Genomic DNA, 115,343 nt, shown 5'->3' on the forward strand with positions numbered 1-115,343 from the left:
ACATCAGGATGTGCCGGTCCGGCGCGAGTTCGGCAATGCCCACCCGCAGAAGTGGCGGCTTCGCTAGATCAAACGCACGAACAAATTGGCGCACCGTTTCTTCCGCCTGCTCCCCGCTGATCTGCACATATTCCACCTGGAAGGTGACTTCTTCGTAAATCCGCTGAACCGCTTCGCCCTCAACCATCTCAAAGCCGGTACGCAGCGTTTCATGACGAGCTACAAGCCCGCGGAATGCTTCTTCAAACTGCTGCCGGTTGAGCTGCCCTTCGAGCAGCATAGCTCCTGGTATGTTGTAGCTCAGCTCGCCTCCTTCCAGCTGGTTCAAGATATAGAGACGTTTCTGCGCAGAAGAGAGCGGATAATACTCGCTAGGTTCCGCAGCCGGAATAGCCATAAACGAGCCGATCTCCAAATGCTCCATAGCCACAGCCATTTCCTCAACTGTCGAGTAGCGGAATACGTCGCGAAGCGGGAATTGGGCGCCCAGCTCCTTATGCATTTTGCTGACAAGTGTTGTCGCCCGCAGGGAGTGTCCTCCGAGGTCGAAGAAGTTGTCCGTTACGCCTACCGCCTTCTCCCGAACAAGCACTTCCTGCCAAATGACGGCCAGTGTTGCCTCCAGTTCGGTGCGCGGTGCCACGTATTCGCGGCCTCCGCCTGCTCCCCCTTCCGGCGCTGGCAGCGCCTTCCGGTCAATTTTCCCATTTGGCGTTAGAGGCAATTGCTCCAGTTCGACGAAATACGACGGAATCATGTATCCCGGTAGCTCGCTGGAGATCGCCCGTTTCACATCTGCCGCCGTCAAGCCTTTTTCCACTGTATAATAAGCGCACAACGCTTTCTGCCCTTCTTGATCTTCCCTGACAACAACGACCGCTTCCTTCACGCCACCTACACTCAGCAACTTTGCTTCGACTTCGCCCGTCTCGATCCGGTAGCCCCGGATTTTTGCCTGGTTATCGATCCGCCCGATGAAGTCCACGTTGCCGTCCTCCATCCACCGCGCCAAGTCTCCTGTGCGATACAGTCGCTCACCAGCGGTGAAAGGACTGTCTACAAACTTCTCATCCGTCAGCTCTGGACGGTTCAAGTACCCGCGCGCCACACTGACTCCGCCGATAACCAATTCGCCCAGCACGCCGACTGGCACCGGGTTCAGATGTGCATCCACGATGTAAAACTTCGCATTCAACCACGCTTTGCCAATCGGCACATGGCCTGTCTGCGGCAGTTTCGCCAACTGCTCGTCATAGAAACTGGAGTCAATTGCCGCTTCCGTCACGCCGTAGGCGTTGATGATGCGGAACAACGAGCCAAACCGTTCCTGTAAGGTCCGGTAATCTGCCACACTGCAGCTGTCCGAGCTTGTAATCAACAGCTCCATACTGCTTAACTCTAGCCCCTGCTCATGCACGTATTCCATAAACGGCACGATCAGTGCCGGCGTTGATTCAAAGATCGACACTCGCTCCCGCTCTATCCAGTAGTGCAGACGAGACGGATCAATCCGATCGTCCTTCGGTACAATGACCATCGTGCCGCCGTTGTACAACGTCCGCGCGATATCGCCCACGAATACGTCAAACGAGAAGCTGGCGAGCTGCAACAGCCTTACCGGGAACTGATCCAACCGGTATTCCCGCCGGTAACCCGCCGCCGTGTTCACTAGACTGCGGTGCTCAATCATCACGCCTTTTGGCTTGCCCGTCGTTCCCGACGTGTAGATGACATACGCCAAGTCCTCAGGACGGGCTTCATGGAAGCTGTCCATGCCCACAACATCAACATCATTTGGATGGCTCTCATTACGGTCGTTCACAGCACCCGTCAGCTCGCTGGAGATCAGACCTGAAACCATGCTGGAGCCTTGGCCGAAGTCCATTGGTGCATTCGCTCGATCTTCGCTGTATGACGTTTCGTCATCGAGATACAGCACCTTCTCCAGTGCTAGTTCCTCTTCGCCGAGCCAGAATTCGGCACGCTCTCGCAGCAGCGTTTGTGTCAGCAGTACCTTCGCTCCGCTGTCTTCCAGCATGAACCGCACGCGGTCCGCCGGATAATCCGGGTCAAGCGGTACATACGCCCCTCCCGCTTTCCAGACGGCCATCACGGCCACCAGCAAATCGACCGAACGCTCGGCGAGAATGCCAACGATGGTCTCCCGGCCTATTCCGCTTGCACGTAGCGTGGTCGACAGGCGGTTCGCCCGCTCGTTCAGCTCCGCATACGTCAGCCGATCGTTCTCGTATACGATGGCCTCCGCTTCCGGCGTGCGTTCCGCCTGTTCCTCGAACAGTCGATGGAACGCTGCAACAGGAGCCATTTCCGGCTGCACCGGATTAAACGCGCCGACAATTTCTTCTTTTTCCGCCGCCGTCAAAAGCTCTAACTCATGTACACGAACATTCGGATTAGCCGCAACCTGCTCCAATGCACGGGCAAAATGACCGTGGATCTGCCTGATGTCATGTTCTCTGAACGTCAGTGCGTTGTACGTAAACCGAAGCAAAATACGCTCTTCCGGAATGACCGTAATGTCCAGATCGTAGTTCGTTTGTTCCGGCGATTGGATATTAGCGATTTTCAGCGCTTCTTGGCCTCCGCCGACAACCTGCTCAATCTGTTCTTCCATCGGATAATTTTCAAAGACCATAATATGGTTGATCAAGTCGCGCTTTTGCTCGCTCAGCGACTGAATTTCGAACAGCGGGAACGTTTCGTAAGCTCCCGATGTCAGCGCTTGATCCTGGGTTTTTCTCAAAATATCGGCTACCGTCTCCTCGGCTTTACCTTGAATACGGACGGGGATCGTATTAATAAACAGACCGATCATGCTTTCGATACCCGGAATCTCCGCTGGACGCCCGGATACGACGGAGCCAAATACAACATCATCGCTGTTGTTGTATACCTGCAGAACCAGTCCCCATACGGTCTGCATGAATGTATTAAGCGTCACCTGATGCTGGCGCGCCACCCGCTCGATTTGCCCAGTCAGTTCCTTGCTGAGTTCCACATCGATCTCAGCCATTTCAAAAGTATGCTGTTTCACCTGCGTTCTCTCCTGCGGCAGCTTGGTCTGCTGATCGTAACCCGCCAAATACTCCGACCAGTAACCCGAAGCTTTTGCGGCATCTTGAGCTTCCAGCCATTCGATATACCGAGAGTACGAGGTAACCGGAGGAAGCTCCAGCGTCCGTTGCTCCTGGAACGCGAAGTAGGTGTCGAACACTTCCTTGATCATTAAAGACATGCACCAGCCGTCCAACAAAATGTGATGGTGACTCCAGATCACTTGGTAGGACTCGTCGCCCGTACGCAAAACTGTAACGCGCATCAGCGAGCCTTGGGCCAAATCGAACTTGTTCGCTTTATCCGCGCTGACAAAATCGGCTATCGTCTTCTCCGGGTGTTCATCTCTTGCCGAGCGAATATCTTCAAAGTACACTTCACACTTCCGCTCGCGGAATACCACTTGAATCGGCTCGTCTCTCCAGCCGGTAATAAAATTGGTCCGCAGCGCCTCATTTCGCTGTACCAGCGTATCCAATCCGCGGGTGAAGGCTTCCACATTCAGGCTTCCATACAGATCGAAGGTCACCTGTTCGAAGTAAGCTTCCGAATCGGCATCCAGCAAGCTGTGGAACAACATCCCTTTTTGCAGCGGAGTCAGGGTGTATACATTCTCCAGTTCGCCGAGTGCCGTCGTATGTTCTGACAGCCGCTCCAGTTCCTCCACCGTCACATCTTGAAGCAGTACGTCACTAGGTGTAAGCTCCGGCCGCTCTTTCGATACGCAATGGCTGATGACTTCACGCAAACTCGATTGAAGCAGGGTGCCCAGGCGCTCAACAGTCTCCCGTTGATACTGGGTTTCCCCATAACGGATCGTAAGTTCCAACACGCCTTCCGATACCACGCCGTTGATATCGAGGACATAATTCATCACAGCATTCGGGCTTGAATCGGAGCCCGGACTGAACGGAGAAGGCTGCGAGCCGCTGCTTTCGTAATCCTGGTCGAACTGACCCAGATAGTTAAAACTGATCTCCGGCTCTAAAGCAAAGCGCTCGCCGTCATGCGGCGCCGACAAATAACGCAGGATGCCGTAGCCGATTCCTTTGTTCGGAATGCGGCGCAAGTTTTCTTTCACCTGTTTCACCTGATGACCGAGCGCCTGGACGTGACCCGGCTCCAGAACGACAGGGAATTGGCTTGTAAACCAGCCTACCGTGCGTGTAATGTCCACATCCGGCAAAAGTTCTTCCCGACCGTGGCCTTCGAGATTCACCAGCACGCGTTCCCGACCGCTCCAAGCTTGTACCGCGAGGCCAAGCGCGGCAAGCAACAAATCGTTCATTTCCGTATGGTAAGCACGGTGTGCCTGCTTCAGCAGCTGTTCGGTTTCCTCCGCCGTCCAGCGGACGGTCACGAGCCTGCTGTCCTTCAGCTTGGATGTGCCTTGTTCAAAATCTTTCGGAAGCGGCTCATAGGTCAATTGCTCGATATGCTGCCAATACGCTCTCTCGCTTTCCATCGCCGGACCGTTCGCATAATCAGCGAGCTGTTTCGCCCACGTTTGGAATGAATCCGTTTTGAGCGGCAGACGGATCAGCTGCCCTTGCAGCGCCTGCTCATAGCCGGCAGCAAAATCCTCAAGCAGAATCCGCCAGGATACGCCGTCTACGACCAAGTGGTGGATCGCGATCAGCAGATGATCTCCATCCGCACAGCGGAACAAGCCGAGCTTCAGCAAAGGCCCTACCTGCAGGTCAATGCTGCGCTGAAGCTCGTTCGCCTTGGCTTCGATCGCCTGCGCGCAGTCCGTCATTCCGCGGAAATCGATCACTTCCAGGCTGTAGAGCTCGCCATCGCTTTCCGCGATGCCCCGGTTCCATGCCGCATACCCGCTCTCGGTCCGGCTGAAGACGAGGCGCAGCGCATCGTGATGCTCGGCCAGCTTCCGCACGGCCTGACGAAGCGCAGCTTCATCATAGCCTTCCTCCCGGTACAGCATCACCGCCTGGTTAAAGTGGTGCAGCTCGGTGAACGACTGCTCGAAGAACCAGCGCTGAATCGGCGTCAGCCCCGTCTCTCCCGTAGCTGCCACCTGATCGGCGCGTCTTAAGACCGACTGGAGATACGGGCTTAATTCCGCTACGGTCGGATATTTGAACAAATGCTTAATTTCCAGCTTGTACCCGGCCTGATATAGCCTGGACGACACCTGGATCGATTTAATTGAATCCCCACCGAGCTCGAAGAAATTGTCCATCACGCCGATCGGACGACCCGTTCCCAGCACCTTTTGCCACACCGCAACCAACGTCTGCTCCGCCGCCGTCCGGGGCGCCACGTATTCCGTTTCAACGAGCATACTGCTTTCCGGTGCGGGCAGCGCCTTGCGGTCGAGCTTCCCGCTGTGTGTGAGGGGCATCCGCTCCAGCTGCACGAAGTAGGACGGAATCATGTACGCAGGCAGATCCTCCGCCAGCGCGCTTCGCAGCTCGCTCGCCGCAAGCGGCTTGTCCGCCACGAAGTACGCGCAGAGCTGCTTCTGACCGGCTTCGTCCTCTCTGGCGATGACAACCCCCTCTTGGACGGACGCCGCTTTCAGGACCTGCGCCTCCACCTCGCCGAGTTCGATCCGGTACCCGCGGATTTTCACCTGATGGTCGATCCGGCCCATATACTCGATGTTGCCGTCCGGCAGCCATCTGGCCAGATCGCCCGTCCGGTACATCCGCCCGCCCGGCGCAAACGGACATTCTACGAATTTCTCCGCGGTCAGCTCGGGACGGTTCAAGTAGCCTCTAGCCAGACCTTCGCCCGCGATGCACAGCTCGCCCGGCACGCCGACCGGCTGTAGCGCTGTCGTCCCTTCCTTGACAATATGCAGCCGGATGTTCGAGATCGGCTTGCCGATCGGCACCGATACATACGCCTCTTCCGGTCCGCAATCGTAGTACGAGACATCAACCGTCGCTTCCGTAGGCCCATAAAGGTTGATCAGCTGCGCTTGATTCACGGATGACGAAATCCACTGCCAGAACCGGCTCACATGCGATGTCGCCAGCGCTTCCCCGCTTGCAAACACCCGTTTCAGCGAAGACAGCTTGTTACCCAGATCTTCGCTCGGCTGACGCTCGACATATTCGAGGAAGGCGTGCAGCATCGACGGCACAAAGTGCATCGTGGTGACGGCTTGCCGTTCGATCGTGTCCAGAATCGTCTCGGGATTCTTCTCTCCGCCCGGCGGCAACAAGCAAACTTTGGCCCCCGTCCAAGCCCACCAAAACAGCTCCCACACGGAAACGTCGAAGGTGATCGCCGTCTTTTGCAGAATCGTATCCCTGGAGTCAATCGGATAAGCATTCTGCATCCACAACAGCCGGTTGATCACCGGACGGTGCTCCACCATGACGCCCTTGGGGTTGCCTGTCGAGCCCGATGTGTAAATGACGTAGGCCAAGTGCTCCGGTCCGCTCGCTGGCTCCAGGTTCGAGCCGTCTTCGTCATACGCGAATGGATCGTTCAGATCGACGAGCGATAGACCGCCAAGTGGCTCTGTCCCGGCAAATGACGCGCTTTCCCGCAAATGGCTCTGAATCAGCAGCAGCCTAGCGCCCGAATCTTCGAGCATGTAGCGGATGCGCTCCAGCGGGAATTGCGGGTCGATCGGCACGTAGGCGCCCCCGGCCTTCAAGATCGCATAGATGCCCACGATCATCTCCAGCGAGCGCTCGGCCATGATCGCGATCGGCTGATCGGCCTGTGCGCCAGAGGCACGCAAGGATCTCGCCAGCCGGTTCGCCCGCTCGTTCAACTCCCGGTAAGTCAGGCTGCTGTCCTCATAGACAACGGCCACTTGCTCCGGCGTTTGCTCTGCTTGCTCCTCGAACAGCTCGTGGATCGTTCTCTCTCTCCACGACTCATCCACTTCCAAGCCTGGACCCTCTGAGGCGGATTGCTTCGCCAGAGTCGAAGACGACACGGCAAACCCGACCAGCAAATCATGCTTTTCGCTATCCTTCAAGATATTCAAATCCGAGATCCTCGCACCCGGCTGAGCCAGGATCGATGCCAAAAGCTGCTCGTAATGACCCGCCAGCCGTACCATCGTTTCCTGTTTAAACAACGAGGTAGCGTACTCGATCTTGCAAACCAACTCGTTACCCTCTTCCACGATATCCAGGCTAAGATCAAACTTTGCTCTCTTTTCCTCGATGTCAAACAGCGACCATTGCAAGCCTTCTAGGGCTAAATCCAGGCTTTCGTGCTTTTGCAAAGAAAATATGGTGTCAAACAGCGGATTCCGGCTTAAATTCCGGCTCACCTGAAGAGCTTCCACCAGCTCCTCGAACGGATAGTCCTGGTGCTCGTAGGCTCCAATCGTCGTTTCCTTCACATCCTGCAAGTAATCCAGGAACGTCTGCTCTGCCGTCGGACCCAAGCGAAGGGCCAGCGTATTGACAAACATGCCGATAATCGGTTGCAGGTCGGCGTGAGAACGAGCGGCAATCGGAGTGCCGACTACGATATCTTCCTGTCCCGCGTATTTATGAAGCAATACGGAGTAAGCAGCCAGCAGAAGCATGTACAGCGTCGCCCCCGAATCTCCGGCAAGCCGTTTTAGAGCTTCGCTTTTCTCCGCATCCAGCGCAAACGTGAGCGTTTGACCGTCAAACTGCCGGACGGCTGGGCGGGAAAAATCAAGAGGCAGCTCAAGAACCGGAAGCTCGGAGCTGAATACCCCGCGCCAGTATTCCTCCTGCCGTTTGATACGCTGACATTGCTCGTCGGATTGCTGCCAAACGGCGTAATCCTTGTATTGAACCCGCAGCTCCGGCAATTCTTCCCCATTGTAAAGCCCCACAAATTCGTGTAGCAGCACGTCCATGGAAAGACCGTCGGAACCAATATGATGCATATCCAGCGCAAGCAGGAATTTCTCTTTCTCAAGTATGATCAGCAGGGCGCGCAGCAAAGGCGGCTGGGTCAAGTCAAAGGGCTGAATGAAGCCTTCCAGAATGGCCGCGACCTGATCTTTCCTTGCTTGAAGCTTCTCGACCTTGAAATCTACGAGCGGATGAATACGCTGAACCGGCTCTCCATTCACGATTTCAAAACCGGTGCGCAGCATATCGTGCCGGGCCACCAAAGTAGTCAGCGCCTTTTCCACTTTGGCCTCGTTCAAAGCCCCTTTCAATTGCAAGGCGCTCGGGATGTTGTAATTCAGCTCCGAGCTATCTAGCTGGTGCAGGACATACAGCCTTTTTTGCGCAGAGGAAACTGGATAGTACGCTTTCTCTTCCGCTTTTGGAATCGAGCTGTGCTGCGATTCTTTCAAGCTGGCAATAACCTCTGCCATCGATTCTACCGTCATATAGCGGAACACATCGCGCAGCGGAAGTTCAATGTTCATTTCCTTCCGAATCTTGCTGACAAGATTTGTCGCCCGCAAGGAATGCCCTCCGAGCTCGAAGAAATTGTCCAGGACTCCAATGCCGGAGTAACCCAGCACTTCCTCCCAGATTTTCACAAGCTGAGACTCCGTAAGGTTACGCGGCGCTACATATTCGACGCCCGTTTGCAAACCTCCTTGCGGCTCCGGCAGCGCTTTGCGGTCCACTTTTCCGTTAGACGTCAGCGGCATGCGCTCCAGCTGCACGAAATACGACGGGATCATGTATCCCGGCATTCCCTGTGCCAGCGAGGTTCTCATTTCGCTGACTGTCAGCGTCCGGTCTGCAACAAAATAGGCAACAAGTGCCTTCTCTCCCTCGTTGTCCTGACGGGCGAGCACCACCGCTTCTTCCACGCCCTCCACGTTCAGAAGTTGCGTCTCGATTTCATCCAGCTCGATCCGGTACCCGCGGATTTTGACCTGATGGTCGATCCGGCCGAGGTATTCAATGTTGCCGTCCGGCAGCCAGGCCGCCAAGTCGCCTGAGCGATACAGTTTTCCCCCCTCCGCAAACGGGGAATCAACGAACTTTTCCGCTGTCAAATCCGGTCGATTCAGGTATCCTCTCGCCAGGCCTTCACCGGCTACGTACATTTCGCCTGCTACGCCGATCGGTACAGGGCGGCGGTTTTCATCCAGAACGTACACGCTCAGCGTTGGGATCGGCTTGCCGATATTACTCTTCGCCGCTTCCATCTCGATCCATGTAATTTCCTTATACGTTACGTGAACCGTCGTTTCGGTAATACCGTACATATTGATCAGCCTTGTCTCCGGGTACTTTGTCTTAAAACCCTTGAGCAACAACGGACTGAGCGCTTCGCCGCCAAAGATGACGTTGCGAATCCGCAGATCGTACGCATGGTCTGCTAAAACCTCACGCAGCAGTTGGTAGAAATATGTTGGCGTCTGGTTCAAAATCGTGACCCGTTCGCGGCTCAGCAGTGCCAGGAACTCGGCCGGATTTTTTGCCGTAAGCGGCGGTACGATAACCAGCTTTCCTCCATTCAGAAGTGCTCCGTACATCTCCCAGACGGAGAAATCGAAGCAGAACGAGTGGAATAACGTCCACGTATCAGACGGCCCAAAGTCGAACAGGTTCTTGTCGTTGAACAAAAGACGCACGACGTTTTTATGCTCAATCAACGTGCCTTTGGGTTTGCCGGTCGTTCCCGATGTATAGATGACATAAGCCAAGTTACCCGGGCCAGAAATTGGCTCCAGATTCGAAGCGTCCAGTGCATCAGCGGAGTCCGCCCCTTTGTCGCCCCAAACGAAATCGTCCAATTCAAGGCGCGTTCCTGCGAAGTCGGTCTTCTCATGCAAATGCCTTTGAATCAGCAATAACGGTGCGCCCGAATCCTCAATCATGAAGCGTATGCGTTCCTCCGGGTAGTCGGGATCGACAGGCACGTAGGCTCCACCCGCTTTGAGAATCGCCAGAATGCCGACGACCATATCAAGCGAACGTTCGGCCAGAATCGCTACCAACTGATCCGCTTCGACTCCTGTCTCCCGCAGCTTACGCGCAAGGCGGTTGGATCGCTCGTTCAGTTCGTGGTAGCTCAACTGCCGCTCATTCATGACGGCGGCCACGTTATCCGGATAAAGCTTCGCCTGCTCTTCGAACAAGCCATGAATCGTCTGCTGACGCGGGTAGTCTGCCTCCGAATCATTAAAACCGCGCACCAGTTCACGGATTTCCTGCTCGGTTAGCATTTCCAGCGAAGCAATATCCCCTTCCGGCGCTGTTGCGATAGTTTCGAGTAGCTTGTCATAATGTCTGGCGAACCGCTCCGCGGTCTCCTGTTTATACAAAGCCGTAGCGTACTCCAACCGGCATTCGAGCTGGCCATCCAGTTCCGAAATGTCCAGAAGCAGCTCGAACTTAGACGTTCGGTTTTCCAACGGATAAAACGATTGCTCCAGCCCCTCGATGACAATTTGCTCATTCTCCGTATTTTGCAGGGAGAAGAACGTATCAAAGAGCGGATTCCGGCCGGTCGCGCGCGGAATGTGAAGACTTTCCACCAAATCTTCGAACAAATAATTTTGGTGTTCAAAAGCCCCGAGTGTGATTTCCTTCATTTCTTCCAGGTACTTAAGGTACGGCTTGGAACGCTCCGGATGGCTGCGAATGGCAAGCGTGTTGATAAACATACCTACGATTGGCTGCACTTCTTCTTGCGTTCTTCCGGCAATCGGCGTTCCCACGATCAGTTCTTCCTGACCCGAATATTTATGCATAAGGATCGAGTAAGCAGACAACAGCACCATGTACAGGGTCGTGCCCGTCCGTGCGGCCAGTTCTTTCAGCTTTTCCGTCCGTTCTTTCCCAATATCAAACTTCACGGTCCGGCCGTCAAAACTTTGCACCGCAGGCCGCGGGAAGTCCGTCGGCAGTTCCAATACAGGCAGCTCGCCCGACAGCTGTTCCAGCCAGTACTCCTTCTGCGGCTGGATCAACTGCCCGTAGGCTTCGGAATGCTGCCAAACGGCATAATCTTTGTATTGAATACGCAACGGAGCCAGCTCCTCACCACGATACAGGCGGCTGAACTCGTCGAAAAGCAATGCTGTCGAGATGCCATCCGAGACGATGTGATGCATATCAAACAACAGGATGTGGCGATCCTCGGCGACTTCGATCAGGCCGATGCGAAGAAGTGGCGGCTTAGTCAGATCAAACGGGTGATAGTATGCTTCCACCACATGGTCCACTTCTCCCTCGCTCGCCTGGAAATAGTCTACAGCAAACTCCACCTCGTCATAGATGCGCTGCACAAGCTCGCCTTGAACCTGCTCGATCCCGGTACGCAGCGTCTCATGGCGCTGAATCAACGCCCGGAATGCGTACTCTACGCGCGTGCGGTCCAGCTTGCCTTCGAGAAGAAGCGCCGCCGACATATTGTAGCTACGCTCGGCCGCGTCAAGCTGGCGCAGGACGTACAGACGCTTTTGCTCGGATGAAACCGGATAGTACTCGGTCTCTGCCGCCTTTGTAATCTCATAGGTTTCCTGCTGCTTTAAACCGCTAATTCTTTGGGCAAGCTGTTCGATCGTGGTGTAGCGGAAAACGTCCCGCAGCGGAACCTCGACTTGCAGCTCTTTTCGAATCTTGGAAACAAGCGCGGAGGCCCGCAAGGAATGACCACCCAGGTCAAAGAAATCGTCTTGGACTCCAACTCGCACAATACCCAGCACCTGCTGCCAAATAAGAGCAAGTCTTGTTTCCAGCGTTGTGCGAGGAGCCACATACTCACGGCCGGCTTCTATCTCTCCGGTCGGTTCAGGCAGCGCTTTACGGTCAATCTTGCCATTCGGTGTGAGCGGAAGCTGATCAAGAGACACCAGTCGGGCCGGGACCATATGGGCCGGCAGCTCTTGCTTCAATTGGGACAGCAGATCGCTCAGCTGCAAGGAAACATCCCCCGCCACGTAACCGCACAAATACTTTTGCCCCTGCTCATCCGTACGGTCAGTCACCACAGCCTGCTTGACCCCCGGGAAACTGAGCAGGGTCGTTTCAATTTCACCGAGTTCGATCCGGAACCCGCGAATTTTCACCTGATAGTCGATCCGGCCGATGAAGTCAACGTTGCCGTCTTCCAGCCAGCGGGCCAAATCTCCTGTCCGATACAGACGTTCTCCAGGCACAAACGGGCTGTCTGCAAACTTCTCGGTGGTTAGGTCCGGACGGTTCCAATACCCGCGCGCCACCCCGGCGCCGCCGATGACAAGCTCACCCGGAACCCCTACAGGAACCGGCTTTAACCCGGCATCGACAATGTAAAACCGGGCGTTCAGCCAGGCTTTGCCGATCGGCACATGACCCAACAATGGCAGCTTGTCCAGCGGCTCATCGTAAAAACTGCTGTCAATGGCCGCTTCGGTAACGCCGTAGCTGTTGATGATGCGGAATTGTCCGCCGAATCTTTCCTGCAGCAATCGGTAATCGGTGACACTGCAAGCATCCGAGCTGGTAATCAGCAAATGCATGGAGCTGACGTCCAGCCCTTCTTCATAAATATGCTGCATGAACGGTAGGATAAGCGCAGGTGTCGATTCAAATACCGTAATGTTTTGGTCCCGAATCCAGCCGTATAAGCGGTTCGGATCAATCCGGTCATCCTTTGGCACAATTACCATCGTTCCTCCGTTATACAGCGTCCGCGCGATGTCTCCAACGAACACGTCAAACGAGAAGCTCGCCAGTTGCAGCAACCGCACCGGGAACTGATCCAACCGGTACTCGCGGCGGTACGCATCCGCCGTATTCATGAGACTACCATGCTCGATCATGACGCCTTTTGGGCGTCCCGTCGTACCGGAGGTGTAAATCACATAAGCCAAGTCTTGTGGGGCACTGTCAGCAGATTCAAATTCCACGGCTGAGGTATCCCCGTTATACATCTGTTCATCGTCCATCGCATAGACTGCTTGAAGCTTCAGCCGGTCATCGGCCAGCCAACCTCCGGCCCCCTCCAACAGATGACGCTGCGTAAGCAGCACCGATGCTTCGCTATCGCTGAGCATGTACTCAATCCGCTCCGCAGGATAATCGGGGTCCAGCGGTACATAAGCTCCGCCGGCTTTCCATACGGCGAGCACACCGACCAGCAGTTCCACCGAGCGCTCCGCCCAGATCCCCGTAATCGTCTCCCTTCCCACGCCCTGTTCACGAAGGAGCGCAGCCAGCCGCTCGGCGCGTTTGTTCAATTCGCCGTAAGTCAGCTGTTTGTCCATGTAAACAACTGCCGGGTGATCCGGAATGTCTCGGGCAAACTTTTCGACATACCGATGAAACGCTATTCCCTCGCTCAGTGCTGCCACCGGCGGGTTAAACACGTCCAGAATACGGTGTCTCTCCTCATCGCTCAACAGAGAAATCTCGCGCACCCGCAGTTCGGGAGTCTCAAGAAACTGGTCCAAAACGGTTACATACTGCTCCATAATGCGATCAATCTCGGTCGTCTCGAACAGGCCGGTACGATAGGAAGCATGGAGAATGACATGGCCTTCATTCAGCATATGGTCGAAGCGCAGCAGTAGATCGTCCATCTCGTGTCTAGCAAAGTGAGCCTCCAGACGTACCTTGATTTCTTCGTACTCCACGATTTTCAAAGGCAGATATTCCAGAGACGTGCGGAACAACTCCGAAAGATCGTTGCGGCCGTGTTGTTCGCGTAAATCCTGGATCAATTGGTTATAAGGATATTTCTGATGCCGCAGATCCGCCGTATTTTCCTTGGAAACCGTTTGGATCAAGGAAAGCACGGACCCAACTGGATTCAGACTAATCCGCGTAGCCACGGTGCTGACGAACATACCGATCGTTTCTTTTTCCTTCTTGCTGGTGCGATTGGCAAACACCGTGCCGACTGGAACATCGGTGCTGTCGGTCAGCTTATACAATAAGACGTACATGCCGGACAAAAATAACGTATATAAACTAACCTGATATTGTTCGCTAAAAGCCAGAATGCGGTCATAGCGGGAACCATCCAAAGTGATGGAACGTTTATTCGATTCGCTGCCAATCGAGAATGGCGGAACCGATTTAATGCCGCTCGTTTCAGGCAAAGTGTTGTACTTGGTCAGCCAATATTCCTTGCCTTTTTGATAACGCTGCGATTGCTCATATTCATGCTCAGTTGAAATATAATCCAGATAGGATGGGGCCTGGTAACTCCTGAAGATGCCATTGCGAAGTTCCAGGTATTTTTCCATCACCGCATGCAGCAAAGCAGTGACGGACAAGCCATCGGCGATGATATGATTTATAGTCAAATTAAGCCATACTTGGCCGTTCGCAAAATGGATCATCGTAAATTGGTAGAGGTGTTCGTCGAACACACTGGCCGGTTTTTCGGTTACTTCTTTCACCCAAGCATAGAATTGTTCGGTCGTGCCTATTTCGAGGTGGCTTATCCTGGTTTGGACATTCTCCAGCTCTTCGAACCACTGCGTTGGATTTTGCATATCCCCGCTAATGCGGATTCGGAAAGCGTCATAGGTTTTGACAATCTCTGCCGCCGCTTGCTCAAGCAGCTTGGTGTCGATCTCGCCCGTAATCTGGTAGGTCGCGGAAAGCATCGTGATGGATGTGCCCGGATTCATAATTTCCATGAACCATATCCGGCGCTGGGCTTGCGTTAATCCATATTGCTTGTTCGTATTCTCTCTCACATCGACACACTCCCGTATTAGAGATTGTTTGTAGATAGGCTTTATACCTGAATATCAGCAGGAAGCCGCCCGCCGTAAAGCGGGTCTAGCCGTACAGCCGCGCGTAATAACCTCCGAGCGCCAGCAGGTCCTGATGGCGGCCCCGTTCCACGACCGTTCCTTGATTCATGACCGTAATCAAATCCGCATGTTCCACAGTGCTGAGACGATGCGCAATCAAAATGGTGGTGCGCCCCTTCATCAATACGTTCAGAGCTTGCTGTACCCAATGTTGGGATTCGTTATCCAATGCAGAAGTCGCTTCGTCCAGCAGGAGAATCGGGGCGTTTTTGAGAATCGCCCGGGCGATCGCAATTCGCTGCCTTTGTCCGCCTGACAACGACGCTCCTCTCTCTCCCACCGGCGTTTTATACTGTTCAGGAAGTTCCTGAATGAAATGGTGAGCGTACGCCGCTTTGGCCGCTTCCACCACTTCTTCATCCGTTGCATCCGGATTTCCATAACGGATATTTTCCTCAATCGTGCCTGTAAACAAAAACGGCTCCTGCGGAACGTATGCAATCTGCCTGCGGATTTCTTCCAGCGTGTAATGGCCGAAAGGTTTACCCTGAAGCAGGATATCTCCGCTGTCCACAGGATAAAAGCCGAGCAACAGCTTAATCAGCGTACTTTTACCGCTGCCGCTGGCTCCTACGATCGCAGCGACCTGACCAGGAAACACTTGCATTGACATGTCGACAAGTACCTTTTTATCTGCCTGATAGGAAAATTCCACATCGCGAAACTCCACCGCAGCCTCCGATACAAGCTCGCTACGAGAAGATCCCAGACGCTCCGGTTCCTCTTCCTCGCTTAGTACCTCTTGAATCCGGTGAGCGCCCGCGAGCGAATTTTGGGTCATCGACAGAACCATCCCCAGGTTCAACAAGGCGTGCGTCAGATTCACTTGCAAAACTGCCAGAGCGGCGACACTTCCCATTCCCATCAATCCGTAAGCATAAAGAAGACTGCCGATGACGATGATGCCGCAAAACGTGACGTAGCTGATAAAATGGTTCACCGCAGCCTGCATACCATTCTTTTTCGCAGTTTGCCGAAGCGTTTGCGTCATTTGTTCGTTCAACGCCTCGTACTGGCCGTAAATCGTGCGGATGCGAAACAGCTTCACAATTTGAATGCCGCCCATAAAATCTTTAAATTTTTCGGTCATTTTACCGAGTGTACGCAAGCCTTGTTCGGACAAAGCGCGGATATCCCGTGCAAATTTCAGGCTGACCAGAGAGGACAGCAGCAGAATGACGAAGGATACGCCAGCAAACCGCCAATCGATCACCGCCATAGAGACAATGGAGCCGATGCAGAAGACAACTTGAAGCAGCAAAACGAAGTAAACCTGCGAGAATGTAAACTCAACGGTCGTTACGTCGTTGTTCACCCGCGACAGCAAGTCCCCATGGTGGTTCTGCTCCAGGAATCTCGGCCGCACCCGGCACAGCTTGTCATAAAGACGTTTGCGGATATTCAGCACAGTCAGCTCGACACTGCGCTGGTATAAGTAAATGAACCAGGGAGAAATTATATTTTCCAGAAACAGGGCCACGCCCAAAATAACAAAAGCTTCCACCATCAGGGACGTATCTCGAGACACGGCGAAATCAACCAAGTTATGTACGACCAAGCTGAAGGCAATCAGAAACAATGTCTGGGTGAGCGCCGTTACAGCAAGGCCAATCGCGTACTGGGTTTTGCGCTTGCGGTTCATAAACGTGAGCAAGTAGCCGAGTTCTTTCACTTGTGATAGCCTTCCGCCCTTTTTCATGTGTACGACACCTCCCTGCGTTCGGCAGACTCGGTAAACTCCTGGTAATACGACTGGGCGTACAGTCCCTTCCTCTCGAGCAATTGTTCATGAGTGCCCTTTTCGACAATACTTCCTTGTTCCATAACCCAAATTTCATCGGCGTTTTGTACCGTAGAAAGCCGGTGGGCAATAACCATGGTCGTTCTCTGCTTCATCAATACGCCCAACGCTTCCTGAACCGCGCTTTCCGACTCCGGATCAAGTGCCGATGTGGGCTCGTCCAACAGCAGAACGGGAGCATCCTTCAGAAACGCCCGAGCCATTGCAATGCGCTGGCGTTGCCCACCGGACAAAAACCCGCCGCGCTCTCCGACATACGTCTGGTAACCGTCCTCAAGCTGCATAATGAAAGAATGAGCCTGAGCGGCTTTGGCGGCTTCGATAATCTCGTCCATCGACACTTCTTCCCGCCCATAGCCGATATTTTCGGCGATCGTACCGCTAAACAAATATGAATCTTGGGTTACCACGGAAAAATGCGACCGAAGCTGCTCTGGATCTGCACCGTGGATCAGGCTTCCGAACACGCGGATCTCGCCCTGATCCTCCGGAAGTGGATAAAAGCCGCATACCAGCTTAAACACCGTGCTCTTTCCTCCGCCGCTCGCTCCGACAAGCGCAATCATCTTGCCTTCCGGCACCGAGAAGTTAACATTCCGCAGAATCGGGGAATTCTCTTCATACCCGAAGGTTACGTTCTGAAACTGGATGGGGGCGGCGCTCGCTTTTGGAAGCAAACGGCCATTTTCCGTTTCGGTCGGCTGCTCGACGATTTCGGAGACCCTTCTCAGGGCACCGGTCATTTCGAACGTGCGCGTGATGAGCTCGGGAATATGCTCCAGCGGCTCCAGACACAGATTAAGCAAGTACAGGAAGGCGATCAGTTCTCCCGCGCCTAGCTGCCCGTTGTAGATCAAATAGCTTCCGTAACTGACGGCGAAAATGATCGGGCTAATCATCAGCGTAGAAAGCAGCGGGTTGACCCAGGCTTCCCGCTTTTTCACGGCCAGCTTTTTTTGAGCCGTCAATTGCAGCAGCACTTGGTAGGAGCGAGATAACATACCGGATAGCAGGTAGCTTTTTACAATAGGCATCCCCCCAAGCGTATCCTGGAGGTTGACGTTCATTCGGCCCATGTTCGCCTGGGCTTCCTCCGTCAACTGTTCCAACTGCTTGCCGATCCATTGGGAAACCAGCAGTGCTACGGGAAATAACAGCAGGCTGTACAGCATCAGCTCCCATTGGAGATACATCAAATAAGCGAAACAGCCGATAAATAATAGCGGATGATAAAACCACTGGGCGAGGTCCCGAATCATAAATTGCTGGATGAGCTGCAGATCGTTGTTGATCCGCGACAACACGTCGCCGGAGTGCTGCTTTTCCAAATAGGGGACCGGGAGTTTGCCGATATGACGCATGACATGGTTGCGGATATCCTGCACCGCAGAGGCACTGCTTCGCTCCACACCAAAGCTCATGAAAAACTTCGCCGGCACACCGATCAAGATGACCACAAAGACCGTGTACACGATCTGCAGAACGATAGGCCCCGCCCCATTCTCGGCCTGTGTGGTCAGCTGCTCGACCAAACGTCCCGTCCATATCTCAATAACCGCGGCGGCAATTGCGGACAGGATACCGACGATCATCCAGCCTTTGTGACGGCTTACATAGGACATCAGCCAGCGGAACGCTTTCCAGGTGGCATAAGCGGTTCGGCGCTTGGAAGGCGCCGCTGTGCCTTGTCCTTGAACAGACGGCTGCCGGTCAGCTCCCATGCAGGACCCCTGCCTCCGCTTCGATCTGCTGCTTGATTTGCACTAAGATGTCACGGATGACAACGGCCGTTTCGTCCACGCGCGTGAGTTCCAGTAACTCCTCGTGTGCGCCCTCAAGCCGGTAATCGGCGTAAGCTTGCGTCGTTGCCCTCTGCCAAGACGGCAACTGGTGCTCCAGGCGGAACGCTTCACTGTCCTTCGCAATCAGTTCGTAAATCCGGGCAGTTATCGTTCCTGAATTAATAAGCTGCGCTTCGTACGTCAAGGTGGCTTTGATCTTCCGATGAACACGCTCCCGCACGAGCGGATTGCTCATTAATTCCTTCTCTTCTTCGTCGAAATCCGCAAGCATCTCTTCAAGCTCTTTCTCAGACGTTTCATAAGGTGTGAGTGTGTCCTTAATCCACGAGTCCACCATGAGCACGTCCGTTACGGAATACCCTCTTCTTTCCATCGATTTGGCTACCTCGAACGTCAGGTTGCCTCCGAAGCAGTAACCGAGCAACACGTAGGGTCCTTCAGGCTGGATACGAACAATCTCATCCACATAACGGTTCAGCATGGCCTCGTAATCGATGACATCGTCGATAAAATCAATGCCGTAAAGCACGAATCGGCCGTCTAGTCTGCTTGCAAGCTCTCGGTAACCGATGCCGAAGCCGCTGCCTGGAGGGAAGCAGAACACGTTCAGATCCCCTGTTTTATTTAGCTTAATGAAGGAGTCTCCCCCTTTATCCAGACCCAGATCCTCCTCTCCAAAAGCCATGGCTTCAACGGTTACATGATGGAATTGGCGATTCAGCGGTATCTCGATGCCCGTTTCATCGTAAACGGCTTGAACGAGCCTAATCAGACTTAAGGAATTGCCTCCCAGCTCAAAAAAGTTATCCTTTACGCCGACCTGTGGAATGCCAAGTGTATCCTGCCAGACACGGGTGATCTTCATCTCGAGCAGTGTTCTCGGCGCAACATATTCCGTTCCTCCAGTGGCGGCTTCCTCTGGTGCGGGTAGCGCTTTGCGGTCGATTTTCCCGTTCGGGGTCAGCGGCATCCGCGAAAGCTGCACGAGGTACGAAGGAATCATATATCCCGGAAGCTGCTTGGCGAGCTGCTCCTTGAGTTCATGCGCCGCCAGCCTCGTTTCCGCAACGTAATAAGCGACAAGCTGCTTATGGCCGTTCGCGTCGTCGCGGGCGAGCACCACCGTTTCTTGCATGGCGGCGATCTTCAGCAGCTGCTCTTCAATCTCGCCGATTTCGATCCGGTAGCCGCGGATTTTCACCTGATGATCGATCCGCCCCCGGTATTCGATGTTGCCGTCCGGCAGCCAGCGGGCGAGATCTCCCGTCCGGTAAAGGCGTTCTCCCGGCACAAACGGATGTTCCACAAACTTCTCTGCCGTTAGCTCCAGATGGTTCAAGTAACCTCTCGCAAGCCCTACGCCTGCCACGCATAACTCGCCGTCCACTCCCGGAGGCACAAGCTGCAGGTGGGCATCCAAAATAAAAATCCGGTGATTGGACAGCGGGCGCCCGATCGGAATAACTCTGCGCTCCGGCTGCTGCTCATCCGCATCCCAAAGCGTCGTAACAATCGAAGCTTCGGTAGGCCCGTAAGCATTGAAATAGTGGACCTTCTCCTTCCACTGCTGTACAAATTCGGCCGATACCGCCGAACCTCCCGTTACAAGCTTCGTTAAGCTGGGAAGGCGGTCCGGGTTCAAATATGCGCTGTACGTCGGAGGCAAAATCGCCGCCGTAATCGCATGCTCGTTCATATAACTCTCGAACAGCCGGTTGTCGAGAATCGTCTCGGCCGTCGGGATGTACAAAGTTGCGCCAAAATAGAGCGCTTTGAACACTTCCCAGCAGGACGCGTCGAATGACAGGCTGGCGAATTGAACGATCCGGTCATGCTCCGTGATGCCAAGCCTGTCCGCGAACATCAGCTTCAAGCTGACCAAACCACGATGCTCCAGCATGACCCCTTTGGGTTTGCCCGTCGTACCTGATGTATAGATGACATAAGCCAGATCATTCGGACCGCTGGCCGGCTCCAGATTCGAAGCATCCAGTACACCAGTGGATTCCGCCCCGCTATCGCCCCAAACAAAATCGTCTAATTCAAGGCGTGTTCCTTCAAAGTCGGTCTTCTCGTGCAGATGTTTTTGAATCAGCAATAACGGTGCGCCTGAATCCTCGATCATGAAGCGGATGCGCTCCTCCGGGTAGTCGGGATCGACAGGCACGAAGGCTCCGCCCGCTTTAAGAATTGCCAGAATGCCGACGACCATATCAAGCGAGCGTTCGACCAGAATCGCTACCAGCTGGTCTGCTTCTACTCCATTTTCCCGCAGCTTCCGCGCAAGGCGGTTGGATCGCTCGTTCAGCTCGCGGTAGGTCAATTGCCGCTCGTTCATGACGACGGCCACGTTATCCGGGTGATGCTCCGCCTGTTCTTCGAACAAGCCATGAATCGTTTTCCCCCGCTCGAACTCGGTTTCGGTGTCATTAAATCCCTTGAGCAGCATCTCCCTCTCGACTGGGAATAGCATATCGACTTGTCCAAGCTCCAGATCTGGCTGAAATAAAAGCATGGACAGCAACCGAACAAGATGGTCGGCCGCCTGCTCCATAAATGCCCGCTCGTACCGCTGTCCGTCAAAGCTTATTTCCAGCTTGATGGAGTCGTTTTGGCGGTCGAAGCGAAAAACGGTATCAGCCGCCACACGGTTACCCAGCGGTTCCGGGTGAATCGGGGCGAAGGATGCGATGGTGTTGACGACCGGAAGGCCATGCCCCTTATAGCTCAGATGGAGCTGCTCCACCATTTTTCGAAAAGGCAGGTGCTGATGCTCCAGCGCCTCGCCGATGGAGCCTTTGATGCCCCCAAGCAGCGTTTTCAGCGTAGTCTGGCTGCTTACCGATGTCTTGATCACCAAGATGTCATGCGGCGGCGTCTCGCCCTGGTCTGCGCTATACGAAGGCATGCCGACCAGCACTTGGTCCCGCCCGGTATATTTGAACAGCAGGGTTTTTACTCCTGCCAAAACAATCATGTACAGAGCCAAATCCGAACCGCTGGCGAGGCCAATGATTCTCTCCGAGAGTTCGCTCGGGAGAGTACGGTGAAGCAAGTCCGGCTCTGCCGCAGCTTCGCCACCCACAGATAATTTGGAGGATTGACTGTAGGGAAGGAAGCTCAGGCTATCATCTGCGTCAAACTTGCCGCTCCAGTACCGTTCTTCCTTTTCAAATAACGATTTCATTCGTACCTCCCCTAAAAATGAAGTGACCGCATACCCCGACGCAGGTCCGAAAGAGCTTGCTTTCGGCCTGCGCGTTTACGGGCTTGCATGTTGTTCGCGTTTTCCTTGGGATACACGCGCTGTCGCTTGATGACGGAAGCGCGCTTGTAACATTAGAATGCGAATTCGATCGTATCGACGGCACTCTTTGCGCCTGCCGCCGGTTTATGACATTCAATTCGGCTTAGCTCGAGTTGTGGATTTTCCGCAATTTGAGACAGTACCCGCAGGTAATCCTCAGTCAAGGTGCGGATCATCGTTTCTTTGAACAGCTTGGTGGCGTAGAAGAAGCCCCCGCTCAACGCCCCTTCGTTTTCATACATAAACAGCGTCAGATCAAACTTCGCTTCTTCCAATGGGTCAAGCTCGTAATTCTTCAGGCTGACCCCTTCCAGTTCGGCGTCTCGTTCTTCAATATTTTGCAAGTCGAAAACGGCATCGAACAACGGGAAGCGGCCCGGCTCCCGTTTCACATTCAACCGTTCCACGAGATCCTCGAATGGATAATCCTGGTTCTCAAAAGCACCCAAAGCCGTTTCCTTCACTTCTTCCAGGTAGGACAAGAACGTTTTGTCGCCAGACGGACGATTGCGGAGCGCCAGCGTATTAACAAACATGCCGATGACCCGCTCCAAATCGGCGTTAGTTCTTCCAGCCACCGGGGTGCCCACGATCAAGTCTTCCTGACCGCTGTACTTGGACAGCAACACAGTATAGGCCGCAAGCAGCACCATGAACAGTGTGCTTTCACACTCGGTAGCCAATTCGCGTAACTGCGCAGAGAGAGAAGCTTCGACGTCGAACTCCACATGCGCGCCTTCGTAGCTACGAACGGCAGACCGTTCGTAGTCCATCGGCAGGTCCGCCGTGGGCAGCTCGCCTTCGAAGGTTTGCAGCCAGTACGCTTCCTGCCGCCCGATTCGCTCTCGGTGGGCCTTCGACTGCTGCCAAACGGCATAATCCTTGTAATGAATGCGCAGGGGTGGCAGCTGTTCTCCGGCGTAGAAACTCGAGAACTCCTCCATCACAATCGCCATCGATACACCGTCGGACACGATATGGTGCATATCGAAAAGGAGAATACGCAGGTGCGGCTCCAGCTCGATGACCCCGGCGCGCAACAGCGGCGGTTGGCCGAGATCAAACGGACGAACGAAGTTGCGGACGATCTGCTCGATTTGATCTGAATCCTCTGTATCCGCTTGATGGTGCTCGATAGCAAAATCGACCTGTGGGTATATCCGCTGAACCACTTCGCCCTTCATCATTTCAAAACCGGTGCGCAGCGATTCATGCCGTGTTATCAATTTCCGCAAGGCGGCTTCCAACCGGTCTAAATCAAACTCACCTTCCACCTGCACCAGTTCCGGCATGTTGTAAAGCTGATCTGCTCCATCCAGCGTGTGCTGAATAAACAGCCGTTTCTGCGCGGAGGACAGAGGGTAATACTCTCTCTGCTCCGCTTGAGGAATGGCCTCATGCTCCCGCCGTTCCATCGGGGCGATCGCCTCGGCCATCGCCGCAATCGTCGAGTGGCGGAATACGTCGCGCAGCGGGAGGTTGACGTTTAGTTCCTTAAATACCTTGCCTGCCAGTGACGTCGCTCGCAGGGAGTGGCCGCCAATGTCGAAGAAGTTGTCGTAAACGCCAATCTGCTTCGTAAGCCCCAGCACCTCCTGCCAAATCATCGCCAGCTTCATTTCCAGCTCATTGCGCGGTGCGACATACTCCGTTCCACTTCCCGCTTCCCCTTCCGGCGCTGGCAGCGCCCTCCGGTCTATTTTCCCATTCGGTGTCAGAGGCAGACGCTCCAGCTCCACGAAGTACGACGGGATCATGTAACCCGGTAGCTCCTGTGCAAGGGCACTGCGCAGATCGTTCACTGCCAGCTTCGCTCCAGTATCCGGCGTGTAATACGCACACAGCACCTTCTGCCCATTCGCATCACTTCGAACCAGCACCACCGCTTCGCGCACACCTTCCACACGCAACAGCTGCGACTCGATCTCACCCGTCTCGATCCGGTAGCCCCGGATTTTTGCCTGGTTATCGATCCGCCCGATGAAGTCCACGTTGCCGTCTTCCATCCACCGCGCCAAATCTCCCGTGCGGTACAACCGCTCGCCCACAGCGAACGGACTGTCTACGAACTTCTCTTCCGTCAGCTCCGGTTGGTTCAAGTACCCACGCGCCACGCCGACGCCGCCGATGACCAGTTCGCCCAGCACGCCGACTGGTACGGGATTCAGATGTGCGTCCACGATGTGAAATTTCGCATTCAACCACGCTTTGCCGATCGGCACATGGCCTGTATGCGGCAGCTTCGTCAGCGCTTCGTCATAGAAACTGGAGTCGATCGCCGCTTCCGTCACACCGTAAGCGTTAATGATGCGGAACGACGAGCCGAAGCGTTCCTGCAAGGTTCGGTAATCCGCCACACTGCAGCTGTCCGAGCTTGTAATCAACAGCTCCATCCCGCTGAACTCCAACCCCTGTTCATGTACGTATTCCATAAACGGCACGATCAGCGCCGGTGTTGATTCGAAGATCGTCACTCGCTCCCGCACTATCCAGTAGTGCAGACGAGAAGGATCGATCCGGTCGTCCTTCGGCACAATCACCATCGTGCCTCCGTTGTACAGCGTCCGGGCAATGTCGCCCACGAACACGTCAAACGAGAAGCTGGCGAGTTGCAGCAACCGCACCGGGAACTGATCTAATCGGTATTCCCGCCGGTAACCCGCCGCCGTGTTCACCAGGCTGCGGTGCTCGATCATCACACCTTTCGGCTTGCCCGTCGTTCCCGATGTGTAGATCACGTACGCCAGATCCTCTGGGCGGGCTTCATGGAAGCTGTCCATGCCAACAACATCAACATCATCCACAACATCCAGATGGTTCCGATCCGCACCGTTCACAGCCCCCGTTAGTTTGCCAGAGACCCGACTGGAAGCCATGTTGGAGCCTTGATCAAAGCACATCGGAGCATTTGCCCGATCTTCGCTGTACGACACTTCGTCGTCGAGGTACAGCACCGACATCAGCGCCAGCTCCTCTTCGCGGAGCCAGGCCTCGGCACGTTCTCGCAGCGGCGTTTGTGTCAGCAGTACCTTCGCTCCGCTGTCTTCGAGCATAAACCGCACGCGGTCCGCCGGATAATCCGGGTCGAGGGGTACATACGCCCCGCCGGCTTTCCAGACGGCCAGCACGGCCACCAGCAAGTCCACCGAACGCTCGGCGAGAATGCCAACGATTGACTCCCGGCCGATGCCATTTGCACGCAGCGTGAGCGCTAAGCGGTTCGCTCGCTCGTTCAGCTCCACATACGTTAGGCGTTTATTTTCATACACAACGGCCTCCGCTTCCGGCGTACGCTCTGCCTGTTTCTCAAACAGACGGTGGAACGTAGCCGCAGGAGCCGCTTCTAGCTGCGCTGGATTAAACGCATTGAGAACTTGTTCTTTTTCCTCTGCTGTCAGCAAGTTCAGCTCGGCAATCTTCGCATCTGGACGGTTTACAATTGTCAGGAGCAACTGCTCGTAATGCTTTGCCAGCCGTTCAATCGTCTCCCTTTTGTAAAGAGCTGTCGCATATTCAAAGCTGTAATCCAAGCCGCCGTTCTCCTCGCCCACATCCAAGCTGATATCAAACTTCGCAGTATCAAGTACGCTCGGATAAGGAATCAGGCGAAGCCCTTCTAGCTCAAATTGCTCGTTCTCCGTATTCTGCATCGTAAACATCGTGTCGAAGAGCGGATTGCGGCTTAAATCACGGGTGACTTGCACCTTGTCCACCAATTGTTCAAACGGATAGTTCTGATGCTCAAAGGCACGCAGAGTTGTTTCTTTGACTTCGTTCAGATATGACAGGAATGTTTTCTCCGAAGACGGATAACTGCGAATCGCCAGCGTGTTTAGGAAAATCCCGATCAACGGCTGCACATCTCCATGATTCCTTCCGGCAATCGGCGTACCAACGATTACGTCTTCCTGACCTGAATATTTATGCAAAAGCACGTTATACGCCGCAAGCAGCACCATAAACAGCGTCGTGCCCGTTTCCGAAGCCAGCTGTTTCAGGCCGCCGGTTTTTGAAGCGTCGAAGGAAAACTCCAGCGTTTGACCTTCGTAGCTCTGTACAGCCGGACGTGGATAGTCGGTCGGCATTTCCAGCACCGGAAGCTCGCCCTGGAACATGTCCAGCCAATACGCCCCCTGATGCTGAAGCCGTTCCTGCTGCTCCTGCGAATGCTGCCAAACGGTGTAGTCTTTGTACTGAATGCGCAGCGGCTCCAATTGCTCTCCACCATACAAACGCACGAATTCTTCAACAAAGATTTCCATTGAAACGCCGTCAGAAATAATATGATGCATGTCGTACATCAGAATATGGCGTTCCGAAGCCAGCTCAACAAGGCCTACCCTCAACAGCGGTGGCTTAGCCAAGTCAAACGGACGGACGAAACCGTGAACCACCGCTTCGACCTCTTGCTCATCCGCTTGATAGAACTCCACCGCAAAATTCACGTCCTGGTAAACCCGCTGTGATGCTTCTCCATCCACCATTTCAAACCCGGTGCGCAACATTTCATGCCGCGCCACGAGCTTACGGAACGTTTCTTCGAACCTTGCCCGGTCCAAAGCACCCTCCAGCAGCATCGCTTCCGGCATGTTGTAGCTAAGCTCCGCAACTTCCAGCTGATTCAGAATAAAGAGACGTTTTTGAGCAAAAGATTGCGGGTACACCTCTCGGCCATCCGTCACCGGAATGGAAACAAATATCTGCTGATCCAGCCGAGAAATGGCGGTAGCCATGCTCTCGATCGTGGAATGGCGGAACACGTCGCGCAGTGGCAGATCCACGTTCAACCCTTTATGAATATTGCTGACCAACGTTGTCGCGCGCAGGGAGTGGCCACCGATGTCGAAGAAGTTGTCGTGAACACCAATCTCCTTCGCAAGCCCCAGCACCTCCTGCCAAATCGACGCCAGCTTCGTTTCCAGCTCATTGCGCGGTGCGACGTACTCCGTTCCGCTTCCCGCTTCCCCTTCCGGCGCTGGCAGCACCTTCCGGTCTATCTTTCCGTTCGGTGTCAGAGGTAGACGCTCCAGCTCCACAAAGTACGACGGGATCATGTACCCAGGCAACTCCTGTGCCAGCGCCCTGCGCAGATCGTTCACTACCAGCTCAACTCCGGTATCCGGCGTGTAATACGCGCATAGCGCCTTTTGCCCGTTCGCGTCACTTCGGACCAGCACCACCGCTTCGCGCACACCTTCCACCCGCAACAGCTGCGACTCGATCTCCCCCGTCTCGATCCGGTAGCCCCGGATTTTTGCCTGGTTGTCGATCCGGCCGATGAAGTCCACGTTGCCGTCTTCCATCCACCGCGCCAAGTCTCCCGTGCGATACAACCGCTCACCAGCGGTGAAAGGACTGTCTACAAACTTCTCTTCCGTCAGCTCTGGACGGTTCAAGTACCCACGTGCTACCCCAACTCCGCCGATAACCAATTCGCCCAGCACACCGACTGGAACAGGATTTAGATGTGCATCCACGATGTAAAACTTCGCATTCAGCCATGCTTTTCCAATTGGCACATGACCTGTCTGCGGCAGCTTCGCCAACTCCTCGTCATAGAAACTGGAGTCGATCGCTGCTTCCGTCACGCCGTAGGCGTTAATAATGCGGAACGATGAGCCAAAACGCTCCTGCAAGGTCCGGTAATCCGCCACACTGCAGCTGTCCGAGCTTGTGATGAGCAGCTCCATCCCGCTCAACTCCACCCCTTGCTCGTGCACGTATTCCATAAACGGTACGATCAGTGCTGGTGTTGATTCAAAGATCGTCACTTGCTCCCGCTCTATCCAGTGGTGCAGGCGAGACGGATCAATCCGATCATCCTTCGGTACAATGACCATGGTGCCTCCGTTATACAACGTGCGTGCGATATCACCCACGAACACGTCAAATGAGAAGCTAGCGAGTTGCAGTAGCCGGACTGGGAACTGATCCAACCGGTATTCCCGCCGGTAGCCCGCTGCCGTGTTCACCAAGCTGCGGTGCTCAATCATTACACCCTTCGGCTTGCCTGTTGTCCCCGACGTGTAGATCACGTACGCTAGGTCCTCAGGACGAGCTTCATGAAAGCTGTCCAAGCCAGTAACCTTCAGATGACTCGGATCATCGCTGTTCACAGCACCCGTCAGCTCGCCGGAGACTTTACCGGAAACCATGCTGGAACCAAGCGGTGCATTCTCCCGGTTTTCGCTGTATGACATTTCGTCGTCGAGGTACAAGACCTTTGCAAGTGCCAGTTCCTCTTGGCTGAGCCAGGCTTCAGCACGCTCTCTCAGCAGCGTTTGTGTCAGCAGCACCTTCGCTCCGCTGTCTTCAAGCATAAACCGCACGCGGTCCGCCGGATAATCCGGGTCAAGCGGTACATATGCCCCGCCTGCTTTCCAGACGGCCAGCACGGCCACCAGCAGGTCCACCGAGCGCTCGGCGAGAATGCCAACAATCTCCTCCCGGCCGATTCCACTTGCGCGCAGCGTGGCCGCTAAGCCGTTCGCCCGTACGTTCAGCTCCGCATACGTCAGCCGAACGTTCTCGTAGACAACGGCTTCCGCTTCCGGTGTACGTTCCGCCTGTTCCTCGAACAGTCGGTGGAACGCGGCCACAGGAGCCACTTCCGATTGCATCGGGTGAAACGCGCCGAGAATCTTCTCTTTTTCATCTGCCGTCAACAAGTTCAGCTCAGCGATCTTTGCATTCGGATGGCTTACAATCGCCGCAAGCAAATGTCCAAAATGAATCGACAGCCGCCGGATCGTGCTTTCTTTATAAAGAGCCGTTGCGAATTCAAAGTTGCACTCCAGTCCGCCATTTTCTTCCGTAACATCCACACTCAGGTCGAACTTGGCCATACCATATTCGCTAGGGTACGGGGACAATTTCAGCCCTTCCAGCTCAAACTCTGACTCCTCCAGGTTTTGCAGGGAGAACATCGTGTCAAACAGCGGGTTGCGGCTCAAATCCCGGCTAACCTGCACTTTATCGACGAGTTCTTCGAACGGATAATTCTGATGCTCGTAAGCGCCTAAAGTCGTTTCTTTCACTTCTTCCAAATACGACAGGAAGGTCTTCTCCGAAGCCGGATAATTGCGGATCGCCAGCGTGTTGACGAACATTCCGATCAAAGGCTGCGTGTCGCCGTGCGTTCTGCCCGCAATCGACGTTCCGACGATCAAATCGTCCTGACCTGTGTATTTATGCAAAAGCACGGTATATGCGGCAAGCAACACCATATATAGCGTCGTTCCTCTTTGAGCGGCCAGCTGTTTCAAGCCTTCGTTCGTTGCCTCGTCCACGAAGGACGTCAGCGTATGTCCCTCATAGCTCTGTACAGCAGGACGCGGATAGTCCGTTGGCATTTCCAGAACCGGCAGCTCGCCCCGGTAACGGTCCAGCCAGTAAGCTTCCTCGCGGTTCAATTGCACTTTTTGCTCGTCCGATTGCTGCCATACCGCATAGTCCTTGTACTGAATGTGCAAAGGCTCTAATGACTCACCGCCATACAGACGAACGAGTTCCTCAACGAACACGTCCATCGAAACCCCGTCGGAGATGATATGGTGCATGTCAAACATCAGTAAATAACGATCGGCTGCCAGCTCTACGAGCTCAGCACGCAGCAACGGTGGCTTCGCCAAGTCGAAAGGTCTGATAAAAGCCTGCACGACTGCAGACGCTTCTTCCTCGTTCGCATGTCGACACACGACGGAAAAATCAACGCTCTCGTAAATACGCTGTACCGCTTCGCCTTGTACGACCTCAAATCCGGTTCGCAACGTTTCATGACGTTGGATCAGTCCGCGGAAAGCTTTCTCCAGCAGGCTATGGTCAATTGATCCTTCGAGCAGCAGCACACCCGGCATGTTATAGCTCTGCTCGGCTCCTTCCAGCTGATTCAGGATAAACAGCCGCTTCTGAGCTGAGGAAAGTGGATAATACGCTCTTGCGCCTACCAGCGGAATCGACGAGAACGAATGTTCTTCGATCCGGGAGAGGGCGAGAGCCATCTGTTCGATCGTTGAGTAGCGGAATACGTCGCGCAGAGGCAACTCGACGTTCAACTCCTGATGCACCTTGCTCACCAGTGTCGTTGCCCGCAGGGAATGGCCGCCCAAGTCAAAGAAGTTGTCATGAACCCCGATGCGCTCCAATCCAAGCACGCTTTTCCATATTTCAGCCAAGCTGGCTTCGAGCGGAGTCCGAGGCGGAGTATGTCCTTCGCCCGGTTGCAAGCTCTCCTCAGGTGCCGGGAGGGAGCGGCGGTCAACCTTGCCATTCGTCGTCAGCGGGAGACGCTCCAACTGGATCAGGTACGTCGGGATCATATAGGCCGGCAGTTCCTGAGACAGCACGCTCTTCAGCTCGGCCGCCGGAAGCTCACAGTCCGCTTCATAATAGGCGCAAAGCTGCTTTTCGCCGGACACGTTTTCCCGCGCAAATACTGTCGTTTTCCGAATTCCCTCCACTTTCTGAAGCTGAGTTTCGATCTCGCCCAGCTCTATGCGGAAGCCACGGATTTTCACTTGGTCGTCCGTTCGTCCCACATATTCAATCGTGCCGTCCGGTAGCCATTTCGCCAAATCCCCCGTCCGGTACATGCGCTCTCCTGACGTAAAAGGATTGTGCACAAATTTCTCCGCCGTCAGTTCCGGCCGGTTATTGTAGCCCCGTACCAAACCTTCTCCGCCGACACATAGCTCCCCGACCACGCCGATCGGCAGCAGCTTATTCCGGCTGTCGACGATATACACCGTCGTATTGCTGATTGGTCGTCCGATAGGAACGGTAAGCGCCGACTCATCAACGAAGTCGACCGGAAGGTACGTGGTAAATATCGTGCTTTCCGTCGGTCCGTATACATGGTTGAGCCTACCCGCTCCAAGATGGGCGAGTGCTTTACGTACATGACCAACCGAGACACGCTCTCCTCCAAACAAAATCGCCCGGACATCCCGAAAACAATTGACATTCACATCTACAAGCACGTTGAAGAAAGCCGTCGTAATAAACATGACCGATATGCGCTGGCGCTGGATGAGATCCGCCAGTAGACCAATTTCCAGCAACGTCTCGCGGGGAACCAGCACCAGCCGCGCCCCGTTGGTCAAAGCACCAAAAATATCGAAAATCGCTCCGTCGAACGAATAGCTCGAAAGCTGGAGGACATGATCGCGATTGGTGATGTCGATATAATTTGTATTTTGCACAACGCGCACGATGTTGCGGTGTGAAACAAGGTTTCCTTTTGGCTTGCCCGTCGTGCCTGATGTATAGATCACGCAGGCCAGATCTGTCGCTTCAATCCCTTGATTTAGGTTTGTTCCGTCCTCGTGATAGAAAGACTCGTCATCCAGTAAAATCACCGAGTCCAAACCCGCCAGTCGCTCGCGCAAGCGGCTTTGTGTCAGCATGACCTGCGCTCCTGAATCCTCTATCAAGAAACGGATACGCTCCTCTGGATATTCCGGGTCAATCGGTACGTAAGCGGCTCCGGCTTTGTGTGCTGCCAATATACCTATAACCATTTCGATGGAACGCTCAGCCATAATGGCGACCAGACGTCCTTGGGATATCCCGTGGCTGCGCAAGGTACGGGCAAGGCGGTTGACACGTTCGTTCAGCTCCCGGTAAGTCATCTCTTGCTCATTCATGGAGATGGCGGCTGCATCCGGGATGTACTCCGCCTGCTCTTCGAACAATTGAATGAGCGTCTGCCCGCGCGGAAATTCCGTCTTGGTGTCGTTAAAACGTCCGAGAAGGTCGGCCTTTTCTGCCTCCGTCACAAGTTCCAGCTCGCCCACAGTAATTTCTGGGTTATCCGTTACCTGCTCCAGCAGATGCACGAGATGCCCCTTGAGCCGCTCGATGCTGTCTTTATCGAACACTTCGGCGTTAAAGTCGAATCGAATTTCGATCTCGGTTCCCGGCATCACAGTCACGTTGAAGTTATAGTTCGTCTGCTCCTCCATCTGAACGTCAGCAATTGTCAGGCCGCCGTGCTGCTGGTCCCCCGCCTGCTCCATCTGCTCGTCCACCGGATAGTTCTCGAAAGCGATGATATGGTTGATCAGATTCTGCTTTTGCACGCTACGAGCTTGGATTTCATACAGCGGATAGTAATCATAACGCCCGGAATCCAGCGCCCGCTCTTGGAGCTTCGCCATCAGGTCGGTGAACACGGTGTCCACTTCGCTATTGACGCGGACCGGCACCGTATTGATGAACAGCCCGATCATAGACTCAATGCCCGGGATTTCCGCCGGTCTTCCGGCAACGACACTGCCGAATACGGCATCGTTTGTTCCGTTATATTTTTGCAGCATTACGCCCCAAACGGCTTGCAGCAGCGTATTGACTGTAACCAGGTGCTGTTTCGCCACCCGGTCCATCCGTTTGCTCAAGTCCTTGCCTAGTTCGGCGGTGACGTGATCAGCCGTAAATCTGCCGCTCGGCGCTGGTTCCTTTTGCCCCGGAAGTACGGTTTGCCCTTCGTAGCCTGCCAGGAACGCTGTCCAATAGCCGGATGCCGCCTGATCGTCCTGTTTCTCCAACCATTCGATATAATCGCCATAATCCGATCCTTTACCTCCCGCTGGCTGCTTCCCAGAGGTCAGGGCCGAGTATATCTCAAACAACTCCTGCGTCAGCTGAGCCAGGCACCAGCCGTCCATCAAAATATGCTGGAAACTCCACAGAACGTGATAACTTTGCTCTTCGGTGCGTAGAATCTTAAACCGAACGAGCGCATCATGTTCCATGTCGAAGCCACGAAGCTTGTCCTCCTCGGCCTTTTCATCCAAGTAAGCTTGTTTCTCATGTACCTGCAAATGAAGCAGTTCTTCATATTCAAAGCCGACTGGCTTATCGTGGTATATGATTTGCAGCGGCTCGCCCGCTGGTCCATTCACAAAATTCGCCCGCAGCACCAGATGACGTTTTGCAAGCTCCATCCAGCTCCTCTCAAAAAGCTGGACGTCGAGCGCTCCCCGCATCGTAAACCGCGTCTGCTCAAAGTAAGCTGCAGTTTGCTGGTCAAGCGCGCTGTGGAACCACATACCCTTCTGCATCGGCGTCAGCGAGTAAATATTTTCGATTTCCCCGAGATTGCTCGAGCGCTGGGCGATTTGCTCCAATTCTGTGATGGTCAAGCCTTTAAATTGCACGTCGCTTGGCGTCAATTCGGTGTTCTCTTTGCCTGCGCAGTGGGTAATGAGCTCTCGGAGACTTTGCTCAAGCCGCTGAGCGAAGGCTTCCATCGTTTCCTTGCGATACTGCTTCCGGCTGTAGCTGAGATCAAGCGATAAAGCACCGTCCAGCACCATACCGTTGATATCCAGCAAAAAGCTGCGGGCCTGCCGGTCGCTAGCCGGGCTGCCACTGGAATAAGAAGATACTCCGATCTCGCCCTGGTTGACATCATCGTCGAACTGGCCGAGGTAGTTAAAATTAATTTCCGGCTCTGCGCCCCAAACCAAGCCATCCTCCGATTTCGAAAGATAGCGGCATATGCCGTACCCAAGCCCCTTGTTCGGAATGCGGCGCAAGTTTTCCTTGACCTGTTTAATCTGATAGGTCAAATCCCGGTCAGTTTCCGGCTCCAGGACGACCGGAAACTTGGTCGTAAACCAGCCGACTGTACGCGTGATATCGATATCCGTTCCGATCGATTCACGTCCGTGTCCTTCGAGATTGATCCGCACCCGTTCGTGCCCCGTCCATTTGCGTAAGGCTATGCCGAGCGCCGTTACCAAAATATCATTCATTTCGGTGTTGAAGGCACGGTGAACCCGCTTCAGTAGCAGCTCCGTTTCTTCGGGAGCCAAACGGACAAACAGCGATTCGCTGTCCTGCTGCGTCGTAACGTCCGCCTCCATATCCTTCGGCACGGCCGGAACCTCCATTTGATCCACGGCCTGCCAATAGGACCGTTCCTTCGCCATCTCTGGGCTTTGCGCGTAAGCAGCCAACTGCTCGGACCAAGTGCGGTACGCATCTGTTTTCGACGGGAAACGAATTTCTTCGCTTTTGTCAATCTGCTCGTAACCTAGAGCGAAATCCTCCATTAAAATGCGCCAAGACACGCCATCTACCACGGCATGATGAACCCCGAGCAGCAAATGATCACCGTCCGCGCACTGGAACAGTCCCGCCTTCATGAGGGGCCCGTTCTCCAGATCGATGCCCGCTTGAATGTCCGTTGCCTTCGCTTCCACAGTCTGCGTGGCATTCTCCGCATCCTTGAAGTCGAACACGTCCAGCGTGAACATCTCGTCTTCCTGAATCGCGCGGTTCCGTGCGCTAAACCCTTGTTCCGTTTTGCGGAACACCATCCGTAAGGCGTCATGATGATCGGCCAGCTTTTGCAGCACCTGACGTACCATCTCTTCGTCGAAGCGTTCCTTCCGGTACAGCATCACCGACTGGTTGAAATGATGCGGGTCCGCAAAGGAGCTCTCGAAAAACCAATGCTGAATCGGCGTCAGCGCCGTTTCACCCGTAATTTCGCCTTGATCGATGGTACGTCCGATCGGTATCACATGCAGGCTAAGCTGTGAGATCGTCGGATATTTGAACAAATCCCGGATTTCCAGCTTGTACCCGGCTTGATGAAGCCGCGAAGATACTTGAATGGACTTGATCGAGTCTCCGCCCAGCTCGAAGAAATGATCCGTTACCCCAACGCGATCGGCGTTCAATACCGCCTGCCACACATCGGCAAGCGTCCGCTCGGCTTCATTGCGTGGAGCTACGTACTCGCCACCGGTCAGTGCGTTTCCTTCTGGGGCAGGCAAAGCCTTGCGGTCGATTTTGTCGTTCGGCGTGAGCGGCATCTGCGGAAGCTGAACAAAATGTGCCGGAATCATGTAATTCGGCAATTTTTGCGCCAGCGCGCTTCTCAGCTCGCCAAGCGTGAGAGGGAGACTAGCGACCAGGTAAGCGCACAGTTCTTGCCCACTTTTGCCTTCCCGCGCGATCACAATCGTCTCCTGCACCGAGTCGATCTTCAGAAGCTGCTCTTCAATCTCACCGACCTCGATTCGGAATCCACGGATTTTCACCTGATGGTCGATCCGGCCCAAATACTCCATATTACCGTCCGGCAGCCAGCGGGCGAGATCTCCTGTCCGGTAAAGGCGTTCTCCCGGCGCAAACGGATGTTCCACAAATTTCTCTGCCGTCAGCTCCGGTTGGTTCAGGTAACCTCTCGCAAGTCCCACGCCTGCCACGCACAGCTCTCCGTCCACTCCCGGAGGAACAAGTTGCAGGTGGGCATCCAAAATAAAAATCTGATGATTAGCCAGCGGGCGCCCAATCGGAATGACTCTACGCTCCGGCTGCTGCTCATCCGCATCCCAAAGCGTCGTAACAATCGAAGCTTCGGTAGGGCCGTAAGCATTGAAATAGTGAACCTTCGCTTTCCACTGCTGCACGAATTCGGCCGATACCGCCGAACCTCCCGTTACAAGCTTTGTTAAGCTGGGAAGGCGGTCCGGGTTCAAATGAGCGCTGTACGTCGGGGGCAGAATCGCCGCCGTAATCGCATGCTCGTTCATATAACTCTCGAACAGACGAGTGTCGAGAATTGTCTCGGCCGTCGGGATGTACAAAGCCGCGCCAAAATAGAGTGCTTTGAAAACCTCCCAGCAGGATGCGTCGAAGGACAAGCTCGCAAATTGAACGATCCGGTCATGCTCCGTAATGCCCAGCCTGTCTGCGAACATCAGCTTCAAGCTGACCAAACCACAGTGCTCCAGCATGACCCCTTTGGGTTTGCCCGTTGTACCTGACGTATATATGACATAAGCAAGATCATGTGGACCACTGGCCGCCTCCAGGTTCGAGCCATCGTCGCTATAGGCCTGCTTGTCATCTAGCGCCAATACGGTCCCTTCGAACGGGACTTGCTGTAACAGCTCTCTTTGAGTCAGCAGCAGCTGCGCGTTCGAGTTCTCCAGAATGTAGCGAATACGTTCTTCCGGGTACTCCGGGTCGATCGGCACGTAGGCACCGCCAGCTTTCAGAACCGCCAAAATGCCAATGACCGTCTCCAGCGATCTCCTAACCATCAAGCCTACCAACTGATTGGGCAGCACACCGACCGATCGTAGCGTACGCGCCAGCTGGTTCGCCCGTTCGTTCAACTCTGCGTATGAAAGCCGCTGCCCCTCAAAAACAACCGCAGTCGCCTCGGGCACACGCTTCGCTTGCTCCTCCACAAGCTGATGAATCGTCCGATCACGAGGATAGTCCTTCTCGGTATCGTTGAAGCTTTGTATTAATTGAAATTTTTCGTCCTCCGACAGCATGTCCGCTCGCACGATGTCCAGCTCCAACTCATGAAGCCCCACGGACAGTAGGCGATTCAGATGGCCGACGACCCGATTCATGAACTCGGAGTCATATAAGTGCTTGTTATAACACAGTCCTAGCTGTATCGTCCCGCCGGCTAAACTGAATTCAAAGGAACAGTCCGTGACCACGTTTTGCCCAATTTCGTCCAGATGCAACTCCTTAAGGGATACTAGCGTATGGACGAAGGGTATCCCTTCTGCATATTGCAGATCCAGCTTCTCCGTCATTTTCAAGAACGGAATATGTTGATGCTGAATGGCTTCCGGCAAGGAAGTCCTCAGTTCGCTCAAAAGCGTCTTAAAAGTTGCCCCCACCGAAAGCGAGTTTTTCAAAATGACCGTATGATTAACGGATCGACGCGTCTCCCCCTTTTTCGGCACAACCGGCATACCGACCAGAATGTCTGAAGCACCTGTATATTTATGCAAGAGTGCCTGAACACCGGCGAGCAAAATCATAAAAGCAGCCAGCGGAGCACCCTTGCTCATTTGAAGGACCCGCTGCGCCGCTTCCTCCGAAAGCGAACCGCCAACGGTTTTCACATTGGGCACCAGGGAGTTTGGAGCCTTGCTGTAAGGCAACCGCGTCAAGGTATAATCGTCACTACCGAATTTTTCGTTCCAAAACAACGTTTCTTTTTCAAAAGCCATCTGGATCGTTCCCCTCTCTTCATCGGTAAAAGCAATCCGGCAGAGCATATGCCGAAGCAACGCTCCACTCCTTTTCAAACATCTGACAACAATGTCAATGGCTTACGCCATGTCACCGCTTCGATTGTCCGGTTGATCGCATGCGGCAATCCTCTGCCTAGCAGCTGTACAGCTCGGCTCCCATGCGTAAAGGACAACAAACATCGTTCTACGCAAGGATGCGGCTGCTTCGGACTCCTCTGCTTCAATAAGATTGCTGCGGACGAGCCACCCGAAGACGGGATTTGGTTTAACATGGGTTTCGGAATTGGATTTGGGGATAGACGACAAGGAATGTTTCTCCTGTCGATGTAAGGCTTGCCGCAGGGTTCCGGCCGACCAGCAGGAAGTCGACCGTACCTCCTGATTTGGCACCCGAGCTGCCTTTGACGAAGCCTATGTTTAAGGGGTATTGATACACTCTATGTACGATTTGATTATTCCCCCACAGCCCTGGTGTGGATAAGTAAAGATTCGGCTGCGGGGTAGTGAGCTTTTTTTGACGATTAAATTTAACGAGGGCACTGCATGAGACTCAAGGAATGCTCCGTATGGCACGAACGGGACTGCCCTTGGATTGCGGAGAATTCCATGCTGATTGACGTTACCGCAGGAGCATAAGGAGAAAGCCTTCCACTTAGGTGAAAGCGCTACCTTAACATCAAGTCCGCACACCCTCCGGAAGGGACTTTCATGCCTCTTGCCGGGGGCGGCCATCGGCTTGGCCAAGCTTAGGTCGTTACTAACAAATCCTTGGTCTCCTGAGAGATCACCCGCTGCATACTGGACTTGATAATGTCACAGCCGGCGGCCAAATGCTCCATCGAGACGGTCAGCGGAGGCATGATCTTCAGTACACAGTCTCCTCTGCCGGCTCTTTCAATGATGAGCCCGTTCTCGAAGCTGATATCCGTCACCCGCTTCGCCCCGGCTTCATCCATGAACCCCGAGACGTCAATGCCCCAGATCAGGCCGAGTCCGCGGATGGCGATGGACGGATGCAGAGGCTTGATTTCTTGATCAAGGAACGAGCGCACATACTCTTCCTTCTGCTTCACCTGAGCTTCCAGTTCGGTTCTGTCCCGGAACTCGAGAGCAGCCTTCGCGGCCACAAAAGCCAGCTGGTTGCCGCGGAAGGTGCCGTTGTGCTCGCCCGGTGTCCAGATATCCAGTTCGGGCTTCAGCAGCAGGAGGGACATTGGCAGGCCGTACCCGCTGATCGACTTCGACAGGGTAATGAGATCCGGCTCGATCCCCGCACGTTCGAAGGAGAAGAATTCGCCTGTCCGGCCGCATCCTACTTGAATCTCGTCTGTAATGAGCAGAATATCGTGCCTGCGGCAAAGCTGCTGCAGCTCACGTAGCCACTGTGCGTCGACAACGTGAATTCCGCCTTCGGCTTGTACCGTTTCAAGCAGGATCGCGGCCGGCTTATCGATTCCGGAGTGCGAATCAGTCAGGATATTCTCGATATAACCGAGCGTATCCATTTCTGCGAAAGCCCCGCTCGGGTGCGGCATGAACGTAACTCCGTCCAGAGGAAGCCCCGCCCCTTCTCTCATGGACTTGGAGCTTGTCGCCGACAGACTGCCGAGCGACATGCCGTGGAAGCCACCCATGAATGCGAATATTCCACTTCTCTTCTTCGCCTTGCGTGCGAGCTTCAGGGCCGCTTCCACCGCATTCGTCCCTGTTGGACCGCAGAATTGAAGCTTGTAATTCAGCTTCTTCGGCTCCAGGATCCGCTCGGAGAAGCTCTGGATGAATTCACGCTTGGCCATTGTATACATATCCAGACCGTGCATAATCCGGTCGGAGGTCAAGTAATCGAGAACCCGGTCTTTAATATAATCGTTGTTATGGCCGTAATTGAGTGCCCCGGCACCTGCAAAGAAATCAATATATGCTCTTCCGTCCTCAGAATATAAAAGGTCTCCCTTGGCCCGGTCGAATACCACCGGAAAGCTTCTGCAGTAAGATCTTACGTTGGATTCCAGCTTTTCAAAAATGCTCACTCGCTTCATCCTCCATCGGAATTGGGATAAGGTTGGCTCTATCTTTCCGAACCTTCCTTTCTAAACCTTCTGACGTCATGGAGCAACATATTCTAGGCTGTCATTTTCCACAATTGTTGGTCCCCACATGCCGGCTTGTTGGTAAGCCAGTATACTGGTCTCTCGCACACAGCTTGGATGGGTATAAAAAACCCTACAATTCCATTTATTAGAATAATAGGGAATAAGACCTAGGTTGAATTATATCAAAATTTACAAGAATGTATAGTGAAATTTTTGTTAAATATAGTCATTATATTGTTAAATTTGGTTCATAAAACATTATGTGTTAACATTTTTCGTTAAAAAGAGCGAATGTAGAAGAAACGTTGGGAATGATTTGACATCAATCGAGGAATTCGACGAGTGTTGACATTCAGTCATTTAACAGGTAAATTTGGTACATATTCCCTTTAAATATTCTTTGCCGGTGTTCCGATTCCTTGCACTTTGTAATAACTTAACATGATTACCTGACCAATTTCTGAAAGCCTGGCTGGAAACTGGCCACAGCGTCCACACGGATGGTAGCCGACATCGTTTTGTATCACGCCTTCTTCTCTACGCCTCTGTTAGAGTAAAGGGTAAATATATTCTGCTCCTCCTCATCAAACCGTAGGTGAGGTTTTCCCTTATACGCTTTCCGATGTCCTTCACTCATTTACATGCAGATTACAATCGCGTTCTGAGTCCGAATTGAACGGTCAATAATTTTACTTCGCGTAATAAGCTTCTTCATCGAGCGCATTGTTGCTTCTTGGCATACCATTTTGTGAGTTGCTGAAAGATGTACCCGTCACGTTCAGTCATCTTCCTTTACCATTCAAATGATCTTTTATGCCCGATCCGCATCCTTCTTGGGGATATATTTGCACTTACGAGTTGCGAATGTTAAGGACTCTCTTTAAGAAATTGATTACATTCGTGCACGAAGAATATTTCAATGTGAGAATTACAAAAAGTACTCTTCCTAAGGTGCTCTATAATCTGGTGGATTTTCGTTCAATGACTGACCGCAATTTACAATGCAAAAACACAAATAAGGTGGTTCTAATATTCAGAACCACCCTCCTGAAACATCAAAAAAGTCCTGATGACTTAGAGTCATCAGGACCATTATTTTGTCCATACTTTATTAGTTTACTGAATTCCTTACCTTACTCAACCGTTACACTTTTCGCCAGGTTACGTGGTTTATCTACATCATGACCCAGTGCCAGGGAAGCATAGTATGCCAGCAATTGCAGCGCAACTACAGACAAAGCAGGGCTAAGCAGTGGCAGCGTCTTAGGAATCGCAAACGCTTGGTCTACGGATTTCAGCAATGGTGCTACGTGCTCTTCATACGTAATTGCCAATACATCTGCGCCACGTGCTTTTACTTCCTTAATGTTGCTCACTGTTTTCTCAAGTACGTTCTCCTGCGTTGCCAGGGCAATAACAGGGATACCGTCTTCGATCAATGCAAGCGTACCATGTTTCAACTCACCCGCAGCATACGCCTCGGAGTGAATATAAGAGATCTCTTTCAGCTTCAAAGATCCTTCTTGAGCTACTGCATAGTCAAGACCACGGCCAATGAAGAAGAGATGTTCATGTTTGGAGATTTGCTCTGCATATCCTTTGATTGCTTCCGCTTGCTCCAACATGGATTCCACTTGCTCAGGCAATGCTTGCATTGCTGCCAGCGTGTGTTCAATCTCTTCTGCAGATTGAGTACCACGAACTTGTGCAAGGTACAGACCAAGCAAGTTAAACGCGATCAATTGCGAAGTATACGCTTTGGTAGAAGCTACTGCAATTTCAGGACCTGCCAATGTTGCGATAACATCATCTGCATCACGTGCAATGGAGCTGCCCACTACGTTTGTGATTGCCAGTACATGTGCACCATTGGATTGTGCTTCACGCAATGCAGCAAGCGTATCGGCAGTTTCACCGGATTGGCTCACTACAATTACAAGTGTATCTTTGTGCACGATTGGGGAACGGTAACGGTACTCGGAAGCCACATCTGTTTCAACCGGAATACGTACCAATTGCTCAATCACTGTACGTCCAACCAGACCTGCATGGTACGCTGTACCACATGCAATGATTTGAACGTTACGGATATTTTTAATTTGTTCTTCAGTCATTTTCAACTCAGGAAGTTGAACTTTTTTGCCTTCATTATCGATGCGACCCAGCATAGTATCACGATATGCTTTTGGTTGCTCATGAATTTCTTTCAGCATGAAGTGCTCAAATCCGCCTTTTTCTGCGGTTACAGCATCCCAATCGACACGAATCATTTCCCGAGAAATAAAGTTGCCTTCAATCGTCATCAATTCGACAGCATCATGTGTCAATACAGCCATTTCGCCATCATTCAGAATGTACACGTTACGTGTATGTTCCAGAATTGCCGGGATGTCGGAACCAATGAAGTTCTCGCCTTCACCAATACCAATAATCAATGGGCTTGCTTGACGCACTGCTACGAGTTTCTCTGGCTCATGCTCTGTCAATACACCCAGTGCAAATGCGCCACGCAACAACGTGATCACTTTTTGAACTGTTTTGACGATATCACCATTGTATTCACGTGCGATCAAGTGAGAGATAACCTCAGTATCTGTCTCGGAAGTGAACGTGTGACCTTGAGCCATCAATTCGTCCTTCAGATCCAGGTAGTTCTCAATAATACCGTTATGCACAACAGAGAACTTCTGGCTTCCATCTGTGTGTGGATGAGAGTTCTCATCCGATGGTTTACCATGAGTTGCCCAACGTGTGTGTCCGATTCCGGCATTACCTACCAGTGGTGCACCATCCAGCTTGGCTTCAAGGTTCGCAAGACGCCCAAGAGCTTTCGTGATTTGCAGACCTTCCGGTGTGAATACTGCGATACCTGCAGAATCATAACCACGATACTCGAGTTTCTTCAATCCTTCAACCAATACCGACTGAGTGTTCTTATTACCAATATATCCAACAATACCGCACATAATTTATTTCCTCCGTTTGTATATGAATACTGTGTCACGAAGAGAAACAGGCAGAGGCGGCATATCGGAAAAATGAGTGATTGCCTAGCGTTTCATGAATACTTGGTACTTATTCAATTATCAATGATCAGAGCGACCTCGTGTCGCCCCGCTGTCATCATAAGCTGTAATGAATGCAATCATGAATGTACATCATTTTCCCGTCCGCGTACTGTTTACGCTCTTCACGCACATTCATTTGAATTTTAGTTTAACTCTTGCACCTGCACCGGCGCGTTGTGTGGACAGTCACCTATCCATTTTCCGCAATCCGGTTTACGGCTCTGGTGCTTCACCGGGAGGTCCCCGCCGAACAATCCGAACACCTCCACCTCGTCAGCTTGATTGCCGTTGATCTTAATCAGCGTTCTTCAACCTAGAAGAAATCCTGATCAACATCATCCCGCGCAACTCCAAGCTCTGGCGCTTGTATAACTGTAACCTTACGTTCCTCACTTTCTGTGTCTGAATGACGACTCCACTCATTATATGCACGTCAGGTCCATTTTGCAATGGAGCAAAGTACCTGTGACAATTTTAGCATATTTACCTACAATCCCGACCGGATAAACAGACCTATGGTCTCATCAGGCCGGGACGCAGGAATATCCATGCATAAGTCCTAAATCATGTTATATTAAGCCTCATTCTACACAACAATTCACTTAAGAAAACCTTATGCAGAAGGTATCTCTTACATCTTCCAGTCCTATACCAGCTCTTTTTGCACCACATCTGCGATTTGAGACACAAATTGTTCAAGTTCGTCTTTATCTGGTCCTTCCGCCATAACACGGATCAGAGATTCAGTACCTGAAGCACGAACGAGTACACGTCCATTATCCCCGAGTTGTTGTTCTACTGTAGCAATAGCTTGCTCGATTGCAGCATTACCCTCGTATTTGCTCTTATCTTCAACACGCACATTCACCAATACTTGTGGGTACTGGGTCATTAGCGCTTTTAGTTCACTCAGTTTTTTACCGGAAGCCTTGAGCGTATCCACGAGTTGAATCGCAGTCAGCATACCGTCTCCAGTTGTATTGTAATCCAGGAAAATAACATGGCCAGATTGTTCTCCACCCAAGTTGTAACCGCCGCGACGCATTTCCTCCATCACATAACGATCACCTACTGCCGTTTTAGCTGTTTTCAGTGCAAGTTTCTCTGTTGCTTTGTAGAATCCGATGTTACTCATAACGGTCGATACAACAGTACTGTCCTTCAACTTGCCTGCACGATTCATCGCATCACCACAGATACACAGAATGAAGTCTCCATCCACCTCAGCGCCTGTCTCATCAATAGCAATCAGACGATCTGCATCCCCGTCAAAAGCAAGACCCAGATCTGCTTTATGTTTGAGCACTTCTTGTTTCAGGTTCTCTGGATGAGTTGATCCACATTGCTCATTAATATTCAGGCCGTTAGGCTCAGCGCCAATGGCAATGACTTCTGCACCTAGTTCACTGAACAATTTTGGTGCCAGTTCATAAGCTGCTCCGTTTGCACAGTCCAAAACAATTTTAAGTCCAGAGAACGATTCATTTACAGTCGTTTTCAGGAAATCAAGATAATGATAACGGGATTCTTCATCTGTCGTTACAGTACCCAGCCCGCCACCAACTGGCCGTGGCAATTGATCTGTCTCCGCATCCATCAGTTCTTCAATCCGGTTCTCTGTTTCATCAGACAGCTTGAAGCCATCTCCACCAAAGAACTTGATTCCGTTATCCTCAACCGGATTGTGGGAAGCCGAGATCATCACGCCCGCGTCAGCTTTCAACAAACGTGCAATATACGCCACTCCCGGAGTGGATACAACGCCCAGACGGATCACATCAGCGCCAATGGACAACAGACCTGCAACCAGTGCGGATTCCAACATCAATCCCGAGATACGAGTATCCATGCCGATAACCACTTTTGGTCTTTCCACACCACCTGCAAGCACGTAACCACCACAACGTCCAATGCTGTAAGCCAGCTCTGCCGTTAACTCTTTATTGGCAACCCCTCTTACACCGTCTGTACCAAAATATTTCCCCATGATTTAACTCCTTCTATTCGCATCATATACGAGCACTATTATTATTTTTTTGAGAATTTTAAAATTAGAACGTTTACGGATTCGCGCCACTTTTACTGCCAGTACCGCTGTTATTATTATTTAAATTACCTCGACTGCTTGTGCTCCCCTGTTGGCCCTGATCCTGAGTATCCGTATTCGATTCCGTTTCTTCTTCACCAGGAACAGGCTCTGTTTCCCCATTTTCAACCTCTGCTGGTGTTGGGTCAGGTGCTACCGTTCCCTCGTCCGTCGGTTCTTCGCCAGGAGTGGTCGTGGTATCTTCAGCCTTTTCGCTAATTTTGACCGTCGCACTCAATGCAGTGGATGATTCATCCAGTTTGGCATAACGGGGCAGGTCGGCTTCAAGCTTGATCTCATGCGTTCCGACCGCAAGTCCAGCAAGATCCCCGGTTAACGTGAGATCATCACTACTCAGACCCTCAAGCATACTTGCTGAGCCTGTAAGTGTGAGGTTCAGACCGCCGCTTCGAGGCGTAACCAGCGTCCCTTCCAGTCCATTCCCCGCACCGGTAAGTGTGATGGGGACGTTCGGAAAGACTTTGGTTGTCTCCTCTGCCTCGTCAAATGGTGATATGGTTACCTTGATCTGAATCGAACTAGGCTCGATTTTCTCAAAACCGGAAGGCGGCGTCAAGTCCACGTTAACTGTCGATGTACCCGACTGATCAAACTGTGTAAGATCAAGGGTTACTTGGTCGTAGGACTGTATACCTGCAAGCGCATCCTCTGATCCATAAACCGAGACTTCTTTCACGTTTGGCTCTACCGTGGAGAGTACCAGGCCTTCCGGAAGCTGTCCCGAATATTTGATTCTTAAGGGTACAGATGTATAGGGCTGATTGACCGGAACTCGGACTTCAACCGTTTGAGGCGTTATAATCGCATTTTCAAGGACCTTGCCTTCAGCATCGTATGCTTGAAGCTTCACTTTTTTCTGTATGACATCTTCCTTGGCATCTTTCACGCTCACACTGCCCTGGACCTTCGCTACAGCCTCGAGTTGCCCTTCGGGCAGAGTTACCTTAACCGGCGTCGAAGGTTCAGTTACGGGCGTTCCAGCGCTGTATCCGGCAGATGGTTCCCCTTCGGGTACAATATTCACATTGAAGGATTTGGTGCCCAATTTTTCTACGTTCACCGTAACCATTGAAGGTTCCATGCTGACCACTTCTACCCCGGAAGGCAAATCAGGTACAAGTGGCAGTGTATTGGACCCATCTTTCACCTGACTCAGATCAACCAGTACCTTGTAATCGTCATTCGTAAAAATCGATGTTAGCATCGAGCGCTGTCCTTTGATCTCCAGCCGGACCTCATCCGTACTTAATGAAGTAAGCACATAGCTGTTGCTATCTAATCCATAAGGTTGAACAGGCACCGTACGTTCCACAACCTTGTTGGTTGTCCCTGTTGTAATCGTAGGGGTGGTTGGTACTTCATCCAGATGAATCATGAACCAGAGCAGCAGGCTCACCGCAAGCGCAAGTATTTTGGCAAAGTTATTATTGTTAAACCACTTATCCATTGTTACGTCCTCCCTTCCGTTTCCAGAAGGTTGTCCAGCCATTCTTTTTAAGATTGGATGTTGGGCGCAATTCCTCATACAGTTTGGCAATCAGCGATTCTTCCTTAATATCACGAACGACCTGTCCATTCATTGCAAGTGACACTTGTCCAGTCTCCTCGGAGACAACCAAACAGATCGCATCTGCAACTTCGGTAATCCCGATCGCTGCACGGTGACGTGTTCCCAATTCCTTACTGATAAAAGGATTCTCTGATAATGGCAAATAACAAGCTGCCGCCGAAATCTGTTTTCCCTGTATAATAACGGCTCCATCATGGAGCGGTGTATTTGGAATAAAGATGTTAATCATCAGCTCCGAGCTGACCAGAGAGTGCATCTTAATGCCCGATTCCGTGTAATCGTTCAGACCTGTTTCACGTTCAAATACGACCAAAGCGCCAATTTTACGCCGTGACAAATAATTAACTGACTTAATAATCTCACCAATTAACACGGTTAGTTCTTCATCACTCGCTGCCGCTGAACGTCCAAACAGCTTACCGCGTCCCAATTGCTCCAGACCACGACGTAGTTCCGGCTGAAAGATAATGAAGACCGCAACGACACCAAACGTAAACATCTGGTTCATTAACCATTTGAGCGTATACAAGTTTAGCCACGTACTTAATGCCCAGATCAGCACAAGGAACAGAATCCCTTTTAGGAGCTGAACCGCACGTGTCCCCCGCACAAGCAAAATCAGTTTGTACATAATATAGGTAACGATCAATATATCGATAACGTCCTTAATGGACTCTGTCCACGTTAAGTCAGCAAAATAATTCATAAGCCAGCCCCCGCTATCCCCATTGATGAGTAAACCCTGATCTCATATTAACCCATTAGGATTTTATATAATCCTTTGTCTCCGCATTTTTGCATTATTTGATTTGTGCAAAATGCTTATCTATATGTAGTAGTATGTTCTCTTTAGTATCTAGGTTATAACGTTAACGTTCAGGTTGCAAGTTACGGCAGTCTCAAACTGCACATAAACATCACATTTACCATGAATTACAAAGTTTGCGTATAAAAAAAGAGTACCCCATGCAATCTGGAGGTACCCTGCTTGGTATATACCATTGAAGAATTTTACCCTGTTCTAGCGATAAGCCACTTCATTTACCATATTGGTTATTTTGTACCAGAACCAGTCCAGCGCCTGATCAATACTTTTCACCTGACCTGAAATATGCGCCGTTGAAGCCTGAAACAGTTGTCCGTCGATAACCGTCAGATTGCCGTTCACATCACCATATACTTGTGCGGTTCCATTTTCTATCGTAAGATCGCCAGCAATTGACTTACCTTCAGGAACAATAACCGTGTTACCCTGAATCACGATCTGGTCCAGATTATTTCCCTTAACAACCATTTCGTTATTCTGATTCCAGAAATTCAAGGCGCTAAAGAGCATCACGACCAAAAAGAAGGCTGCCGCCGTCAGCGCGGGATGTCCTTTGACCCATTTGAGCCATGCTTGCTGTCTCTTGGGCTGGGGCAGAGCATTCATAATTCGATTGGTCAGCTCATCAGAGGCAGACGGTGAATAGTGTTTCATGGCAAAGAGTAACATTTCCGTCTGTTCCAACTCTTTAAAGCGCATGCGACAATCCGGACAGATCACAAGGTGACTTTTCAGTTCAACCTTCTGGGCCGGGGACAACGACTCATCCAAACATTCATGCATTAAAGAGACGGCCGAGTTGCAATCCATATGAGAGCCAATCCTTTCTTAAATCACTTAGTCCATGTGCCATTAAAAAGCACGCATAAGACTTGCATACATTACATACGCATCCGTTTCGGATATGTTTCAAATAATTTCGCCCATATTTAAAGGCGCTTAACATTTATAACTTATACTCCAATTTTTTACGTAGAAAATCACGGCCCCGATGAACGCGTGTCTTGATCGTTGTTACGGGCATACCTGTCACATCACTGATTTCCTGTAGCGACAAGTCCTGTAAATATCTCAGAATCATAACGGACTTATACTTGGCTGGCAAACTGTCAATGGCCTCACGAATGAGTGTCTGCGTTTCTGACAGGAGAGCTTCACTCTCCGGTGTACGATCATCACTCGGGAGCATCGCATAACCATCAGATCCTTCCTGATCATTCAGTTCAGCATCCAATGAGTATGAAGGTTTCTTTCTGCGCAGTCGGTCAATACACAGATTCGTTGCGATCCGGTAGATCCAGGTTGAGAACTTCTGGTTCGGATCGTACTTCTCCATATTACGAAACACACGCAAAAACGTCTCCTGCACAACGTCTTCAGCTTCATGACGATTGTTCAGCATCCGGTATGCCAAATGAAATAGCTTGTCCTTATATAGTTCAACGATTTCTGCAAAGGCTCTCTGGTCGCCCTTGAGCACCAGTTTAATAAGCCTATTCTCCAAATTGTCCACCCTTATTCCCCCAGACATGCTGATGGGTCTTCCGTCTTCTGATACCCGTCCACACTTGTAATTCACCAATCAAATCGTAAATCAACTTTGGTCAAAAATCAAGACTGTATGACAAATATCCGCCAAAAACAGTAAAAACGGGAACTCCCGCAGGAGTCCCGTTTCATCTCTTACTCCGTAGAGCAGAGAATAGAGCTTTTTAGTTAACAAAGTAATGGGTACTTTGTTACATATAATCATCATTCACAACAAATTGATAATCAACCTGTATTACGAAGTCCTGCAGCGATTCCATTGATTGTCAGCAACACTTCTCTAAGCAGTTCCGTATCATCCTCACCACGTTCACGCATATCTCTGAGCTCGCTCAGAAGTTGAACCTGCATGTAGGATAACGGATCCACATAAGGGTTACGAAGGCGGATGGATTCTTGAATAACCGGTACATCATCCAGAATTTCAGCTTCTCCGGTAATTTTCAGAATCAGCTCTTTTGTGAGCTTGAATTCGGCTTCAATCTGACCGTAGATGCGATCACGGGCTTCCTTGTTCGAAGTCATGGCTGAATATTCTTTGGCAATGACCAGATCAGCCTTGGCTACGGCCATCTGTACCGTATCAATTAATGTACGGAAGAATGGGAAGCTTGCATACATTTCTTTCAGGACAACCAGATTTTCCTCTTTATCCTGATAGTAACTTTGCAATCCTGTTCCTGCCGCATACCATGCCGGAAGCAGATAACGACTTTGAGTCCAGGCGAATACCCAAGGGATCGCTCTCAGATCTTCAAACTTATCGCTATTTTTACGCTTGGATGGACGAGAACCAATATTCAGCTCACCAACCTCCGGAAGCGGCGTTGATTCTTTGAAGAAGGTGAAGAAGTCTGGATCACGGAAAATCAGATCCTGATATTTCGTCAGAGATACTTCCGAAATCTCTTTGATGATGCTGTCCCAATGACGTTCGGATGCTGACTCTTGCGGCTCAAGCCCATTAAGTGCTGCTGTGATTAGAGCCGAAGTTGCCTGCTCCAGACTGCGGTATGCAATCCCCTGAAGGGAATAACGGGAAGAAATAACCTCTCCCTGCTCCGTAATCTTGATGCCCCCACCAATCGTATGTGGTGGTTGAGCAAGAATACTGCGGTTGAGTGGCATGCCGCCACGTCCAAGAGCCCCGCCACGTCCATGGAAGAACTTCAGCTTAACGCCGTGTTCATTACCTACAGCCGTGATGGCATTCATTGCTACACGCAATTCCCAGTTGGCTGTAACCACGCCGCCATCCTTGTTACTATCTGAATAACCAAGCATGATTTCATGCAGTTCATTCCGTCCTTTTACGCTTGCGCGGTATACAGGAAGGTTGAACAGCTTCTGCATAATGTCCGAAGCCGCATGTAGATCATCAATCGTTTCAAACAGCGGTACCGCTTGAAGTGTAGATACAACGTCACCGTTGTGACCTTTGGTGAATAAGCCCACTTCCTTGGCAAATACCATAACCTCCAGCAAATCACTTGCGCCCTGCGTCATACTGATCAGGTAACTTGTGATACAGCCGTTCCCAAATTCGTTCTGGGCACGCTTAATGGTACGGAAGACTTCCAGACACTCTTTGGTTCCCTCCGTGTATTGGTGATAAGGAGAAGTAAGCGGACGTGGATCATCCAGCAAACGAGCAAGCAGATCGATTTTACCGTCTTCAGTCAGACGCGCATAATCTTCTACAATGTTCATTTTCGCCAAAATCTCCGACATCGCATTTTCATGTTCCTTACTGTGCTGACGCACATCCAATGCTGCGGTATGGAAACCAAACAACTCGACTTGACGAATCATTTTGCGAATGGTCGTATCTGCTACGTAATCGGCAAAATGATGGCGCAGACTTCGATCAATAATCATCAGTTCATCAATCAAATCCTGTGCGCTATGATAACGGTCAGGCTGACCTAATTTGTTTTCATCCAGTACATTGTTCAGCTTGGCAATCATATAAGCCAATTTGATGCGGTATGGCTCTTTTTCATTCCGCCAGATATCCACTTTTTTCAATGTAACAGAATTACGATCCTGCTCAATCGACTGCACCAGCTCATCCGATACATGAATGATGTTTGTGCTGAAGCTGAGATGGCCCATAAGTTCAATCATAATCCGTTGGTATTCACGCAAAGCAAGCTTGCGTTGCATCAACAGTGTCTGCCATGTTACATCTGAAGTTACCGAAGGATTTCCATCCCGGTCTCCACCGATCCAGGAACCGAACCGCAAATACGTCGGCACATGCCAGTCATGGTCAGGATAAAATTTGTTCAGGCAGCGTTCCAGCTCCTGATATACATCCGGAAGTACGTGGAACAACGTTTCATGAAAGTAATACATCCCGTTCCGCACTTCATCAAGCACAGTCGGTTTGCGGTCGCGAAGTTCATCTGTCTGCCAGAGTGTAATAACCTCATTCAGCAGCTTCTCACGCAACTGTTCACGTTCACGCAACGTCAGCGTAGGATTATCAAGTGACATGACATCTTCGGATATCCGTTTATGGATGTCCAGAATAACCCGGCGCATAGCTTCGGTTGGGTGAGCTGTCATAACGAGTTCCAACGACAAATCGTCGAGAATCTCTTCCACCTCTGTATGAGACAGTCCACGTTCCTTAAGATCCTGTACTGCTTTCTCAATCGATCCTGGCTGCACAGCGTCCCCAGCAGAACGTTCATAATCCCGTTTACGCCGGATCCGATGGTTTTGTTCAGCAATATTAACTAATTGAAAATAAATAGCGAAAGCCCGAATAACCTGGTGACGATTGTCCGAGTCTAATTCCTGGATCATCGTTTTGAACTCTGCATAGAGTTCTGGCAGAAATTCTGCACGTAACGATTTGCTCGTTTCCCGAATCTTCTCAACGATATCTAGAAGCTCCGTGCCGCCTTGATGGACAAGAACTTCTCCGAGTATATTGCCCAGGAACCGCACGTCTCGCCGAAGCAGGTTGTTGGATTGGCTTTTGCTGGCGGTTACCATAGTTTCAGTCATGCTTATCCTCCCATCTGATCGTTCCATTCGTACACGTAAATTTGACACCTTCATAACATCATACAATAAAATGGTACGAAAATCTTTATTTTTCTACTAGAAAAAATGGGGATTATCCCCGATTTACAGCACAAAAACACGCTTTTTTATTCATTTTCTTGTTCTGCTTCAATTAATGGTCATATACTGTCGCATGATACCTTTTTCACGTACTTTAGATAAATCAAAAGTCTCATACCTATTCTTAAAAACTCATAAATATACAGTTCTTTTAGATATGATCCCATGTACCTGATATTAAGGTTAAACCGCATAATTTCATTGTTTGAGAACAGATGATATACAAAGAAACATGACCGGCAAAGCAAGCTTTTGTATACTTTACCACAGTGACGCAATAAATTAAAGATGTAATTATAATTTTCTTCCCACTACAGTCTGCTTACTAGGCAAGTTTTATGTATGTTGTTATTCAATTGGACTAAAAGGTATATTTTAACAGACTATTTCTACATATTGTACTTGTCTTCTTGGGCAGATTAATCTGTAGCTCTTACTAAAAAGGAGGAATCCACATGATGAAGAAAGGTACAACAATTATTGCTTCCGTGCTTCTGGTGGCCGCGATGGCTGGCCCTGTTGCTGCTGATGGTCATATGTCCAAAGGAATGGATACAACCGGCTCACGTGTCCGGTCTTATCAGGACACCAACTACATGGACCGCACAAACACTAATTCCAACATGAATATGAACATGGATGGAAACTACCGCAACAATGGTGACTATCGTACCAACAATGTTCGGGCAAACGCCACAACAACCGACCGTGACAACGGCATGGATTGGGGCTGGCTTGGTTTGCTTGGACTGCTTGGATTAGCGGGTATGCGTAAAAGAGTGACGGATCACAACGAACGTTAAATTGTGCTCACGTCACGTTACAATAGCTGCTACGTCTTAGAAGCAGCTCGTCCACAGAGATAAACAGAAGAGCCAAGACCCCTTTACTATTGAAATAGGGAGGTCTTGGCTCTTTTTTTAAATAAACCTGTACTGTTCCTTACATAAAATATTATATAAAATAACTGCTAACTCTTACGTTAATAAAAATAAAAGAGCCTCTGCATCTGCAAAGGCTCTTTCATTATGTCCTGTAAGCGGGTGATGGGAATCGAACCCACGCTATTAGCTTGGAAGGCTAAAGTTCTACCATTGAACTACACCCGCATAAAAAAAAATCGGGATGACACGATTTGAACATGCGACCCCCTGGTCCCAAACCAGGTGCTCTACCAAGCTGAGCTACATCCCGATACTAAAAAAATAATGGCGCGCCCTGAGAGATTCGAACTCCCGGCCTTTTGATTCGTAGTCAAACGCTCTATCCAGCTGAGCTAAGGGCGCAAAAATATTGGAGCGGAAGACGGGAATCGAACCCGCGACCCTCGCCTTGGCAAGGCGATGCTCTACCGCTGAGCCACTTCCGCAAATAAAGGATGCGCGTGGAGGGACTTGAACCCCCACGTCAAAGACGCTAGATCCTAAGTCTAGTGCGTCTGCCAATTCCGCCACACGCGCATATGATGGTGAGTCATGAAGGGCTCGAACCTTCGACACCCTGATTAAAAGTCAGGTGCTCTACCAACTGAGCTAATGACTCATACTAAAATGGCTGGGGATATAGGATTTGAACCTATGCATGACGGAGTCAAAGTCCGTTGCCTTACCGCTTGGCTAATCCCCAATAAAAATATGGTGGAGGCTGAGGGGATCGAACCCCCGACCCTCTGCTTGTAAGGCAGATGCTCTCCCAGCTGAGCTAAGCCTCCAACTATATGACCCGTAGGGGATTCGAACCCCTGTTACCTCCGTGAAAGGGAGGTGTCTTAACCCCTTGACCAACGGGCCCCATTTCCAAAGCTCTCAACCGGGATCGAACCGGTGACCTCATCCTTACCATGGATGCACTCTACCTACTGAGCTATGAGAGCAAATGGCTCCCCGAACAGGGCTCGAACCTGTGACAACTCGATTAACAGTCGAGTGCTCTACCAACTGAGCTATCAGGGAATAATATGCATTTGCAGGGCAAATGCAATTCATCGTACAACGTCCACATGCAGAGCCTGTTTTCTATGTATGATGAAAGAGTTCGCTTGGCGGCGTCCTACTCTCCCAGGACCCTGCGGTCCAAGTACCATCGGCGCTAGAGGGCTTAACGGTCGTGTTCGGGATGGGTACGTGTGGAACCCCTCCGCCATCGCCACCAAACGCATAGCTTAGCTTACATTTCAGAGATCGTTCTCTGAAAACTAGATTCGAAACGAAACATGCGAATTACAACTTGCTATTGGATAAGCCCTCGACCGATTAGTACTGGTCAGCTCCATGCATTGCTGCACTTCCACCCCCAGCCTATCTACCTCGTCGTCTTCAAGGGGTCTTACATACTGGGAAATCTCATCTTGAGGGGGGCTTCACGCTTAGATGCTTTCAGCGTTTATCCCGTCCGTACATAGCTACCCAGCGGTGCTCCTGGCGGAACAACTGGTACACCAGCGGTACGTCCATCCCGGTCCTCTCGTACTAAGGACAGCTCCTCTCAAATTTCCTACGCCCACGACAGATAGGGACCGAACTGTCTCACGACGTTCTGAACCCAGCTCGCGTACCGCTTTAATGGGCGAACAGCCCAACCCTTGGGACCTACTTCAGCCCCAGGATGCGATGAGCCGACATCGAGGTGCCAAACCTCCCCGTCGATGTGGACTCTTGGGGGAGATAAGCCTGTTATCCCCAGGGTAGCTTTTATCCGTTGAGCGATGGCCCTTCCATGCGGTACCACCGGATCACTAAGCCCGACTTTCGTCCCTGCTCGACTTGTAGGTCTCGCAGTCAAGCTCCCTTATGCCTTTGCACTCTTCGAATGATTTCCAACCATTCTGAGGGAACCTTTGGGCGCCTCCGTTACTCTTTAGGAGGCGACCGCCCCAGTCAAACTGCCCACCTGACACTGTCCCCGCACCGGATTACGGTACCAGGTTAGAACCTAGATACGATCAGGGTGGTATCCCAACGTTGCCTCCACGCAAGCTGGCGCTCACGTTTCAAAGGCTCCCACCTATCCTGTACAGATCGTACCCAAATTCAATATCAAGCTGCAGTAAAGCTCCATGGGGTCTTTCCGTCTTGTCGCGGGTAACCTGCATCTTCACAGGTATTAAAATTTCACCGGATCTCTCGTTGAGACAGCGCCCAAGTCGTTACGCCATTCGTGCGGGTCAGAATTTACCTGACAAGGAATTTCGCTACCTTAGGACCGTTATAGTTACGGCCGCCGTTTACTGGGGCTTCGGTTCACAGCTTCGGATTGCTCCTAACCACTCCCCTTAACCTTCCAGCACCGGGCAGGCGTCAGCCCGTATACTTCGCCTTACGGCTTCGCACAGACCTGTGTTTTTGCTAAACAGTCGCTTGGGCCTTTTCACTGCGGCCCCCTCGTGCTATTCACACTACCGGGGCACCCCTTCTCCCGAAGTTACGGGGTCATTTTGCCGAGTTCCTTAACGAGAGTTCTTCCGCGCGCCTTAGAATACTCTTCTCGCCTACCTGTGTCGGTTTGCGGTACGGGCACCATCACCTGGCTAGAGGCTTTTCTTGGCAGTGTGAGATCATGACCTTCGCTACTATAATTTTCGCTCCCCATCACAGCTTAGCCTTACAATGTGCGGATTTGCCTACACATCAGCCTCACTGCTTAGACGGACATCCATCAGTCCGCGTCACTACCCTACTGCGTCCCCCCATTGCTCATAACGGCTTACGGTGGTACAGGAATTTCGACCTGTTGTCCTTCGACTACGCCTTTCGGCCTCGCCTTAGGTCCCGACTTACCCTGAGCGGACGAGCCTTCCTCAGGAACCCTTAGGCTTTCGGCGGATCAGATTCTCACTGATCTTTTCGTTACTCATACCGGCATTCTCACTTGTATAATGTCCAGCGCTCCTTACGGTACACCTTCAACCCTTATACAACGCTCCCCTACCCCTGATGCAAAGCATCAAGCCATAGCTTCGGTGGTGTGTTTAGCCCCGTTACATTTTCGGCGCAGAGTCACTCGACCAGTGAGCTATTACGCACTCTTTCAATGATGGCTGCTTCTAAGCCAACATCCTGGTTGTCTGTGCAACTCCACATCCTTTCCCACTTAACACACACTTGGGGACCTTAGCTGATGGTCTGGGCTGTTTCCCTTTTGACAATGGATCTTAGCACTCACTGTCTGACTCCCGGAAGTAAGTCTATGGCATTCGGAGTTTGACTGAGCTTGGTAACCCTTGCGGGCCCCGCACCCAATCAGTGCTCTACCTCCACGACTCTGTTTTCCGAGGCTAGCCCTAAAGCTATTTCGGGGAGAACCAGCTATCTCCGAGTTCGATTGGAATTTCTCCGCTACCCCCACCTCATCCCCGCATTTTTCAACATGCGTGGGTTCGGGCCTCCAGTGCGTGTTACCGCACCTTCACCCTGGACAGGGGTAGATCACCCGGTTTCGGGTCTACGTCCACGTACTCAGTCGCCCTATTCAGACTCGCTTTCGCTGCGGCTCCGGCTCTTCACCTTAACCTTGCACGGGAACGTAACTCGCCGGTTCATTCTACAAAAGGCACGCCATCACCCCTAAAACGGGCTCTGACTTTTTGTAAGCACACGGTTTCAGGTTCTATTTCACTCCCCTTCCGGGGTGCTTTTCACCTTTCCCTCACGGTACTGCTTCACTATCGGTCGCTAGGAAGTATTTAGCCTTGGCAGATGGTCCTGCCGGATTCATACGGGGTTTCACGTGCCCCGCACTACTCGGGATCCGTCTCGGAGGGAACCAACTTTCAACTACAGGGCTTTTACCTTCTTTGGCGGGCCTTTCCAGACCTCTTCGCTTAACCGGTTCCTTTGTAACTCCATGTGAGACGTCCCACAACCCCAAAGAGCAAGCTCTTTGGTTTGGGCTTCTCCGCGTTCGCTCGCCGCTACTGACGGAATCACTATTGTTTTCTCTTCCTCAGGGTACTTAGATGTTTCAGTTCCCCTGGTATGCCTCTACATAACCTATGTATTCAGTTATGAGTAACTGGAAATTACCCCAGCTGGGTTTCCCCATTCGGACACCCCCGGATCAAAGCTTGCTTACAGCTCCCCGAGGCAGTTTCGTTGTTCGCCACGTCCTTCATCGGCTCCTAGCGCCTAGGCATCCTCCGTGTGCTCTTAGTAGCTTAACCATTTTGTTCCGGTTTCGGTCGCTCGCTTCCCTTGTTTTGCTTGCGCAAAGCCAAAAGTCGCTCTCACCCGATACCCTCACAAAAGCAATTTAACTACCTTTATACACTTGACTTGTTTGCACAAGTTCAGCTTAAAGGAATGTTCTAATTCGCGTTTGTTTCGTTTCGATATCTAGTTTTCAAAGAACAAACTTGTAAAATATTTTTGGTGGAGCCAAGCGGGATCGAACCGCTGACCTCCTGCTTGCAAGGCAGGCGCTCTCCCAGCTGAGCTATGGCCCCATATAAAGTTTAAAGGTATAGATGGTGGGCCCTGGTGGACTCGAACCACCGGCCTCACCCTTATCAGAGGTGCGCTCTAACCAACTGAGCTAAGGGCCCACATTATATATACTTTTTGAACCCAAAATGGGTTACGCTTGGCGGCGTTCTACTCTCCCAGGACCCTGCGGTCCAAGTACCATTGACGCTGAAGGGCTTAACGGTCGTGTTCGGGATGGGAACGTGTGGAACCCCTTCGCTATCGCCACCAAACGTTTGAGAGTTTGAGCTCTCAAAACTGAGCAACGAGTGAGTTGCTTGTGCTCTTCATTTCATCCACACCGAAGTGACGGACCGAAATGAAGAGCTGTTGCAGGTTCTAAGAACCTGCATATTTGAATGTTTCCGTTGCAGGAAACGATTCTCCATAGAAAGGAGGTGATCCAGCCGCACCTTCCGATACGGCTACCTTGTTACGACTTCACCCCAATCATCTATCCCACCTTCGGCGGCTGGCTCCTTGCGGTTACCCCACCGACTTCGGGTGTTATAAACTCTCGTGGTGTGACGGGCGGTGTGTACAAGACCCGGGAACGTATTCACCGCGGCATGCTGATCCGCGATTACTAGCAATTCCGACTTCATGCAGGCGAGTTGCAGCCTGCAATCCGAACTGAGACCGGCTTTGTTGGGATTGGCTCCATCTCGCGATTTCGCAGCCCGTTGTACCGGCCATTGTAGTACGTGTGTAGCCCAGGTCATAAGGGGCATGATGATTTGACGTCATCCCCACCTTCCTCCGGTTTGTCACCGGCAGTCTATCTAGAGTGCCCATCCGAAATGCTGGCAACTAAATATAAGGGTTGCGCTCGTTGCGGGACTTAACCCAACATCTCACGACACGAGCTGACGACAACCATGCACCACCTGTCTCCTCTGTCCCGAAGGAAAGATACATCTCTGCATCGATCAGAGGGATGTCAAGACCTGGTAAGGTTCTTCGCGTTGCTTCGAATTAAACCACATACTCCACTGCTTGTGCGGGTCCCCGTCAATTCCTTTGAGTTTCAGTCTTGCGACCGTACTCCCCAGGCGGAGTGCTTAATGTGTTAACTTCGGCACCAAGGGTATCGAAACCCCTAACACCTAGCACTCATCGTTTACGGCGTGGACTACCAGGGTATCTAATCCTGTTTGCTCCCCACGCTTTCGCGCCTCAGCGTCAGTTACAGCCCAGAGAGTCGCCTTCGCCACTGGTGTTCCTCCACATATCTACGCATTTCACCGCTACACGTGGAATTCCACTCTCCTCTTCTGCACTCAAGTCACCCAGTTTCCAGTGCGATCCGGGGTTGAGCCCCGGGATTAAACACCAGACTTAAATGACCGCCTGCGCGCGCTTTACGCCCAATAATTCCGGACAACGCTTGCCCCCTACGTATTACCGCGGCTGCTGGCACGTAGTTAGCCGGGGCTTTCTTCTCAGGTACCGTCACCTTGAGAGCAGTTACTCTCCCAAGCGTTCTTCCCTGGCAACAGAGCTTTACGATCCGAAAACCTTCATCACTCACGCGGCATTGCTCCGTCAGGCTTTCGCCCATTGCGGAAGATTCCCTACTGCTGCCTCCCGTAGGAGTCTGGGCCGTGTCTCAGTCCCAGTGTGGCCGATCACCCTCTCAGGTCGGCTACGCATCGTCGCCTTGGTGAGCCGTTACCTCACCAACTAGCTAATGCGCCGCAGGCCCATCCCCAAGTGACAGATTGCTCCGTCTTTCCAGTTCTCTTCAGGCGAAGAAAACAATTATTCGGTATTAGCTACCGTTTCCGGTAGTTGTCCCAAACTTGAGGGCAGGTTGCCTACGTGTTACTCACCCGTCCGCCGCTAAGTATCAAGGAAGCAAGCTTCCTATCAACTCCGCTCGACTTGCATGTATTAGGCATGCCGCCAGCGTTCGTCCTGAGCCAGGATCAAACTCTCCAATAAAGTATTGAAAAGAGCGATAAGCTCATTTTGAATCTGACGAGATTAAAAATCTCATTTGTGCTCCAGTCGACCCAAGCCAAGGCTTGTCTCAAACTTTCGCGTTCATTCTGCAAGCAGAATGTTTACTCACTCGTTGTTCAGTTTTCAAAGATCAAACATTCAATTTAGTGCTGTTTTTCATGTTGTCGTCGTTTCAGCGGCGACTTTTATAATATATCATGTTGAAGTTCTCTTTGCAAGCATTATTTTTTCGATTATTTTCAATCGCTTTATTTTCATGCTTGTTTCCGTGAACCGCTTCTAAAAAAGGAACGAAAATTAATTTACCATATGAAATTAGAAAGGTCAACCCTTTTTCGACAAAAAGTATGAACCCCTCAGCAATTTCACATTCTCATAGTTCAGAGGTACAGCACCCGCTATGAAGAGCCGCACCTCCCTTCCACTACTGTAAATCGAATATATGACCAGCTTCAGCATTATGGCTTCGACTTTTTCAGCTTCCCACCTCTGGCGTACTTGGACAACTCTTTTGGCGGGGCAAAGCGTGCATACATGCGGAACACAGTCTTATATCGGCTCGCGATAGCATATTTGATCTCTTGGTCAAGACGATTATCACTTAGATCGAAAAGCATCTCATCTAATTCTTTACGCAGCACATAGTCTAGTTCCTTGCATTCCTTCTCGTTAAACAACATACCCAGCATTAGAGTTCTCCTTTTTGTGCATAGCCTCTTTATCACACTTACACAAGTTTCATGCAACACCCCGTGCATTCTCGCTTTTGTGGGTGCTGCTGAAACCCGTTTTATTGTTATGGTCAACTTTCTGAAAATTTATGAATGCTAACCATCACAAAATTTTATCCTCTCACCAGAGTATACGTAAGTGTGCTTTCGATGATTGCTGCAACAAGAAGCAAGATGACAACCCAGAAGGATGCCGTTAACGTCCTATTCATGAATGCTCTCCACCGGGTACCCATCGTATTTCGCTTGTCACTTCCAAGTTGTGCAAGGCTTTTAATAACCAGACCACCAAACTTCAGTCCGAAGGCGCAAGCAATGATAATGACCGGAATCTCAATAATACCATGCGGAAGTAAACCTTTAACCACAATGTCATAGAAGCTTGCTCCATAATTCATCGTGGTGTGCACCACAAATCCAAGGACCATCCCATTGATCAGCAGGAAGATGACAGGCAGAATTCCAAAGAATATACCGGCATAGATAACAAGTACACTTTTGATAGCATTATTGAAAAAGATAAACAGGAAGAAGTTCCATTGCACATTGCCCCCCTGCTCCAGCCGTTCACTGACTTCACGTAATCCTCCGATTTGGTTCAACAACAGTTCTTCCAGTGGCCCTGTACTCACCCATCCTGCCCCTATACCAACAGCAAACAAAACTACGGACCAGATTAATGCACTACGGATGGAACCAAGATCTTTAAGAAATGTACTGAATTTTAACATAATAACCTCCTGTAGAATCTAAAATGATGGACAAACAAGGATCAGTGACGAATAACTGGGCAGTACGAGCATACATTGGAGAGTAAACAAGCATTTCTTATGGGAGAGGGGCGCTTATTGAAATGAACTCGTTCTATGTATTTAGCGGCAAAAAGATTAAACGGTACCTGATTGTCCTCGTTGCTGCCATCTTTGCGATCGGTATTATCTATCTGGAGAGAGGCAATGTCTCCGTATTCTCGGAGGAAGCACCATCCGCCGTCTACAGCGTTCCAACCGAGAAGAAGGTAATCGCACTCACCTTTGACATTAGCTGGGGGGATAAACGGACGGAGCCAATTCTGAAAGTTCTTCAGGAGAATAAAGTGCAGAAGGCAACCTTTTTCCTTTCCTCCCCCTGGAGCAAGACACACCCCGAAATTGTTACTGCCATCAAAGAGGCAGGATATGAAATTGGCAGCCATGGTCACAGACATGAGAACTACAGCAGCCTGACTGAAGAAGAAATTCGCAAAGAAATTTCGACAGCTCATAGCATTTTAACCGATTTAACGGGAAAAGAACCGAAATTACTACGTCTGCCCAACGGGGACTTTGACAAGCGAGTGCTTCAGGTAGCCAATAGTCTGAATTATCAGGTTGTGCAGTGGGATACAGACTCCTTGGATTGGAAAAACCCTGGTGTACAGACCATTGTTGATCGCGTAGTAAGCAAGGCACATCCAGGGGACATCGTACTGCTGCATGCAAGCGATTCCTCCAAACAAACGCATGAAGCACTGCCTGTCATTATCGACAAGTTGAAAAATCAGGGCTATGAATTTGTTACCGTGTCTGAGTTGCTCAACCATTCTAGTGTCGAGGGCAAAGAAGTTCGTGACCAAGCCAGCGGTCAATGATTACTAGATCATTTGAGCCATAGCTCAAATAGGTGCGTAAAAGTTGAAAAGAGCTAACCAGGTTAGCTCTTTTTGGTATGTTTTTTATACAAAATGAATTCTATGCTTGGCTTTCTTTCAACTGTTCTGCCTTTCCACTTAAACTCCGGTTCGTCGATACATCCACCAGCCTGTGCAATATCAGCATTTGGTATGCATTACATAGGAGCAAGGGAACCACAATAAATATGGTTGCAGCATTCACATCAATACGTAATACGCCGATCGTCTCCACTATGGTGACGGCAATCATGAAAAAGAGTGTAGGTACGAGCGCAGAGATATGAGTCAGCTTTACTTTAACGTAAGCGGTAACAATTGCAGCTGCCAAAATAATGATACCTAACACAATATCCGATATGCGTTCCCGGTCTCCCCCAACAAACAGGCGTAAAAACATCACGTCAAGCAGGGCTAACACCGTTAGTACAATCTGCACGATCTGCCAACCGCGCTTTGGAAATACACCTTTACCCATATAATTCAATATCAGATATGCAAAGAAACCCATTTGTGAATACACGCTGATCATAACCCCTGATCCAAATAAGATCAAAAGATACAGAAGAAAATCATTCAATCCATTTGTTTTCTCCCCGTTCACCAGCATCATAATCAATCCTGTACCCAATGCTCCCGCGGCCCCAATAAGCAAGGCTGTCCAAAACAGGAAAAACCATCTACGTAAATTCAAAAGTTTTCCACCCCCGAGTGTTTATTTTACCAACCTTCTCAGCAAAAAACCATCATTGCTCAACATATTTCCCCCTTTCCCATCACATACTACATCCAGTATCTAATCAAGGAGGGATTGTACACATGAAACGGCCTTTGTGGCAGCTATGCTGTGTCGTACTGGGGCTATCCGTCATGCTTGCCGGCTGCGGTTCAGATCAGAGTTCTTCGCCTCCTCAGGGCAGTTATAAAGAGATGAAAACAATGGTTGTAGATATTTTGAAAAGTGATGAAGGCAAGAAAGCGGTGGAGGAAGCTCTTACAGGTCAAAGCTCATCCAGCGGAAGCAGCGGTTCTGAAGAAGGTGGCGGTTCGGGTGGTGCTTCAGGATCCATTGGTATGAAAATGTTAATGCCTGTGCAATCTTCGGAACAAATACGTATTGCAGTAAAAGATACCATCACAGCTCCCGAATATAAGAAGGAATTCGAAAAGATCATGACCGATCCGCAGTTTGCGGGTGAATTTGCCAAAGTGATCAACGCACAAAGTAAACAACTTCATATGCAATTGATTAAAGATCCCACATATCAAAAGTCTGTTGAAGACATCATGAAGTCACCTGAGGTATCCAAGATGTTCATGGATATGACGAAGACTCCGGATTATCGTAAACAGACGATGACTGTCATGCAGGAAGTGATGCAAAACCCGTTGTTCCGCATGGAAGTACTCACTTTGCTCAAGAAGGTAGTACAGGAGGAATTGCAACCCAAAGTAGAAAGTGGCGGACAACAGGGGCAAGAGCAAGGCGGACAGCAAGAGGGTCAGGGCGAAGGTGGTGGTGGTGATGGCGGCGATGGTGGAAGCAGTGGAGATTCGGGCGGCGGATCATAAACAGTAGGTGTTAATACGCACCACAGATACTGAAAAGCCTGCATCCAAATGGACGCAGGCTTTATTTGTATTAATAACACTCATACCATTAGAATTTGGATTCGATGGACCTGGCAACTTCATCGTAGATAGCCCCTATACGGGAATCTGCTTTGTAAACAGAAGGTGAGAAATCAGGCTCGGAAGGATGATTATCCGGCGTGCCTAATGGAATCTGGGCAAGCAAGCTTGTATGCAGACTTTCCGCAAGTCTTCCCCCGCCTCCACGACCAAAGACATAATCCTTCTCTCCGCAACTGCCGCACTCATAATAAGCCATATTCTCAACCACACCAAGTAACTCATGATCGGTCTGAATGGCCATTGCACCCGCACGTGCTGCGACAAAAGCTGCCGTTGCATGCGGCGTGGTAACGATGATTTCCTTGCTCTGTGGCAACATCTGATGCACATCCAAAGCAACATCTCCCGTACCTGGTGGCAAATCCAGTAATATATAATCCAATTCGCCCCACTGGACATCCGTAAAGAATTGACGCAACATCCGACCTAGCATGGGTCCACGCCAGATTACCGGATTGTTCTCCCGAATAAAGAAGCCCATCGACATGACTTTGACGCCAAAACGTTCAACCGGTTGAATAACGCCATCTTCAACGACCGGATATTCTTCAATCCCCATCATGTCGGGTACACTGAAGCCATAGATATCCGCATCAATTAAGCCCACTTTCTTGCCTTGACGTGCCAAGGCTGCAGCCAGATTAACGGTTACCGTTGATTTACCAACGCCACCTTTACCACTGGCCACAGCAATAAAACGAACACCTGATTCAGGACTTAACAGCTCATGTCCATCCAGACCCGCTGCGTGACCTTTTACGAGCACTTCGTCCCGATCTGGCTCATTATCGGGTTGTCCCATATTCAGGCTCTCACGATCATGCTCAGAAGCTGCACGCACACGAATATGTACATCCTTCAGTCCGTGCTGGGACAACAGATTACGCGCTGCATCACTCAAAGCTGTTGTATCCTCAGGTCGATTTTCGAGTGTCACTATGGTCAGAGCCACATGATTTTCTTTCACCATAATATCTCGAAACCATTCCAGTTCGGTCAGACTTACTCCCAATTGTGGTTCTTGTAATGGCTGTAATAGTTCAAGTATCTGTTCTTTTGATAACATCAGACAGCACCTCAGCTTTATCTATTGGCATGTAATTAGGTATGCTGATCCAATTATATCATTACCTTTCTTGTTATGACTAACTTTTAGGCCGTTCTCCTGAGGAATATCTGAGAATTCCATTATAGATCGATGCAGCTACCTTGCGTTGATAAGCTTCGTCAGCAAGCATACGTGCCTCTTCCGGATGAGAAAGGAAACCCACTTCTACCAGCGCTGAAGGGATCTTCAGAGCCTGTAACAGATAAACCGTATTCACCGTTTTGGCGATTCGATCTGTATTCTCCAGATTACGAACCATCTCTTGTTGAAGCAGATTAGCCAAACCTTCGTTATCCGCATGGTTAGTTGTATAGAAAACCTGCGCTCCACTCCATCGGTTGGATGGGACACTGTTCATGTGAATGCTGATAAAGAGATCTGCTTGCTTATCCTCTATCCGTCGTACTCTTTGTTTCAGATCTTCCGTCTTGCGTTTGGAGTACCCCTTGGTGTCCGATTCCGCCAAATCAGTGTCTATTTCTCGTGTCATAACCACTAAGGCCCCTGCCTGTTGCAAATAATCTCTCACATACAGGGCGATAGACAGGTTGATATCTTTTTCAATAACCCCCTGTTTACTTACCGCTCCTCCATCTGGACCTCCGTGTCCTGCATCAATGGCAATGACCTTACCTGCCATCGGCAAACTCCAATAACCTGACGTCTTAGCGGAAGGCAGTTCATAGGACATTACCGCCACTAACATGGCCAGCAGACAGAGACTTAGCATGACCCTTTTGATTGTTTTTAACCTAATCCAGACTACAAAGTGTTTCCCCATATTTTTACGCATAAAAAAACCACCTCGTCCCTATAAATGACTCTAATCATCTATATGGGACAAGATGGACAAATATACCGCTAGGAGCGGACTTGCTCCGCCATTCCTTCAATCAGCACCTCAGCTACCTCAGGACGTGTAAATTCAGGTGGAGGGCACTGGCCGTCACGGAGCAACCCGCGTACTTTGGTGCCGGAAAGCGCCATATGATGTTCTTTATCATGTGGGCAAGTTTTGCTGGATGCCATGTTTCCACATTTGGTACAGAAGAAACTATGTTCGAAGAACAACGGAGTAATCCCCAGTTCCTCTGCTGTAAAGTTAGTAAAGATCTCCTGTGCTTCATATGTTCCATAATAATCACCAACACCCGCATGGTCACGACCAACAATAAAGTGGGTACACCCGTAATTTTTGCGAACCATCGCATGGAAAATAGCTTCACGTGGACCGGCATACCGCATGGCTGCGGGGAACACACCAAGAAACGCACGATCAGCCGGGTAATAGTTCTCCAGTAATACCAGATAACTCTTCATCCGAACATCTGCAGGTACATCGTCCGACTTCGTCTCTCCAACAAGCGGATTCAGGAAGAGTGCATCTACAATCTCCATAGCGCTCTTCTGAATGTATTCATGAGCCCGATGGACCGGATTACGTGTCTGAAAACCAACTACGGTCTTCCAACCCTTCTCCTGAAAAATCTTCCGGGTATCTGCAGGATCATAATAGAATTCTTCGAATTTCGAAGGTTTTGGACGGTTCAACACTTGGATTGGACCTCCCACGTATGTTGCAGGACGCTCCAACAGTTTTTTAACACCCGGGTGCTCGGGATCATCTGTTTTGAATACACGCCGGGCTTCTTCGCCCTGATCCACCTGGTATACACTTTGGACTTCGAGCAATCCATAAGTGACTCCATCTTGATCACCAACAAGTTTCACGCGTTCACCAATCTGGAGGGATGCGGCTTGTTTATCGTCAACAGCAAGTGTAATCGGTATACTCCAGACTGTTCCATCGGCGAGACGCATGCGAGACACCACCGAAAGGTAATCTTCCTCATTCAAGAAACCTTGAAGTGGTGAGAACGCACCTACACCAATTAGATCCAAATCTGATATTGTCCAGGTATTAATACGCAAAGAGGATAAGTTTTTACTGTCTTGCAACAATTGCTCCCGTTCTTCTCCTTGTACGATACGCTGAACCAGCGTACCTCCATGAGGCAGAATCGATGTCATCTTGTCAGCTCCTTGTATATCTATTATTTATGAAGGCCACATTCCGTTTTATCATTACCAGACCAGCGTCCGGCACGTGGGTCCTCGCCAGGCATAACTTGACGTGTGCAATGCTCACAACCAATACTTGGGTAGTTCTGATCATGAAGAGGGTTATATACAACGTTATTGTCACGAATATATTGCCATACATCCTCAGTCGTCCAGTGCGCAATCGGATTAAACTTCATCAGGCCAAATTTGGAATCATATTCAACCTTCTTTGAGTTTGCACGAGTTGGTGCTTGATCTCTGCGGATACCTGTAATCCATGCATCATACTGAGAAAGAATGCGTGTTAACGGTTCGACTTTGCGAATGTTACAGCACCCATTGGGATCAGACTTCCACAACTCTTCACCGTGCTCAGCTGCCTGCTCTTCTGGAGTAATCTTAGGTGACACACGTACAAATTCAAGGTTGTAGTTCTCCTGCATCTTATCACGTGTTTCGTATGTTTCTTTAAAGTGAAAATCTGTATCCAGATAAAAAATATCTGTGGATGGGCTGATTTTCTGCACCATATCTACAAGTACAACATCTTCTGCACCAAAGCTACATGCAAAAGTGATATTTGGGAATGTTTCAATAGCATACCGAATAATATCCTCTGGACTAGCATGTTCCAGTTCCTCTGCCTTCGTCCGTGCCAAATCTTCTTTCTCCAACAAGTTCATCTGTGAATTTCCCCCATTCTGCAATTCAATACATCTTAAAGCCGACTAATCTAATATGAATTATGTTTAGTATAAATCTTTCATTGGGGATGTCAATGCCTGCCATATGGTAAAATAAATCAGTTTTTGCCCATTACTTATCGTCGCTCTCAAACATTATTTTGGTTCAATTTATCCATTTCTCTGTTAATGAGATAAAAACAATGATATTGGCCCAGGTCATTAGACAGGTAAAAATACATCGCTTAGCCTGGGAAACCTTTGCTGTTACTGGGTTTGGACAGTTCTTGTCATCGAGAACAACATCAAAAAAACACTGGGTGATTGAAAATGAAGGAAGAAAAGCTAAAGTTTTAAGGGGAGCAACGTTGCGAATTTTAGCTGTTGATATGTAAGGGACTTTTATCGTTTCCATAAGAAATACTGATAAGGTTTGCAATAAAGAATTAAGTGCAAAAACAGTAAGCCGAGTGCATTCAAGAAATCACGCATGAGTTCTAATCGATGATTATAAAAGAGCTGTTATAAAATGTGTGGTGAGTGGTGAGTGGTGAGTGGTGAGTGGTGAGTGGTGAGTGGTGAGCGGTGAGCGGTGAGCGATGGGTATGAGCATATTCAATGATCTAAACGATTAGAGAGGTTCAGTAAAATGTGGATGTATTAACGTACATATTATAGGACTGTATTGAGGGACATTAAGGGCACATTGAAAAGGCAATGAAGGAAAAATGCAGAAGCTTGGGGAGAGACATCAGAGATATAAGAGCTACCGCATAAACTAATATAATATATGGCGTAATAATCATGAATATATAAAAAAGCCTTTGACCGAGGCCAAAGGCTTTTAATATTAACGTTTGGAGAACTGAGGTGCGCGACGAGCCGCTTTAAGACCGTATTTTTTACGTTCTTTCATACGTGGGTCACGAGTCAGGAATCCTGCTTTTTTCAGGGATGCACGGTATTCCGGATCTGCTTTGAGCAGAGCGCGGGAGATACCATGACGGATTGCGCCGGCTTGACCGGAGATTCCGCCACCATGAGCAATAACAAGAACGTCATAGTTGTTGAGCGTTTCTGTCAAGTTCAGTGGTTGTTTTACGATCAGTTTGAGTGTTTCCAAACCGAAGTATTCATTAATATCACGTTTATTGATGACAATGCGTCCTTCACCCGGTACAAGGCGAACACGTGCTACCGAATGTTTACGACGACCTGTCCCATAGTATTGTACTTGTGCCATGAAACTGTCCTCCTTTTAATTAACCGCGAAGTTCGTAAACTTCTGGTTTTTGTGCTGCATGTGGATGCTCAGTGCCTCTGTACGCTTTAAGTCTCAACTTCATTTTCTCGCCCATGCGAGTTTTAGGAAGCATACCGCGAACAGCCAATTCCAACATACGCTCAGGTTTGTTTTTAACCATCTCTTCAGCTGTAGTTACTTTCAAACCACCTGGATGCATTGAGTGACGGTAGTATTTTTTACCTTGCATTTTCTTACCAGTCAATACGATTTTCTCAGCATTGATGATAACAACGAAATCGCCAGTGTCCACATGTGGAGTGAATTGTGGCTTGTGTTTGCCGCGAATCAAAGCTGCTGCTTCGCTCGCCAAACGTCCGAGGGTTTTGCCTTCAGCATCAATGATGTGCCATTGGCGCTCAACTTCGTTAGGCTTCGCCATGTACGTAGTACGCATGAAAAGTTCCTCCTTAAAATGTTCAAAATCATCATTTTCATTTATCTTCGTTCGTTAAGTTATAACTTTAGGTGTTGATGGATTGTAAATTTGATGTGAACCTCTTAATTGGGGCTGTGGGAAAGCCATTAAGAAAACACAACTTTTATATTACATGATAGGCGATTAAATCGCAAGTGTTAATTAAGCTTTTCACTCACCAAATTCAATCTTTTTTGTATTCAAGATCCCAGAGCATTAAACCGCAGCTAACTGCAGTAGGTCCTGCAGCAGATCGATTACATGCAGCAATCATATTTGGTACATCAGAGGCTTTCCGTTTGCCCTCTCCGATCTCCAGCAGTGTCCCTACAATGATACGAACCATATGCTGCAAAAAGCCGTTACCACTCACATAAATGTGAATGACACCCTGATCGCGCGGATGGTCTCTGCACATTGATCGGTCCACTTCCATCCATGCTTCGTACACCGAACGGACATGATTCTCTTTCTGAGACTTGCGTGAAGCAAAAGAGGTAAAATCATACGTCCCTATGAAATGTCGTAAGCCCTCCTGCATTGCCATAATATCAAGCTTCGCATGATGATGATATTGCAGTCTTCTGTTAAATACATCCGGAAATTGATTCGCATTGACTGTATAACGATACGTTTTCTTTTTCGCTGCATAGCGAGAATGAAAATCAGCCGAAACTTCAATCGCATCAATAACGACAATATCGGAGGGTAATCTGGAGTTGAGTGCAATACACCAACGTTCAATCGGGATCTGGGACTCCGTAGGAAAATTGAAGATTTGTCTGCGGGCGTGAACACCTGCATCTGTTCGGCCTGAACCTGTAATTTTAACCTTCTCACCGGTTAAAGCACGAATCGCATCTTCAAGATGATCCTGAATGGTATTCCCACCCGGCTGTACTTGGAAGCCGTAATAGGCAGTGCCATCATAAGTTAACGTCATACATAAGTTTCGCATTATTACCACACCTTTGTTCCATACTATACATATCCCTATCCCGAACAGCAAAAGAAGCCCCTTACGGAGCTTCTATTACAGCACGAATTCCGAAATGAAGAGAAAAAAAGGGTTAATCCAGAATCGTTGATTCTGTCCCCTTTCCTCATCTCATCTGTTTTACGCGCGGTCTACCAGTTCCAAGTAAACCATTGGCGCTGCGTCACCACGACGAGGTCCCAGTTTCAAGATACGAGTGTATCCACCTGGACGCTCAGCGTAACGACCGGACAATTCGCTAAACAGTTTTTGGATTGCATCTTGCTCACCATCGATAGTTTCGCGGCGAACATAAGCTGCCACTTGGCGACGGGCATGAAGATCTCCCTTTTTCGCTTTAGTGATCAGTTTTTCAGCAATAGAGCGAACCTCTTTTGCTTTCGCTTCAGTTGTCTGAATGCGTTCGTATAAGAACAGGTCGGTTACCAGGTCACGGAACAAAGCTTTACGTGCGCTGGAATTACGGCCCAACTTTTGGTATGCCATTGTTTTCCCTCCTTCACTTCAAGCACTCGGCTGTCTATTCTTCTGTACGGAGTCCCAAACCAAGTTCCTCAAGCTTCTCTTGAACTTCTTCCAAAGACTTGCGTCCGAGGTTACGGACTTTCATCATGTCTTCTTCCGTTTTCGTAGTCAGCTCTTGCACGGTATTAATACCGGCACGTTTGAGGCAGTTGTAGGAACGAACAGAGAGATCCAGCTCTTCGATCGTCATTTCGAGTACTTTTTCTTTTTTGTCTTCTTCTTTTTCGACCATGATTTCTGCATCTTTCGCTTCGTCTGTAAGACCCACGAAGAGCATCAAATGCTCAGTCAAAATTTTAGCGCCGAGGCTTACAGCCTCTTCAGGACGAATACTTCCATCAGTCCAAACTTCCAACGTGAGCTTGTCATAGTTGGTCACTTGACCGACACGCGTATTTTCCACAGCGTAGTTAACGCGACTGATCGGGGTGAAGATGGAATCGACTGGGATGACGCCGATCGGCTGGTCATCGCGTTTATTCCGATCTGCCTGGACGTAGCCGCGACCGCGATTGGCAAAAATACGCATGTGAAGTCTCGAACCTGGTCCGAGCGTAGCAATGTGCAAATCCGGATTAAGGATTTCCACATCGGAGTCAGCACGGATATCTCCAGCCGTAATTGCTCCTTCGCCTTCAGCATCAATCTCGAGCACTTTCTCCTCGTCTGAATGAATCTTAAGCGACAAAGCTTTCAGGTTAAGAATAACCTCCGTTACATCTTCCATTACGCCAGGAACTGTAGCAAATTCATGCAGAACGCCATCGATTTGAACCGAAGACACTGCCGCACCCGGCAGTGACGAGAGCAAGATTCGGCGAAGCGAGTTTCCAAGCGTCGTACCGTATCCGCGCTCAAGCGGTTCTACTACGAATTTCCCATAGGTGCCATCATCGTTGACGTCTACCGTCTCAATTTTCGGCTTTTCGATTTCAATCACTGCAATACCCCTCCTTCAAAACGTCGGTCCTCTATGAAACATTTACCTTCTCTTGCGAAAACATGTAGTAGTATGCCTAAACAACCATTATTAGCAGATTGTGCCGGAAATATACCACACGCAGGGGCAAATCTCATTAGACACGACGACGTTTTGGAGGACGGCATCCGTTATGCGGGACTGGAGTTACGTCTTTGATCAGGTTAACTTCAAGACCAGCAGCTTGCAAAGAGCGGATCGCTGCTTCACGGCCTGCGCCTGGTCCTTTAACCATAACCTCAACGGCTTTCATCCCATGTTCCATTGCAGCTTTGGCAGCAGTCTCAGCAGCCATTTGTGCAGCAAACGGAGTCGATTTACGGGAACCTCTGAATCCGAGGCCGCCGGAGCTTGCCCACGAAATTGCGTTTCCGTGAGGATCCGTAATAGTAACGATAGTGTTATTGAAAGTGGAACGGATATGCGCCACGCCAGATTCAATATTCTTACGGTCACGACGTTTAGTACGTACGACTTTTTTCGGTTTAGCCATTTTCTCTTATCCCCCCTTATTATTTCTTCTTGTTCGCTACTGTACGACGAGGACCTTTACGAGTACGAGCATTCGTTTTCGTACGTTGTCCACGAACAGGCAGACCACGACGATGACGAACTCCACGGTAACAACCGATCTCCGTCAAACGTTTAATATTCAAAGAGATTTCTCGACGCAGGTCACCTTCTACTTTGACCTCTTTATCGATACTTTCACGCAATTTGCTGACTTCATCTTCCGTCAAATCACGAACACGAGTGTCCGGATTGATGCCTGTTGTGCTCAGAATTTTCTGGGAAGTCGTTTTACCGATTCCGAAAATATAAGTCAAGGCGATCTCAACGCGCTTATCACGTGGCAAATCCACACCAGATATACGTGCCATTTTACGCTACACCCCCTTCTTTAACCTTGTTTTTGTTTGTGTTTCGGATTTTCACAGATAACCATAACATTCCCTTTGCGGCGAATGACTTTGCACTTTTCGCAAATCGGCTTGACCGAAGGTCTTACCTTCATGTGAATTACCTCCTCAAAGTTTTGCTAAGCAAAACCCTCTTCGTAAGCATTGACCTTGTTCTACTATTGTAAAACCGGCTTCGAAGCTTTCGCAAGTTTTGCCGGGCAAAACCCGCTACATAAGCTTCACAGTTCATTGCAACTGTCTACTACTATTTACGGTAAGTTATGCGACCTTTTGTTAAATCATAAGGCGACAACTGAACAACTACTTTGTCTCCAGTCAGGATACGGATAAAGTGCATCCGCAGTTTTCCGGAAACGTGAGCGAGAATTTGATGACCGTTCTCAAGCTCAACCTTGAATGTTGCATTCGGTAGCGGTTCGAGAACCGTACCTTCCACTTCAATGACATCTTCCTTAGCCATTAGTCAGTCTCCTTTCTCTTCAGCTTGAATGTTGGTGGATTCCAGAAATGAATGAACCGCGTAACGGAGCTTTCCATTTGTCACCCGACCACTCTCGTTTAAACTGTTCACAACCTCGCTGCTAATCATGGGCTGGAGCTCAAGATGAAGAAGATTCTTCTTCTTTGGTTGATCAAACTTACGTTTGTCTCCATCCGCAATATATACGAACTTACCGTCCGCTATAGCAACAATTACTGCGGCTTGGTCCGCATTGCGGCCTTTACGGATCTTCACAAGTTGACCGAGCTGCGGATTAGACTGACTGTTCATGCCTCATCACCTACGCATTCAGTTTCGTGAAAATTTCCATACCATCTGGTGTAACTGCTACGGTGTGTTCAAAGTGTGCACATAACTTACCATCAACCGTGACGACAGTCCAGTTATCTTCCAACGTTTTCACATACCGTCTACCTACGTTAACCATCGGCTCTATGGCCAGCACCATGCCCGCTTTAAGCCGTGGTCCCCGATCGGGAAGACCATAGTTCGGAATCTGTGGTTCTTCGTGCAGATCTGCGCCTATGCCGTGACCGACATATTCACGAACTACGGAGAACCCTTCATCTTCAATATATTTCTGAATCGCATGAGATATTGTAAACAAGCGAACGTCCGGTTTTACCAGCGCCAGACCTGCGTATAACGAAGCCTCGGTAACGTCCAGAAGACGACGGGCTTCTTCGGAAATACGGCCGACCGGATAAGTCCAGGCGGAATCTCCATGATACCCCTGGTACTGCGCGCCAATGTCAAACGTAACGATATCGCCCTCGTTCAACTTGCGTTTGCCGGGAAATCCATGTACCAACTCTTCATTGACTGAAGCGCACACACTGGCAGGGAAACCGTTATAACCTTTGAAAGACGGCACAGCTCCTTGACTGCGGATATATTGATCAGCCATATGGTCAAGTTCTCCAGTCGTAATACCGGGAGCGATATGCTCTGCCAAGAGACGATGCGTTTCCGCAACAATTCTCCCTGCTTCCCTCATCAAGCCCAGTTCCGTTTCGGACTTACCAATGATCATCAATTAACCTCTCAGTAAGGACACGATTTCTTGAGAAACTTGATCGATATCCTGTTCTCCGTTCATTTGACGAAGAAGACCTTTAGTCTCATAGAACGTGAGGAGTGGTGCTGTTTTGTTGATATACTCGTCCAGTCGTGTACCTACACTCTCTTCATTATCATCAGAGCGTTGATACAACTCACCAGCGCATTTATCACAAATACCTTCCTGCTTAGGCGGATTGAATACCACATGATAAGTGGAACCACAGTTTTTACAAATTCGACGACCCGTCAAACGAGCGAGCAATTTGTTGCGATCCACTTTCAGGTTGATTACATGATCGAGACCTGAGTTCAATCGATCCAGAATGCCATCGAGCGCTTCTGCTTGCGAAAGGGTTCTTGGAAATCCGTCCAAGAGGAAACCTTCTCTGCAGTCAGGCTGCTGCAAACGTTCTTCAACGATGCCAATGGTTACATCATCTGGTACAAGCAATCCTTGATCCATATATTCCTTGGCTTTCATGCCAATGGGAGTTCCCTGTTTGATCGCGAGACGAAATGCATCGCCTGTTGAAATATGGGGAATACCGAACTCTTTCACGATGACGTCTGCTTGCGTTCCTTTTCCTGCCCCCGGAGGGCCCATGAATAGGATGTTCACGTTATGTCACTCCCTCCAAGACTACCCTACATCAACAAACAGCACAATAGGTGCCGGCAAGTAAATCTTCACTCGACCGGTACCTATTGCCTATTTATTGATAAAACCTTTGTAGTGGCGTTTGATCAATTGGCTTTCGATTTGCTTCATCGTATCCAGCGCAACACCGATAACGATCAGGAGGGATGTTCCTCCAATTTGCGCAGATTGAGGCAAACCAGACAGTGCCCCCAAGATTACAGGCAGAACGGAAATGACTGCCAAGAACATGGCACCGGCCATTGTCAAACGAGTCATGACACGGGTCAGATATTTCTCGGTTGCTTTACCCGGGCGAATGCCTGGGATGTAACCGCCGTTCTTTTTCATATTATCAGCCATCTGCTGTGGATTCATCTGTACGAAAGTATAGAAGAATGTGAAACCGAAGATCATCACGACATACAACAACATACCCAGAGGTTTGTGTGTAGTCAGGTTCTGTCCGATCCACTGTGCCCAAAGGCGATCTGCCCAGAAGTTGGCGATGATCGTCGGGAACATCAACAGCGATGATGCGAAGATGACAGGGATAACACCTGCTGCATTAATTTTCAGCGGGATATGTGTATTCTGTCCACCGTACATTTTGTTACCTACGACACGTTTAGCGTACTGTACCGGAATTTTCCGAATCGCCTGCTGAATGTAAATGACCCCTATGATGATCAACACAATAACAATTGCGATGATAACACCTTTAAGAATATTCATAAACAGTTGGTCAGGTTGAATGAAGTCGGATTCGATCGTTTGTTTGATAATGTTAGGCACCGTAGATAGGATACCCGCAAAGATCAAGATCGAAATCCCGTTTCCTATGCCCTTCTCGGTGATCTGCTCACCAAGCCACATCAGGAATGAAGTACCGGCCGTAAGTACAATCGCGATCAAGATATAATCTGCAAATGTAGCGTTAGGAATCATGTCTGTATTGTACAAGCGGTTGAATCCGATCGACGTACCAAACGCTTGAATCAATGCCAGGCCAATCGTTAAATAACGGGTCAATTGTGCAGATTTCTTCTTACCTTGTTCACCTTGCTTTGCCCACTCCGCTAATTTAGGAATAACGTCCATGGAAAGCAACTGTACTATGATAGACGCAGTGATGTAAGGCACGATCCCGAGCGCAAATATCGAGAACTGGAAGAGCGCTCCACCCGAGAACGTATTGAGAAGTCCAAAAACTTCTTTACCCGCAGAATTTGTCGCTTCGAACACGTCTTTGTTAACTCCCGGTACGGGAACAAAGGAGCCGATGCGGTAAATGATCAGTACAAAAAGGGTAAATAATACCCTTTTGCGCAGATCTTCAACCCGCCAGATATTCTTTAGGGTCTTGAACATTAAATCACCTCGGTTGTACCGCCGGCAGCTTCAATTTTCTCAATAGCAGATTGAGAAAACTTGTTAGCTTTAACAGTCAGCTTCACAGTGACATCACCGTTACCCAGGATTTTGATTCCGGATTTAGCGTTTTTAACTACGCCGTTCGTCATCAAGAATTCTGGAGTTACTTCAGTACCCGCAGCAAAACTGTTCAGGTCTTCAGTATTCACAACTGCATATTCTTTGCGAGTTGGGTTTACAAAACCACGTTTTGGCAAGCGACGATACAATGGATTTTGTCCACCTTCGAAGCCTGGACGTACTCCACCGCCAGAACGAGAATTTTGTCCTTTGTGACCGCGACCTGATGTTTTACCTGTACCACTACTTGGACCGCGACCAAGACGTTTACGTTCTTTGCGGGATCCAGGAGATGGTGAAAGCTCATGTAACTTCATCGTTCGTTGCACCTCCTTAAAGATTTGTGGGATTAACCCGATATTAAGCTTCTACTTCTTTAACAGCAACCAAGTGGCTTACTTTGTTAATCATACCACGGATGGCAGGATTATCGTTTTGTACCACTTTGCTATTGATTTTGCGCAAACCCAATGTTTTCACAGTTGTTCTTTGCGTCTCCGGACGTCCGATCAAGCTGCGGACGAGGGTAATTTCTAATTTAGCCATGAGAATTCCCTCCTTAACCCAGAAGCTCTTCGACGGATTTTCCGCGCAGTTTAGCCACGTCTTCAGCACGCTTCAAACGGGACAAACCTTCCAAAGTCGCATTGACCATGTTCATGGAATTCGAAGAACCCAGAGATTTTGTCAAAATGTCACCTACACCAGCAAGTTCGAGAACCGCACGTACAGGACCACCAGCGATAACACCAGTACCTTCAGATGCTGGTTTCAACAGCACGCGTCCTGCGCCGAACTTACCTGTTACCAAGTGAGGAATCGATGTTCCTACGAGTGGAACGTGTACAAGGTTTTTCTTAGCGTCTTCAATACCTTTGCGAATTGCATCAGGTACTTCGCCCGCTTTACCGATACCAGCTCCAACCCAGCCGTTGCCGTCGCCGACTACAACCAGTGCGCTAAAGCTGAAACGGCGTCCGCCTTTTACTACTTTAGCTACGCGATTAATATTTACAACTCTTTCAGTCAGTTCCAAAGTATTCGGATCTACACGCAAGTCGTTAACCTCCTTTTGAAAAATATCTTAAAACTCAAGTCCTGCTTCACGAGCCGCTTCAGCCAATGCTGCGATACGACCATGGTACAGATAACCGCTACGGTCAAATACGATGTTGGAAACACCTTTGTCTTTCGCACGTTTAGCAACGAGTTCGCCAACTTTACGAGCTGATTCAACAGATGCACCATTTTTGATGTCAGTGCTCAATTCTTTGTCTACGGTAGACGCGGAAGCGATTGTTACACCAGCAACATCATCGATGATTTGAGCATACATATGTTTACCAGAACGGAATACGTTCAAACGAGGACGTGCTGCCGTTCCTTGGATTTTCTTACGAACACGAAGGTGTCTTTTCAGACGAGCCTTATTTTTATCTGGTTTCGTAATCATCTCAAAGATTCACTCCTTTCAGGTTACCTCGCTGGCTTCAAAGCAGAAGCCACGGGGTATATTAGAAACACACGAAGCAAGCAAGCCGAAAGCCGCGCAAAGGCGGTAAGAGAAATCTTATTTCTTCTTACCGGCTTTACCTTCCTTACGGATGATACGCTCGCCTTCATATTTAATACCTTTACCTTTGTACGGCTCAGGTTCACGTACGGAACGGATTTTAGCAGCGTAAGCACCTACACGCTCTTTGTCAATTCCGCGAACGATGATTTTTGTATTCGAAGGTACTTCGAATTCGATTCCCGCTTCCGGTGTAATTTCAACCGGGTGAGAGTAACCAACGTTCAGAACGATTTTATCTCCGGATTTGCTTGCACGATATCCGACCCCAACCAATTCCAGAGATTTCGCGAATCCTTCAGTAACGCCGCTCACCATATTGTTTACAACGCTACGCGTTGTGCCGTGCAAAGAACGGTGAGTTTTGTTATCGGAAGGACGCACAACTGTGATTTCGTTATTTTCAACTGTAACCTTCATGTCTTTATGAAGCTCACGAGTCAAAGTTCCTTTAGGTCCTTTTACCGTAATAACGGTGTTGTCCAGGGTGATGTCTACACCACTTGGTACTGTGATTGGTTTGCGACCAATACGAGACATATGTTGCACCTCCTATCTTGTGACGTTATATTACCAAACGTAGCAAACGACTTCTCCGCCGGATTTCGATTGACGAGCTTCTTTGTCCGTCATGATACCTTTAGATGTCGAGATGATCGCGATTCCCAGGCCACCAAGTACACGAGGTACTTCGTTGCTTTTCGTGTAAACACGAAGACCAGGTTTACTGATTCTTTTCAGACCAGTGATAACGCGCTCGTTATTTTGACCGTATTTCAGGAAAACACGGATAATCCCTTGTTTGTTATCATCGATAACTTCAGCGTCACGGATGAAACCTTCACGCTTCAGGATATCGGCGATTTGTTTTTTCATTGTTGAAGCAGGCATTTCTACCGTTTCGTGACGAACAGTGTTCGCGTTACGAATACGAGTAAGCATATCTGCAATTGGATCAGACATAGTCATTGTGAGTTAACCTCCTTCCCGTTCAGGACTTTTTACCAGCTTGCTTTTTTCACGCCAGGGATCTGGCCTTTATAAGCTAATTCACGGAAACAAATTCTGCAAATTTTGAACTTTTGCAGGACCGAATGTGGACGTCCGCAACGCTCACAGCGTGTATATGCACGTACTTTAAACTTAGGTGTACGTTGTTGTTTAACTTTCATCGAAGTTTTTGCCACTTAGCCTGACACCTCCTAAATAATTTCGGAGAAAAGGGAGTCTTTCCAGACACCCGGAAACGTTATGCCAACATTACTTAACGAAAGGCATTCCCATTTGCGTAAGCAATTCACGGGACTCTTCGTCTGTTTTCGCCGTTGTTACAATGACAATATCCATACCGCGGACTTTATCAACTTTATCGTATTCGATCTCCGGGAAGATCAATTGCTCTTTCAGACCCAGTGTATAGTTACCACGTCCATCGAAAGCATTACTCGATACACCGCGGAAGTCGCGGACACGAGGAAGCGTTACGTTGAGCAGCTTATCTAGGAAGAAGTACATACGCTCACCGCGTAATGTAACTTTCGCACCGATAGGCATATTCTCACGCAGTTTGAAACCTGCGATAGATTTTTTAGCACGAGTGATTACAGGTTTTTGACCCGCGATCAGTTGCAAATCGTTTACTGCAGAATCCAACACTTTAGAGTTTTGGACAGCGTCGCCCACACCCATGTTGATAACGATTTTCTCGATTTTCGGCACTTGCATTACCGTTGTATAGTTAAACTTCTGCATCAAAGCAGGAGCGATTTCTTGCAGGTAACGTTCTTTCATTCTTGATGCCATGAATCATAGCCCTCCTTTCTCATTCGGTTCAATTAGTCGATAATTTCTCCGGAACGTTTAGCAACGCGCACTTTCTTACCGTTATCCAAAACTTTGTAACCTACACGGGTTACTTTTCCGCTCTTCGGATCGATGTGCATTACGTTGGAAACGTGAATCGGAGCTTCCTTCTCGATAATGCCGCCTTGCGGATTTTGCTGGTTAGGCTTCTGGTGTTTTTTCACCATGTTAACACCTTCCACAAGGACGCGGTTCTCACGAGGATAAGCAGCGATGACACGGCCTTTTTTACCTTTGTCTTTACCGCTGATCACCATAACCGTATCTTCCTTTTTAACGTGAAGTTTGTTGTTATGGGATTCCAGAACTTTTTTCACTCTTGGCATTTCGTACACCTCCTGTTTCTAACATCACGAGATTAAGCTTTAGATAACTTCTGGAGCCAAGGAAACGATTTTCATGAAGTCTTTATCGCGAAGTTCGCGAGCAACTGGTCCGAAAATACGTGTTCCACGTGGGCTTCTGTCGTCTTTTACAACAACCGCTGCATTTTCATCAAAACCGATGTAGGAACCGTCTTTACGACGTACAGAACGTTTCGTACGAACGACAACCGCTCTAACTACATCACCTTTTTTGACAACGCCGCCTGGTGTTGCTTGTTTAACAGAACAAACGATCAGATCACCGATTTGAGCTGTACGACGTCCCGTACCGCCGAGTACGCGGATACACATCAGTTCCTTCGCACCGGAGTTGTCGGCCACAGTCAAACGTGTAAATGGTTGAATCATTTAGTATTCCTCCTTTCAGCAATGCTGCTGATGCATTAGATGATAACCGCTTTTTCTACGATTTCAGTAAGTCTCCAGCGTTTATCTTTCGAAAGCGGACGAGTCTCCATGATTTTCACCGTGTCACCGATTTTCGCAGTGTTTTCTTCGTCATGCGCTTTGAATTTTTTAGTAACCTTAATGCGTTTATGGTACAAGTTGTGTTTTTTGTAAGTTTCTACAGCAACAACAATCGTTTTGTCCATTTTATCGCTGACCACTTTACCAGTTTGCACTTTACGTGCGTTACGTTCTTCGCTCATTGTTGGCCTCCTTCCTGATTACGGACGGATTGTCCATCCTATCCCTAATTAACCGATTCCCAATTCTCTCTCACGGATAATGGTTTTAGCACGAGCTATTTCTTTCCGCACATCACGGATGCGAGTCGGGTTATCCAGCTGACCGGTAGCTAATTGAAAGCGGAGGTTAAAGAGTTCTTCTTTAAATCCGGCAATCTTTTGCTCGATTTCAGCAGAGGTTAGGTTGCGAAATTCACTAGCTTTCATTTGCTTCACCACCCAATTCTTCACGTTTCACGAACTTCGTTTTGATTGGCAGTTTGTGAGCGGCAAGACGCATTGCTTCGCGTGCAATTTCCTCCGGTACACCAGCAAGTTCAAACATGATCTTACCTGGTTTCACTACTGCAACCCATTTTTCTACGTTACCTTTACCGCTACCCATCCGAACCTCGAGAGGCTTTTGAGTGATTGGTTTGTCTGGGAAAATTTTGATCCAAACTTTACCACCACGTTTGATGTAACGAGTCATCGCAATACGAGCCGCTTCGATTTGACGGTTCGTAATCCAAGCCGGTTCCGTAGCTTGCAGACCGTATTCGCCAAAGTTCAGAGTCGTTCCGCCTTTAGCTTGGCCTTTCATATGTCCACGTTGTTGCTTACGGTGTTTTACGCGTTTTGGTACCAACATGATTAGTTGCCTCCTTCCTTAGCAGCTTGTTTCTTAGCCGTAGGAAGAACCTCTCCACGATAGATCCATACTTTTACGCCGATAAGTCCGTAAGTAGTATGAGCCTCTGCTGTACCGTAGTCAATGTCAGCACGCAGTGTGTGCAGTGGAACAGTTCCTTCGCTGTAGCCTTCAGAACGTGCGATCTCAGCACCGCCAAGACGTCCGCCTACTTGAGTTTTGATACCTTTAGCACCGGAGCGCATAGTTCTTTGAATTGCTTGTTTCAGAGCACGACGGAAAGAAACACGACGTTCCAATTGTTGTGCAATGCTTTCAGCTACAAGAACAGCGTCCAAGTCTTGGTTCTTAATTTCAGAAATGTTGATGTGTACTTTTTTACCGCCAGCAATTTTCGTAATTTGGTTACGAAGATTTTCAACTTCCGAACCACCCTTACCAATAACCATACCTGGTTTAGCAGTGTGAATCGTTACGTTTACGCGGTTAGCCGCTCTCTCAATTTCTACACGAGATAAAGCGGAGTCTTTCAATTTATTTTTCAGGAATTCACGAATTCTCACGTCTTCCATCAAAAGATCACCGAAGTCTTTGCCTGCATACCACTTAGATTCCCAGTCACGGATAATTCCGACACGGAGTCCGACTGGATTTACCTTTTGGCCCACACATTTCCCCTCCTTCTACTTCTCAGATACCACCAAAGTAATGTGGCTAGTACGTTTGTTAATACGACTTGCACGTCCCATTGCACGAGGGCGGAAACGCTTCATTGTCGGTCCTTGGTTCACGTAAGCTTGCGAGATAACCAATTTGTTAACATCCAAAGAATAGTTATGTTCCGCATTCGCAATAGCGGAGTTAAGCAACTTCTCAACGATTGGAGAAGCAGATTTCGGAGTGTGACGGAGAATGGCAACCGCCTCACCTACTTGCTTGCCACGAATCAAGTCAACAACGAGTTGAGCTTTACGAGGAGCAATCCGGATAAACTTAGCATGTGCTTTTGCTTCCATTGTGTAACCTCCTTTCAAACATTAAAGATATTCATTTATCTTCTTGTTTTCTTATCATCAGCAGTATGGCCTTTGTACGTACGGGTTGGAGCGAACTCACCCAGTTTGTGTCCGACCATGTCCTCAGTTACATACACTGGCACGTGTTTACGACCATCGTAAACGCCAAATGTGTGTCCGATGAATTGCGGGAAAATTGTAGAACGACGGGACCAGGTTTTGATCACATTCTTCTTACCTGAAGCTTCCATCTCTTCTACCTTTTTAAGCATGTAGCCATCAATGAATGGCCCTTTTTTCAAACTGCGACCCATGTGGAGATCCTCCCTTCAAACATAGCTATTATGCATCCGCAGATGCCTCACGAAGTTATGCACAGTGTGTATTACTTCGTGCGGCGGCGAATGATGTATTTATCAGAAGCTTTATTTTTCTTACGCGTTTTGTAACCAAGTGTAGGTTTACCCCATGGTGACATTGGCGATTTACGTCCGATTGGAGCACGACCTTCACCACCACCGTGTGGGTGATCGTTAGGGTTCATTACTACACCACGAACCTCAGGACGTTTACCCAACCAACGGCTACGACCGGCTTTACCGATTTTGATGAGCTCGTGGTCTTGGTTACCTACAGATCCGATTGTCGCGCGGCAAACTTTCAAAATACGACGAACTTCTCCGGAAGAGAGACGAACGGAAACGTATTTTTCTTCTTTACCAAGCAATTGAGCTTCTGTACCAGCAGCACGAACCAATTGTCCGCCTTTACCTGGTTTCAACTCGATGTTGTGGATAACGGTACCTACTGGAATGTTTTCGAGTGGCAGTGCGTTACCGATTTTGATGTCTGATTCAGGTCCGGAGAATACTTGATCTCCAACTTTCAAACCTTTAGGAGCGATGATATAACGCTTTTCACCATCAGCATAGTGAATCAGAGCGATGTTGGATGTACGGTTCGGGTCATACTCAATCGTAGCAACGCGGCCCGGTATTCCATCTTTAGTACGTTTGAAGTCAATGATACGGTATTTACGTTTGTGTCCACCACCATGGTGACGAACTGTAATTTTACCTTGGTTGTTGCGGCCTGCTTGTTTGCTCAACGGGGCCAACAACGATTTCTCCGGCTGATTTGTGGTGATTTCCTCAAATGTAGAAACGGACATGTTCCGTCTTGCCGGGGATGTTGGTTTATACTTTTTGATTGGCACTGGGTTTCCCTCCTTACTTCAAAAATTCAATTATACAGTTTCAAAGAACTCAAGCGTTTTGCTGTCTTTTGTCAACGTTACAAACGCTTTTTTCCATTCGCTAGTATATCCGGAATAACGTCCGTACCGTTTCGGCTTAGCTGGAACACGAAGCGTGTTCACGTTTTTCACTTTTACATTGAAAATAGCTTCTACTGCCTTTTTGATCTCGGTTTTGTTTGCACGGATATCGACTTCAAATACATATTTCAAGTCGTTCATCATGTCAGCAGTACGTTCCGTAATAATCGGACGTTTTACAATATCACGAGGATCCTTCATTACGCGAGCACCTCCTCTACCTTCTGAACTGCTTCTTTCGTAATGATCAATTTGTCGTGCGAGAGCACGTCAAGAACATTAATACCGTCAGCAGCTACGAATTTCACGCCTGGAATATTCCGTGCGGAAAGAGCTACATTATCATCATAGCTAGGAGCTACGATCAAAGCTTTACGTCCCACTTTGAGGTTACTCAAGATGGCTGCAAATTCTTTAGTTTTAGGCGTACTCAACGTGAGAGCGTCCAAAACGATAATGTCATTGTCAAGCACTTTGGATGAAAGGGCTGATTTGATCGCCAAGCGGCGAACTTTCTTAGGCAGTTTATACGCATAGCTCCGTGGTGTTGGACCAAATACGATACCGCCGCCTTTCCATTGTGGTGAACGAATTGAACCTTGACGAGCGCGACCTGTACCTTTTTGTTTCCAAGGCTTACGTCCACCGCCACGAACTTCAGAACGTCCTTTTACTTTGTGGGTACCTTGACGAAGGGAAGCGCGTTGCATAAGAACTGCATCGTACAGAACGTGTTGATTCGGCTCAATTCCGAAAACCGCATCGCTCAATTCAACTTCGCCTACTTGGCTACCATCTACATTGTAAACTGATACTTTTGGCATTTTGTGTTCCTCCTTTCTTCAGTGGTTATTTTTTCACCGTTTCTTTAACTCTAATGAGACTGTTTTTCGGTCCAGGAATGGAACCTTTCACGAGCAACACGTTACGCTCAGCGTCTACTTTAACTACTTCAAGACGTTGAATTGTAATAGTGTCATGTCCCATGTGTCCTGGCAGGCGTTTGCCTTTAGGAACGCGGTTAGCTTGGATCGAACCCATTGAACCAGGGCCACGGTGGTAACGCGAACCGTGTGACATAGGTCCAGTGCTTTGTCCCCAACGTTTGATAACGCCGGCAAAACCTTTACCTTTAGAAATACCCGTTACGTCAACGAATTCGCCTTCAGCGAAAATGTCAGCTTTCAGTTCTTGGCCAACTTCATATTCTGCGATGTTGATACCGCGAACTTCACGAACGTAGCGCTTAGGGGCAGTGTTCGCTTTTTTAGCGTGACCTGCTTCTGGCTTGTTAGCATTTTTCTCTTTCTTATCGGAGTAACCGATTTGAATTGCTTCGTAGCCATCGTTCTCAATGTCTTTCTTTTGCAAAACAACACAAGGGCCTGCTTCGATAACCGTTACTGGAACGACGTTACCTTCAGGAGTAAATACTTGAGTCATTCCGAGTTTTTTTCCTAAGATTGCTTTCATGTTGACACCTCTTTTCCTTTATACATGGTCTTTGTTGTAGCTTATATTACAATTTAATTTCGATATCTACACCGGACGGCAGATCCAAGCGCATCAAGGCATCCACAGTTTGTGGAGTCGGGTTAACGATGTCGATCAAACGTTTATGTGTACGTTGTTCGAATTGTTCCCGAGAATCCTTGTACTTGTGCACCGCACGAAGAATAGTAATGATTTGTTTTTCAGTAGGAAGCGGAATCGGACCGGATACACCAGCACCCGAACGTTTTGCTGTTTCAACAATTTTCTCCGCGGATTGATCAAGAATTCTGTGGTCGTAAGCTTTCAAACGAATACGAATTTTTTGCTTTGCCATTTTAGTCCCTCCTTCTATCGCCCAATTTTTTATCGGACATACTCCGTGAAAATTTTCTAGCCACTCTCCCATGGCAAAGGGGCCGGGTGTGCCAGTAACCTCTCACATCATCGCAACGTCACAGAACAACATTCATTATTATATAGAAAAGATAGGCGTATTGCAAGCATATTTAAGAAAAACATTTAAACTTATCTTTTCTGATGAAATGACTTCGTTTATTGCAGTGTTAATCTTCAATATCCAGGCTGCCTTGCCAATCCTTCTAAACACGTAAATGATGTTCATTTCGTATGACGCAGGTTCCGAACTTTAAACATAATAAAAGAGTTCTTTATCCGATGTCGGATAAAGAACTCTTCCGAAGCTTCGTTACAATACAATGTTACTCGTTCCAGTACACTGTTACATATGCTTTATTCAGCGTTAAGCCGAATTATTTTTGGATAGATGCTACGGAACCGGCACCTACTGTACGTCCGCCTTCACGAATGGAGAATTTAGTTCCTTCTTCAATCGCGATTGGGGAGATCAGGGAAACAGTAACAGTGATGTTATCACCAGGCATTACCATTTCAGTACCTTCAGGCAAGTTGATGATGCCTGTTACGTCAGTTGTACGGAAGTAGAACTGTGGACGGTAACCAGTGAAGAATGGTTTGTGACGTCCGCCCTCTTCTTTAGTCAGAACGTAGATTTGAGCTGTGAATTCTGTGTGTGGCTTAACAGAACCTGGTTTTGCAAGTACTTGACCACGCTCGATTTGAGTACGGTCAACACCACGCAACAATGCACCGATGTTGTCACCCGCTTGAGCGGAATCCAACAATTTACGGAACATCTCAACGCCTGTTACAACGGATTTTTTAGTTTCTTCAGTGATACCAACGATTTCGATCTCTTCGCCGACTTTAACAGTACCACGCTCTACACGGCCAGTAGCAACAGTACCACGACCAGTGATGGAGAATACGTCCTCGACAGGCATCAAGAAAGGCTTGTCAGTTTGACGCTCAGGCAGTGGGATGTAAGTGTCGATCTCTTTGAACATCTCAACGATTTTTTGAGCCCATTCGCCATCTGGGTTTGCCAGAGCTTCACGAGCGGATCCACGAGTGATTGGAGTATCGTCACCTGGGAACTCATATTCGTTAAGAAGGTCGCGAACTTCCATCTCAACCAATTCCAACAACTCTTCGTCTTCAACCATGTCACATTTGTTCAAGAATACAACAATGTAAGGTACGCCTACTTGACGGGAGAGCAAGATGTGCTCACGAGTTTGTGGCATTGGGCCGTCTGCTGCGGATACTACCAAGATAGCTCCATCCATTTGAGCCGCGCCAGTGATCATGTTTTTAACATAGTCGGCGTGACCTGGGCAGTCAACGTGAGCGTAGTGACGAGTGTCAGTTTCGTACTCAACGTGTGATGTGGAGATTGTGATACCGCGTTCGCGCTCTTCTGGAGCTTTGTCGATTTGGTCGAATGCAATTGCAGCACCACCGTAAGTTTTGGACAATACAGTTGTGATTGCAGCAGTCAGAGTTGTTTTACCGTGATCGACGTGACCAATAGTACCGATGTTAACGTGGGGTTTATTACGTTCGTATTTAGCCTTTGCCATTTGAACGTGGCCTCCTTAAAATTATAATTTTATGTTTTCACTGAATGAAGTGCTCCGAATTAAATTCTTATGCACTTGCATCCAGTGTGAGAAAACTACTCGGTGCCTTTTGTTTTAGCAACGATTTCTTCAGCGATGCTCTTAGGAACTTCTTCATAGTGAGAGAGTTCCATGGAGAATACGCCGCGTCCTTGAGTACCGGAACGAAGAGTTGTAGAGTAACCAAACATTTCAGACAGAGGTACCTTAGCACGGATGATTTGAGCTCCACTACGGGAATCCATACCTTCGATGCGGCCACGACGGGAGTTCAACATACCCATTACGTCACCCATGTACTCTTCTGGAACAGTTACTTCTACTTTCATGATAGGCTCAAGCAGAACTGGTTTACACTTGTCTTTAGCCGCTTTAAGCGCCATAGATCCGGCAATTTTAAATGCCATCTCATTGGAATCGACATCATGGTAAGATCCGTCTACGATTGTAGCCTTAACGTCAACAAGCGGGAAGCCTGCAATAACGCCGTTTTTCATTTGCTCTTCAATCCCTGACAGTGCAGGTTGAATGTATTCTCTTGGTACGGAACCACCGACAACCTTACTTTCGAACTGGCTGCCTGTACCCGGCTCGAGAGGTTCGAATTCAACCCATACGTGACCGTATTGACCACGACCACCGGATTGACGTACGAATTTACCTTCAACGCGCGCTGGAGCACGGAATGTTTCACGGTAAGCTACTTGTGGTTTACCCACAGTAGTTTCAACCTTGAACTCACGACGCATACGGTCGATGATGATATCAAGGTGAAGCTCACCCATACCTGCCAAGATCGTTTGGCCTGTTTCTTCGTCAGTATGAGCACGAAGAGTTGGATCCTCTTCAGTCAACTTACCGAGAGCAACACCCAGTTTATCCTGGTCAGCTTTGGTTTTAGGTTCAACAGCGATTTCGATAACCGGATCAGGGAAGTTCATTGACTCCAGAATAACCGGATTTTTCTCATCACATAGTGTATCACCTGTACCTGTATCTTTCAAACCTACGGCAGCTGCAATATCACCGGAGTAAACTACAGTGATTTCTTGACGGCTGTTCGCATGCATTTGAAGGATACGACCGATACGCTCACGTTTGTTTTTAGTGGCATTCAATACATATGATCCGGATTGAAGAACACCAGAGTATACGCGGAAGAATGTCAATTTACCAACGTAAGGGTCAGTCATAATTTTGAATGCCAATGCGGAGAATGGCTCTTCATCGGATGACTTACGAATTGCTTCAGTTCCATCTTCAAGATGTCCCGTGATCGATGCAACATCTGTTGGAGCTGGCAAGTAGTCGATAACAGCATCCAACATCAGTTGAACACCTTTGTTACGATATGAGGATCCACAGATAACTGGGAAGATCTTAACATCTACAACACCTTTACGGAGTACGGTTTTGATCTCATCAATTGTGATCTCTTCGCCTTCCAGGTATTTCATTGTCAAATCTTCATCCAGTTCAGCAACGCGCTCAATCAACTCGTTGCGAAGTTCTTCAACTTGATCTGCAAACTCTGCAGGAATGTCGGTTTCTTCGATATCTTGACCAAGGTCATCTTTGTACATATGAGCTCTTTGTGCAACGATATCGATGATACCTTTGAAATCATTTTCAGCGCCGATTGGAAGTTGAATCGCAACAGCGTTCGCTTGAAGGCGATCACGCATGTCAGATACAACGTTCAGGAAGTCAGCACCGATGATATCCATTTTGTTTACATATGCGATACGAGGTACGCCGTACTTGTCAGCCTGTCTCCATACGGTTTCGGACTGAGGCTCAACGCCTTCTTTCGCACTGAATACACCAACTGCTCCGTCCAATACACGAAGGGAACGTTCAACTTCAACAGTGAAGTCAACGTGTCCCGGGGTATCAATAATATTAACGCGGTGGCCTTTCCAAGCAGCGGTAGTTGCAGCGGAAGTAATCGTAATTCCGCGCTCCTGTTCCTGTTCCATCCAGTCCATTGTCGCAGCGCCTTCGTGTACTTCACCGATTTTGTGCGTACGTCCTGTGTAAAACAGGATCCGCTCAGTTGTCGTGGTTTTACCCGCATCAATATGAGCCATGATCCCGATATTACGTGTATTTTTTAAGGAGAACTCTCTAGCCATGAAATGGGTCTCCCTTCAAAATTGAAGTTTTTTTATTGTGAACTGAATCCTACCAACGGTAGTGAGCAAACGCTTTGTTCGCTTCAGCCATTTTGTGCGTATCTTCACGTTTTTTAACGGAAGCGCCTGTGTTGTTGGAAGCGTCGATGATCTCAGCCGCCAAACGCTCTTCCATTGTTTTCTCACCGCGGTTGCGGGAGTAGTTCACGAGCCAACGTAATCCCAGAGCAGTACGTCTCTCTGGTTTCACCTCGATTGGTACTTGGTAGTTGGCACCGCCGACACGGCGAGCTTTAACTTCCAGGACTGGCATGATGTTCTTGATTGCTGCTTCAAATACTTCCATAGGGTCATTACCCGTACGTTCTTGAATCAACTTGAACGCATTATACAGAATGCTTTGAGCAACACCGCGTTTTCCGCCGATCATGATGCGGTTGATTAAACGAGTAACCAACTTGCTGTTATATAACGGATCAGGCAGAACGTCTCTTTTCGTAACTGGACCTTTGCGTGGCATGGATATCCCCCTTTCTTTCTTGTTCAGCAGATCCTGTACCTTCCAGACTTAGACCAGAAGGCTTTCAGGCTATCTGCCTATAATAGTTTAGGCTTTTTTAGCTTTTGGACGCTTAGCGCCGTATTTCGAACGAGCTTGCATACGGTTGTTTACACCAGCAGTATCGAGAGCTCCACGAACGATGTGATAACGAACTCCTGCAAGGTCTTTAACTTTACCTCCGCGGATCAATACCACACTGTGCTCTTGAAGGTTATGTCCGATTCCCGGGATATAAGCAGTAACCTCGAGACGGTTCGTCAAACGAACACGGGCATACTTACGAAGTGCAGAGTTTGGTTTACGTGGAGTCATTGTACCTACACGAGTGCAGACACCACGTTTTTGTGGGGCACTGATGTTAGTAGATTCACGTTTCAAAGCGTTGAATCCTTTTTGCAAAGCTGGAGATTTTGACTTCTCAACTTTTGCTTGACGTCCTTTACGAACCAGTTGGTTAATAGTTGGCATGTGATTGCCACCCCCTTCCTCAAATATTCATGTTTCTTTATAAACCTCTTTGCACTAAGTCCACAGACCCAGGCGGTTCATAAAAAGACAAATGAAAAGTTTTTGCCTTGGAGAATCCTTAAAAGTTCTCGGACAAAAACGTTCCTTACCCTATGATTTTACGACAGCAGCCATAGCTGCTCCTACTCCAATCCCGCAAGCCTTGCCGAGATTTTTCATTGTATCCACTTTCGTGCATTTTACATTGTGTTGTTCACACAAAGCAATGATTTTGGAAGTAAGCTGCGGATCACTATCTTCTGCGACATAGACTTCAGAAGCCATACCTGTCTGCACCATCCGCATGGTCTGTTTGGTACCTATTTTGACATGAGCATCTTGCAAGGCTTTTTCATTAGACATTGTGTATTCCTCCGAATAGAACCATGTACAATCAGCTGCCCACGCACCTTTGATATATTAGCATCTAGCGCAAGCATTGTCAATGCTAATCCTAAAAAATTTTTTAAAAGTTTACGTGCATCAGGATTCGTCCGCCTGTATCATACAAACGTCCGTCTCCTGACGCACAAAACTTTCACTCTCCTCTAATGAGGAGAAATATATTTAATCAACCGAAACTGGCTCAAGTTCTTCTACTGAAGATTGGCCATCTTCTGGCTCAGCAAATTTGATGCTGCGGTAACGGTGCATACCTGTACCTGCAGGAATCAATTTACCGATGATTACATTTTCCTTCAGACCGAGCAACTGATCGACTTTACCTTTGATCGCTGCATCTGTCAATACACGTGTAGTTTCTTGGAACGAAGCCGCCGAGAGGAAGGAGTCTGTTTCCAGGGATGCTTTCGTAATACCGAGCAGGATTGGTTTAGCAACCGCCGGCTCTTTATCACTAAGAATCGCAATTTTGTTAGCTCTTTCGTACTCATGCATATCCACGAACGATCCTGGCAACAGCGTTGTATCTCCTGCATCTACGATACGGATTTTACGCAGCATTTGACGGATCATAACTTCAACGTGCTTATCGTTAATTTCTACGCCTTGGTTACGATATACGCGTTGTACTTCCTGCAGAATGTAGTTTTGTACACCACGTATACCTTTAATCCGTAACATCTCTTTTGGATCAATGGAACCGTCTGTCAACTCGTCACCCGCTTCAACTTCCGCGCCTTCGCTTACGCGCACACGGGAACCGTAGGTAACGGCGTATACTTTGGATTCCGCTTCACCTTGAATTTCGATTTCACGACGATCTTTCGCTTCGCGAATCTCTTTAACCACACCATCGATTTCACTGATCGTTGCTTGACCCTTAGGATTACGAGCTTCGAACAACTCCTGGATACGTGGCAAACCTTGCGTAATATCGTCTCCGGCTACACCACCGGTATGGAACGTACGCATTGTAAGCTGTGTTCCTGGCTCACCAATGGACTGTGCTGCGATAATACCAACTGCTTCACCAATCTCCACGTGTTTACCAGTCGCGAGGTTGCGACCATAACACTTCTTGCAGACACCATGACTTGCACGGCAGCTGAGGACGGAGCGGATTTGCAATTTAGTAATACCTGCTTTGATAATCGCTTCTGCTTTATCGGAGTCAATCAATTCATTGCGACCTACAATGATTTCTTTCGTTTCCGGATGACGAAGAGTCTCGAAGCAGTATCTGCCTTCAATACGGTCGTAGAGGTCTTCGATAACCTCTTTACCATCCTGAATACGACTTACCGTAAAGCCTTTATCTGTACCACAATCATCATCACGCACGATTACGTCTTGGGCTACGTCTACGAGACGACGAGTCAGGTAACCTGAATCGGCTGTACGCAGGGCTGTATCCGCCAAACCTTTACGCGCTCCGTGAGTGGAGATAAAGTACTCGAGTACCGTCAGACCTTCACGGAAGTTCGATTTGATTGGGAGTTCGATAATTCGACCGGATGGGTTGGCCATCAGACCACGCATACCGCCCAATTGGGTGATTTGCGATTTGTTACCCCGTGCTTTGGAGTCTACCATCATCATGATCGAGTTGTAACGATCCATGGACTTCATCAGAATCTCAGTGATGTCATCTTTGGATTTTGACCAGATATCAATGATACGGTCATAGCGCTCCTCATTCGTAATCAGACCACGACGGTACTGATTCGTAACGATTTGTGCTTTTTCCTCAGATTGTCTAAGAATTTCAAACTTCTCAGGTGGAACGATAACATCAGATACCGCAACCGTAATACCGGCACGTGTAGAGTATGTGAAACCAAGTTGTTTGATTTTATCCAAAATAACGGCTGTTTCCGTTGTGTGATAAATTTCAAAACAACGTGCAATGATGGAGCCGAGGTATTCTTTACCGACACCGCCAGCCAGAGGAGCATTCATAATAGCTTCTCTGAGATCAGCACCTTTTTCATATACAAATGAGTGATCTGCAGTACCTTGGTACAGGTTAGCACGAGTCGCATCATTGATATACGGGAAGCTTGCCGGGAAAATTTCATTGAAGATAATTTTACCGACAGTTGTCAGCAACATTCCTTCTTGTTGTTCTTCCGTGAAGCTTGTTTTACCAAGCGCCTTAACCGGAATAGCTACACGCGCATGCAGACCAGCAGTACCACGTTGGTATGCCGATACAGCTTCGTTAACTGTACGCAAGATCATACCTGTGCCCTTTTCTTCCTTGTTATCCATAGTGAGGTAGTAAGAACCAAGCACCATATCCTGGGAAGGAGTAACAACCGGTTTACCGTCTTTAGGGTTCAAAATGTTACCCGATGCAAGCATCAGGATACGTGCTTCCGCTTGAGCTTCAGCGGACAAGGGAACGTGCACGGCCATTTGGTCACCGTCAAAGTCGGCATTGTATGCCGTACATACGAGCGGGTGAAGACGAATTGCTTTACCTTCAACGAGAATCGGTTCAAATGCTTGAATACCGAGTCTGTGAAGCGTAGGGGCACGGTTCAACAGAACCGGATGCTCCTTGATTACTTCTTCAAGAACATCCCATACTTCAGGACTTACACGCTCAACTTTACGTTTTGCGCTCTTGATGTTGTGGGCAAGCCCTTTATTTACAAGCTCTTTCATAACAAAAGGCTTGAACAATTCAAGTGCCATATCTTTTGGCAGACCACACTGATACATTTTCAGGTAAGGTCCAACAACGATAACGGAACGACCAGAATAGTCAACCCGTTTACCGAGCAAGTTTTGACGGAAACGTCCTTGTTTACCTTTCAGCATGTGGCTGAGAGATTTCAATGGACGGTTACCAGGACCCGTTACCGGGCGTCCACGACGACCATTATCGATCAATGCGTCAACAGCTTCCTGCAACATCCGTTTTTCATTTTGCACGATAATATCTGGCGCGCCCAGATCAAGCAGACGTTTCAGACGGTTATTCCGGTTGATTACACGACGGTACAAGTCATTCAGGTCAGACGTTGCAAAACGTCCACCATCCAACTGTACCATTGGACGAAGTTCCGGCGGGATAACAGGAAGTACATCCATGATCATCCACTCTGGCTTGTTGCCAGAGTTGCGGAATGCTTCGATAACTTCCAGACGTTTGATTGCACGATTACGACGTTGTCCTTGCGCAGTCCGGAGCTCTTCTTTCAGGAACTCGAGCTCTTTGTCTATGTCAAGGTCTTGAAGTAATTTTTTAACCGCTTCTGCGCCCATGCCAGCATGGAAACCATAACCGTATTTTTCACGGTAGCTGCGGTATTCTTTCTCGGACAACAGCTGTTTTTTCTCCAGTGGAGTTTCTCCTGGATCAGTTACAACATATGATGCAAAATAAATAATCTCTTCAAGAGATCTTGGAGACATATCCAGAGCAAGACCCATACGGCTCGGAATACCTTTGAAGTACCAGATATGCGATACCGGAGCAGCGAGCTCAATGTGGCCCATCCGTTCGCGGCGTACTTTCGCACGTGTTACTTCAACGCCACAACGATCACAGACAACGCCTTTATAACGGACGCGTTTGTATTTACCGCAATGACATTCCCAGTCTTTTGTAGGGCCAAAAATCTTTTCGCAGAACAGCCCTTCTTTTTCCGGTTTCAACGTACGATAGTTGATCGTTTCCGGTTTTTTCACTTCTCCGCGGGACCAAGAACGAATTTTCTCTGGGGAAGCAAGCCCGATCTTCATGTATTCGAAATTGTTGACGTCCAACAAGGAGCAACCCTCCTTAACCAATTCCTGTAATCTAGGTTACGCCCACTCCGGCCGAAGCCGGAGCAAGACGTGAGCCTGATGAAAAACGCCGGTCATCATGCGCTCGAAGCGGTTTATTCCGCTCCGACCTCTGTACCCTCAAGGTTGAGGCTGAGCTTATCGCTCGCAGCGTCATCTTCATCGTCCATTTCTCTCATTTCAATCTCTTGCTCATCTTCACTCAAAATCTTAACGTCCATACCCAAGCTTTGCAGCTCTTTGATCAATACTTTGAATGATTCAGGAACACCTGGTTCCGGAACATTCTCACCTTTGACAATGGATTCATACGTTTTAACCCGACCAACAACGTCATCGGATTTAACAGTCAAGATTTCTTGCAGCGTATAAGCAGCACCGTATGCCTCAAGCGCCCATACTTCCATCTCCCCGAAACGCTGTCCACCAAATTGGGCTTTACCGCCCAATGGCTGTTGCGTAACAAGTGAGTAAGGACCCGTGGAACGGGCATGGATTTTATCATCAACCATGTGTGCCAGTTTGATCATGTGCATGACACCTACGGTAACTTCACGTTCAAACTCTTCACCTGTACGACCATCATACAGGACCGTTTTACCATTACGTTGCATACCCGCTTCTTCCATCGTATCGAAGACGTCATACTCCTTCGCTCCGTCGAATACAGGAGTTGCTACGTGAATACCCAGTTGCATCGCCGCCATACCCAAGTGAACCTCGAGTACTTGACCGATATTCATCCGGGAAGGTACGCCCAGTGGGTTAAGAACGATCTGAACCGGTGTACCGTCTGGCAGGAAAGGCATATCTTCTTCCGGCAAGATGCGGGCCACGACCCCTTTGTTACCGTGACGTCCGGCCATTTTATCACCCTCGGAAATTTTCCGTTTTTGAGCGATATATACACGAACGAGTTGGTTAACACCTGGAGGCAGCTCATCACCGTTTTCACGGGTAAATACTTTCACGTCTACTACGATACCGTCAGTACCATGTGGTACACGCAAGGAAGTATCACGTACTTCACGTGCTTTCTCACCAAAGATCGCATGCAAGAGACGTTCTTCTGCTGTCAGCTCTGTTACACCCTTAGGTGTTACTTTACCAACCAGAATGTCGCCAGCACTGATCTCAGCACCGATGCGGATAATACCGCGCTCATCCAAGTTACGCAACGCTTCTTCCCCAACGTTAGGGATATCACGTGTGATCTCTTCAGGTCCAAGCTTGGTATCACGTGCTTCTGACTCATACTCCTCGATATGGATGGATGTGTACACATCTTCCTTAACGAGTTTTTCACTGAGCAAGATCGCATCCTCGTAGTTGTAACCTTCCCAAGTCATGAAGGCAACAACAACGTTACGTCCCAGAGCCAATTCACCCATTTCCGTTGAAGGACCATCAGCGAGGATATCGCCAGCTTTGACAGCGGCACCTCTTTTAACAATCGGACGCTGGTTAATGCATGTTCCTTGGTTCGAACGCATAAATTTGTGTAATTTATATTTAACGATATCGCCTTTAACTTCCTGACCGTCCACTTCTTCAACACGACGGACCCAAATCTCGTTCGCAGTAGATCGTTCAATAATTCCGTCATAATCGGAGACAATACATACACCGGAATCTTTCGCGGCTTTGTGTTCCATACCTGTTCCCACAAGTGGTGCTTTAGGAATCAAAAGTGGAACGGCCTGCCGCTGCATGTTTGATCCCATGAGCGCACGGTTGGAGTCATCGTTCTCAAGGAACGGAATAAGCGCTGTAGCGACGGATACAACTTGCTTAGGAGATACGTCCATGTAGTCAACGCGCTCACTCGGCATCGTAAGGATGTTATCCGACTGTTTGTTATAACGTACAATGATCGCTTCTTCTTCAAATGTACTATCTTCATTCAGCTTCGCATTCGCTTGCGCGATAACATAGTTGTCCTCTTCGTCCGCTGTCAGGTAATCAATTTGCTCGGTTACAATACCTGTCTTCGGATCAACCCAACGATATGGAGCTTCAATAAAGCCATATTCATTCACACGGGCGAACGTAGACAAGGAGTTGATCAAACCGATGTTTGGTCCCTCTGGCGTCTCGATTGGACACATACGGCCATAGTGGGATGGATGGACGTCACGCACTTCCATACCTGCGCGCTCACGCGTCAAACCACCGGGTCCGAGTGCGGACAAACGACGTTTATGTGTCAACTCACCCAGCGGGTTCGTTTGATCCATAAACTGTGACAGCTGAGAGCTACCAAAGAACTCTTTAATGGATGCAATAACAGGACGTATGTTAATCAAAGCCTGTGGTGTAATTACGTTAGCATCCTGAATGGACATTCTCTCACGAACCACACGCTCCATACGGGACAAACCAATACGGAACTGGTTCTGCAGGAGTTCACCCACCGAACGCAAACGACGGTTACCCAGATGATCGATATCATCCGTGCTACCAATTCCCTGCAGAAGGTTAAGGAAATAACTGATGGACGAAATGATATCCGCCGGTGTCACGTTTTTAACGGACTTGTCAATGATTCCATTGGCAATCAGTTTGACTACTTTACCATCTTCTGTTGGTGAAAATACATCGATCGTTTGCATAGGAACATCATTAGCATCCAGAACACCGTTACCCACGTGGTACGTGCGGAAACCAACGCTCTTCTCCAGATACGGCATGATTTCATCCAACAAGCGACGATCCACCATTTGACCTGCTTCAGCAATAATCTCGCCTGTTTCAGCGTCAACAAGTGATTCAGCCAAACGCTGGTTAAACAAACGGTTTTTGATGTGAAGCTTTTTGTTCATTTTGTAACGACCTACATTAGCCAGGTCATAACGTTTTGGATCAAAGAAACGTGCTACGAGCAAGCTTTTCGCATTATCAAGCGTTGGAGGCTCGCCCGGACGAAGACGCTCATAGATCTCAATGAGTGCTTTCTCCGTGGAATCCGTGTTGTCTTTGTCCAGTGTGTTGCGGATATATTCGTCATTACCGAGCAGATCCAGAATCTCAGCATCTGTGCCAAAACCAAGTGAACGCAGGAGAACCGTAACCGGTATTTTACGTGTACGGTCGATCCGGACATAAACAACATCCTTCGCGTCCATCTCCAGTTCCAACCAAGCGCCGCGGTTAGGAATAACTGTAGCGGTATACGTTTTTTTGGCGTTTTTATCTACTTTGGTACTGAAGTAAACGCTAGGAGAGCGAACCAACTGGCTGACAATAACCCGTTCCGCACCATTAATAATAAATGTGCCCGTGTTGGTCATCAGCGGGAAATCTCCCATGAATACTTCCTGCTCTTTGACTTCGCCGGTTTCCTTATTAATGAGCCGGACTTTGACCCGAAGCGGTGCTGCATACGTAACGTCACGCTCTTTTGCGTCGTCTACTGTATACTTCGGTTCACCGAGACTGTAATCGATAAATTCCAAAATCAAGTTACCTGTAAAATCCTGGATCGGCGAGATATCCTGGAACATTTCGCGCAACCCTTCCTCCAAAAACCAATCATAGGATTTTTGTTGGATTTCAATCAGGTTCGGAACTTCGAGTATCTCGTTAATTCGTGCATAACTGCGCCGAGTGCGTCGACCATATTGAACAAGATGTCCTGCCAACTTAAACTCACCCCTCAATGTCTACTCACTTTAAAAATTTCGTTGCGAACCTCTGTTTGTAACCTTATAATGGTACACATACAGAGCAAAGCAATGCATCCACAAATAAAGAAAAGCCCTTACTCGAAATGTCGTTCGAAAAAAGAGCAACTTTGATCGGCGGATGTCTTTCCAAATCATTCTTATCCCCAGTTTGCCCAAAATGTACATATTATACGCCAAACGTAGGCATAATAAGCCCGTTCGGCGTAAAAAAAGGTTGACATTTTTAGTTAGCTAAAGCCAAGTAGGGCATCTTAATACTGACATTTTACAACTATACCACGACCTGAATTTCAAGTCAATAGTCCTATTGCAAAAAAAATGATCCCCTGCTTACTTTACAAACTCGGATTCAGCTTTTAGTAGATACCTCTTCCGATTTCACCGCTTTGAAAATCCGATAGCCTTTATCCTTCGTCACTTCTTCCACTCTTCCAAACAACGATTCCAATTTTGCTTTCGCTGACGGGGCTCCTTGTTTCTTCTGAATGACAATCCACAACGAACCGCCTACCTTCAGATGGCGATGTGCCTGTTCGAAAATAGTATGAACCGTCTCTTTCCCAGCCCGTATAGGCGGGTTGGTTAGGATAACGTCAAAATCTTGCTTTTTTACTTCAGCCAGTAGATTACTTTGCAATACCGTAACATTGTTAATTCCGTTCGCTTTTGCATTTTCCCTGGAAAGTTCAACGGCTCTCTCGTTGATATCGATCATGGTGACATGCCCATCCGGTACAAGTTTGGCTGCTGTAAGACCCATTGGCCCGTATCCACAGCCCACATCGAGAACATGAGCCCCTGATGGCAACTCTATCGCATCAATCAATACTCTGCTGCCATAATCGATTCCGTTTTTGGAAAACACACCGGCATCCGTCACGAATCGCAGACTGAATCCGCGAAGAACCACTTCAGTTGCTCTGCGATCATGCGCCACTTGTGGTTTGTCCGAATAATAATGATTGGACATGCCCTCACTCACTTTCCATTTACAATTACAGCAACAAACCCCTTGATATAAGTCAAGGGGTTTGTTGTTTTGTTCATTTAGCTTGTAATAGCTAAATTATTTAACTTCAACTGAAGCGCCAGCTTCTTCAAGCTTAGCTTTAACCGCTTCTGCTTCTTCTTTAGCAACTTTTTCTTTCAATGCTTTTGGAGCGTTGTCAACCAATTCTTTTGCTTCTTTCAGGCCAAGACCTGTGATTTCGCGAACTGCTTTGATAACGTTGATTTTGGAAGCACCAGCGCTAGTCAAGATTACGTCGAACTCGGATTGCTCAGCTTCAGCAGAAGCTACTGCACCTGCAGCAGCTACTGGAGCTGCAGCAGTTACGCCGAATTCTTCTTCGATTGCTTTAACAAGATCGTTCAATTCCAGTACAGTCATGCCTTTGATTGCTTCCAAGATTTGCTCTTTACTCATGAGTGAACCTCCATATATAATATTATTTTTTTTAATTCATTTGCCGCCTAAGCAGCATTCAGATCAAGTTGCTTACGCGCCTTGTTCTTCTTTTTCTGCAACTGCTTTAACCGCAAGCGCGAAGTTGCGCACTGGCGCTTGAAGCACGCTGAGGAGCATGGAGAGGAGTCCATCGCGGGATGGCAGTTCTGCCAATGCCTTAACTTCTTCTACTCCGATTACGCGACCTTCTACGACTGCACCTTTCAATTCCAGTGCATCGTTCTTTTTCGCGAAGTCGTTCAGAATTTTAGCTGGAGCCACAACGTCATCTACGCTGAATGCAATTGCAGTAGGACCTGTAAGAACATTTTCAAGTTCTGTCAGTTCTGCTGCTGCAGCTGCACGGCGAAGCAACGAGTTTTTCAGCACTTGGAATTCGATCCCTGCTTCACGAAGTTGCTTACGCAACTCAGTTACTTGGGCAACGTTCAATCCGCGATAGTCAACAACAACAGTTGTAACGCTCTCGCGCAATTTTGCTGTTACTGCATCAACGGATTCTTGTTTTGCTTGAATCACTTTTGCGTTTGCCAATCTGTACACCTCCTGATCAAATTTATCCCATTAAGAAAAGCCTCCGTAGAATCACGAAGGCTTGATATATACTCATCATCGATTTGCATCGTTCTAAGTTCTATAATCACACCTCGGCAGGAAATTAAGCCAAATGGCACCTACTGTCTACGGCAAGCATATTCAAATGTCAACGGTCAGTCACTCGGACTCACAACTTTTATATCTTATCAAAAACAGGACAAGCCTGTCAAGAGATATTATCTAAAAGCTGCTGCGTTCACGCGTGCGCCAGGGCCCATCGTGGAAGAAAGACTAACATTCTTCAGATAAACACCTTTTGCTGCCGCTGGTTTAGCACGATTCAGAGCTTCCATGAGAGCTTTGAAGTTCTCATTAAGTTGCTCAGAAGAGAAAGAAGCTTTACCAATCGGTGCATGAATTTGACCTGCACGATCCAGACGATATTCGATTTTACCGGCTTTAATTTCTTGAACAGCCTTAGTTACATCGAAAGTTACCGTTCCGGCTTTAGGGTTAGGCATCAGACCTTTACCGCCGAGCAGTCGGCCCAATTTACCTACTTCACTCATCATATCTGGTGTCGCTACGCAGACGTCGAATTCGAACCAGCCTTGTTGGATTTTGTTGATCATGTCTGCATCACCAACATAGTCCGCGCCAGCCGCTTCCGCTTCTTTCGCTTTGTCACCTTTTGCAAATACCAATACGCGTTGTGTTTTACCTGTGCCGTGTGGCAAGACAACAACACCACGTACAGCCTGGTCTTGCTTACGAGGGTCTACACCCAAACGAACTGCTGCTTCGATTGTTTCATCGAATTTTGCAGTAGCTGCCTTTTTCACAAGCTCTACAGCTTCTGAAGGCTCGTAAGTTGCTTCGCTGTCAATCAGCTTAGCAGCTTCCAGGTATTTTTTACCGTGTTTAGCCATGTTTTATTCCTCCTTTGTGGTGTTAGCGGATATACCTCCCACATCAACCGGTCGCGAATCGACCGGTTTTACGAAGCCATGTTTCTTATGAAAATTAGTCTTCGATGGTGATACCCATGCTGCGGGCAGTACCTTCGACCATACGCATAGCGGACTCAACGTCTGCTGCATTCAGGTCAGGCATTTTTGTTTCTGCGATTTGACGTACCGCATCACGTTTAACAGTAGCAACTTTTTTCTTGTTCGGTTCGCCGGATCCTTTTTCAACTTTAGCTGCCACTTTCAACAGAACTGCTGCTGGTGGAGTTTTAGTGATGAAAGTAAAGGAACGGTCCTCGAATACAGAAATTTCAACTGGAATAATCAATCCCGCTTGATCAGCTGTACGAGCGTTGAATTCTTTACAGAATGCCATGATGTTGACACCTGCTTGACCCAAAGCTGGACCTACTGGTGGTGCTGGGTTTGCTTTACCTGCTGGAATCTGCAGTTTTACCATTTTAATAACTTTTTTCGCCATGATTGACACCTCCTTGCAAAATAGTGGTTAACGGGTTTTTCAACCCTCCCACAAGAAACTTGAAGAAACTAGATCTTCTCCACTTGTGTGTATTCCAACTCAAGCGGCGTTTCCCGTCCAAACATGTTCACGTGCACTTTCAACTTGCTTTTCTCTACCAAAATTTCTTCCACGGAGCCTACGAAATTCGCAAAAGGACCGACTTTAATACGCACGGATTCCTTAATATCGAACTCAATTTTCGGCTTAGGCTCAACCATTCCCATGTGCTTCAGAATTTGTTCCACTTCTTCAGGCAACAATGCAGTTGGTTTGGACCCAGAACCTGTCGAACCGACAAATCCTGTAACCCCTGGTGTGTTGCGAACAACATACCAAGAATCATCCGTCTGTACCATTTCCACCAAGACATAACCGGGGTAAACTTTACGCATAACGGTTTTTTTCTTACCGTCCTTGTTTACCACTTCTTCTTCCATAGGAACAAGAACGCGGAATATCTTGTCTTCCATGCCCATAGACTCTACGCGTTTTTCCAAATTGGCTTTGACCTTGTTCTCATACCCTGAATAGGTATGAACGACGTACCATCTTTTTTCCATATCAAGCCACCGGAACCCTTCTTAAATAATCGCTTCGATCACAAAGGAGATGCCAATGTCAATGACCCAAAAAAACAGCGTCATAACCACAACAGTACCAAGTACGATCAATGTGTAGTTGGTCAGCTCTTTACGATTAGGCCAGCGAACTTTTTTAAGTTCAGCCCAGCTTTCTGAGAAAAAGGAAATCAGAGATTTGAAACTTCGTTTCACGCCGACACCTCCAAAAACTATCTGGTTTCGCGATGAGAAGTCTGCTCGTTACAAAACTTGCAAAATTTCTTCATCTCCATGCGGTCGGGGTGATTACGCTTGTTTTTTGTCGTAGTGTAATTTCTTTGTTTGCAGTTAGTACAAGCCAAAGTAATAATTACCCGCATGATGTACACCTCCCGAAGACTTCCACATTCAAGCAGAGTCTCTAAATTGATCCTGAAAAAAAGCCATAAATTTAGGCCTACCTAAAACACTTTATCACAAGGGTATAACCATGTCAATGAAAGAATAGTCTTTCATTCATTGGGTATTACTTCCGTACAACGTACATTCGTTTCTCATCTCTGTTTTTCTCTTCTCCTGCTTGGACCGAGCGATTACTAGTATAAACATTCTTAGATTTTATAAACTTGAGACACTAAAAAAAGACTCAAACACCGAGCCTTTTCCGTCAACGACAACATGTGTTTAATTATCTCGAACTTCCAGGTACTTTTCAAGTTTGCGCTTGACGCGCTGAAGTGCATTATCAATGGACTTCACATGTCTGTCCAAATCTACTGCAATCTCTTGATAAGATCTCCCGTCCAGATACAACATCAATACTTTACGTTCCAGATCACTCAGAATCTCGGACATTTTATCTTCCAGGCCCACAAACTCTTCCTGATTGATGATAAGTTCTTCCGGATCACTGACCTGGGTTCCACAAATCACATCGAGTAACGTACGATCAGACTCTTCGTCATAAATAGGCTTGTCCAGAGATACATAAGAATTAAGCGGAATATGCTTCTGACGTGTTGCTGTCTTAATCGCCGTGATGATCTGTCTTGTAATACACAGTTCGGCAAAAGCCTTGAACGAAGCCAGCTTGTCCCCTTTGAAATCTCGAATGGATTTGTAGAGGCCAATCATTCCTTCTTGAATAATATCTTCCCGGTCTGCCCCAATCAGAAAATAAGATCTTGCCTTGGCGCGTACAAAGTTACGATATTTGTTAATTAGAAACTCTAACGCTTCGCTTTCGCCTTCACGGAAAGCTTCGACAATGTCTTCGTCACTTTGGTAATCATACTTAGATAACATGATATCTTTGAGGTCGACACTCACAGACAATCCCTCCGGCTGCAACGCAAGGTACCCCGTTACTCTACTCTATGAAATATAGGATCAGTATATATGATGGTACCTCACACCGTCAACCACGCTCTGCCTAAAAAAGAACATCAATAACATAAATGTCAAGAGTTTCAATATTCTAAATTTTGTAAAAACGTGCTGTTATTCCCGGCGCCATCGCTCAAACTCTTTCAATACATCGGGACTTAACTTACCGCCGAGTGTGTTACGCGTGGTCTTCGCCTGATCTTCTTCCAGTCGTTTTTTTAATTCTTTTTCGTTCTGCTCAACTTCAATTAGCAACTCCCTTGCAGATACGCGTAGCGCTCCCTGTCCAAAAATGACATGTTGCTCTACCATATCGCTCGTAGCCACATAGATTTGGCGTCTTCGCATGCTTAGTTCCCGAACGAGTCTCTCAATGCATTCGTCTGCCGTCTCTTTTTCCTTTGTAAAATAGATCTGCACTTTGCTCTGAGTAAAGGATTTACCGAGTCCAGGCACGAGGTAGGCGTCAAACACAACAATGACTCGCCGGCCGGAGAAAGCCTGGTAGTCTGCAAGACGAAAGAGAAGCCTGTTACGCGCCTCTTCGAGCCCACTTTCCGCCAGTTTGGTTAATTCCGGCCAGTCGCCAATCATGTTGTACCCGTCTACAAGAAGCACATCACGGGAATCAGCCATACCTTCTATTCCTGCGCTTGACGCGAGCGGAGCACTTCGTACATGACAACCCCCGCTGCCACGGAAGCATTCAGGGAATTAATCTGACCTTGCATTGGTAGTTTGATCAGCACATCGCATTTCTCACGAATAAGTCGTCCCATTCCCTTGTTCTCATTTCCGATTACCAATGCCACAGGGCCAGTAAAGACTCCATTACCAAAGACACCTTCATGAGCCGTGACATCTGTCCCTACAACCCATACACCTTCCTCTTTGAGGCGATCGATGGTCTGTCCAAGATTACTTACCCGAGCCACTGGCACGTACTCCACAGCGCCTGCTGATGTTTTGGATACTGTCACGGTTACCGCTGCCGAGCGACGTTTCGGTACAATGACGCCATGCGCACCCGTGCAATCTGCTGTCCGCAAAATGGACCCCAGGTTATGAGGATCTTCAATCTCATCCAACAGAATCAGGAAAGGATGCTCATTCTTCGCTTTTGCTGCGGCAAGAATGTCTTCCACCTCCACATAAGCGTAAGGTGCCGCTTGAGCAACTACCCCCTGATGCTGAATGCCTGGTACCGTTTGATCCAGCTTACGCTTGTCCACGTGTTGAATGACAATACCTAGTTTTTTAGCTTCCGAGATAATAGGTTGAGTCAGATGTTTCTGTGCTGTATCGGCAATCCATATTTTATTAATGGTCCGGCCTGAACGCAGCGCCTCCGTCACGGAGTGTTTACCGGCGATCCATTCTTCTTCCATCGTTGTTCGATCCTCTCTGTAATGCGTTGTTTTGTTGAAATTTCTATTTTTTTGTCGGTGATGGCGATTGTTGTTCCGCGTGCTCAATGCCAAGCCCGATCAGTTCAATCATGCGATCATGATGACCACTGCTGTAGAGGTAACCAATGAGACATTCAAAAGCCGTGGCATGTCTGTATTCCAACACATCTGCATTTTTGGGTACACTACCCGACTTGGCATTCCGCCCTTGCCGGACGATATCACGTTCTTCCTCTGTCAGTTCAGCCTCAATCGTTGTAAGTATGCGGCTCTGTGCCTTCGCTGATACCAACCCGGTTGCACTACGGTGCAAATGATTGGGACGCATGTTGGCCTTCGACAACAGATATTGACGAACAGCTACCTCATATACCGCATCACCAATATAGGCCAGTGCAATAGGTGGAATCAACCTCGCAGGTCTGGAAGGAGGATAAGGGAACCACCCTCCCTCTGTGACCTGCTCCTGTTGTTTTGGTGTATTTGGATGTCCTTCGCTCATTTGCGCCGCCATCTCATGCCCTGCGCCGTATCTTCGAGCAGAATGCCACGCGCAGACAATTCATCGCGAATTTCATCCGCTCTTGCCCAGTTTTTGGACTTGCGCGCTTCTACACGCTCTTCAATCAGACGTTCCACTTCCTCATCCAGAAGTTCTGGCTCTGCGTCAGTATAGATGCGCAGTACAGCATTCAATTCACTGAACAACTCGAGGAGTGCGCGAATGTCTGCCGCATTAACCACTTCTTGCTGCAACAGTTGGTTGGCTTCCCCTGCCCACTCAAACATCGCAGTAATTGCATCAGGAGTATTGAAATCATCCTGCATCTTCTCGTGATACTGCTGACGAATTTGGTCGAGTCTTGCCGCAAACTCTGCTGTGATGTCCTGATCAACAGTTACTGCATTCAGACGATGGTTCAGGTTACCTACCGCATTTGCAATCCGGTCCACACTGTTCTGTGCCTGCTCCATCGTATCATCCGTGAAGTTCAATGGATTGCGATAGTGGGTAGACAACATGAAATAACGAATCGCTTCGCGTTTATATTGATTCCGCAAGTCTTTAACCAGAACACCATTACCGAGTGATTTCGACATCTTCTCGTTATCAATCCGGATGAATCCATTATGCATCCAGTAGTTCGCAAGTGGTTTACCTGTTAATACCTCGGATTGGGCGCATTCGCACTCATGGTGCGGGAACTGCAAATCCTGTCCACCCCCGTGAATGTCCAGTGTATCCCCAAGGTACTCCCTAGCCATGGCGGAGCACTCAATATGCCAGCCTGGTCGACCATCGCCCCAAGGACTGGACCAATAGATCTCACCTGGTTTGGCAGCCTTCCAGAGCACAAAATCTTCGGGATGCTCTTTGCGCTCGTCCACACCCACACGGATTCCAAATTGCAGCTCCTGCAGGTTTTGTTTCGAAAGTTTGCCATATTCGCTGAATTTGCCTGTGCGATAATAGACGTCACCGCCATTTTCATACGCAAATCCTTTTTCAACCAGCTCACGGATAAAATCAATGATCAGCGGCATGTTTTCCGTTACTCTCGGATTGCTGCTTGCCTTGGGAATACCCAATCCCTCAATGTCTTCATAATAGGCAGCAATAAATTTCTCAGCCACGTGAGGAACGTCTGTTCCAAGTTGTTCTGCTTTGCGAATCAACTTATCGTCCACATCCGTGAAGTTCACCACATAGTTCACATCATGTCCTGTCTGTTCCAGGTATCCACGAACCGTGTCGAAAAAGATAACCGGGCGTGCATTCCCGATATGAATGTAGTCATATACCGTTGGTCCGCAGACATACATTTTCACTTTCCCTGGCTCTTGGGGAACAAATTCCTCTTTGGTACGACTCATCGTATTATAAATCTGAAGCGTCATGGTCACTTATCCTTTCATCCTATACTGCCTTTATTTATTGTATCACGTATCACGCACAGTCTCATTTTCACGGGCATTTTGCAGTGTACGTACTTCTTCCTGCAATCGTTCGAGTTCTTTTTGCATACCGCGCAAGGAGTCAACGACCGGATCGGGCAATTGCTGACTGAGGCGATCTACCCGTCGGCCATCCTGTTTAACAATTCTGCCCGGTATACCTACCACGGTACTATTGGAAGGGACCTCCTTAAGCACAACGGAGTTCGCACCAATGTTACACTGATCCCCCACGCTAAATGAACCCAGCACCTTGGCTCCGGATGAGATAACCACATTATTACCAATGGTCGGATGTCTCTTCCCTTTTTCTTTCCCTGTTCCGCCCAGGGTAACCCCCTGATAGATAACGACATCATCGCCAATCTCACATGTTTCTCCAATAACGACGCCCATTCCATGGTCAATAAACAACCGATTTCCGATCGTAGCTCCAGGATGTATCTCGATTCCTGTCATAAAACGGCTAACCTGCGAAATGAATCGGGCAACCGAGAACCATCTTCGCTTGTATAAAAAATGAGCGATCCGGTGTGCCCATATCGCATGCAGCCCTGAGTAGGTGAATACCACCTCAAACCAACCTCGGGCCGCCGGATCGTTTTCAAACACCGCCTGGATATCTGATCTGATCTTCTTGAACATGCTCGTTCCCCTCTTGTTCAGGTTCCCGTCCTCCGGCTTACCGGACGGCGCGTTCCTTGGTAGTGTACTGCACACTCGCCTAAACAAAAAAACGCCCCTGCAGCATTTAGCTGCAGAGGCGTTTATCGCGGTCCCACTCTGCTCGGTCCATTCTTAAATAGAATGAGCCCTCAAGCGGTTTGGTAACGGAAACCAATCGTCACAACCTATCCTAACGTTTTCCCTTGTCATGATCGACAAAGGCGGGGCCGGATTCGGCTGTGCAGCTCACGGGCGCATTTCGACTGATGGACAGTGGATGGTTCACAGCCACCGCATCCAAAGAAATCTCTCTTTGCTGCGGGACCATCCTCTCTGAATCTGTCCGGGTCAGTCTACTCCTCCCGATCTTTGCTGTTCTATTAGATAAATCATATCAATTATTCGTTGTGTTGTTATTATAGCGAAAAGGCCTCAGACTGACAACAGCCTCCTACGTAATCTATCCATCGTAGGACTGTGTTCAGATTCCAAATAAACGGAATGTCTTCGACTAAGATTATTTTACTTGTGCAAGCAAACGTTCGATCACCGTATCACGACCCAGAAGCACGATCGTTTGGTTCAGATCCCGTCCATGCGTCTGTCCAGTCAAGGCTACACGAATTGGCATAAAGAGCTGTTTGCCCTTAAAGCCGGTTTCTTTCTGTACTTCCTTGATCAATGCAGCCATTTTGCTTGGAGTAAACTCTTCGCTCGCCTGTACTTTATCCGCAAATGCCTTCAGTACGGTTGGCACCTGCTCCTCCGCAAGTACTGCTTCTCCTTCACTTTCAAGCTCCAGATTGGAACGGAAGAATACTTCCGACAATTCGACAATATCGGAGGCAGAATTCATTTGCTCCTGGTACAGGTGTACCAGCGTATAAGCCCATTCTTTTTGTTCAGCAGACAGCTCGGAAGAAATACGTCCAGCCTTTTGCAGATGCGGAATGGCCATTTCGGCAATACGTTCCGGATCAGCGTGTTTAATATAGTGGTTGTTCAAGTGGGCCAGCTTGTGTGTATCAAATACTGCCGGGCTCTTGGACAGACGTTTCGTATCAAAAATAGAGATCAGTTGCTCTTGCGAGAAGATCTCTTCTTCCCCTTCCGGCGACCAACCGAGTAAGGAAATGAAGTTAAACATCGCTTCAGGCAAATAGCCGAGCTGATCATACTGCTCAATGAACTGAATAACGGACTCATCCCGTTTACTCAGCTTCTTGTGATTTTCATTCACGATCAACGTCATATGACCGAATTGCGGTGGCTCCCAGCCAAGCGCTTCATAGATCATCAGTTGACGCGGCGTGTTCGAGATGTGATCTTCCCCGCGCAAGACGTGGGAGATCTTCATCAAGTGATCATCCACAGCAACGGCATAGTTGTAGGTGGGAATGCCGTCTTTTTTCACAATGACGAAGTCACCGGATTCCTTGCTGTTGAACGAGATTGTGCCTTTAACCATATCATCAAATGTATATGTGCGCTCTTCCGGCACACGGAAACGAATACTCGCTACGCGGCCCTCCGCTTCAAACGCACTAATTTGCTCTGGAGTCAGGTCACGGTGTTTGCCAGAATAACGCGGTGTTTCTCCACGTGCTGACTGTTCCTCGCGCTCTTGCTCCAATTCTTCTTCCGTGCAGAAGCAACGGTAAGCCAGACCTTTATCCAGCAATTCCTGCGTATATTTACGATATAGGTCCAGACGTTCCGTTTGACGGTATGGTCCGTATTCTCCGCCCACGTCAATACTTTCGTCCCACTCAATTCCGAGCCATTTCAGGTATTTCAGTTGGCTTTCTTCACCACCGGCAATATTCCGTTTCACGTCCGTATCTTCAATACGAATAATGAATTTACCGTTATTATGTTTGGCATATAAATAGTTAAACAACGCCGTACGGGCATTCCCGATATGCAGGTGTCCCGTTGGGCTCGGCGCGTAACGCACACGAATATCCGTGCTCATATGATCCCCTCCGTCACTAATTGATTGATGATATCACACACGTACAAGGCAAACAACGGATTGAGCGGCAATGCCCTCTCCCCGTCCCGGGAATCCCAGTTGCTCTGTCGTTGTTGCTTTCACGTTCACCTGTGTTACATCCGCTTCCAGTGCCTTGGCAATAACCTCAGCCATCTGTGGGATATAAGGAGCCATCTTTGGCTTCTGGGCAATAATCGTTGAATCGATATTCCCTAGCTTATACCCGCGATCCTTCACAAGCTGCCATACATGTTCCAGCAATTTCAGGCTGTCGGCATCTTTGAATTCCGGATCGGTATCCGGGAAGTGTTTGCCAATATCCCCAAGTGCCAGCGCACCCAAAATGGCATCACTAATCGCGTGCAACAGCACGTCTGCGTCCGAGTGACCCAGCAGTCCTTTTTCATAAGGAATCGTTACTCCGCCAATAATACACGGGCGTCCCTCTACCAGCTGATGTACATCAAATCCCTGTCCTACACGTATCATCGCTTCTTCTCTCCCCCCAGCAAAAACGCAGCATATTGCAAATCTTCCGGCGTTGTTAATTTGATATTGGTATAATTGCCTTCCACAACCTTGACCGACATTCCCTGACGTTCAGCCAGCATGGCATCATCTGTCCCCAGAAATCCGTCCTGCTCAGCTGATTCGTAGGCGGAGAGCAGGGAAGAAAGACGAAAAGCCTGCGGGGTTTGAATGCTCCACAGACTGCTGCGGTCTGGCGTCGCTGTAACGACTCCTTCCGCATTCACTTGTTTGATCGTATCCTTCACGGGAACGGCCAGTACAGCTGCTCCACCGCCAGATATGGCGGCCGCCATGCATTCCTTGATCTGCTCATGGTTCACAAAAGGACGTACCCCGTCGTGAACGAGAACCCAATCCGTCCCAAGTGCCTCAAGGCCTTTATGGACAGAATGTTGTCTCTCTTTCCCTCCGGGGATAACACGGACACGTGAATCCAGTTGGTATTCTTTTACCCAATCCTGGCAGCGTTCAACATCTGCGGTTCCTGTGACCAGCACCATCTCGCGGATCTCGTCCAGCACAGCAAATACCTCAAGCGTATGTATGAAAACGGGCTTGTCCTGCAGCAACAGAAACTGTTTGCTCTCGGTCGTCCCCATCCGGGTTCCGCGACCTGCTGCCACAATGACAACGCCCCACCCTTTATCCATGCCGCAATCCCTGCCTTGTCTGTCAGTTTATCGTCCAAAGATATACAATATCATTCAACGATACACTACCCATCATACCGCTTTATTGGGCTTTTTCCAACAGTTTCGGCTTGGCAAAAATCATTCGTCCCGCTGAAGTCTGCAACACACTGGTCACCAACACTTCCATCATCATGCCGATATACTCGCGTCCGCCTTCCACAACGATCATTGTGCCATCATCCAGATAGGCTACACCTTGACCATGCTCCTTGCCATCCTTGATGATCTGCACCATGATCTCCTCACCTGGCAGAACAACCGGCTTAACCGCATTGGCAAGATCATTAATGTTCAACACAGATACACCCTGGAGTTCGCACACTTTGTTCAGGTTAAAGTCATTGGTGACCACTTTACCCTGAAGCACTTTAGCCAGTTTAACCAGTTTGCTGTCCACCTCGGAGATTTCCTCGAAATCCCCCTCGTAGATCAGGACTTTTACATCAAGTTCCTTCTGGATTTTGTTCAAAATGTCCAGTCCACGCCGTCCTCTGTTCCGCTTGAGCAGATCCGATGAATCAGCAATATGCTGTAACTCCTCCAGAACAAATTCCGGAATTACGATCGTGCCTTCAATAAATCCGGTTTTGCATATATCAGCGATACGCCCATCGATAATAACACTGGTATCCAGAATTTTATGTTCTTCCATCCGTCTATCCTCGTCCACCTCGGGATGACCCCATCGTCCAGACATCCAGAAGGCCCCCAGATCGTCTTTCTTCGCCATGGCAAGGGCATAACCGGAATAAGCACTAATCACCGTCAGCGCCACTTGCAGCACTTCTCCTGCCGTCCCCATCCATCCCACAACAGGGTAGAGCAACAAGGCCACGAGCAATCCTGCAACGGTACCTGCAGCACCTGCAGCCAATTCGTTCATAGGTACTTTTGCCAATGAATCAATTCCACTATGCAGCCTGTCTGCCATCAATGTTCCACCAATATTACATACAGCCATAAACATTACAGCTCCCAGCAGAGTCGATATACCAGCTCCCAGTAATCCTGCTGACTGAATCCACTCCGCCATCCATGGGACCGATTTTCCTGCCAGATGATATGCCGTGTAGCCGAACCATGCACCGCACAATCCTGTAAAAGTTAAAATGCCTTTTTTCCACATTAGTCCCTGCACCTCCTTCAATGTATCTTGATCTTTATATCCAGTATGATCCAATTCCTGAATTGCTAATCCCATCCGCAAGAACTTTTTGGAAATGTTGCAATCGTCAGTTGAAAGTAGGTAAATTATTGGCATATAATGAATTCAATTCATATCCCGAGGTGAGTGGCAAAATGAGTACGCTAAGTTTACAGGCTTTCCAGGATCAAGTTTCTGAACTGTTGTTGCGTCATCGCAGCCTGATTGATGTACTGTCCAAAACGGGACAAGCCGGAGCGTCTGTTAACCGTGCCGTGTCCAAAGCCATTACCGAATGCGGCTGCATCGAGCTGCACGCCACCAAGCAGAAATATGCCCCGGAGAGCGATATCGCTCAAACCAAGGGCCTGCTGGAAACGCATGTGGAAGGTGAGTTGTGTGAGAACTGCAGAGAGGTCATCAGCTCTGAGCTAGGGCGTAACCTGTTCTACATGTCGGCTCTCTGCAACCTGCTGGACATTAACATGGAAGAGGTCGTAAATCACGAATCACAGAAGTGTTCAACGTTAGGGATGTTTAATCTGTCGTAAGAAGATATGTATGTCGTCCGTAAGGGTTTCTTTTACCGTAAATAGATCTGAATAAACAAAAAGCACGCATTCTCCAGTTCAGGAGAGTACGTGCTTTCTTTGTATAGTGTCTGTCCCCAAGGCGACTTAACGATCGGAAGGACGGGAAGATTTCTCATCCTTGCGCTTTTTCGCCCGACTACGCGAGGCCGCTGTTCGCACATTATGCTTCATTCCATACAGGGCGTATAACACCAACGGAATAAAGATCAATTTGGATAACTGCTCCGGGAAAATAACGGCTACGGCTATGGCAAATAACACAACCCATGGTGCAATCCAGATTGCCTTTCGTGGCAAACCGACCTTTTTGAAATTGGGATATTTAAGCGAACTCACCATCAGATACGATAACAGCAATGTAGCAATCATCATACTAACCGGGCCAATATCCTTATTGAACAAGGACAATGTGGCCAGTACCCCACCGGCTGCCGGAATCGGCAGACCTGTGAAATACCCGGGGATTCCCGGACGAACATTAAACCGAGCAAGACGAATGGCTCCACAGATCGGAAAAGCCGCTGTTGCAATCCAGGCGAGGATCGGCATCGAATCTTGAAACGACACCATAAATATGATCAGGGCTGGTGCTGCACCAAAGGAAACCATGTCAGACAAGGAATCCAGTTCCTTGCCGAATTCACTTTGGGCATTGAGTGCACGTGCCACTCGACCATCCAGACCATCCAGCAGCATCGCTACAATGACCATAATGGCAGCCAAACTGTAATTTCCATCAATCGCAAGCAAAATTGCCATCATTCCAAGAAACAGATTACCCAGGGTAAAGAGATTCGGAATGAATCTGGTTAACATCGTTGTTTCACCTCATCCATTTCAAGCCTTTATATAGGCAAACCCTTACATCTGTCTGTCGATAAACATTTGCTCCTGCAAACGTTTGAGGCCTTCCTTAATGGTCCGGGCACGAACTTCACCAATACCGTCCACTTCGTCCAGTTCTTCAATTGTAGCCATAATAACATGAGGCAATTGTTCGAATTGATCCACCAGGTTATGGATAATGACATTGGGCAAGCGGGGGATCTTATTTAATACCCGGAATCCACGAGGTGCAACCGAATCCTCAGAAGTAGCCGCTGATGATGGATAGCCGAGCAGACGGACAATATGATGTGCATCCAGCAACTCATCGTCCGACAATCTTTTCAGTCCCACGATAATTTCACGGATTTTGTCATCACTGTCGTCACGGGCATAGTCTTTATACAATAACCAGGCTTCTTCTTCGGTTGTACCCACAAGTTCTTCCATTTGCATGGAAATGAGTCGTCCCTCATTCCCGAGTTCATGAATGTACCGTTGGATTTCCGTTTTGATCCGCATCACCATTTCGGTACGCTGAATCACATTAACCACTTCAGGAATCGTCACCAGCTCCTCAAATTCAGAGGCACTCAGATTCGTAAGGGACTGTGTTAATACCGCTTTGTATTTCTCCAGGGTTTGAATCGCTTGATTCGCTTTGGTCAAAATAACCCCGATTTCCTTGAGGGAATAACGAAGTGTTCCCTGATACAAAGTAATGATATTCCGGCGCTGTGATATGGATACGACCAATTTACCCGTTTGCTTTGCTACACGCTCTGCCGTCCGGTGACGAATCCCCGTCTCTGATGAAGAGATCGAAGAGTCCGGGATTAACTGGGTATTGGCGTAAAGAATACGCTTCAAATCCTCGCTAAGAATAATGGCTCCATCCATCTTGGCGAGTTCGTACAGATAGTTCGGGGAGAAATCACAGTTAATCGAGAATCCCCCGTCCACTACTTCCATTACTTCAGGGCTGTATCCTACAACAAGCAGTGCGCCCGTCTTGGCGCGCAGCACATTTTCCAGACCTTCGCGGAAAGGTGTACCTGGTGCGATCAGCCTTAACAATTCATTCATATTATCCAGTTGGCTCATATCTTTCATCTTGTTATGCCCCCTAATCTAAAGCAACCGCTAGTGCATCTGCCACGGTATTCACACCGATCAGTTGTATCCCGCGAGGATGTTTCCAGCCCTTTAAGCTTTTTTCCGGTAAAATGACTCGTTTGAAGCCCAGCTTTGCGGCTTCCTTCACTCGTTGTTCGGCCCGTGATACGGCTCGAACTTCACCTGTCAGACCGATCTCGCCAAAGATGACGTCATCCGGCTTGGTCGGTACATCTCTCAAACTGGATGCAATGCTGACGGCAACCGCCAAGTCTACAGCGGGCTCATCCAATCGTACTCCACCAGCCACGTTCAGATACGCATCCTGGGTCTGTAAAAACATGCCCATCCGTTTCTCCAGCACTGCAATGATCAGATTTAATCGATGCAGATCTACCCCTGTTGCCATACGGCGAGGAGAAGGAAAATGGGTCGTCGAGATCAACGCCTGTAATTCCACGAGCAGAGGACGTGTCCCCTCCATACTGGCAACTACCGTTGAACCTGCTACACCCAGTGGACGTTCCGACAAAAAGAGTTCGGACGGATTGCCCACCTCACGAAGTCCATCCTCGCCCATTTCAAAAATACCAATCTCATTGGTGGAACCAAAACGGTTCTTCACCGCACGCAGCAGGCGATACGTATGATGCCGTTCTCCTTCAAAATAAAGCACGCAATCCACCATATGTTCTAACATACGTGGACCAGCAATGGCACCTTCTTTGGTAACATGCCCCACAAGAACCGTTGCAATGCCTCTGCCTTTGGCAATCCGCATGAACCTTGACGTACATTCCCTTACCTGTGCAACACTACCAGGCGCACTGGTAACTTCGGGAAGATATACCGTCTGAATGGAGTCGATGACCAGAAAATGCGGCTGGATCTGATCCACCGCTTCCTCTACACGTTCCATATTGGTTTCACACAGTACATACAACTCGGCAGAGAGTGCCCCGAGACGGTCTGCCCGCAATTTGGTTTGCTTGACTGATTCCTCACCGGAAACATATAACACACGCAAACCCGAATGCGTCAAAGCATGAGACGTCTGCAACATCAACGTTGATTTACCAATACCCGGATCTCCGCCCACCAGAATGAGTGAACCCGGAACGATTCCGCCACCCAATACCCGGTTCAACTCTCCGATTCCAGTCTGTACACGCGGTTCCTGACCGCTATCTATATCTATGATAGGAAGCGGTTTATCTTTACTGTCAAACAGAGGAGAATTTCTCCCTTGTGTTTTGACCACCGTCTCTGTTTCTTCCACCATTGAATTCCATGACTGACAACCCGGACACTTACCGTACCACTTGGGGGCTTCATAGCCGCATTCCGTACATTGAAACTTGGTTTTAACTTTGGCCACTTCAGCACTCCTATAATTTAATTTTATAACAGCATTTTGCATTATTCGACGAATTTCACCCAAACTCCCTGACGTGCAGGGTTACTAAAAGTTTACCATTGTTTGAGATTTTTCGTAAAGGATTATCGCAAACTTTACACATGTTCCTGACATAATCATGTCCGTCTTCTGTCCAAAGTGCAAAAAATCCTCCCCGGCCGAAGCCGGGAAGGATTTGATTAAGGATTATGGATCAATACAAGCT

88 protein-coding genes, 13 tRNA genes, 4 rRNA genes and 1 other annotated feature (1 of these 106 cut by a window edge) are annotated in these 115,343 nt (G+C 48.8%); of the genes, 5 read left to right on the forward strand and 100 right to left on the reverse strand.

The features are described from left to right. From MHI55_RS27255 to ppc, 14 genes are all read right to left on the reverse strand, one after another. A protein-coding gene (locus tag MHI55_RS27255; protein WP_340387683.1) for a non-ribosomal peptide synthase/polyketide synthase crosses the window boundary here: on the reverse strand, positions 1-14,659 show its 5' portion. The gene continues 4,235 nt to the left of window position 1, outside the view; 14,659 of the gene's 18,894 nt are visible here — the first part of the coding sequence; the start codon lies at positions 14,657-14,659; the stop codon falls past the left edge of the window. Positions 14,660-14,744: 85 nt separating this feature from the next. After that, a complete protein-coding gene (locus MHI55_RS27260; protein WP_340387685.1) occupies positions 14,745-16,478 on the reverse strand; it encodes an ABC transporter ATP-binding protein in 1,734 nt (577 codons plus the stop codon). Further along, positions 16,475-18,301, reverse strand: a complete 1,827-nt coding sequence (locus MHI55_RS27265) for an ABC transporter ATP-binding protein (protein WP_340387688.1) — start codon at positions 18,299-18,301, stop codon at positions 16,475-16,477. Before MHI55_RS27265 ends, MHI55_RS27260 begins: the two co-directional genes overlap by 4 nt. Then, positions 18,291-21,569: a non-ribosomal peptide synthetase gene (locus MHI55_RS27270; protein WP_340387690.1), complete on the reverse strand. Its 3,279-nt coding sequence runs from the start codon at positions 21,567-21,569 to the stop codon at positions 18,291-18,293. The genes MHI55_RS27265 and MHI55_RS27270 overlap by 11 nt, the downstream gene beginning before the upstream one ends. Positions 21,570-21,721: 152 nt before the next feature. Beyond that, positions 21,722-36,685 (reverse strand): amino acid adenylation domain-containing protein, encoded by a 14,964-nt coding sequence (locus MHI55_RS27275; RefSeq protein ID WP_340387692.1) that lies wholly within the window; start codon positions 36,683-36,685, stop codon positions 21,722-21,724. 102 nt (positions 36,686-36,787) lie between these two features. Further along, positions 36,788-37,015, reverse strand: coding sequence for a hypothetical protein (locus tag MHI55_RS27280; RefSeq protein ID WP_340387695.1), 228 nt, complete (start codon positions 37,013-37,015; stop codon positions 36,788-36,790). 440 nt (positions 37,016-37,455) lie between these two features. Then, complete coding sequence (gene ectB, locus MHI55_RS27285; RefSeq protein ID WP_047841662.1) at positions 37,456-38,739, reverse strand: diaminobutyrate--2-oxoglutarate transaminase; 1,284 nt, start codon at positions 38,737-38,739, stop codon at positions 37,456-37,458. Between the two features lie 1,196 nt (positions 38,740-39,935). Further along, a complete protein-coding gene (glmS, locus tag MHI55_RS27290) occupies positions 39,936-41,768 on the reverse strand; it encodes a glutamine--fructose-6-phosphate transaminase (isomerizing) (protein WP_036668148.1) in 1,833 nt (610 codons plus the stop codon). A gap of 748 nt (positions 41,769-42,516) precedes the next feature. Beyond that, on the reverse strand, positions 42,517-43,857 hold the full coding sequence (gene glmM / locus MHI55_RS27295) for a phosphoglucosamine mutase (protein WP_340387697.1): 1,341 nt from the start codon (positions 43,855-43,857) through the stop codon (positions 42,517-42,519). A gap of 73 nt (positions 43,858-43,930) precedes the next feature. Then, positions 43,931-45,424: a CdaR family protein gene (locus MHI55_RS27300; protein ID WP_340387699.1), complete on the reverse strand. Its 1,494-nt coding sequence runs from the start codon at positions 45,422-45,424 to the stop codon at positions 43,931-43,933. Continuing rightward, positions 45,417-46,253: a diadenylate cyclase CdaA gene (gene cdaA / locus MHI55_RS27305; protein ID WP_017692119.1), complete on the reverse strand. Its 837-nt coding sequence runs from the start codon at positions 46,251-46,253 to the stop codon at positions 45,417-45,419. The genes MHI55_RS27300 and cdaA overlap by 8 nt, the downstream gene beginning before the upstream one ends. 315 nt (positions 46,254-46,568) lie before the next feature. Then, positions 46,569-47,183 carry a zf-HC2 domain-containing protein gene (locus MHI55_RS27310; protein WP_036614042.1) on the reverse strand — a complete coding sequence of 205 codons (615 nt, stop codon included), beginning with the start codon at positions 47,181-47,183 and terminating at the stop codon, positions 46,569-46,571. Positions 47,184-47,319: 136 nt separating this feature from the next. Next, positions 47,320-47,886, reverse strand: a complete 567-nt coding sequence (gene sigW / locus MHI55_RS27315) for an RNA polymerase sigma factor SigW (protein ID WP_036614044.1) — start codon at positions 47,884-47,886, stop codon at positions 47,320-47,322. A 260-nt stretch (positions 47,887-48,146) separates the two neighbouring features. After that, positions 48,147-50,939 carry a phosphoenolpyruvate carboxylase gene (ppc, locus tag MHI55_RS27320; RefSeq protein ID WP_036668150.1) on the reverse strand — a complete coding sequence of 931 codons (2,793 nt, stop codon included), beginning with the start codon at positions 50,937-50,939 and terminating at the stop codon, positions 48,147-48,149. 575 nt (positions 50,940-51,514) lie between these two features. On the opposite strand from ppc, the gene MHI55_RS27325 reads away from it, so the two are divergent. Then, complete coding sequence (locus MHI55_RS27325) at positions 51,515-51,862, forward strand: WGxxGxxG family protein (protein ID WP_340387701.1); 348 nt, start codon at positions 51,515-51,517, stop codon at positions 51,860-51,862. Positions 51,863-52,097: 235 nt separating this feature from the next. Here MHI55_RS27325 and MHI55_RS27330 read toward each other — a convergent pair. From MHI55_RS27330 to MHI55_RS27420, 19 genes are all read right to left on the reverse strand, one after another. Further along, positions 52,098-52,168, reverse strand: a tRNA-Gly gene (locus MHI55_RS27330). 11 nt (positions 52,169-52,179) lie between these two features. Next, positions 52,180-52,253: transfer RNA gene (locus MHI55_RS27335), tRNA-Pro, on the reverse strand. Positions 52,254-52,268: 15 nt separating this feature from the next. Continuing rightward, positions 52,269-52,345 (reverse strand) — tRNA-Arg (locus MHI55_RS27340). A gap of 8 nt (positions 52,346-52,353) precedes the next feature. After that, positions 52,354-52,428 (reverse strand) — tRNA-Gly (locus MHI55_RS27345). 10 nt (positions 52,429-52,438) lie between these two features. After that, a tRNA-Leu gene (locus MHI55_RS27350) sits at positions 52,439-52,519 on the reverse strand. A 6-nt stretch (positions 52,520-52,525) separates the two neighbouring features. Continuing rightward, positions 52,526-52,601 (reverse strand) — tRNA-Lys (locus MHI55_RS27355). 9 nt (positions 52,602-52,610) lie between these two features. Further along, positions 52,611-52,685, reverse strand: a tRNA-Gln gene (locus tag MHI55_RS27360). Between the two features lie 9 nt (positions 52,686-52,694). Beyond that, a tRNA-Val gene (locus MHI55_RS27365) sits at positions 52,695-52,770 on the reverse strand. Between the two features lie 7 nt (positions 52,771-52,777). Next, positions 52,778-52,849, reverse strand: a tRNA-Glu gene (locus tag MHI55_RS27370). A gap of 10 nt (positions 52,850-52,859) precedes the next feature. Beyond that, a tRNA-Thr gene (locus MHI55_RS27375) sits at positions 52,860-52,932 on the reverse strand. A gap of 3 nt (positions 52,933-52,935) precedes the next feature. Beyond that, a tRNA-Asn gene (locus tag MHI55_RS27380) sits at positions 52,936-53,011 on the reverse strand. A gap of 84 nt (positions 53,012-53,095) precedes the next feature. Then, a 5S ribosomal RNA gene (rrf, locus tag MHI55_RS27385) occupies positions 53,096-53,212 on the reverse strand. Positions 53,213-53,291: 79 nt separating this feature from the next. Then, positions 53,292-56,217: ribosomal RNA gene (locus MHI55_RS27390) — 23S ribosomal RNA — on the reverse strand. 206 nt (positions 56,218-56,423) lie between these two features. After that, positions 56,424-56,499: transfer RNA gene (locus MHI55_RS27395), tRNA-Ala, on the reverse strand. 22 nt (positions 56,500-56,521) lie between these two features. Continuing rightward, positions 56,522-56,598: transfer RNA gene (locus MHI55_RS27400), tRNA-Ile, on the reverse strand. A 36-nt stretch (positions 56,599-56,634) separates the two neighbouring features. Continuing rightward, positions 56,635-56,751 (reverse strand): 5S ribosomal RNA (gene rrf, locus MHI55_RS27405). Between the two features lie 158 nt (positions 56,752-56,909). Further along, positions 56,910-58,462: ribosomal RNA gene (locus tag MHI55_RS27410) — 16S ribosomal RNA — on the reverse strand. The 16S, 23S and 5S rRNA genes sit together here with 13 tRNA genes alongside, the layout of an rRNA operon. A 479-nt stretch (positions 58,463-58,941) precedes the next feature. After that, positions 58,942-59,172: a hypothetical protein gene (locus MHI55_RS27415; RefSeq protein WP_017692114.1), complete on the reverse strand. Its 231-nt coding sequence runs from the start codon at positions 59,170-59,172 to the stop codon at positions 58,942-58,944. Between the two features lie 155 nt (positions 59,173-59,327). Further along, positions 59,328-59,945: a stage II sporulation protein M gene (locus MHI55_RS27420; protein ID WP_036607221.1), complete on the reverse strand. Its 618-nt coding sequence runs from the start codon at positions 59,943-59,945 to the stop codon at positions 59,328-59,330. 122 nt (positions 59,946-60,067) lie between these two features. On the opposite strand from MHI55_RS27420, the gene pdaB reads away from it, so the two are divergent. Then, positions 60,068-60,844, forward strand: coding sequence for a polysaccharide deacetylase family sporulation protein PdaB (gene pdaB, locus MHI55_RS27425; protein WP_036607219.1), 777 nt, complete (start codon positions 60,068-60,070; stop codon positions 60,842-60,844). A 100-nt stretch (positions 60,845-60,944) separates the two neighbouring features. Here pdaB and MHI55_RS27430 read toward each other — a convergent pair whose 3' ends face one another. Then, positions 60,945-61,577 (reverse strand): KinB-signaling pathway activation protein, encoded by a 633-nt coding sequence (locus MHI55_RS27430; RefSeq protein WP_340387703.1) that lies wholly within the window; start codon positions 61,575-61,577, stop codon positions 60,945-60,947. A gap of 125 nt (positions 61,578-61,702) precedes the next feature. Here MHI55_RS27430 and gerD point away from each other — a divergent pair, with 125 nt between their 5' ends. Then, positions 61,703-62,455: a spore germination lipoprotein GerD gene (gerD, locus tag MHI55_RS27435; protein WP_340387705.1), complete on the forward strand. Its 753-nt coding sequence runs from the start codon at positions 61,703-61,705 to the stop codon at positions 62,453-62,455. An 88-nt stretch (positions 62,456-62,543) separates the two neighbouring features. Here gerD and MHI55_RS27440 read toward each other — a convergent pair whose 3' ends face one another. From MHI55_RS27440 to MHI55_RS27455, 4 genes are all read right to left on the reverse strand, one after another. Beyond that, on the reverse strand, positions 62,544-63,644 hold the full coding sequence (locus tag MHI55_RS27440) for an Mrp/NBP35 family ATP-binding protein (RefSeq protein ID WP_074096559.1): 1,101 nt from the start codon (positions 63,642-63,644) through the stop codon (positions 62,544-62,546). Positions 63,645-63,723: 79 nt separating this feature from the next. Continuing rightward, positions 63,724-64,479 carry an N-acetylmuramoyl-L-alanine amidase CwlD gene (gene cwlD, locus MHI55_RS27445; protein ID WP_339191225.1) on the reverse strand — a complete coding sequence of 252 codons (756 nt, stop codon included), beginning with the start codon at positions 64,477-64,479 and terminating at the stop codon, positions 63,724-63,726. A gap of 68 nt (positions 64,480-64,547) precedes the next feature. Next, complete coding sequence (sat, locus tag MHI55_RS27450) at positions 64,548-65,717, reverse strand: sulfate adenylyltransferase (RefSeq protein WP_339195719.1); 1,170 nt, start codon at positions 65,715-65,717, stop codon at positions 64,548-64,550. 23 nt (positions 65,718-65,740) lie between these two features. Further along, on the reverse strand, positions 65,741-66,433 hold the full coding sequence (locus MHI55_RS27455; RefSeq protein ID WP_076320297.1) for a phosphoadenylyl-sulfate reductase: 693 nt from the start codon (positions 66,431-66,433) through the stop codon (positions 65,741-65,743). 203 nt (positions 66,434-66,636) lie between these two features. On the opposite strand from MHI55_RS27455, the gene MHI55_RS27460 reads away from it, so the two are divergent. Beyond that, positions 66,637-66,828: a hypothetical protein gene (locus tag MHI55_RS27460; RefSeq protein WP_340387708.1), complete on the forward strand. Its 192-nt coding sequence runs from the start codon at positions 66,637-66,639 to the stop codon at positions 66,826-66,828. 455 nt (positions 66,829-67,283) lie between these two features. Here MHI55_RS27460 and rpsI read toward each other — a convergent pair whose 3' ends face one another. The 59 genes from rpsI to MHI55_RS27755 form a co-directional block, all read right to left on the reverse strand. Then, positions 67,284-67,676, reverse strand: a complete 393-nt coding sequence (gene rpsI / locus MHI55_RS27465; RefSeq protein ID WP_017692105.1) for a 30S ribosomal protein S9 — start codon at positions 67,674-67,676, stop codon at positions 67,284-67,286. A 19-nt stretch (positions 67,677-67,695) separates the two neighbouring features. Further along, positions 67,696-68,133, reverse strand: coding sequence for a 50S ribosomal protein L13 (gene rplM / locus MHI55_RS27470; protein WP_024633564.1), 438 nt, complete (start codon positions 68,131-68,133; stop codon positions 67,696-67,698). A gap of 205 nt (positions 68,134-68,338) precedes the next feature. Beyond that, the gene (truA, locus tag MHI55_RS27475; protein WP_076216861.1) at positions 68,339-69,112 is read right to left on the reverse strand and encodes a tRNA pseudouridine(38-40) synthase TruA; all 774 of its coding nucleotides are present in this window, start codon (positions 69,110-69,112) and stop codon (positions 68,339-68,341) included. A gap of 159 nt (positions 69,113-69,271) precedes the next feature. Continuing rightward, entirely contained in the window at positions 69,272-69,637 is a 366-nt protein-coding gene (gene rplQ, locus MHI55_RS27480) for a 50S ribosomal protein L17 (protein ID WP_017692102.1), read from the reverse strand. Between the two features lie 34 nt (positions 69,638-69,671). After that, positions 69,672-70,616: a DNA-directed RNA polymerase subunit alpha gene (locus tag MHI55_RS27485; protein WP_017692101.1), complete on the reverse strand. Its 945-nt coding sequence runs from the start codon at positions 70,614-70,616 to the stop codon at positions 69,672-69,674. A 136-nt stretch (positions 70,617-70,752) separates the two neighbouring features. Then, positions 70,753-71,148: a 30S ribosomal protein S11 gene (gene rpsK, locus MHI55_RS27490; RefSeq protein WP_017692100.1), complete on the reverse strand. Its 396-nt coding sequence runs from the start codon at positions 71,146-71,148 to the stop codon at positions 70,753-70,755. A gap of 19 nt (positions 71,149-71,167) precedes the next feature. Further along, positions 71,168-71,536: a 30S ribosomal protein S13 gene (rpsM, locus tag MHI55_RS27495; RefSeq protein ID WP_036607200.1), complete on the reverse strand. Its 369-nt coding sequence runs from the start codon at positions 71,534-71,536 to the stop codon at positions 71,168-71,170. Between the two features lie 20 nt (positions 71,537-71,556). Beyond that, positions 71,557-71,670: a 50S ribosomal protein L36 gene (rpmJ, locus tag MHI55_RS27500; protein WP_003333770.1), complete on the reverse strand. Its 114-nt coding sequence runs from the start codon at positions 71,668-71,670 to the stop codon at positions 71,557-71,559. Positions 71,671-71,822: 152 nt separating this feature from the next. After that, positions 71,823-72,038: a translation initiation factor IF-1 gene (gene infA, locus MHI55_RS27505; protein ID WP_017692098.1), complete on the reverse strand. Its 216-nt coding sequence runs from the start codon at positions 72,036-72,038 to the stop codon at positions 71,823-71,825. Positions 72,039-72,041: 3 nt separating this feature from the next. Next, entirely contained in the window at positions 72,042-72,350 is a 309-nt protein-coding gene (locus MHI55_RS27510) for a KOW domain-containing RNA-binding protein (RefSeq protein WP_036607194.1), read from the reverse strand. 10 nt (positions 72,351-72,360) lie between these two features. Next, positions 72,361-73,113: a type I methionyl aminopeptidase gene (gene map / locus MHI55_RS27515; protein ID WP_036607191.1), complete on the reverse strand. Its 753-nt coding sequence runs from the start codon at positions 73,111-73,113 to the stop codon at positions 72,361-72,363. A 3-nt stretch (positions 73,114-73,116) separates the two neighbouring features. Beyond that, positions 73,117-73,761 (reverse strand): adenylate kinase, encoded by a 645-nt coding sequence (locus MHI55_RS27520; protein ID WP_036607188.1) that lies wholly within the window; start codon positions 73,759-73,761, stop codon positions 73,117-73,119. Between the two features lie 90 nt (positions 73,762-73,851). After that, entirely contained in the window at positions 73,852-75,150 is a 1,299-nt protein-coding gene (gene secY / locus MHI55_RS27525; RefSeq protein WP_017692094.1) for a preprotein translocase subunit SecY, read from the reverse strand. Further along, entirely contained in the window at positions 75,150-75,590 is a 441-nt protein-coding gene (gene rplO, locus MHI55_RS27530) for a 50S ribosomal protein L15 (RefSeq protein ID WP_017692093.1), read from the reverse strand. The genes secY and rplO overlap by 1 nt, the downstream gene beginning before the upstream one ends. A 43-nt stretch (positions 75,591-75,633) precedes the next feature. Next, on the reverse strand, positions 75,634-75,819 hold the full coding sequence (gene rpmD, locus MHI55_RS27535) for a 50S ribosomal protein L30 (protein WP_017692092.1): 186 nt from the start codon (positions 75,817-75,819) through the stop codon (positions 75,634-75,636). 13 nt (positions 75,820-75,832) lie between these two features. Then, positions 75,833-76,330 (reverse strand): 30S ribosomal protein S5, encoded by a 498-nt coding sequence (gene rpsE / locus MHI55_RS27540; protein ID WP_017692091.1) that lies wholly within the window; start codon positions 76,328-76,330, stop codon positions 75,833-75,835. A 27-nt stretch (positions 76,331-76,357) separates the two neighbouring features. Next, positions 76,358-76,726 carry a 50S ribosomal protein L18 gene (gene rplR, locus MHI55_RS27545; protein ID WP_017692090.1) on the reverse strand — a complete coding sequence of 123 codons (369 nt, stop codon included), beginning with the start codon at positions 76,724-76,726 and terminating at the stop codon, positions 76,358-76,360. Between the two features lie 117 nt (positions 76,727-76,843). Continuing rightward, on the reverse strand, positions 76,844-77,386 hold the full coding sequence (gene rplF, locus MHI55_RS27550) for a 50S ribosomal protein L6 (protein ID WP_017692089.1): 543 nt from the start codon (positions 77,384-77,386) through the stop codon (positions 76,844-76,846). 30 nt (positions 77,387-77,416) lie between these two features. Next, on the reverse strand, positions 77,417-77,815 hold the full coding sequence (rpsH, locus tag MHI55_RS27555) for a 30S ribosomal protein S8 (RefSeq protein WP_017692088.1): 399 nt from the start codon (positions 77,813-77,815) through the stop codon (positions 77,417-77,419). Between the two features lie 32 nt (positions 77,816-77,847). Beyond that, entirely contained in the window at positions 77,848-78,033 is a 186-nt protein-coding gene (locus MHI55_RS27560) for a type Z 30S ribosomal protein S14 (RefSeq protein WP_013312154.1), read from the reverse strand. 73 nt (positions 78,034-78,106) lie between these two features. After that, complete coding sequence (rplE, locus tag MHI55_RS27565; RefSeq protein ID WP_017692087.1) at positions 78,107-78,649, reverse strand: 50S ribosomal protein L5; 543 nt, start codon at positions 78,647-78,649, stop codon at positions 78,107-78,109. Positions 78,650-78,681: 32 nt separating this feature from the next. Beyond that, a complete protein-coding gene (gene rplX, locus MHI55_RS27570) occupies positions 78,682-79,035 on the reverse strand; it encodes a 50S ribosomal protein L24 (RefSeq protein WP_017692086.1) in 354 nt (117 codons plus the stop codon). Positions 79,036-79,074: 39 nt separating this feature from the next. Then, the gene (gene rplN, locus MHI55_RS27575) at positions 79,075-79,443 is read right to left on the reverse strand and encodes a 50S ribosomal protein L14 (RefSeq protein ID WP_017692085.1); all 369 of its coding nucleotides are present in this window, start codon (positions 79,441-79,443) and stop codon (positions 79,075-79,077) included. A 35-nt stretch (positions 79,444-79,478) separates the two neighbouring features. Beyond that, a complete protein-coding gene (gene rpsQ / locus MHI55_RS27580; protein WP_017692084.1) occupies positions 79,479-79,745 on the reverse strand; it encodes a 30S ribosomal protein S17 in 267 nt (88 codons plus the stop codon). Between the two features lie 48 nt (positions 79,746-79,793). Then, a complete protein-coding gene (gene rpmC, locus MHI55_RS27585; protein WP_017692083.1) occupies positions 79,794-79,991 on the reverse strand; it encodes a 50S ribosomal protein L29 in 198 nt (65 codons plus the stop codon). Continuing rightward, on the reverse strand, positions 79,981-80,415 hold the full coding sequence (gene rplP, locus MHI55_RS27590; RefSeq protein WP_017692082.1) for a 50S ribosomal protein L16: 435 nt from the start codon (positions 80,413-80,415) through the stop codon (positions 79,981-79,983). The genes rpmC and rplP overlap by 11 nt, the downstream gene beginning before the upstream one ends. 2 nt (positions 80,416-80,417) lie before the next feature. Next, positions 80,418-81,083, reverse strand: coding sequence for a 30S ribosomal protein S3 (gene rpsC / locus MHI55_RS27595; protein ID WP_036607182.1), 666 nt, complete (start codon positions 81,081-81,083; stop codon positions 80,418-80,420). A gap of 15 nt (positions 81,084-81,098) precedes the next feature. Then, positions 81,099-81,431, reverse strand: a complete 333-nt coding sequence (gene rplV / locus MHI55_RS27600) for a 50S ribosomal protein L22 (protein WP_036607180.1) — start codon at positions 81,429-81,431, stop codon at positions 81,099-81,101. A gap of 35 nt (positions 81,432-81,466) precedes the next feature. Then, the gene (gene rpsS / locus MHI55_RS27605; RefSeq protein ID WP_017692079.1) at positions 81,467-81,745 is read right to left on the reverse strand and encodes a 30S ribosomal protein S19; all 279 of its coding nucleotides are present in this window, start codon (positions 81,743-81,745) and stop codon (positions 81,467-81,469) included. Positions 81,746-81,816: 71 nt separating this feature from the next. Beyond that, the gene (rplB, locus tag MHI55_RS27610) at positions 81,817-82,647 is read right to left on the reverse strand and encodes a 50S ribosomal protein L2 (protein WP_017692078.1); all 831 of its coding nucleotides are present in this window, start codon (positions 82,645-82,647) and stop codon (positions 81,817-81,819) included. A 30-nt stretch (positions 82,648-82,677) separates the two neighbouring features. Continuing rightward, positions 82,678-82,968, reverse strand: a complete 291-nt coding sequence (gene rplW / locus MHI55_RS27615; RefSeq protein ID WP_017692077.1) for a 50S ribosomal protein L23 — start codon at positions 82,966-82,968, stop codon at positions 82,678-82,680. Beyond that, positions 82,968-83,591, reverse strand: a complete 624-nt coding sequence (rplD, locus tag MHI55_RS27620; protein ID WP_338707125.1) for a 50S ribosomal protein L4 — start codon at positions 83,589-83,591, stop codon at positions 82,968-82,970. The genes rplW and rplD overlap by 1 nt, the downstream gene beginning before the upstream one ends. A gap of 25 nt (positions 83,592-83,616) precedes the next feature. Next, entirely contained in the window at positions 83,617-84,240 is a 624-nt protein-coding gene (rplC, locus tag MHI55_RS27625) for a 50S ribosomal protein L3 (RefSeq protein WP_017692075.1), read from the reverse strand. Positions 84,241-84,286: 46 nt separating this feature from the next. Further along, on the reverse strand, positions 84,287-84,595 hold the full coding sequence (gene rpsJ / locus MHI55_RS27630; protein ID WP_017692074.1) for a 30S ribosomal protein S10: 309 nt from the start codon (positions 84,593-84,595) through the stop codon (positions 84,287-84,289). A 436-nt stretch (positions 84,596-85,031) separates the two neighbouring features. Beyond that, on the reverse strand, positions 85,032-86,222 hold the full coding sequence (gene tuf, locus MHI55_RS27635; protein ID WP_017692073.1) for an elongation factor Tu: 1,191 nt from the start codon (positions 86,220-86,222) through the stop codon (positions 85,032-85,034). Between the two features lie 95 nt (positions 86,223-86,317). Further along, positions 86,318-88,396, reverse strand: coding sequence for an elongation factor G (gene fusA, locus MHI55_RS27640; protein WP_036607177.1), 2,079 nt, complete (start codon positions 88,394-88,396; stop codon positions 86,318-86,320). Between the two features lie 49 nt (positions 88,397-88,445). Next, positions 88,446-88,916, reverse strand: coding sequence for a 30S ribosomal protein S7 (rpsG, locus tag MHI55_RS27645; protein WP_017692071.1), 471 nt, complete (start codon positions 88,914-88,916; stop codon positions 88,446-88,448). An 87-nt stretch (positions 88,917-89,003) separates the two neighbouring features. Continuing rightward, on the reverse strand, positions 89,004-89,426 hold the full coding sequence (gene rpsL, locus MHI55_RS27650; protein WP_017692070.1) for a 30S ribosomal protein S12: 423 nt from the start codon (positions 89,424-89,426) through the stop codon (positions 89,004-89,006). Between the two features lie 150 nt (positions 89,427-89,576). Then, positions 89,577-89,828: a ribosomal L7Ae/L30e/S12e/Gadd45 family protein gene (locus MHI55_RS27655; RefSeq protein ID WP_036607175.1), complete on the reverse strand. Its 252-nt coding sequence runs from the start codon at positions 89,826-89,828 to the stop codon at positions 89,577-89,579. A gap of 204 nt (positions 89,829-90,032) precedes the next feature. Beyond that, a complete protein-coding gene (gene rpoC, locus MHI55_RS27660) occupies positions 90,033-93,647 on the reverse strand; it encodes a DNA-directed RNA polymerase subunit beta' (protein ID WP_036607173.1) in 3,615 nt (1,204 codons plus the stop codon). Between the two features lie 113 nt (positions 93,648-93,760). Continuing rightward, complete coding sequence (rpoB, locus tag MHI55_RS27665) at positions 93,761-97,306, reverse strand: DNA-directed RNA polymerase subunit beta (RefSeq protein WP_036671573.1); 3,546 nt, start codon at positions 97,304-97,306, stop codon at positions 93,761-93,763. Between the two features lie 394 nt (positions 97,307-97,700). After that, the gene (locus tag MHI55_RS27670) at positions 97,701-98,321 is read right to left on the reverse strand and encodes a class I SAM-dependent methyltransferase (protein ID WP_036671575.1); all 621 of its coding nucleotides are present in this window, start codon (positions 98,319-98,321) and stop codon (positions 97,701-97,703) included. A 96-nt stretch (positions 98,322-98,417) separates the two neighbouring features. Further along, positions 98,418-98,777 (reverse strand): 50S ribosomal protein L7/L12, encoded by a 360-nt coding sequence (gene rplL, locus MHI55_RS27675; RefSeq protein ID WP_017692065.1) that lies wholly within the window; start codon positions 98,775-98,777, stop codon positions 98,418-98,420. Between the two features lie 72 nt (positions 98,778-98,849). Further along, positions 98,850-99,353 (reverse strand): 50S ribosomal protein L10, encoded by a 504-nt coding sequence (gene rplJ, locus MHI55_RS27680; protein WP_047841127.1) that lies wholly within the window; start codon positions 99,351-99,353, stop codon positions 98,850-98,852. Positions 99,354-99,376: 23 nt separating this feature from the next. Next, positions 99,377-99,524, reverse strand: a sequence feature (ribosomal protein L10 leader region). A gap of 68 nt (positions 99,525-99,592) precedes the next feature. Next, on the reverse strand, positions 99,593-100,285 hold the full coding sequence (gene rplA / locus MHI55_RS27685; protein WP_017692063.1) for a 50S ribosomal protein L1: 693 nt from the start codon (positions 100,283-100,285) through the stop codon (positions 99,593-99,595). A 94-nt stretch (positions 100,286-100,379) separates the two neighbouring features. Further along, positions 100,380-100,805 (reverse strand): 50S ribosomal protein L11, encoded by a 426-nt coding sequence (rplK, locus tag MHI55_RS27690; protein ID WP_017692062.1) that lies wholly within the window; start codon positions 100,803-100,805, stop codon positions 100,380-100,382. A 68-nt stretch (positions 100,806-100,873) separates the two neighbouring features. Then, positions 100,874-101,407: a transcription termination/antitermination protein NusG gene (nusG, locus tag MHI55_RS27695; RefSeq protein WP_036607165.1), complete on the reverse strand. Its 534-nt coding sequence runs from the start codon at positions 101,405-101,407 to the stop codon at positions 100,874-100,876. A gap of 21 nt (positions 101,408-101,428) precedes the next feature. Next, positions 101,429-101,620 carry a preprotein translocase subunit SecE gene (gene secE / locus MHI55_RS27700; protein WP_017692060.1) on the reverse strand — a complete coding sequence of 64 codons (192 nt, stop codon included), beginning with the start codon at positions 101,618-101,620 and terminating at the stop codon, positions 101,429-101,431. Positions 101,621-101,637: 17 nt separating this feature from the next. Beyond that, positions 101,638-101,787, reverse strand: coding sequence for a 50S ribosomal protein L33 (gene rpmG, locus MHI55_RS27705; protein ID WP_072735843.1), 150 nt, complete (start codon positions 101,785-101,787; stop codon positions 101,638-101,640). 304 nt (positions 101,788-102,091) lie between these two features. Continuing rightward, positions 102,092-102,736, reverse strand: coding sequence for an RNA polymerase sporulation sigma factor SigH (sigH, locus tag MHI55_RS27710; RefSeq protein ID WP_017692059.1), 645 nt, complete (start codon positions 102,734-102,736; stop codon positions 102,092-102,094). A gap of 171 nt (positions 102,737-102,907) precedes the next feature. After that, on the reverse strand, positions 102,908-103,429 hold the full coding sequence (locus tag MHI55_RS27715; RefSeq protein ID WP_036607162.1) for an NYN domain-containing protein: 522 nt from the start codon (positions 103,427-103,429) through the stop codon (positions 102,908-102,910). Positions 103,430-103,434: 5 nt separating this feature from the next. Beyond that, positions 103,435-104,181 (reverse strand): 23S rRNA (guanosine(2251)-2'-O)-methyltransferase RlmB, encoded by a 747-nt coding sequence (gene rlmB / locus MHI55_RS27720; protein WP_017692057.1) that lies wholly within the window; start codon positions 104,179-104,181, stop codon positions 103,435-103,437. 43 nt (positions 104,182-104,224) lie between these two features. Continuing rightward, a complete protein-coding gene (locus MHI55_RS27725) occupies positions 104,225-104,704 on the reverse strand; it encodes a ribonuclease III domain-containing protein (RefSeq protein ID WP_036607160.1) in 480 nt (159 codons plus the stop codon). Beyond that, entirely contained in the window at positions 104,701-106,101 is a 1,401-nt protein-coding gene (gene cysS / locus MHI55_RS27730; protein WP_036607158.1) for a cysteine--tRNA ligase, read from the reverse strand. Before cysS ends, MHI55_RS27725 begins: the two co-directional genes overlap by 4 nt. A gap of 42 nt (positions 106,102-106,143) precedes the next feature. Then, positions 106,144-106,803 (reverse strand): serine O-acetyltransferase, encoded by a 660-nt coding sequence (cysE, locus tag MHI55_RS27735; RefSeq protein ID WP_036607155.1) that lies wholly within the window; start codon positions 106,801-106,803, stop codon positions 106,144-106,146. Positions 106,804-107,341: 538 nt separating this feature from the next. Beyond that, the gene (gene gltX, locus MHI55_RS27740; protein ID WP_036607153.1) at positions 107,342-108,799 is read right to left on the reverse strand and encodes a glutamate--tRNA ligase; all 1,458 of its coding nucleotides are present in this window, start codon (positions 108,797-108,799) and stop codon (positions 107,342-107,344) included. Between the two features lie 33 nt (positions 108,800-108,832). Further along, positions 108,833-109,309 carry a 2-C-methyl-D-erythritol 2,4-cyclodiphosphate synthase gene (ispF, locus tag MHI55_RS27745; RefSeq protein ID WP_017692052.1) on the reverse strand — a complete coding sequence of 159 codons (477 nt, stop codon included), beginning with the start codon at positions 109,307-109,309 and terminating at the stop codon, positions 108,833-108,835. Beyond that, entirely contained in the window at positions 109,306-110,001 is a 696-nt protein-coding gene (gene ispD, locus MHI55_RS27750; RefSeq protein WP_340387710.1) for a 2-C-methyl-D-erythritol 4-phosphate cytidylyltransferase, read from the reverse strand. The genes ispF and ispD overlap by 4 nt, the downstream gene beginning before the upstream one ends. Positions 110,002-110,083: 82 nt before the next feature. Beyond that, positions 110,084-111,169 carry a PIN/TRAM domain-containing protein gene (locus MHI55_RS27755; protein ID WP_340390654.1) on the reverse strand — a complete coding sequence of 362 codons (1,086 nt, stop codon included), beginning with the start codon at positions 111,167-111,169 and terminating at the stop codon, positions 110,084-110,086. 173 nt (positions 111,170-111,342) lie between these two features. On the opposite strand from MHI55_RS27755, the gene MHI55_RS27760 reads away from it, so the two are divergent. Further along, the gene (locus tag MHI55_RS27760; protein WP_017692049.1) at positions 111,343-111,738 is read left to right on the forward strand and encodes a hypothetical protein; all 396 of its coding nucleotides are present in this window, start codon (positions 111,343-111,345) and stop codon (positions 111,736-111,738) included. A gap of 126 nt (positions 111,739-111,864) precedes the next feature. Here MHI55_RS27760 and pssA read toward each other — a convergent pair whose 3' ends face one another. Genes pssA through radA form a run of 3 tightly spaced genes read right to left on the reverse strand, consistent with a single transcriptional unit; the run spans position 111,865 to position 115,099 of the window. Next, positions 111,865-112,596, reverse strand: a complete 732-nt coding sequence (pssA, locus tag MHI55_RS27765) for a CDP-diacylglycerol--serine O-phosphatidyltransferase (protein ID WP_017692048.1) — start codon at positions 112,594-112,596, stop codon at positions 111,865-111,867. 45 nt (positions 112,597-112,641) lie between these two features. After that, positions 112,642-113,718, reverse strand: coding sequence for a DNA integrity scanning diadenylate cyclase DisA (gene disA / locus MHI55_RS27770; protein ID WP_036607144.1), 1,077 nt, complete (start codon positions 113,716-113,718; stop codon positions 112,642-112,644). Between the two features lie 13 nt (positions 113,719-113,731). Further along, complete coding sequence (gene radA / locus MHI55_RS27775) at positions 113,732-115,099, reverse strand: DNA repair protein RadA (protein ID WP_101315041.1); 1,368 nt, start codon at positions 115,097-115,099, stop codon at positions 113,732-113,734. Between the last annotated feature and the right edge of the window lie 244 nt (positions 115,100-115,343).

This window comes from Paenibacillus sp. FSL E2-0151 (assembly GCF_037993015.1).
GTDB classification, from domain to species: Bacteria; Bacillota; Bacilli; order Paenibacillales; family Paenibacillaceae; genus Paenibacillus; species Paenibacillus amylolyticus.

Coding starts and splice junctions, on each gene's coding strand:
- rlmB (WP_017692057.1), bottom strand. CDS start 104,181: ATGGAAGAAGAATGGATCGCCGGTAAACACTCCGTGACGGAGGCGCTG.
- rpsM (WP_036607200.1), bottom strand. CDS start 71,536: ATGGCACGTATATCTGGTGTGGATTTGCCACGTGATAAGCGCGTTGAG.
- ispF (WP_017692052.1), bottom strand. CDS start 109,309: ATGATACGTGTAGGACAGGGATTTGATGTACATCAGCTGGTAGAGGGA.
- MHI55_RS27275 (WP_340387692.1), bottom strand. CDS start 36,685: ATGGCTTTTGAAAAAGAAACGTTGTTTTGGAACGAAAAATTCGGTAGT.
- fusA (WP_036607177.1), bottom strand. CDS start 88,396: ATGGCTAGAGAGTTCTCCTTAAAAAATACACGTAATATCGGGATCATG.
- tuf (WP_017692073.1), bottom strand. CDS start 86,222: ATGGCAAAGGCTAAATACGAACGTAATAAACCCCACGTTAACATCGGT.
- gerD (WP_340387705.1), top strand. CDS start 61,703: ATGAAACGGCCTTTGTGGCAGCTATGCTGTGTCGTACTGGGGCTATCC.
- MHI55_RS27510 (WP_036607194.1), bottom strand. CDS start 72,350: ATGAACAGTCAGTCTAATCCGCAGCTCGGTCAACTTGTGAAGATCCGT.
- rplD (WP_338707125.1), bottom strand. CDS start 83,591: ATGCCAAAAGTATCAGTTTACAATGTAGATGGTAGCCAAGTAGGCGAA.
- secY (WP_017692094.1), bottom strand. CDS start 75,150: ATGTTCAAGACCCTAAAGAATATCTGGCGGGTTGAAGATCTGCGCAAA.
- rplC (WP_017692075.1), bottom strand. CDS start 84,240: ATGAAAGCAATCTTAGGAAAAAAACTCGGAATGACTCAAGTATTTACT.
- rpsI (WP_017692105.1), bottom strand. CDS start 67,676: ATGGCACAAGTACAATACTATGGGACAGGTCGTCGTAAACATTCGGTA.
- MHI55_RS27460 (WP_340387708.1), top strand. CDS start 66,637: ATGATATTGGCCCAGGTCATTAGACAGGTAAAAATACATCGCTTAGCC.
- MHI55_RS27760 (WP_017692049.1), top strand. CDS start 111,343: ATGAGTACGCTAAGTTTACAGGCTTTCCAGGATCAAGTTTCTGAACTG.
- rpmC (WP_017692083.1), bottom strand. CDS start 79,991: ATGAAAGCTAGTGAATTTCGCAACCTAACCTCTGCTGAAATCGAGCAA.
- MHI55_RS27310 (WP_036614042.1), bottom strand. CDS start 47,183: ATGGATTGCAACTCGGCCGTCTCTTTAATGCATGAATGTTTGGATGAG.
- rplK (WP_017692062.1), bottom strand. CDS start 100,805: ATGGCGAAAAAAGTTATTAAAATGGTAAAACTGCAGATTCCAGCAGGT.
- rplM (WP_024633564.1), bottom strand. CDS start 68,133: ATGCGTACTACGTACATGGCGAAGCCTAACGAAGTTGAGCGCCAATGG.
- rplE (WP_017692087.1), bottom strand. CDS start 78,649: ATGGCATCAAGAATGAAAGAACGTTACCTGCAAGAAATCGCTCCTGCT.
- rpsH (WP_017692088.1), bottom strand. CDS start 77,815: ATGACTATGTCTGATCCAATTGCAGATATGCTTACTCGTATTCGTAAC.
- rpsK (WP_017692100.1), bottom strand. CDS start 71,148: ATGGCTAAACCGAAAAAAGTCGTACGTACTAAACGTCGTGACCGTAAG.
- rpsG (WP_017692071.1), bottom strand. CDS start 88,916: ATGCCACGCAAAGGTCCAGTTACGAAAAGAGACGTTCTGCCTGATCCG.
- MHI55_RS27755 (WP_340390654.1), bottom strand. CDS start 111,169: ATGTGGAAAAAAGGCATTTTAACTTTTACAGGATTGTGCGGTGCATGG.
- cysE (WP_036607155.1), bottom strand. CDS start 106,803: ATGTTCAAGAAGATCAGATCAGATATCCAGGCGGTGTTTGAAAACGAT.
- MHI55_RS27715 (WP_036607162.1), bottom strand. CDS start 103,429: ATGGCTGATTCCCGTGATGTGCTTCTTGTAGACGGGTACAACATGATT.
- infA (WP_017692098.1), bottom strand. CDS start 72,038: ATGGCTAAGGAAGATGTCATTGAAGTGGAAGGTACGGTTCTCGAACCG.
- rplN (WP_017692085.1), bottom strand. CDS start 79,443: ATGATTCAACCATTTACACGTTTGACTGTGGCCGACAACTCCGGTGCG.
- pssA (WP_017692048.1), bottom strand. CDS start 112,596: ATGTTAACCAGATTCATTCCGAATCTCTTTACCCTGGGTAATCTGTTT.
- MHI55_RS27270 (WP_340387690.1), bottom strand. CDS start 21,569: ATGAAATCGTTATTTGAAAAGGAAGAACGGTACTGGAGCGGCAAGTTT.
- MHI55_RS27260 (WP_340387685.1), bottom strand. CDS start 16,478: ATGAAAAAGGGCGGAAGGCTATCACAAGTGAAAGAACTCGGCTACTTG.
- rpsJ (WP_017692074.1), bottom strand. CDS start 84,595: ATGGCAAAGCAAAAAATTCGTATTCGTTTGAAAGCTTACGACCACAGA.
- MHI55_RS27325 (WP_340387701.1), top strand. CDS start 51,515: ATGATGAAGAAAGGTACAACAATTATTGCTTCCGTGCTTCTGGTGGCC.
- rplL (WP_017692065.1), bottom strand. CDS start 98,777: ATGAGTAAAGAGCAAATCTTGGAAGCAATCAAAGGCATGACTGTACTG.
- MHI55_RS27670 (WP_036671575.1), bottom strand. CDS start 98,321: ATGTCCAATCATTATTATTCGGACAAACCACAAGTGGCGCATGATCGC.
- cdaA (WP_017692119.1), bottom strand. CDS start 46,253: ATGAATTATTTTGCTGACTTAACGTGGACAGAGTCCATTAAGGACGTT.
- rpmJ (WP_003333770.1), bottom strand. CDS start 71,670: ATGAAGGTAAGACCTTCGGTCAAGCCGATTTGCGAAAAGTGCAAAGTC.
- rpmG (WP_072735843.1), bottom strand. CDS start 101,787: ATGCGGGTAATTATTACTTTGGCTTGTACTAACTGCAAACAAAGAAAT.
- rplR (WP_017692090.1), bottom strand. CDS start 76,726: ATGATTACGAAACCAGATAAAAATAAGGCTCGTCTGAAAAGACACCTT.
- cysS (WP_036607158.1), bottom strand. CDS start 106,101: ATGACGCTTCAGATTTATAATACGATGAGTCGTACCAAAGAGGAATTT.
- ppc (WP_036668150.1), bottom strand. CDS start 50,939: ATGACTGAAACTATGGTAACCGCCAGCAAAAGCCAATCCAACAACCTG.
- gltX (WP_036607153.1), bottom strand. CDS start 108,799: ATGAGCACGGATATTCGTGTGCGTTACGCGCCGAGCCCAACGGGACAC.
- rplW (WP_017692077.1), bottom strand. CDS start 82,968: ATGAAGGATCCTCGTGATATTGTAAAACGTCCGATTATTACGGAACGT.
- MHI55_RS27415 (WP_017692114.1), bottom strand. CDS start 59,172: ATGCTGGGTATGTTGTTTAACGAGAAGGAATGCAAGGAACTAGACTAT.
- nusG (WP_036607165.1), bottom strand. CDS start 101,407: ATGGAAAAAAGATGGTACGTCGTTCATACCTATTCAGGGTATGAGAAC.
- MHI55_RS27420 (WP_036607221.1), bottom strand. CDS start 59,945: ATGTTAAAATTCAGTACATTTCTTAAAGATCTTGGTTCCATCCGTAGT.
- glmM (WP_340387697.1), bottom strand. CDS start 43,857: ATGGGGAAATATTTTGGTACAGACGGTGTAAGAGGGGTTGCCAATAAA.
- MHI55_RS27655 (WP_036607175.1), bottom strand. CDS start 89,828: ATGTCTAATGAAAAAGCCTTGCAAGATGCTCATGTCAAAATAGGTACC.
- rpsS (WP_017692079.1), bottom strand. CDS start 81,745: ATGGGTCGCAGTTTGAAAAAAGGGCCATTCATTGATGGCTACATGCTT.
- rplQ (WP_017692102.1), bottom strand. CDS start 69,637: ATGGCATACCAAAAGTTGGGCCGTAATTCCAGCGCACGTAAAGCTTTG.
- rpmD (WP_017692092.1), bottom strand. CDS start 75,819: ATGGCTAAATTAGAAATTACCCTCGTCCGCAGCTTGATCGGACGTCCG.
- truA (WP_076216861.1), bottom strand. CDS start 69,112: ATGCGAAACTTATGTATGACGTTAACTTATGATGGCACTGCCTATTAC.
- ispD (WP_340387710.1), bottom strand. CDS start 110,001: ATGGATAAAGGGTGGGGCGTTGTCATTGTGGCAGCAGGTCGCGGAACC.
- MHI55_RS27455 (WP_076320297.1), bottom strand. CDS start 66,433: ATGAACTTGTTGGAGAAAGAAGATTTGGCACGGACGAAGGCAGAGGAA.
- MHI55_RS27265 (WP_340387688.1), bottom strand. CDS start 18,301: ATGGGAGCTGACCGGCAGCCGTCTGTTCAAGGACAAGGCACAGCGGCG.
- disA (WP_036607144.1), bottom strand. CDS start 113,718: ATGAAAGATATGAGCCAACTGGATAATATGAATGAATTGTTAAGGCTG.
- rplA (WP_017692063.1), bottom strand. CDS start 100,285: ATGGCTAAACACGGTAAAAAATACCTGGAAGCTGCTAAGCTGATTGAC.
- rpsQ (WP_017692084.1), bottom strand. CDS start 79,745: ATGAGCGAAGAACGTAACGCACGTAAAGTGCAAACTGGTAAAGTGGTC.
- pdaB (WP_036607219.1), top strand. CDS start 60,068: ATGAACTCGTTCTATGTATTTAGCGGCAAAAAGATTAAACGGTACCTG.
- rplX (WP_017692086.1), bottom strand. CDS start 79,035: ATGCCAAGAGTGAAAAAAGTTCTGGAATCCCATAACAACAAACTTCAC.
- MHI55_RS27725 (WP_036607160.1), bottom strand. CDS start 104,704: ATGAGCGAAGGACATCCAAATACACCAAAACAACAGGAGCAGGTCACA.
- rplO (WP_017692093.1), bottom strand. CDS start 75,590: ATGAAGTTACATGAGCTTTCACCATCTCCTGGATCCCGCAAAGAACGT.
- map (WP_036607191.1), bottom strand. CDS start 73,113: ATGATCATTGGTAAGTCCGAAACGGAACTGGGCTTGATGAGGGAAGCA.
- rplP (WP_017692082.1), bottom strand. CDS start 80,415: ATGTTGGTACCAAAACGCGTAAAACACCGTAAGCAACAACGTGGACAT.
- glmS (WP_036668148.1), bottom strand. CDS start 41,768: ATGTGCGGTATTGTTGGATATATTGGTAATAAGAACACTCAGTCGGTA.
- rplV (WP_036607180.1), bottom strand. CDS start 81,431: ATGGAAGCAAAAGCACATGCTAAGTTTATCCGGATTGCTCCTCGTAAA.
- rpsL (WP_017692070.1), bottom strand. CDS start 89,426: ATGCCAACTATTAACCAACTGGTTCGTAAAGGACGTCAAGCAAAAGTT.
- cwlD (WP_339191225.1), bottom strand. CDS start 64,479: ATGCGTAAAAATATGGGGAAACACTTTGTAGTCTGGATTAGGTTAAAA.
- rplF (WP_017692089.1), bottom strand. CDS start 77,386: ATGTCTCGTATTGGTCGCAAACCAATCACAGTACCAAGTGGTGTAGAC.
- MHI55_RS27440 (WP_074096559.1), bottom strand. CDS start 63,644: ATGTTATCAAAAGAACAGATACTTGAACTATTACAGCCATTACAAGAA.
- sat (WP_339195719.1), bottom strand. CDS start 65,717: ATGACATCGATTCTGCCTCATGGAGGTACGCTGGTTCAGCGTATCGTA.
- MHI55_RS27300 (WP_340387699.1), bottom strand. CDS start 45,424: ATGGATAAGTGGTTTAACAATAATAACTTTGCCAAAATACTTGCGCTT.